Origin of the sequence: Kocuria soli, assembly GCF_003797835.1 — a bacterium.
GTDB classification, from domain to species: Bacteria; Actinomycetota; Actinomycetes; order Actinomycetales; family Micrococcaceae; genus Kocuria; species Kocuria soli.
The window spans coordinates 57672-173014 of record NZ_RKMF01000004.1; the positions used below are offsets into that span (position 1 = coordinate 57672).

Here is a 115343-nt window from a genome sequence, read left to right on the forward strand (position 1 = left end):
GTCGTGCCGCTCCATCTGTGCCTGGATCTCTTCCCACATGTTTTCGAAGCTGCGGGGCACCAGGTCCTCGTCCTTGCCGAGCCAGGCCACCGCTTCGGGCAGGTTCTCCAACGCGTCCGTGACGTAGCGGGAGGAGGAGAGCACCTGGCACAACCGCTCGGCGGCCATGTTGGAGTCCCGCAGCATGCGCAGGTACCAGGGGGTGGTGCCCAGCGCTTCGGACACCCGGCGAAAGCCGAGCAGCCCGGCGTCGGCGTCCACGCCCTGGCCGATCCACTCCAACAGGACGGGCAGGAGCGTGCGCAGGATCTCCGCGCGGCGACTCACGCCCTTGGTCAGGGCTTCCAGGTGACGCTGGGCGGCCCGCGGGTCCCGGTACCCCAGAGCCTCCAGGCGGTCCCGCACCTGCTCGTCGGACAGCGCGACCCCGTCCAGTCCGGTCTTGGACAGGGCGGCCAGAAGAGGACGGTAGAAGATCTTCTCGTGCATGCCCCGCACCTGACGCTTCACCTTGCGCCACTGCTCCACCAGAGCTTCCCCGCTGGGGCGGTGCGGACCTTCCCAATCGGGGGGCTGCACGGCGTGGGCGATGACCGACAGTTCCGTCGCCTTGGTGGGCATCAGGTGTGTGCGCCGCAGCCGGAAGAGCTGAATCCGGTGTTCGAGCAACCGGAGCCACCGATAGTGGGCGTTGAACTGTTCCGCGTCCTTGCGGGCGATGTACCCGCAGTCGGACAACGCCTGCAGTGACTGCGTCGTCGCCTGCGTCCGGACCCGTTCGTCCTTGTGTCCGTGGACCAGCTGCAGCAGCTGCACCGTGAACTCGACGTCACGCAAACCACCGGGCCCCAGCTTGATCTGGCGTTCGCGCTCGTCAGCGGGGATGCTGTCCGTGACCCGGCGACGCATGGCCTGGACGGATTCGACGAACCCCTCGCGTTGCGAGGACTGCCACACGAAGGGAGTGATGGCTTCCGCGTACCGCTCCCCCAGCTCCCTGTCCCCGGCCATGGGGCGGGCCTTGAGCAGCGCCTGGAACTCCCAGGACTTGGCCCACTTCTTGTAGTAGCGCACGTGGGAATCGACCGTGCGGGACAGCGGCCCGTCCTTGCCCTCCGGGCGCAGATTGGCATCCAGCTCCCACAGCGGCGGCTCGGGGCCCGTGGTCATGATCGCCCGTGCGGTCCCGGAGGCCAGGTCCGCGGCGAGAACGGCCACGCGGTCATCGTCGGGCGGAGCCAAGGATCCGGTGCCTGACACCTCCTGTGAGTCGGTCTCCGAGTCGGGCAGCAGTTCGTGCACGTAGATCACGTCGACGTCGGAGATGTAGTTGAGCTCCCGGGCACCGCACTTGCCCATGCCGATCACGGCCAGGCTCAGCCTCGGCAGCCACCGTGCGACGTCGTCGTCGGCCGCCGCGATCGCCTCGGCGCGCGACACGCTCAAACCGGCGTCCACCGCTGCAGCCGCGAGGTCGGCAAGCTGCCGACCAACGGCGGGGAGTTCGTCCACCGGGTTCGCGGAGCCCAGGTCCTTGAGCGCAATGCGGGTGAGTGCTCGCCTGTAGGCCACACGCAGCGCCTGATACGCCCCAGCACCGGTCAGTGAGGCCACCGGAGACCGGTGTGCGCGCTCCGCTCCGACGGCGGTGAGCAGCTCCGCACGAAACGTGTCCCCCGAGATTTCGGAGGGATCGGTCTCCAACGGCTCGTCCACCAGGTCCAGATTCTCCGGGTGCCGGATCATGAACTCGCCCAGAGCTTCGGAGGCGCCCAGGAGACGGATCAGGGGCATGGCCCGGTCCACGTCACCCCGGACGTAGTCGACCGCCCTCGGGTGCACCTCGATCAGGCGCACCAGCGAGCGCACTGCCGTGTCGGGCGAAGCCGCGTACCGTTCGAGGGCACCGAGGATGGTCTCGCGGTTCGCCGAGGCCAGCTCGGGGAATCCCAGCCAACGTCGCGCGTTCCGGAGGTCTTCGAAACCGACGTGGATCAGCCTCCCGTCGGTGAGCTCGTCGACGGTGTCGTTCGGACCGGCGCCCGGAGCTGCGGGGGCCATGTCAGATCAAGCCGAGATTGGTTTCGAGCTCATGGCGGGTCACCACCTTGCGGTAGGCCTCCCAGTCCGCGCGCTTGTTGCGCATGAGGTGGGTGAAAACCTGCTCGCCGAGCAGGTCCGCCATGAACTCGGAGTTCTCCGCGGCGCGAATGGCGTCGTACAGGCTCGCCGGCAGTGGCTCGTGACCGGCCACGTGACGCTCGGCCGCGCTCATGGACGCCAGGTCATCCGATTCCACCGGGGGAAGTTCGTACTCCTCTTCCACGCCTTTCATGCCGGCGGCCATGATTGCCGCGTAGGCCAGATAGGGGTTGGCCGCCGAGTCCAGTCCGCGGTACTCGATCCGCGCTGATTGCACCTTGTCCGGCTTGTACAGCGGCACACGCACCAGTGCGGACCGGTTGTTGTGTCCCCAGGAGATGTACGACGGCGCCTCCGCACCGGACCACAGTCGTTTGTAGGAGTTCACGAACTGGTTGGTCACGATCGCCATGTCCGCGGAATGGCGCAGCACACCGGCGATGAAGTGCCCCGCGATCTTCGAGAGCTGGAACTCGGCACCGGCCTCGAAGAAGGCGTTCGTGTCTCCCTCGAACAGGGAGAAGTGGGTGTGCATGCCAGACCCCGGGTGCGCGGCGAACGGCTTGGGCATGAACGTTGCGTACGAACCGTGCGCCAGAGCGGTCTCCTTGACCACGGTGCGGAACGTCATGATGTTGTCCGCCGTCTGCAGCGGGTCGGCGTAGCGCAGGTCGATCTCGTTCTGCCCCGGTCCGGCCTCGTGGTGGGAGAACTCGACGGAGATCCCCACGTCCTCCAGGGTCAGGACGACGTCGCGGCGGAAGTTCTGGACCACTCCGCCCGGTGTGTGGTCGAAGTACCCCTCGCCGTCCACGGGAACGGGCTCGTCGGTCTGTGGGTCCAGCGCCGCGGACTTCATGAGGTAGAACTCGATCTCCGGGGCGGTGTAACAGGTCAGCCCCTTGGCTGCGGCCTTCTCCAGGACCCGCTTGAGCACGCCGCGCGGGTCGGCCAACGACGGTTGGCCCTCCGGGGTGAGGATGTCGCAGAACATGCGTGCGGTGGGTTGGTCTTCGCCACGCCACGGCAGGAGCTGGAAGGTCGAGGGGTCCGGCTGGAGGAGCATGTCCGACTCGGTGACCCGGGAGAGGCCTTCGATCGAGGAGCCGTCGAATCCGAGCCCTTCCTCGAAGGCGCCTTCGACCTCCGCGGGCGCCAGGGCGACCGACTTCAGTGTCCCCGTCACATCGGTGAACCACATGCGGACGAAGCGGACATCACGTTCCTCGATCGTGCGAAGGACGAACTCTTGCTGACGGTCCATGGCGACTCCTCAAACCTGCCGTACCGACGTCGGGTGTGACCCGATGGTCTCTATGCCACACCCTATCGCTCGGATCACACCCGATCGGTGCGGATACTCTGGTCCAATGAGCTTCACCCCGGCAGTCCAGGATCCGTCAGACCCTTCCGCCAAGCCCCTCCCGGAGGTTCGGCGGGTCCGCACCCACCACTTGGCACAGGCCAAGGCGACGGGTGAGAAATTCAGCATGTTGACCAGTTACGACCACATGACCGCCGAACTCTTCGACGCCGCCGGGGTGGACATGCTGCTGGTCGGCGACTCTGCCGGTGGCACGGTCCTCGGGCACACGACGTCATTGGCGATCACGGTCGAGCAGATGCTGCCGATGTGCGCAGCTGTCGCCGCTGCCGCGCGACGCGCGTTCGTCGTCGTGGACCTGCCTTTCGGGTCCTACGAGGAGTCGCCCGAGCAGGCCGTGCGCACGGCAGTCCGGTTCATGAAGGAGGGCGGCGCCCACGGGGTCAAGATCGAGGCCGACGAGTCGTTGGCCGACCACGTCGCGGCCGTGGTGCGCGCGGGGATCCCCGTGATCGGTCACGTCGGCTTCACTCCCCAGTCCGAGCACGCCATGGGCGGTTACCGCATCCAGGGCCGCGGAGAGGCCGCCCAGAAGGTCGTCGACGACGCCCTTGCGCTGGAGGCCGCAGGGGCCTTCTGCATCCTGCTGGAAATGGTCTCGGCCGAAACCGCTCGGGCGGTCGACCAGGCACTGGGCGTTCCCACGATCGGAATCGGTGCGGGCAGCGCCACCACGGGTCAGGTACTGGTCTGGCAGGACGCCCTGGGGCTCAACGGCAACAAGGTGGCGCGCTTCGTGAAGCAGTACGCGGACCTGCGCTCGGTGGTCTCCGAAGCGGTTGGCCGCTACGTGAGCGAGGTCCGCAACGGGTCGTTCCCGTCCGAGGAACACACCTACTGACGCTTCCTGCGGTCCCGGGCACGGTAGGCGTGCTCAGTCGTCGCCGAGGTAACGCCGTTCGTTCTCGTCCCAGCGCTGAGTGTTCTCCGCGGCGGTCTGCAGCGCCCGCTGTGCGTCCTCACGGGAGGAGTACGGGCCCATCAGCTGGCTGTAGTCGGACCGCGGTCCCTCTTCGACCTGACGGGTGTTGAGGTTGAACCAGTACTCCATCGTGACCTCCCATGTCCTTGTGGCCTCCGCTCTGCCGGATGCCCATGATCAGCCCCCGGTCCGGTCGGGCCCGGTGGTGGTCGTCACCCTACGGCATGACCGGTCAGAGCATTAGGCTGGCTCCAGGCCAAGCACATCCTCCAGGCGATCCAGGAGCCCTCTTCCGTGACCACAACCACCTCCCCGAGCCCGAACTCCGCGGCAGCGGCCTCGCACAATCTCCCGGCCGAGCCGGGACGAGCGCCGGTCGGTCGACTGCGCCCGGGCACTCTGGGACCGCGACGCGCCGTTCCAGCCTCGATCCAGCGTCCGGAGTACGTGGGCAAGCCGGAGGCCGATGAAGGCCACGACTCCAACATGTACACGCCCGAGGAGATCGAGAAGGTTCGGGTGGCCGGCCGAATCGCCGCCAACGCCATGTACGAGGCTGGCAAGGCCTGCGTGCCGGGAACCACCACGGACGAACTGGACCGCATCGCCCACGAATACATGTGCGACCACGGTGCCTACCCGTCCACGTTGGGATACCGCGGGTACCCCAAGTCCCTGTGCTCCTCGATCAACGAGGTCATCTGCCACGGCATCCCCGACTCGACCGTCCTCGAGGACGGCGACATCGTCAATCTGGACGTGACCGCCTACATCGGCGGGGTGCACGGGGACACGAATGCGATGTTCATGGTCGGTGACGTTGACGAAGAATCACGCCTGTTGGTCGAACGGACGCAGGAGTCTTTGAACCGGGCCATCAAGGCCGTGCGCCCTGGCCGGCAATTCAACGTGATCGGCCGCGTGATCGAGAAATACGCCCAGCGCTTCGGCTACGGCGTGGTCCGTGACTTCACCGGGCACGGCGTCGGCCGCGAGTTCCACTCCGGCCTGATCATCCCCCATTACGACGCCGCCCCCGCCTATTCGGAGGAAATCCGCAAGGGCATGATCTTCACCATCGAGCCCATGTTGACGCTGGGGACCATCAACTGGGACCAGTGGGAGGACGACTGGACGATCACCACCCGGGACCGACGCCGAACCGCGCAGTTCGAACACACAATGGTCGTGACGGACGACGGCGTAGAGATCCTCACCCTGCCCGACGGCGCGTGAGCACGACCGTCGCACACCACAACAGCCCTTGATCTACACGTGCGGCTGAACCAGTATCACTGACAGCCTCGCAGTACCTGCATCGGAAGGACACCGGCCATGAGTGACGAGACCATTGACAGCACCGGACGACGCGCGGACGACCCCGTCTCCGCGGCCAGCAAGGGTTCGACGACGAGCCCGCGGCGTGTGATCGGCATCGACGTCGGCGGGACCGGCGTCAAGGGCGGCATCGTCGATCTTGAGGTCGGCGACCTGATCGGTGAGCGCTACCGCATCCCCACACCGAAGCCCGCCACCCCGGAGGCCGTGGCCAAGGTCATCAAGGAGATCGTCGACGAGCTGCAGACCCGAGACGGCGCACCTGATCCGCACTCGCCCATCGGCGTCATCGTCCCGTCAATCGTCAAGGACGGCGTGACGTTGCTGGCTGCGAACATCGACCCCACCTGGGTCGGGGCCGACATCGCCGGGCTGTTGGAGAAGACCCTCGGCCGACCGGTGGCCGCCCTCAACGACGCCGATGGCGCCGGGCTGGCCGAATCCTTGTACGGAGCTGGCAAGGGAGTCAGCGGGACAGTCCTGGTCATGACTTTGGGCACTGGCATCGGCTCCGCACTGATCGTCGACGGGCGGCTGGTACCGAACGCCGAACTCGGCCATCTCGAACTCGACGGGCACGACGCCGAAACGCGAGCCTCGGCCACCGCGCGCGAACGCGATGACCTGTCCTTCAAGAAGTGGGCAACTCAACGCCTGCAGCCATACTTCGAGCACGTGGAGATGCTGTTCACGCCCTCCCTGTTCGTGATCGGCGGCGGAGTTTCCAAGAAGGCCGACAAGTTCCTGCCGCTGCTCGAATTGCGGACGCCGATCGAGGTCGCTCAGCTGCGCAACAACGCCGGGATCGTCGGTGCCGCACTCTGGGCCGAACGAGACCCGGGAACCGCCGATTCCTGAACCCGGGCCTGCCGACCCCTTGACGGAGCGCCCCCAACTCGGACGGGTTGGGGGCGCTTCCCTGTTCGCGGTTCTTCAGCCACCTTGAGGATTCACGTGAGAGTTGACCCAACCTTCAGGGTCAGGTTGAACGGCTCGAAACACTCTGCGACACCAGAGCACACTGATCGAAGGTGAAACTTGAGGTTCGGCTTCATGCCTGGCCACTCTGGAGCCCGGCGGCAGAGGCAGGTTTTCGGGGCATACGTAAAGCCCGGCAGGTGTCGCGGCTTCCCCTCCGCGACCCCTGCCGGGCTTTGTGTCTTCAGTTTAGGGGCATGAATCCGACGAAAGCAACCCGGACTAGCACGGTTTTTGGGGTCCCGACCGAAAAACCCCGGGCGTGTCCGCCACTGTTCAGGTCGACCGGCCCCGCGATCCGCATGATCACGCGGATCTAAAGTAAACGTTCCTGTGCAGGTCGAGACTCTGAATTTTTTTCTGACCGTCCCTTGACTGCTCGACTCTGAGTCTTGGGTTGAGAGTTTGCGCCGTTGCGTCGTGGCCGCCGCGGGGCGTGAGTCTCCTCGTCCACCAGTGCCTGCTGCCCCGTGGTCTGGTGCTGTTCGCCCCGCAGCACCTCGATGGCAGATTCGAAGTCGTCCAGGTCGTTGAAGGCCTGGTACACCGAGGCGAACCGGAGATATGCGACGACGTCCAGTCTCCGGAGCGGTTTCAGAATCGCGAGACCGACCTCGTGGGCCTCGATCTCTGCGATGCCGGCCGAACGCACCGACTCCTCGACCTCTTGCGCCAACTTGGCCAGGTCGTCCTCCGTGACCGGTCGGCCTTGGCAGGCCTTGCGCACTCCGGACACGATCTTGGAGCGCTCGAACGGTTCGGTGACGCCCGATCGTTTGATCACGGAGATCGACGTCGTCTCCAGCGTCGAGAACCGCCGTCCACACGAGCCGCATTGACGGCGGCGGCGAATGGCTGCGCCGTCGTCGGTGGTGCGGGAGTCGACGACCTTGGAATCCGGGTGTCGGCAGAACGGACAGTGCACGATCAGCCCTCCCGACGGACGTTCACGGCCACGCCGTGGTTGGGCAGGTTCTCGGCCTCGGCCAGCGCCACGATGTCCTCCTCGAGCACGGCCAGCGCCTCTTGGGAGTACTCGATGACCTGAACGGCCTTCATGAAACTCGTAGTGCACAAGCCCTGTGCGTGGACCGCGGACCCCCCGGTCGGGAGGACGTGGTTCGACCCGGCCGCGTAGTCCCCCAGCGGCACAGGGCTGTACGGGCCGAGGAAGATGGCGCCGGCATTGCGGACCCGTGCGGCGACCTCACGGGGCTGGGCCACATGCAGTTCCAAGTGTTCAGCGGCGTAGGCATCGGCGGCTGCGACGGAAGCCTCCAGGTCATCCGTGAGCACGACGCCGGACTGGGGGCCGGCCAGCGCTGTGCGGATCCGTTCGTCGTGCCGGGCGGTGGTCACCAGGTCGGCGATTTCCAGGGCCACCCGGTCGGCCAGCTCGGTAACGTGGGTGATCAGCACGGAACCGGCTGCCGGGTCGTGCTCGGCCTGGGAGATCAGGTCCGCCGCGACGTAACGCGGATTGGCTGTCTCGTCGGCGATCACGGCGATCTCGGTGGTACCCGCCTCCGCATCGACGCCGACGACGGACTGAAGGAGCCGCTTGGCCGTCGCGACGAACACATTGCCCGGGCCGGTGATGGTCTGCACGGGTTCGAGCACGTCCTGACGGCCCGCCTGCGTGGCATCGGAGGTCTCGGGTGCCGCGTCGGAGATTCCGTAGGCCATCGCGGCGAGCGCCTGGGCACCGCCGATCGCCCAGACCTCGTCGACCCCGAGCAACCCGGCCGCCGCCAGGATCGTCGGATGCGGGAGTCCACCGAACTCGGCCTGCGGCGGGGTGCACAGCACCACGGAGTCCACACCGGCCGCCTGGGCGGGAACGACGTTCATGACCACGGAGGACGGGTACACCGCCAGACCGCCGGGGACGTAGAGGCCCACCCGGGCCACGGGTGTCCACCGGTGGAACAGGCGTGCCCCGGGTGCCACCTCGACCTCCGCATCCGCGGGCCGCTGGGCCTCCGCGAAGCGTCGGCAACGTTCGATCGCGGACTCCAGTCCGTGACGCACCGCGGGGTCCAGGCCCTCGACGGCGCGGGTGATCTCCTCCGGAGCCACCCTGATCCTGCCCTGTTCGACACCGTCGAAACGCTGCGCGTACTCGCGAAGGGCCACTGCACCGCGGTCACGGACGTCGTCGATGATCCCGCGGACCGTCTGCTCTGCGGCGCCCAGGGACTGCGGGGTCTGGCGTGGTACCACGGCCCGTAGTTGGGCCCAGTCGAGATGCCGCCCCCGCAGGTCGATGGTGCGCATGAGCGGTGTAGCTGCGGTGGATGGTGAGGGGTTCTCGGGGCTCGCGTTCACGCCCTCCATCCTACGGGGCACCCGGAAACTATCCGGGGACGGGCCGCGGCCTCAGCCGGTGACTTCCAGGCAGGCCGGGCCCAGGAGCACCTTGAGGTCCCCGAACAGCGCCGGAGAGGCGTCCACGCGGTACTGCGGGGGCAGTGACCAGATCTGCAAGGAGCGTTGCGTCTCCAGGTGGACCCGGACCTCCGAGTCGCCGCGGTGGTTGCGCAGCACCTCTGCCAAGGCGTTGACGGTCTGTTCGGTGGCCTTGTGCTCGCTCAACGCGATCTTGACCGGACCGGAGTGACCGTCCGGGGTGATCTCCGGGACGGTCAGTTCCATGGCCGACAGGGACGTGGATCCGTCGTCGCGCTTCTGCAGACGTGCTTTGACGGAGCAGATGAGGTCCTCGGCCAGGACCCCGGCGATGGGGGCGTAGGTCTTGCCGAAGAACATGATCTCCACGGACCCCGTCCGGTCCTCGAGTTCGATCCGTGCGTAGGCGTTCCCGGAAGACTTGGCGATGCGGCGTTGCACCGAGGTGATCATGCCGGCCACGGTCACGATGGTGCCGTCCGGTCTGCCACTGTCCTCCGCGATCAGTGCCTGGACCGTGGTGTCCGAGTACTGCCCCAGGGCGTCGTCGAGTCCGCGCAGCGGGTGGTCAGAGACGTACAGGCCAAGCATCTCGCGTTCGAAGGACAGCATGTCCTTCCGCTCCCATTCGGGAACGTCGGGTACCTCGACGGCGAGTCCCTGTGAATCCTCAGCACCGGAGTCATCACCGCCCATTGCGAACAGGTCGAAGGTGAACTCGCCGTTGGCCTCGTTCTTCTTCTGGGCCACGACGTCGTCGATCGCCTGCTCGTGGCACATGACCAGGGACCGGCGGGTGTGGCCCAGTTGGTCGAAGGCACCGGACTTGATGAGCGATTCGATGGTGCGCTTGTTGCACACCACCACCGGCACCTTGGAGAGGAAGTCGTTGAAGGAGGTGAAGGCACCTTGTTCCTCACGTGCGTCCACGATCCCCTGGACCACATTGGCACCCACGTTGCGCACCGCGGCCATGCCGAAACGGATGTCGTTGCCCACGGGGGTGAAGGTGATGACCGATTCGTTGACGTCCGGCGGCAGCACGGTGATGCCCATGTGGCGGCATTCGTTGAGGTAGAGCGCCAGCTTGTCCTTGTCGTCACCCACCGAGGTCAGCAGGGCGGCCATGTACTCGGCCGGGTAGTGCGCCTTGAGGTAGGCCGTCCAGTAGGACACCAGGCCGTAGGCCGCGGTGTGGGCCTTGTTGAACGCGTAGTCGGAGAAGGACTCCAGGACGTGCCACAGGGTCTTGGCGGCGTCCTCCGAGTAGCCGTTCTCCTTCATGCCGCCGAAGAACACGTCCTGCTGTTTGTCCAGCTCGGACTTCTTCTTCTTGCCCATCGCACGGCGCAGCAGGTCCGCTTGGCCGAGCGTGTAGTTGGCCACCTTCTGGGCCACGGCCATGACCTGTTCCTGGTACACGATCAGGCCGTAGGTGGTGTCCAGGATCTCCGCCAGGGGCTCTTCCAGCTCCGGGTGGATCGGAGTGACTTCCTGCTGTCCCGTCTTGCGCAGGGCGTAGTTGGTGTGGGAGTTCACGCCCATGGGGCCCGGTCGGTAGAGCGCGAGCACGGCGGAGATGTCCTCGAACTCGTCCGGCTGCATCAGGCGCAGCAGGGAGCGCATGGGACCGCCGTCCAGCTGGAACACACCCAGGGTGTCGCCGCGGGCCAGCAGGTCGTATGAGGCTTTGTCGTCCAGTTCCAGGGTTTCCAGGTCCAGGACGAACCCGTCCCGGTTCAGGGTGATGTTCTCCAGGGCGTCAGAGATGATCGTGAGGTTGCGCAACCCCAGGAAGTCCATCTTGATCAGCCCCAGCCCCTCACACGTGGGGTAGTCGAACTGGGTGATGACCTGCCCGTCGGCTTCGCGGCGCATGAGCGGGATGATGTCGATCAGGGGGTCCGAGGACATGATCACGCCCGCGGCGTGCACACCCCACTGCCGTTTCAGGCCCTCCAGGCCGGTTGCCGTCTCGAAGACCTTGGCGGCTTCCGGATCCTCCTCGAGGACCTCGCGCAGTTCCCCGGCCTCGTCATAGCGTTTGGCGTCCTTGTTGTAGACATCGGCCAGGGAGATGCCCTTGCCCATGATGTCCGGCGGCATGGCCTTGGTGAGCTTCTCCCCCATGGAGAACGGGTACCCCAGGACGCGGGAGGAGTCCTTGAGCGCCTGCTTGGCCTTGATGGTGCCGTAGGTGACGATCATGGCCACACGTTCGTCGCCGTACTTGTCCGTGACGTACTTGATGACTTCCGACCGACGACGATCGTCGAAGTCGACGTCGAAGTCGGGCATGGACACGCGTTCCGGGTTGAGGAAGCGCTCGAAGATCAGGCCGTGTTCCAGCGGGTTCAACTCGGTGATGCGCATGGCGTAGGCCACCATGGACCCCGCACCGGAACCACGACCCGGACCCACACGAATACCGTTGTCCTTGGCCCAGTTGATGAAGTCGGCCACCACCAGGAAGTATCCCGGGAAGCCCATCTGCTGGATGATGCCCTTTTCGTACTCCGCCTGGTCGCGCGCTTCCTGCGGCACCCCGTTGGGGAAGCGGTACTCCAGACCCGAATCCACCTCCTTGGCGAACCAAGAGGCCTCGTTCTCCCCCTCCGGGACGGGGAAGACCGGCATGAACTTGCCGATCGACTCGTCGAACTCGACGTGGCAGCGTTCGGCGATCTCGAGTGTGTTGTCGCAGGCCGCCGGGTAGTCCCGGAACAGGTCGCGCATCTCTGCCGCGGACTTGAGGTAGAACTCGTCGGCGTCGAACTTGAAGCGTTTGGGGTCCGCCAGGGTCGACCCCGACTGCACGCACAACAGGGCCGCGTGTGCCTTGGCGTCCTCCGCGTGGGTGTAGTGCAGGTCGTTCGTGGCCACCAACGGGAGGTTGAGGTCCTTGGCCAGCTTCATGAGGTCCTGGTGGACGTTCTTCTCGATCCCCAGACCGTGGTCCATGATCTCGCAGTAGAAGTTCTCCGCGCCGAAGATGTCCCGGAACTCTGCCGCGGCGTCGATCGCCTCCTTGTACTGGCCGAGGCGCAGACGGGTCTGGATCTCACCCGACGGGCACCCGGTGGTGGCAATCAGTCCCTTGCCGTACTGGTTGAGCAGCTCGCGGTCCATGCGCGGCTTGTAGAGCTGGCCTTCCAGGGACGCGTAGGAGGAGGCCCGGAAGAGGTTCTGCATGCCCTCGGTGGTCTCTGCGAGCAGCGTCATGTGCGTGTAGGCACCACCGCCGGAGACGTCTTCACGACCACCTTCGTGGAACTTCACGCGGGACCGGTCCGTGCGGTGCGTGCCGGGGGTCAGGTACGCCTCCACGCCGATGATCGGTTTGATCCCAGCCTTGGTGGCCTTGGACCAGAAGTCGTAGGCGCCGAACACGAAGCCGTGGTCCGTGGTGGCCAGGGAATCCATGCCGTTGGCGTGACAGGCCTCGAAGAGGTCGTCGAGTCGGGCTGCACCGTCGAGCATCGAGTACTCGGTGTGCACGTGCAGATGCGTAAATCCCTTGCCCTTGGTCACCAGAAGATTCTAGCGGCGGACTCGGACACGAGCCTCACGGGACACCGTGCGAGATCTCTCAGGGACCGCCGTCGCGCAGGGTCTCCAATGCGTAGTCGAGATCCGGGGGGTAAGGGCTCTCGAAGGTCACGTTCTCACCGGTGGCCGGGTGTACGAAGCCCAGCCGACGAGCGTGCAACCACTGCCGGGTCAGCCCCAGGCCCGCGGACAGGGCCGGATCGGCCCCGTACGTCAGGTCTCCGCAGCACGGGTGGTGCAGTGCGGAGAAGTGCACGCGGATCTGGTGAGTCCGCCCGGTCTCCAGGTGGACTTCCACGAGCGTGGCACGACCGAAGGCTTCAAGGGTCTCGTAGTGGGTCACCGAATCACGTCCACCGTCCACGACGGCGAATCGCCATTCGTAGCCGGGGTGGCGTCCGATCGGGGCGTCGATCGTGCCTTCCAACGGGTCGGGCAGACTCTGGACCACCGTGTGGTAGACCTTCTCGACCGTCCGTTCCTTGAACGCGCGCTTGAGCGCCGTGTAGGCCCGTTCTGTCCGTGCCACGACCATGAGACCGGAGGTCCCGACATCGAGCCGGTGGACGATCCCCTGACGTTCCGCGGCTCCGGAGGTGCTCACGGAGACTCCCACCCCCGCCAGGGCACTCACGACCGTGGGACCCTTCCACCCGGGGGACGGGTGGGCGGCCACACCGGCGGGCTTGTCGACGACGACGATGTCGTCGTCGCAGTGGACGACCTCGAAGCCAGCGACCACCTCGGGGGTGATCTCGGCGAGATCGCGTTCTTCGGGCAGCAGCAGCCGGACCACCGAGCCGGCCGCCACCTTGTCGGACTTGGCCAGGACGCTTCCGTCGGCCGTGGCCTCTCCCGCCCGCAGGAGCTTTCCGACGACCGTTCGAGAGAGTCCGGTCAGACGGGCCAAGGCGGCGTCGGCCCGGGCGTCGTCGAACTCGTCCGGGACCGTGAACTCCTGGTGGACGCGGTCGGTCACCCGCCGCCCTCCTGTCCACGTCCGGTGCCCGCAGAGCGAGTTCCGTCCGCCTCACGCCCGGTCAACAGCAGGAACGCGATCAACCCGATCCCGACCACGACGCCGCAGTCGGCCAGGTTGAACACGGCGAAGTGCTTGACGTGGATGAAGTCGACCACGTGGCCGTTGGGGAATCCCGGCCACCGCAAGAGCCGGTCCGTGAGGTTTCCCAGCGCGCCGCCCAGGACCAGCCCGAGGGCAACCACCCACGGCCGACTCCGGACCTTGGGCAGGAAGGCGAGGATGCCCACGCTGACCACGGCCATGATGGCCGTGAAGATCCAGGTGTGGTCCTCACCCATGGAGAACGCCGCACCGGGGTTGAGGATGTAGTGCCACTGGAGCCAGTCGCCCAGGACCGGGACGGTCTCGCCTAGTTGCATGCTGCGTTCCACGAACATCTTGCTGCACTGGTCGAGGGCGTACACCAGAGCACTCACGGCAAGAGTGCCCAGGACGTAACCGGTGGCCGCACGGCCCCGCGAGGCCGCGGGCTGCTCGGCTGGAATCATGGGGCGGATCTTCGCCGCCTCAGGACGCGGAGTTCTGGCCGGAGGTGCCCTCCGGGTTGCCCTCGTCGGCCGCGGAGTCGGCGTCGGTGACAGCCTGCGGGGCGGCATCCGTGGCCCCCTGGACCTGCGGTTCGTCAGCGGGCAACTCGCCCACGATCGCAGCCACGTCGTCCTCCACGGGCGGAGCTGCATCGATGTCGTTGAGCTGACCGGAGATGAACTCCTTGAGCTTCACCCGGTAGGTCTGTTCGAAGCCGCGCAGATGATCGACCTTCTCCTGCAAGGCACCGCGCTCGGATTCCAGGCTGGTCAGGACTTCATCCTTCGAGCGCTGGGCCTCGGAGAGCAGACGGTCGTACTCGGACTGGCCGTCGGCCGTGAGGCGGTCATGTTCTGCCTGGCCCTTGGCCACGTACTCGTCGTGCAACCGCTGAGCCATGACCAGGACACCCGCCGCGCTCTGCGCGTCGCCGGCACCTGGAGCTGTAGCCCGGTCCACGGGCTCGCCTGCCGCACCGGCTGCGTCCTCGGCCACGATCGGCTGAGCGACCTCCTCCTCGGTCTCGACGGCGGGTGCGGTCTCCTCCGTGGTGGTTTGGGCGGTCGAGTCGTCGGCAACGGCTCCGGTCCCCGTTTCGAGCTGTTGACGCAGGTCGGAGTTCTCCTGGTTCAGCCGACGCAGTTCCACCACGATCTCGTCCAGGAAGTCATCGACCTCATCCTGGTCGTAGCCCTCACGGAACTTCGTGGGCTGGAAACGCTTGTTGATGACGTCTTCTGGAGTCAAGGCCATCGGAAGTAACTCTCCTCGTGCAGGTCATTGCTCAGGCCGCCTCGGTTGCCGTGGTCATGGCCATCCGAGCGGTCGTGGTCTGGAATCACAGTACATCGTTGCTACTCCCTGTCCCCATTCCGAGGGGCAGAGATCAGCGTCACCACGCTTCACGTGGCCGCTGCGGGCCGTGGGCGCCGGGCTCAGGCGTAAAAGGCGACGCGCACCAGGGACTGCAGCAGGCTCAGCCCGAAGATGAGAATGAGCGCTGAGAGATCCAGGGCGATTCCGCCCATCTGCAGCGGCGGGATCAACCGTCGGAGGGGCTTGAAGACCGGGTCGGTGACCCCGTACACCACGGAGGCAAGGACCAGCACGGCGCCGCGCGGACGCCAGTTCCTGGCCCAGGACGTGACCATTTCGAGCACGAAGCGGGCCAGAACGATCAGCACCAGGAGGTGGATCGCCAGGTAGAGGATGCCGAGGACGATGCTCACTCAGGTCAGCCCTGTGCAGCCTCTTGGGTGTCCCCCGCCGCGGAGTTGTCCACGACCTCCACGTAGGAAGGCGTCAGGAGGAACACCGTGGTGGTGACCCGCTCGATGGAACCGTGCAGTGCGTAGACCAGGCCGGCGGCGAAGTCGACCAAGCGCTTGGCCTCGGCCTCCCCCAGATCGGTCAGGTCCATGATGACCGGGGTGCCGTCACGGAAGGATTCGCCGACCGATTTGGCGTCGTTGTACGAACGAGGGTGCACGGTGGTGATGGTGCGCATGTCGTCGGCATCCTCTCGGGATGTTGAGGGGGCACGCTTGATCGGCGTGACGGGGGCACGGTATTCGCCGGTGCGGCGTCGGTCCTGGGGCGCCCGAGACTTCGCGGGGGCCTCGGTGGCGGAACGGGAGGTGGACCCGGAGCTGCGCCCTGCGGCGGCGCGTTCACCCCGGGACGGTTCGCGCTCGGGGGTGGGACGCGCCTCCGCTTCGGGGGCGGGGCGGCGTTCGGCGGCGAGACGCTCGGCGCGTTCGGCGTGGTGACGCGGTTCCTGGCGTTCGTCGCGTTGGGGCCGATCGTTCGGCTCATCGGGCTCGGCCAGTCCCAAGGCGATCATGGCTCGGCGCATTGACTGACCCATGGACAGCACTCCTTGCTCTGCAACGGACGACGACGGTTGAGGTCGGTGGACGATGGTTCCGGGCGGTGGACCTCCGGCTGCGGTGCTCACCCTGCGGGCGGCCGCGCACGCGCTGGATCAGCCCACCGGACGCGCACCGAGAATACCGGAACCGACCCGCACGTGGGTGGAGCCCCACCGTACGGCCGCTTCCAAATCCGCGCTCATTCCGGCGGATATCTGGGTGGCGGACGGGTGCTGTTCCCGCAGCTGCTGTGCGTAGCCGTGGAGGCGCTCGAACGCGGGCTCGGGCGCGCTGCCCAGCGGGGCGACGGCCATGACGCCGCCCAACCGGAGGCCCTCCTCGGCGGCGACGGCATCGGCCAGGGCCGCCAGGTCAACGGGACGCACACCTCCGCGACCCTCGGAGTCGTCGAGCGAGACCTGGACCAGACAGTCGAGGTCACCTTCGGTACAGGGTCCACCCTGTGCCTGGCCTTCGGCGACCGCCGCCCGGTGGTTGCGCACAGCCTTGCCGAGTGCTGTGACCAACGACATGCGATCCACGGAGTGCACGCGCGAGGCGTAACGGACCACCGAGGTGGATTTCTTGGACTGGAGCTGTCCGATGAAATGCCACGTCGCATCGGGGACCGAGCGCGCCTTCTCGGCGGCTTCCTGGTCGCGGTTCTCCCCCACGTCACGCACGCCCACGTCCAGCAGCCGCTGCACGTCCTGGGCGGGGAAGAACTTGGTCACGGCGATCAGGTCGACCGGCCCGGTCCCCACGTGTCGATCGTTCTCGGCCGCTGAAAGGCGCTCCCGAAGTCGTTCGAGGTTGCCTCGGAGTTCATGGGTCCGGGCGTCCTCCACCGCGCTGTTTTCCGACTCAGTGCTGTTCGCCGACTCAGTGCTGTTTTCCGACTCAGTCACTGTGGCCACCTCCCTGGACCGCGTGCGGTGCGCGGGCCACCGCGTCCGTCGGCATCTGCGCGCCGACGACGACGCCGACGATACGTCCGCTGCCCGGGTCACGCCGGTGAGAGGACAGCGCTTGATTCTCCAAGGTGCAGGCGGGACCGTCCTCGCCGACCGGACGCGTGACGACCACGTCGAGACGCTTGAGTTCCCTCACGACCGCCGCCGGAAGGTCCAGGCCGGAGGTTCCCCGGGCCGTGGTCGACCGGATGCCGGGCAGCCGACGCTCGGCGTCCGCGGCCATGTCCTCGGGGACCTCGTAGCAGGAACCACACACACACGGACCGACGACGGCGCGGACGGTCGTGGCCCCTCGGGCGCGCATGGTCTGCACCGTTGCTTCCAGGACCCCCTCGAGAAGTCCGTTGCGGCCGGCATGCGCCACGGCGGTCACGGACAGGTCCGGCGTGAGCGGGTCGGTCCCCTCGAACAGGACCGGGACACAGTCGGCCACCATTACGGCCAGTGGACGACCCGTGGTGGACACGGCGGCGTCGGCCGTGGGGGCAGTGCCGAGATCCGGATCGTCCGCGTCCGCCACGCGCGTTCCGTGAACCTGGTCCAGGAAGAGAAGGGAGCCTGGCTCGACACCCAGATCGTCTTCCAGGCGCAGTCGCCGACGACGTACGGCGTCCGCGTCGTCTGGGACGTGGAGGGCGAGATTGCCGAGTTCCCGGTCCGTGAATGCGACCCGCGCCGCCCCGAGTTCTCCGCGATACCAGTACATGCTTCGATCCTAACCACCAGCTGAGGCCGGTCGTGCGGCCTCGAGACGGAACGACCGTGGCCGGAGACGACAATCGTCTCCGGCCACGGTCGTGGTTACCCGGTTCGGGCGCGTGAGGTCGGTCTTCCACCCGGTCCGTCACCCGGCGGGGCGAAGGACCGACCTCCCCGAGATCACTTCAGGAAATCCGGGAAATCCAGGGAGTCCTTGCGGTTCGAGGAACCCTTGACCGTGTCCTGCTCGGCCGGGAGGTCCACGTCGAAACCGGCGTCGTCCGGGACGTCGTCGTTGCTGGTGCTCTGCCCACCCCAGCCGGAGCCGTTGCCGGACCGGTTCGGAGCGGACTGGCCGCCGCGCTGCGGGCCACGGCCCAGGTCGGCGGGCTGACCGGCACCGGAGCCGAAGGCGGCACGGGTGGAGGCGGCCTGCTGAGCTGCCGCAGAGGTGTTGTTGGCGTTCGTCTCAGGCGACACGGAATCGAAACCGGCGGCGATCACGGTGACGCGAGCCTGGTCGCCCAGCGCGTCGTCGATCACGGCGCCGAAGATGATGTTCGCCTCCGGGTGGGCCACTTCCTGGACCAGGCGGGCGGCCTCGTTGATCTCGAACAGGCCGAGGTCCGAGCCACCCTGGATGGACAGCAGGACGCCGTGGGCGCCGTCGATCGACGCTTCGAGCAGCGGCGAAGCGATCGCGAGCTCGGCGGCCTTGACCGCCCGGTCCTCGCCCTGGGCCGAGCCGATGCCCATGAGCGCCGAACCGGCACCCTGCATGACCGACTTGACGTCGGCGAAGTCGAGGTTGATCAGGCCCGGGGTGGTGATCAGGTCGGTGATGCCCTGCACACCGGAGAGGAGCACCTGGTCCGCGGACTTGAACGCATCGAGCATGGACACGTTGCGGTCCGAGATGGACAGTAGACGATCGTTCGGGATGACGATCAGGGTGTCGACCTCGTCACGAAGGGTCTCGATGCCGTTCTCGGCCTGGTTGGAACGACGGCGACCTTCGAAAGTGAAGGGACGCGTGACCACACCGATGGTCAGAGCACCCAGGGAACGAGCAATCCGGGCGATCACGGGGGCGCCACCGGTACCGGTGCCACCACCCTCACCTGCGGTCACGAACACCATGTCGGCGCCCTTGAGGACCTCCTCGATCTCCTCCTGGTGATCCTCAGCGGCCTGACGTCCGACGTCGGGGTTGGCCCCGGCGCCCAGGCCACGGGTCAACTCGCGTCCGACGTCGAGCTTGACGTCGGCATCCGACATCAGCAGCGCCTGGGCGTCCGTGTTGATCGCGATGAACTCGACACCGCGCAAACCTTCTTCGATCATGCGGTTCACGGCGTTAACGCCGCCACCGCCAATGCCGACAACCTTGATGACGGCCAGGTAGTTCTGGGGAGTCGTGGTGTCCATGATCACCTGTTTCGCTTCGGGGGTCCGCCCGCGTGGGGGCCGAACGGGCTGCTTCCGGTGAGACCGTCAACCGCTGCCAACATTTCTTAACCTTCAAGTGGTGGTTCAGTGTTGGACTGCCGGTCGATGTGGCTCATCTCTTTATTCCACGCCAAAGACTAGCAATGGGATTTCGCTCGAACGGATACGCGGGGGCGTGTTGAAGGTCGCATGCGGTCATTTTCCGTTCCAAGCCTCAAGGTTTGCCTCAAACTTGACGTCATTCGAGGACGGGATGCTCCGGGGAGGACACGTCGTACACGTTGACGGCCCCGGTCTGCTCGCGCGCGTCCACCAGCTGCGCCAAGACCTCCGCCTTGAGGTTCCCGCGCGTGGAATCACCCCACCGAGCGGTGACACCGCCGTCCAGTTCGAGTTCAACGGTCGAGTCCGACTCCGCCTTCGCGGAGTTCACCTGCTCGAGCAACGACGACGGAAGCGTGGACAGCACTCCCGCCACGGAGTCGAAGCTCTCGGTTCCCAGGACGTCCGTACCGCCTTCGATGACGGGGACCTGGACCTCCGCACGGTCCTCGACCGTCCGCAACACCGTGCCGTCCTGGTCCACGAGCGACCAGCCCTTGTCGCCGTCCTCGACGGCCGCCACTGGAACCCGCTCGGTCAACTCGACCACCAGGTGCCCGTCGGGAAGGGTCGAGATGTGCACGGACCTGACCTGGGGCAGAGACCCCAGGCTGTCCATGACGTCTCGTTCTGAGATCCTGGTCATGGGCACGCCCTCGAACTGGCTCAGGTGGTCCCGGACCTCGTCGGCGTCCGTCAGGCGGGCCCCTTCGACGTCGATGGACCGGACCGCGAACAGCGGCGAGAAGAACACGACGAAGACCAGCAGCAACGCCAGCAGGAGCGCCGCAGCGACCGCACCGAGCGTCCGACGGCGCCGTCCTGCCTTACGGGCCTCGGCCGAAAGCCCCGCGGGGGCACGGCGCTGACCGGGTTCCCGCCCCGACTGGGTCTGAACGGTACGGCGCCAGGCACTGAACCGCCCTCCGCCCGTGGGGACCTCCTCGAACCGTTCACTGTCCAGTTCCGAGACCTTGGACCCGTCGTTGACCTTGACCCGGGTCTTCCCCGTGGAGGTCGCCCCGGAAGCCCGGGGACGGCCCGGCCGTTCTCCCCCGGGCATCAGGACGAAGGCTCCGCATCCCCCGACGTCCGGCCCTCGGCCAAGGCCTCCACTAGACGCGGGCCGTGGACTGTGACGTCGCCCGCACCGATGGTCAGGACCAGGTCACCGGGCGCGGCGGCCTGGGCGATCTCTCGCACGGCATCCTCCGGCTGAGCTGCCGCGACGACCGTCGCGCCACCCGCGTCCGTGATCAAGGCCGAACTCACCCCCGGAACGGGGTCCTCGCGCGCGGCGAAGACCGGGAGCACCCACGCGCGATCCGCGATCTGCAAGGCCTGCGCAAACTCCCCTGCAAAGGCCTGCGTGCGCGAGAACAGGTGAGGCTGGAACAGGGCCAGGACCTTGTGCTCCCCGGCCACCTTGCGGGCTGCCGTGAGCGCAGCGGCGACCTCGGTCGGGTGATGGGCGTAGTCGTCGAAGACCCGCACCCCGTTCCCCTCGCCCTTGAGGTCGAAACGGCGGGCCGACCCGTGGAAGCCCGTCAGGCCGCGCAGCGCTTCCTCGGCAGGTATGCCCACGGCCGAGGACACCGCGAAAGCCGCGGCTGCATTCAGCACGTTGTGCTCCCCCGGTACCGCCAGGGCCATCCGGTGCCGTCGGGCATCGGCACCTTCTCCCACCGACAGGGTGGCGGAGGTGCCGAGGCCGTGGGACTCGATCTCCTGGATGGAGATGTCCGAGGTGGGATCGGTGCCGTACGTGAGCACTCGGGCTCCGGCGTCCCGTGTCCGGCGCGCCAGCTCGCGCGAGCCGGCGTCGTCCTGACAGGCCACCAGGGTTCCGCCCGGACGCATGGTGGCGGTGAAGTCGTCGAAGGCCTGGAAGAACTCCTCCGTGGAGCCGTAGTGGTCCAGGTGGTCCGGTTCGATGTTCGTGACCACCGCGACGGTCGGCGCGTACTTGAGGAAGGACCCGTCGGACTCGTCGGCCTCCGCCACGAACCACGCGCCGTGCCCGAGCGCGGCGTTGGCGCCGAGGTCCGCGACGTGGGCACCGATCGCCCACGAGGGCTGGACGCCGGCCGCTTCCAGCATGACGGCGATCATCGAACTGGTCGTGGTCTTTCCGTGCGTTCCGGCCACGGCGACCACCTGGGACCCGTGCATGCTCACGGCAAGGGCGTCGGAACGGTGGACGACAGTGAGCCCCCGTTCCCGTGCGGTGGCCAACTCGGGGTTGGTCTCCCGAATCGCGGTGGACACCACGACCGTGTCCACGTCGTGGACGTTCTCCGCCCGCTGCCCGACGACGACCGCCGCACCCTGTTCCCGCAGGTGCGCGAGGCCCATGGACTCCTGTGCGTCCGAGCCGGACACGGTCACACCGTGGGCCAGCAGGAGGCGGGCCACCGCCGACATGCCGGCACCGCCGATACCGATCAGGTGCGTGCGGCCGAGGTCCCGCGGGTCGGTGTCGACGCCCACGGGTGCCGTAGGTGCGGAATCGACCTGCCCTGCGCCGTCGGGGGTCTCTTGGGATGGCTGGGTGTTCACGCGCGTGCCTCCTGCAGGATCAGCCGCGCCATGGTCCGGTCGGCGTCTCGCACACCGGCGCCCTGGGCGGCTTCGGACATCGCCGCCAGCGCGGGGCCGTCGGAGATGAGGGGAAGAATGTTGTCACGGAACCATTCGGGGGTGAATGCCGCGTCTTCGACCAGTCTGGCGGCGCCGGAGGCCACCAAGGACTTGGCGTTGAGCGCCTGTTCGCCGTTGCCGATCGGCAAGGGAACGAAAACGGCGGGCAGTCCCACGGCGGCGACTTCCGAGACCGTGGCAGCGCCGGAGCGGGCCACCAGCAGGTCGGCGGCCGCGTAGACGTTCTCCATCCCGTCCACGTACTCGACCTGCGTGTAGCCCTCAGCCGTCAACAGCTTCCCGGCGTCGTCGAGCACCTGCTTGTTGCGCCCCGTGATGTGCAGCAGTTGGGCCCCGGAAGCCGCGATCTCGCCCGCAACACGGGCGACGGTGCGGTTCATCGAGAGCGCACCGGAGGACCCGCCCGTGACGATCACCGTGGGTTTCTCCGGATCGAGCCCGAGTTCTCGCCTGGCCTCGGCCCGTCGAGCGGCCCGGTCGAGCTGGGAGATCTCCTTGCGCATGGGCATCCCGACGGTGCGCGCACCCTGCAGCGGGGTGTCGGGGAATGCCGCCGCGACGACGGCCGCCGAGCGCGCACCCACCCGGTTGGCGATGCCGGGACGGGCGTTGGCCTCGTGAATGACGACGGGGACACCGCGGCGTTTGGCGGCAAGGTACATGGGGGTGCACACGTACCCACCCACGCCGACGACGACGTCGGCCCCGGCGCCGTCGATGATGTCTCCGGCCTGGCGGATCGCGCGCCGCAGACGAACGGGCAGCTTGAGCAGGTCCGGGGAGGGTTTCCGGGGCAGCGGCACCCGGTCAATGGTCTCCAACGACAGGCCCGCGGCGGGGACCAAGCGGGTCTCCATCCCGGCAGCCGTGCCCACGGCGGTGACCCGGGCGTTGGGTTCCTGGTCCAGGACGGCCCGGGCGATGGCCAACAGGGGCGAGATGTGTCCCGCCGTTCCACCACCCGCAATCACGACCGAGGGACCACCGGCGGAACGGTCGGGAGTTGCACCCGCGTCCTGGGACCGTGGCTGTTCCTGAGGGTTCATGGGTTCCTCTCTGCCCTGGAGGGAAGGCGGCGAACGTTGCCGGGCATCTCGTGCTCCGGCAGGAGAGCCTCCCCGTCGTGGTGGTCTTCAACCTCGTCACGTGGCGGACCGGAGGTCCGGGAACCGGCGCGGGTGTAGCGGGTGAAGGACATCACCACGCCCACCGCCGCAAGACACATGAGAAGGGAGGAACCACCGTAGCTGATGAACGGGAGCGGGACGCCGATCACGGGGAGGGCACCTGTGACCATGCCGATGTTCACGAAGGCCTGACCGATGAGCCAGGTCAGGACACTGCCGGTGACCACGCGTTCGAAGGTCGAGGTGGTCCGCAACAGCACCCGGGCCATGGCCACTCCCATGACCACGAACAGCACGAGGATCAGGACGGTGCCGATCAGGCCCAGTTCCTCGCCGATGATCGCGAAGATGTAGTCGTTGTGGGCCTCCGGCACGTAGTTGTACTTGGAGCGGGACTGGCCCAGTCCGACGCCCCACCAGCCTCCCGTGGCCAGTGCGGCCAGCCCTTGTTGGGCCTGCCAGCAGGCACCGCTGACGTCGCATTCCCCCGTGAACCAGCCCGTCATCCGCTCCATCCGGTGCGGGGCGATGATGACGGCGAGGGCGCCGAGGACGGCCACCGCCCCGAAGAGCATGCCGAAGAGTTTCCACGGCGTGCCGATCAGGATCAGGGCGGCCAGGTAGATCAAGCCGAAGATCACGACGGTTCCGATGTCACCACCCAGCGCGACGAAGCCGACCGGGATTCCCACGATCCCCAAGGAGGGCCACAGGTAGTCCTTGTACTCGCGGAACCGATGCGCGCTGCGGGCGAAGTGCCATCCCAGCATGAGAGCGACGCCGAGTTTGGCGGCCTCCGAGGGCTGGAGTGTGAACCCGCCGATGTTGAGCCAGTTCTTGTTGCCGTTGACCTCCACGCCCAGCGGGATGACCAGGAAGACCAACGCGCTGGAGATCCCGAACGCCAGGGGCGCGAACCGTTCGTAGGTCCTGGAGGGCACCAGGGACAACGCGAACATCAGCACAACACCCGCCACACCGAACATGATCTGGCGCAGGAAGTAGAAGAACGCCGAACGGTCCGCGGAAATGGACTCGACGGCCGAGGCCGAGAGCACCATCATCCCGCCCACGGAGAAGAGCAGAATCGCACTGATGGCCAGGGCGTAGTACGAGTGCACCAGGGGCCCGTCCTGGATCCAGTCCCGGAGCCGACGCAGCAGACCCTCACCGACCGGTGAGTGCTCCTGCCGGGGGGCCCGCTCGGTGGCGTGGTCAGGGTGCCGGACGGCGCTGACCGCCCGGGTGCGTGCACGGCCCCGAGGACTCACGACAGGCGCTCCACGAGGTCAGCGACACTTGCGGTGAAGGCCTCGCCACGGTGTACGTAGTCCCGGAACTGGTCCATGGAGGCGGCGGCGGGGGCCAGCAGGACCGTGTCGCCGTCCACCGCCACGCGGTGAGCTTCCTGCACGGCCATTGCCATGACGGCGTCGCCGTCGTGGACGTCCGTCTCCGGGGAGGCGGCGGGAATCACGGGAACCCCCGGTGCCGACTGCTCGAGGGCGTCGAGCAGGTTCTGGTTGTCCGTGCCGATCAGCACCACGGCGCGCAGGCGTCCCGCGTGCTTGGCCACCAGCTCGTGGGAGTCCGTGCCCTTGGACAGCCCGCCGGCGATCCAGACCACGGGCTCGAAGGCAGACAGGGACGCGTTGGCGGCGTGCGGGTTGGTGGCCTTGGTGTCGTTGATCCACAGGACCCCGTTGGTCTTGGCCACCGGTTGGATGCGGTGCGCGCCGGGTTCGAAGGCCCGCAGCCCGTCGCCCACCTTGTCCGCGTCGACTCCCGCCGCGCGGGCCAGTGCCGCGGCGGCCAGGGCGTTGGCCACGCCGTGGACGGTCGGAACGGGTTTGATGTCCGTGACGGCGGCGAGTTCCAGCGCCTGGTTCCGCCGGTCGTCCAGGAACGCACGGTCGACCAGCAGGTCCTCCACCACGCCGAGCATGGAGGGTTCGGGGTGCCCCGCCGTGAAGCCGATGGCTCGGCAGCCCTCGATCACGTCCGCTTCCTCGACCATCCGCAGGGTGCGGTCATCGGCCACGTTGAAGATCGCGGCCACCTTGCAGTGCTCGTAGATCCGGGACTTGTCCGCGACGTACTCCTCGAAACCGCCGTGCCAGTCGACGTGGTCCTCGGCCACGTTCAGGCACACGGCGGCAAGGGGGGAAACCGAGTACTGCCAGTGCAGCTGGAAGCTGGACAGTTCGACGGCCAGGAGGTCGTAGTCGACGGGGTCCCGCAGGGCGTCCAGGATCGGGGTCCCCACGTTGCCGACCGCGATCGCCTTGAGATCGCCCGCCTGAAGCATGGCCTCCGTCATCTGGACCGTCGTCGTCTTGCCGTTGGTCCCGGTGATGCAGACCCACTCGGCGGTCTTCCGGCCTTCCCGGGTGCGGATCCGCCAGGCCAGCTCGACGTCGCCCCAGATCTGCACCTTGTTCGCCACGGCATCCGCCAGCAGGGACTGGTCGGGCCGCAGGCCGGGCGAGGTGACCACGAGTTCCGCGGGTTGCCCGTCCACCGTGGGCAGGGAGGTCATGGCCTGCTCGCCGAGCAGGACCTCCGCCGCGCCCACGATCTTGAGCGTCTCCGCCTTGGCCCGGGTCTCCTCCGTGTCCTTGCCGTCCACGACCACGACGCGGGCACCCAGCTCGATCAGGGTGTCGGCGGCCGCGAACCCGGAGATCCCGATACCGACGACGACGACGCGCAGACCACCCCAGTCCGCGTCCCAGCTGGTCAGTGATTCCAGCCGCGGATCGTCCAGGAGGGGGTTTGCGTTGTGGGAAGGGATCACCGGAAGGTGCCTCCGTTCGAGATCAGCCATTCGCCGTAGAACACGGCCAGGGCGACGGCCACGAAGAGCCCGGCGATGATCCAGAAGCGGACTACGACCGTGACTTCCTGCCAGCCCTTGAGTTCGAAGTGGTGTTGCAGGGGTGCCATCTTGAAGATGCGCTTGCCGCCGGAGATCTTGAACCACCCCACCTGCAGGATCACCGAAATCGTGATCACCACGAACAGGCCGGCGATGAGCACCAGGAGCAGCTCGGTGTGGGTCAGCACGGCGCAGGCCGCCAGGGCACCGCCCAGTCCCAGGGACCCCGTGTCCCCCATGAAGATCTTGGCCGGCGAGGTGTTCCACCACAGGAACCCGATCAGCGCACCGATCAGGGCGGCGGCCAACACGGCGATGTCGGAGGGGTCCCGCACGGTGTAGCACAGCCCGTTGCTGGCGGGACCCATCGGATCACCGCACTCGTGCCCGCTCTGCCACAGGCTGATGAGCATGTAGCCGGAGAACACGAAGATCGCAGCTCCGGTGGCCAGCCCGTCCAGCCCGTCGGTCAGGTTCACGGCGTTGGTCGTGGCCGTGGCGATGAGGTTGACCCACACCACGAACAGCAGCACGCCGATGATCACCAGGATCACCGGGCGACCGGAGGTCAGGGCCTCGACGAGCCCGCCGCGCAGCTGCGTGAAGCCCATGTCCAGCTCGGGGATGTCCCGGGTCAGGGACACCACCGTGGAGGCGGGGGTCTTGCCGTCCTCGTCCGGGAACAACAGCGCCAGGATCGCGAACACGGAACCGATCAGGCCCTGCAGCAGGATCTTGCCCTTGGGCGTCAGTCCCAGGTTCTGCTTCTTGGTGATCTTGGTGAAGTCATCGATCGCGCCCACGAAGCCCATGCCGAGCATGAGGAACAGCGCGAGCAGACCCGAGACGGTGGGTCCGGTCCACTGGCCCGTGGAGAGCCCGACGACGAGGTGCGAGATCAGGTAGGCCACCGTGGCGGCACCCAGGATCGTCACCCCGCCCATGGTCGGTGTGCCGCGCTTGGTCTGGTGACTGGAGGGACCGTCCTCCCGGATGAACTGTCCGTAACCCTGGCGTTCGAGGAACTTGATGAACGCCGGGGTGCCGAAGATCGAGAGGACAAGGCCCAGCAGGGAGGCGACGAGGATCTGGATCACGCGCTCTCCCCCTTCCGTTCGGCTTTGGGATCGGCGTTGACGAAGTCGCCGGCGGACAGCCAGTGGTCACCGGCTGCGGAGGTGTCGTTCGTCGCCGCGGGGTCTCGGGTCGCCGTTGGCTCGGCGGCCGCGACCTTGTCGCCCAGGATCTTGAGTCCGGAGGCGTTGGAGGACTTGAAGAGCACGATGTCCCCGGGAGCCAGTTCGCGGGCCAGCAGTTCCTCCGCGGCGTCGGCGTCCTCCACCCAGGTGGCCTCGTTGCCCCAGGAGCCCTCGAGGTGGGCCGCGTTGTAGACCGGCCGCGCCGTGTCTCCGACGGCGACCAGCTTGGAGATGTTCAAGCGCACGGCCTGGCGACCGATCGCGTCGTGCTCCTCGACGGACGAGTCCCCCAATTCGAGCATTCCACCCAGGACGGCCCAGGTCCGCCGGGCAGGTCGCTGGTCCGTGGGGCGTCCGAGGTCGACCAGGGTCTGCAGGGCCGCGCGCATGGACTGCGGGTTGGCGTTGTAGGCGTCGTTGATGATCGTGACGCCGTCGGGCCGCTCGGTGCGTTCCATCCGCCAACGGCTCCCCGCGCCGCGGTTCCGCAGCACGGCGGCGATGTCCTCGGACGGGATACCCGAGACGAACGCGGCCGACGCCGCGGCCAGGATGTTGCTCACGTGGTGGGCGCCGATCAGTCCGGAGACCACCCGGTGCTCCGACCCGTCGGGGAAGTGCAGAGTGAGGCTCGGATGTCCGTCGGCGTCGGTCGTGACCTCCGTGGCGCGCACGCGCGCACCCTTCAGGGGTTCGTCGGCACCCGAGGGTGCTTCCTCGGCCGCGGTGAAGAACACGACCGGCGCCTGGGTCCGGGTGTGCATGGCCCGAACCCTGGGGTCGTCCTCGTTGAGCACCGCCACGCCGTCGCCCCCGAGTGCTTCGACGAGTTCACCCTTGGCCACGGCGATGTTCTCCACGCCGCCGAACTCCCCGGCGTGGGCCGACCCGACGCACAGCACCACGCCGACGTCGGGGCGCACCATCTTGCACAGGTACTCGATGTTGCCGATGTGGGTCGCGCCCATCTCCACGACCAGGTACCGGGTCTGCTCCGTGGCGGTGAACACCGTGAGCGGCACGCCGACCTCACCGTTGTAGGACCCGCGGGGAGCGATCGTGGGGCCCGCGGATTCGAAGATCGCCCGCAGGAGATCCTTGGTGGTGGTCTTGCCCACCGATCCGGTCACGCCGACGACCTTGACGTCGTTGCGGCTTCGCAGGTGGCTGACCACCCACGAGGCCAGGGCTCCCATGGCTTCGACCACGTCCGGAACCTGGACGGCCGGGTACGGACGCCCGTCGTCGTCCTGGACCGGGCGTTCCACCAGAGCCAGCCTGGCACCGGCGGCGACCGCCGTCCCGACGAACCGGTGACCGTCGGTCACCTCCCCCGGCTTGGCCACGAACAGGGTGCCGTCCACGACCTCCCGGGAATCCGTCGTGACGTGGTCGATCACCGGCAGGTCGGCGTCGGTGACGCCGTCGAGACCCAGCAGGGCGCCTCCGGTGATGTCTGCGATTCGGCGTGCGTTGAGTGGGATCACTGGTGTTCCCACCGTCCTTCCTGCATGTCTTCAAGCGCTGCGCGCAACTCGGCGCGGTCGTCAAGGGGGTGGTCCACGCCCGCGATTTCCTGAACGGTCTCGTGTCCGCGGCCGGCCACGATCACCGAGTCCCCGCGGCCCGCCATGCGCACCGCCGAGCGGATCGCGACCGCGCGAGGCGAGATCTCGTGGACCTCCGCGGCCCGGGCCCGCCCGGACTCGATCAAGGCGTGGGCGCCGGCGGCCACCTCGGCGCGGATCGCGGCGGGATCCTCCCCGTGCGGGTCGTCGTCGCTGATGATCACGACGTCTGCCTCCCGGGCTGCGATCTCGCCCATGAGGGGCCGCTTGGTCTTGTCCCGGTCGCCCGTGGCACCGAAGACCAGAATGACCCGGCCGTTGCCCTCGGGCGGGTCGACGGCGGCCAGGGCACGGGCCAACGCGTCCGGGTTGTGGGCGAAGTCCACCACGGCCGTGGGCTCCGTCCCGATCAGCTGCATGCGGCCCGGGACGTCAGTGGTCAGGGGGTCGTGCTCGTCCAGGACGCGCTGCAGCAGGTCGAGTTCGACCCCGGAAGCCAGGACCATGAGGGTGGCCAGGGCCGCGTTCGCCACGTTGAACTCGCCCGGCAACCCCGTGCTCACCCGGAGGCTGCGCCCGTCCCTGTGCACGAGCTCGAAGGCGTGGCCGATACCGCGCCGGGTCATCGAATGCAGGGTCCAGTCGGCCCCGCGGCGCTGCGGGCCGCCCTCGCGGTCGGCCACCACGCCACCGCGCATGGCGAACACATCCACGTTGTCCGCGCCGAGCTGCGCACGGGCGTGGCGGGCCATCGCGATGCCCCACTCGTCGTCGTCATCGGCGACGACGACGACGGCCCGGCCGGTGCGTTCCGGCGTGAACAGGCGCGCCTTGACGTCGAAGTAGGCCTGCATGGTTCCGTGCAGGTCCAGGTGGTCCTGCGTCAGGTTGGTGAACCCCGCGACGTCGTAGCGGACTCCGGCAACCCGGTCGAACTCGATCGCGTGGGAGGAGACCTCCATGGAGGCCGCGGTCATCCCGGATTCGCGCATGACCGCCAGCAGTGCGTGCACGGTCGAGGCCTCGGGGGTGGTCAGCTTGGACGGGATCTTCTGGTCATCGGCCAGGATCTCGATGGTTCCGATCAGTCCCGTCGTCTCGCCCAGGGCCCGCAGGATCGAGTTCACGAAGTACGTGGTGGTGGTCTTGCCGTTGGTGCCCGTCACACCGAACAGGCCCAGGCCGGTGCCGTCCTGGGGTTGCGAGCCGTAGACGGTGCGGGCCACCGCTCCGAGCTGCGCCCGCGGGTCCTCGACCACGATGACGGGCAACGCGGCCTGCTCACCCAGGATGCGGGCGCCGTCGGGGTCGGTCAGAACGGCGACGGCGCCGGCTTTGCGTGCTCCGTCGGCGAAATCGGCACCGTGGAAACGTGCCCCCGGAAGGGCCGCATAGAGGTCGCCCGGTCGGATGGCACGGGAGTCGATGCTGACACCGCTGACACGGAGTTCCGCGGCGTCGCCCGTGCCCTGCAGCCCGGGGAGAAGCTGCCCGCCCGTCAATGAGGCCAACTGCCCCAGCGCGAGCGAAGACACACCTTCCGGCCGCAGCAAAGCTGCGTCCGTGGTGATCTCCGGCGAGTTCTCCATACTCTCCACGTTGTCCTTCCTGACATGCTGCCGGCGTGTGTACCGGCCTCTCCCCCGGCCCGTCTGTGCACGGACTCGGCTCCGGTCAGGACTTCGCCCACCCGTCACCGAGGGGCAAAACGGCGGGGAAGTACCGTTGCGGACTGCAGCCGAGTCTAGCGACCCCGGTCGGGTGCGTGGCGCAGCAGTGAGCGCGCCCCACCATTTCCCTCCGAGCGTTCTTCCCGGAGCCCGACCGCGACCGGTCAGGTCTGACCGGGATCCTCGTTGCGTCCCTCGTCCTTTCCGAAGAACTTGGGCAGCCCTTCCGGCTCGCTGTCGGACGGGCTCACGCCGTAGTGCTTCAGCACCTGGCCCATGATTTCGCTGAACACTCCTGCCGCGCCGATCTCACGGACGTCGCCTTGGGGCCGTTGCAGGGTCACGGCCACCACGTACTGGGGGTCCTCGATCGGGCCGATCCCCGCGAAGGAGGTCGTGAACCCGTCGTAGCCGCCCTGCTCTCCCGGTGCTTCGGCCGTACCGGACTTGCCACCGACCCGGTAACCGTCCACGGCCGCTTCGGGCGCACCGCCGACTGTGACCACGCTCTCCAGGATCTCGCGCACCTTCTGAGCCGTTTCAGCCGAGACCACCCGCACCGGTTCGGCTGCCTCCGACTCCGTGCGGTTCCCCTCGGTGTCGATCACGGCTTGGAGGATGCGCGGTTCGATGCGCACGCCGTCGTTGCCCATGGTCTGGAAGATCGTGGCTGTGCGCAGGGGCGACTGGGACACGCCCTGGCCGAAGAGCACGGTGTACTGCTGGCGGTCGTCCCACGCGGTCCAGTCCGCCAGCAAGCCCGGGGTCTCACCGGGGATCTCGATGCCGGTCACGTCCCCAACCCCGAATTTCTTGAGCCAGCTGTGGCGCTGCTCCGCGCTGAGCTTGCTGCCCACCTCCACGGTCCCGGTGTTCATGGAGTCCGCGATCACGCCCGCAAACGTCCTGTCCTCCGCACCGTGGTTGAAGGCGTCCGTGAACGTCTGACCGTCGATCGTCAGTTCTGCGGGCACCGGCACTTCGCTGAGGGGTTCGATCTTGCCCTCGTCGATCGCGGCGGCTGCGGTCAGGGTCTTCTGGGTCGAACCCGGTTCGACGGCGGCCGCGACCGCGCGGGGGGAGTAGTCGCCTTCGTCATCGGTTCGGCCGGGTTCGTTGGGGTCGACCATCGACGAGTCGGCCAGTGCCAGGACGGTGCCGTCCGAGACCCGGAGCACCACTGCGGTCCCCCATTCCGCGTCGAGTTCCTTGGCCCGGGCCGCCACGGCCTCCTGTGCGTAGTACTGGACGTCGCGATCGAGGGTCAGCTGCACGCTCGATCCGTCAACGGGCAGGGTTTCGTCGTGCGGGGCCACTGGAATGCGCACGCCGTCGGCGCTGATCTCGAACACCCGGCTGCCGTCCTCCCCCCGCAGGACCTCGTCCTGGGAGAGCTCGATGCCGGCCAGGGCTTCGTCGTCGCCCCCGATGAACCCGACCACTGAACCCCCCAGAGGCCCGTTCGGGTAGCTGCGCTGGGACACGGGCTCAGCCGTGACGAAGCCCAGTTGCAGATCTTGGATCGAGTTCCACTGCTCCGGTGTGGCCGCCCGGTACAGGTATTCGAAGTTGGCATCCCCGTCCAGCGCGTTTTTCACGTCGTCGTCCTTGACGTGGAGGATGTCCGCCAGTTTCCGGATCGCGTCCAGGACGGTGGTGGTCTCCGAGGTCCCGTCCGGGTGGCGCACGGTCACGTCCGCCACGAGTGTCTGGTCCACCGCGATGTCGTAGCGCTGGATGCTGCGGGCCAACACCGAGCCGTTGCGGTCCAGGATCTCGCCCCGCAACGCGGGAAGTGCCTCGTGCCGCAACCGATCGTTTTCGGCATTGGCCGCGCGCCCGCTCAGGTCGAGGCCCTGGACCCAGACCAGGCGAAGCGCCAGTAGAACCAGGGAGGCAAGACCGATCAGCAGGACGACGAACTCGCGGCGGCTGGTGAGGCGCGCGAATCCGCTGGAGTCACTGTGCCGGTCAGGGTTGTCCGAAGGCGGCTGGGGTGTGTCGCTCATTGCGCGCCCCCGTCCTGAGCATTGCTGTCCTGAGCATTGGCGCCTTGGTCGGCGTTCTGCTCGTCGTTCTGGTCTGTGTTCTGGTCGGTTCCGGGCTGGCCGGCTTCCTGATTCGTCTCTCCGCTCGGAGAAGGGGATGCCGTCTGGCCCGAGGGCTTGCGTTGTTGCGGTGCCGGGATGGACCCACCGTTGAGGTCGACGTCGCCTTCGGCCTCATTGGCGGCCCCGAGTTGCTCGTCGGCCTCGGACTGGGAATTGGGCAGCGCGTCGCGACGCTCGCGGGCGATGGCCGCAGCACGATCGGCCGCAGCTGAGCCGCGCTGAACGGGTTGGTCCACGAGGATCTCGTCGTTCTCGGATTCGGCTGCCGGGACGGGATCGCCGCTGACCTCACCGGAGTTGAGATCCACAACGCCCTCAGAGGTGGAGGGCACCATGCCCTCGTCCCGGGCCGACACCGCCAGGTTCTGCGGCGCCTGGTAGAACTCCAGATCCTGATTGCGGGCTTCGGCCTCCTGCGCCAGGGAGCGTTCCTGGGCGCGCAGCTCGACCAGTCGATACTGCCCGTCACTGACCTTGATGTTCAGCACCAGAATCCCGGCCAGGGTGGCGATGATCGCGAGCATGGCGATGACCGGAGGCATGAACCGGGACCACCGGCGTCGCCGCACCGCGGCCGCACCACCGGCCACTGCCGCTCGCGGTTCCGGGATCCGGGCGAGCAACCCGCCCAGGCCTGGCCGTGAGGTCGACCGTTTCGACGAACCAAACTTCATACCGACGCCCCACTTCGACGTCGACCCACGCGGCCGTGGTCCCCGCGGATGCGTTCCGCGGCACGCAAGCGGGCGGAGGCCGCACGCGGGTTCGCCTCGATCTCCCGGGGAGTCGGGGTGTGGGTGCCCCGGGTCAGGACCTTGAACGTGGGCTTGTGCTCCTCGAGTTCCACCGGGAGCCCCTTGGGCGCCGTCGAAACGGAGCGGGCGGCCAACTCTCTCTTGACGATCTTGTCCTCGAGCGAGTGGTAACTCATGGCCACCACCCGTCCCCCCACGCTCAGCGCGTCCAGGGCACGCGGGACGGCCCGGTTCAAGACGTCCAGTTCCTGGTTGACCTCGATCCGCAGCGCCTGGAACGTCTGTTTGGCCGGGTGCCCCTTCTTGTGCTGGGCCGCCATCGGAACGGCCGAACGCACGACCTCCACGAGCTGGCCGGTCGTGGTCAGCTCGTGCTCCGAGCGGGCGGCGACGACGGCTCGGGCGATGCGGCCGGCAAAGAGTTCCTCGCCCCAGTCACGCAGAATCCGGCGGAGATCGTTCTCCGAATACGTGGACAGGACCTCTCGCGCGGTCAAGGGCGCGGTGGAATCCATGCGCATGTCCAAGGGCGCGTCATAGGAATAGGCGAAGCCACGCTCCCGCTCGTCGAGCTGCATGGAGGAGACGCCGAGGTCGAACAGGATCCCGTCGGCATGATCGAATCCGGCGCTCTCCAGGGCCTCGGGGATCCGGTCGTAGGTCATGTGGACCGGTCGGAACCTGTCACCGAACGGGTCCAGGCGGGCCGTTGCCAATTCCAGTGCGGCGGGGTCCCGGTCCACACCGATCAGGGTGATGTCCGGAAAGCGCTGCAGAATCGCTTCGGAATGGCCGCCCATGCCCAGGGTCGCGTCCACCGCCACGGGGTGCTCCCGCTCCAGCCCGGGAGCCAACAGCTCGATGCACTGTTCGAGCAGGACGGGCACGTGTCGCTGCGACGTGGGGCGCGGTGCGTCCGACATGTCTGCTCCTTCGTGCAGCTGGCTTGAGAATCTGGGGCACGCGCCATTGCATGCGGGTTTTTCGGCAGGGTCAGCTTACTGGCGACAGGCTGGTCAATGACGAACACCGCACCGTGAGCTACGTGACCAGAACCCCGCCCGCTGGCCGTCCCTCGAATCCGGCCTGGCTCAGGGGAAGGTGAGTCAGGACGGTGACGGCGGTGCGGGTGGAGATCTCGCCGCGGAGATCCCGATGCGGTGTTCAACCGCGTACATCGACAGCTATTCGGTTACCTACCGGGGACGCACAGGTGGCCGTTCAGAACAGCCCCGGAATCACTTCGTCCTCCGTGTCGGAGAACGCTGATTCCTGCTCCGCCAGATACGACTCCCAGGCCTGGGCGTCCCAGATCTCAGCTCGCGAACCTGCACCGACGACGGCCAGTTCACGATCAAGACCTGCGTACTGACGAAGCGGGGTCGGGATGGTCACTCGGCCCTGCTTGTCCGGCACCTCGTCAGAGGCACCCGAGAGAAACACGCGGATGTAGTCACGGGCCTGCTTGGAGGACAGCGGTGCCGCCCTCATCTGCTCGTGGACCTTTTCGAACTCCGTGGCGCTGAACACGTAGATGCAGCGCTCCTGGCCTCGCGTGAGCACCAGTCCCTCTGCCAGTTCGTCACGGAACTTGGCGGGAAGGATCAGGCGCCCCTTCTCATCCAGGCGCGGTGAGTACGTCCCGAGGAACATGCACACCACCTTGGTTCGACGAGGATCCTCCTGTTTCTCTCTTCGGCCCCCACTTTACTCCACTTCCCTCCCCGGTCAACCCAAATCGGCGAATTCAGGCCCCGTATGGGACCGGCGTGCGACGCACTCACACCCCATCACCCCCAGCCCTTCCAACGTTTCCGCATGTCACAGGCGTCGCGTCGAGCACAACGGCGGACGAGGGATGAAAGTGGAGTGGCGTGGGGAGCGAAGTGGAGGGGGTGGGCCCAAACCTCTTCGATCGCCTGTTCACGGAACGCGAGGATCGCCAGACACGACGAAACCCCGGACCGTGAGGTCCGGGGTTTCAGCTGCGATCCAAGCCAACTCGCATCGAGTGGGGCGCAAGCGACTCAGGGGCCGCTGGAGCGGCGCTCGTCCCACCGGTCTTCGAGATTGCGCATGAAGTTCGACGACGGCTTGGCCGCCTTGGGCGCGGGTCCCGCGTCGGGTGCGGGATTCCCGCGGACCTCCCCGCGGGGCTTGCCCGACCCACGGGTACTCGCCCAGTAGACCCCGAGGGACATGATCAGGAATCCCGCGACGCCGATCAGCACCGACTTGAGCATGACGCCGCCGAGCACCACGGCAAGGCCGACCACGCCCAAGACGACTCCGAGGACGACGGCCCTCGTGGAGAACGTGGGGCGAACCGGCCGCGCATCCATGTGGCTCGCGAACTGGGGGTCGTCAGCATTGAGCTGCTGTTCGAGTTGCGCCAGCAGCTGTTGCTCTCGCTCGGATAGAGCCACGACGTCCCTCCTATGGCTGTTGGGGCCCGATGTACGCGGGGGAAGGGAATCTTACGCCGTCGGGTGATGTACTCACCAGCCTACCCGTCGGGAACGGCGGAAGAAATGTCGCGCAGACAGTGTGGAGAAAATTGTCAGGCTCCTTATGGACTGTGGGGTTGCGTGTCACGTCGGTTCGCTGTCCTGTCGGCGGTGACCCGTGCCTTTGTGGCCGAGCATCGATGCCGGGCCCAGCCCGACGTCGCCGAACCGGGCGCGGGCCTGGTCCATGGCGGATTCCACTGCGGCCCAGTGCTCCTCGCGGCCGTCCAGGCTCAGTTGCACCGCAGTGTCGTCGTCCTCGAGGGACTCCGCGCGGACCCCGATCAGACGTACGGGGGCGGCCAGGGGCACTTCCTGTGCCAGGAGTTCGTTGGCGTGGTGGAACAGGTCGTGTCCGGAGGCGAACGGATGCTCCACTGTGCGCGAGCGCGAGATCGTCGAGAAGTCCGACCACCGAAGCTTCAACCCGATCCGACGGGCTCGGAGTCGGTGGGAGCGCAGCCGCGCTGCGGTCCTGTGGGACAGGCCGAGCAGTTCCCTGCGCAGCGTCACCAGATCCGTGACGTCCTCCTCGAAGGTTCCCTCCGCACCGAGGCTCTTTTCCTCCCGCACCGGCGTGACGGGACGGGGGTCATGGCCGTTGGCCAAGGCGTGCAGGTGAGCTCCGGCGGCCGGGCCGAGGAGTCTGGCCAGGGTTGCGGGACTCTGGGCAGCAAGATCGCCGACGTGGTTGTAGCCGGCCGTCTGAAGGATCTGGGCGGTCTTCTGACCCACTCCCCAGAGCGCGCTGACGGGCAGTTGGGCCAGAAAGGCCACCGAGTCGTCATGGTCCACGAGCAACAATCCGTCCGGTTTGGAACGCGTGGAGGCGATCTTGGCCACGGTCTTGGTGGAGCCGATTCCCACGGAGGCCGTCAGGCTGGTGGCCGCCCGGATCCTTCGACGCAGCTCGCGGGCGATGTGTACGGGTGGCCCTAGTCGGCGGACCGCCCCGGACACGTCCAGGAACGCTTCGTCCACGCTGATCTGTTCGACCCGATCAGTGATCTCGTGGAACAGGTCCATGACGGCCCGTGAATAGCGCGGGTACACCCCGTAATGCGGTGTCAGCACCGTCCCCTGCGGGCACAGCGCTCGGGCTCGGGCAAGCGGCATTCCGGACCGGACGCCGAAGGCACGGGCCTCGTAGGAAGCCGACAGGACCACGGACCGGTTGGACTGCGCGGCCACGATGACCGGGCGCCCCACGAGTTCGGGATGCTCGAGCAGCTCCACCGCGACGAAGAACATGTCCATGTCCACGTGCATGATCGCGGTACGGCGCCAGGAGGCCAGCTCTCTCTCATTCATTCAGGGCCTCCTTCCGCTCGTCCCACTCGTCCCGCCCGTCGACACCCACCACTACCCGCGTTCCCGGGCAGCCGCGGTCCGGTGCACCGTTGTCCCGCGCGGCTCGTCTACGCTGAATCCGGTACGCCGATCATCAGGCCGGTTGGTCAAGCACCACCGAGCCACCCGCAGCGCGTACGGTCACGTACCGACAAGGAGCCGCCGTGTCTCACGACAGCATCGCATCCCCGGCAGACACCGCAACGGTGCAGGCCGAGACCCAGGCCTTCCTGGCCGGACTGACGCGAACGCTGGACACCTGGTTCCAGCAGCAATCCGCGGGAGCCGCAGACATCTCCGAGGCCGCGGTTCCCCTGGTCGAGTCCATCTCGGCGCTGTCGACGGGCGGCAAACGGCTGCGGGCACAGTTGTTGTACTGGGGGTGGCGCGCAGCCGGCAAAGCCGCTGATTCCACGGTTCCGCTCGAAGCTGCCGCCGCGCTTGAACTGTTCCAGACCGCGGCGTTGATCCACGACGACGTGATCGACCGGTCGGCCACCCGACGCGGCATGCCGAGCACGCATGAACGCTTCTCCTCACTGCACACTGAGCGGCGGTGGGAACAGGACCCCGCGCACTTCGGTTCCTCGGCCGCGATCCTGACCGGGGACCTGGCACTGACCTGGTCGGAGCAACTGTTCAACCTGGCCGTGGAACATGCAGGGCATCCGTCGGGGGCCGCCGAGGACTTCGCCACGATGCGCACCGAGGTCATGATCGGGCAGTACCTCGACATCCACGCTGAGGTCGCCGGGCCCGATGTACCCCGGGACCAGGCGGTTCAGCGCGCACTGGACGTCCTGCGGTACAAGTCCGCGAAGTACTCGGCCGAACACCCCGTTGCCCTGGGCATGTTGTTGGCCGGGGGTGATCCCGACCTCGTGCGCGCTGGCCGCGCCTTCGCGTTGCCCCTCGGGGAGGCCTTCCAAGTGCGCGACGACGTCCTCGGAGTCTTCGGGGACCCCGCGACCACGGGCAAACCCGCCGGTGACGACCTGCGCGAAGGGAAGCGCACGGTCGTCACCGGGTTGCACTTCGAACGGGCCGACCGGGCGGATGCCGAGGTCGTCGCCAACTCGCTGGGTCAGCAGGACCTCTCGGAGGTCCAGGTCCGAGCTGCGCAGGAGGCGCTACGGCGCAGCGGCGCCCTCACGGCCACGGAGGACCTGGTGGAGCGGTTGACCGCGGACACGTTCGAGGCACTCGACCAACTACCCGTGGGTCCGGTGGTCCGCACGGCCTTCCGAACCATTGCGCAGGCGGCGGTCCGACGGGACCGCTGACGTCACCAGGCCATGGCCTGGGCGCGCCGACGCACCTCCGTCTTGCGTCCGGCATGCAGGAGGTCCACGGGCCGTCCCGGCAGTGACTCATCGGGTGTGAGCAGCCAGAGGGCGGACTCAAGATCCGAGAATCCGGCGTCGCGAAGGACGGAGATCGTTCCACGCAGCGAATCGAGCGGCTTGCCGTCCACTGTGAAGATCGCGGGAATCCGCCGCACCCCGTCCGTCGGGTCACGGAAGGCCAGGACGGCCCCGTCGTCGACCAGGGCGTGGACTCGGGTCACGATCACGTCCAGGGCTTCGGCGATGTCGGGGATGGTGGTCCATTCCTCGACCAGCGCCGACAACTGGGCGAACTGTTCGGGGGTGGGATCGGCTTCTTGATGCGTGGACTTCTTCACGCCATCAGAGTGCCACGAGCGCAGGTCCGATGCACAAGACGCGCCCTCGGGTGCCTGTGTGTCCCGTCCGACTCATGGGCGACTCGCGTGCCCTCCTGCTCGTCGGAGGGGATTCAGCCGGGTAGCCTCGGGGCCGCGGCCAGAACTTCCCCCTGGTCGTTCCCCAAGTCCCCCCGAGGTCATCTCGATGCACCGCACCAACGAGGGCCAGGTTCCGCACGACGGCACCCCGGCCGCGGACACTTCGTCACGCCCCCACAAGCTCGCCGCCGCACGAACGGCGACAACCATGGCGGCCTTGGCCGCACTGGGACTGACCGGAGCACCGGCCGCCCACGGTCAGCCGGCCGCCGAGCACCCCACGCCGACGCACGACGAGTCCCGCCCCGATGGGCCCGTTCGGACCGTCATGCCGGGCGACTCGCTGTGGTCCGTGGCCACGACCAACGGCATCTCCGTCGAAGAGCTCATGGAACTCAACGACCTCTCGGGAGACGCCGCACTCACACCCGGTCAGCACCTGCGCCTGAGCGAACCGGAGGCCAAGTCGCAGCGCGGAGAAGACCGTCCCCCTGAACGGGTGCAGGCCGATGCCGCCGCCTCTCCCGAACCCGCTGGGCACAGCGCCTCCCCTGCGCCCGCGTCGCCCAAGGGCGACGCCGCTGACTCCGTGCGACACGAGGTCACCGCCGGTGACTCCCTCTGGGACCTCGCGCTGCGCCATGACGTCACCGTGGCCCAGATCATCGAGACCAACGACCTCGACTTGAGTGCGGGACTGCGACCGGGCCAGGTCCTGCAGATCCCGGCAGCACCCGCGACTGCAGCGCCGGTCTCCCGGGAACGGTCCGAGCCGAAGGCCGCGCCGACGGACCAGGGCACCGCCGCCCGGACCGCGCACACGGATTCTCAAGCCCGGACGGGCAAGGACGACGGCGGGGACGCGGATGCGGACGAGGTCCGCAACAACTTCCCCGGATACGACTACGACGACGCCACCGTGGCAGCCGCCAACAGGAGCCTGGAACAGCTGCGCGAACGACCGGCGGTCCCGGCCGAGGACATCCAGGCCATGGTCCGTTCGACCGCGCAGGAGATGGGCGTCGACCCCGCATTGGCGCTGGCCCACGCGCAGCAGGAGTCGGGATTCAACCACCAGGTGGTCTCCCCCGCCAACGCGATCGGCACCATGCAGGTGGTCCCTTCGGCGGGCGAATGGGCAGAGTCCCTGGTGGGCCGCGACCTGAACCTCATGGACCCGCAGGACAACATCACGGCGGGCGTCGCCATCATCCGGGCCAACTCGGAACGGGCGGACGGTCAGGACGAGGCGATCGGTGCGTACTACCAGGGCCTGCACGGCGTCCGCGAGTACGGCATGTACTCGGACACCAAGGACTACGTGTCCGACGTCAAGTCCAAGCTCAAGCTCTGGAGCTGACCACCGGCGGCCACTGACCGGCGGAGCCAACCTGCACGTTCGCGCTGAATGTGGTCACAGGTACGCATCCTTCGAGCTCGCCACGAGCACCCTGTCTTAGGGTTGTCATGTGCAAAGTTCTCACGAAGACCACCTGACCGGCATGGTGCTGGACGGCCGGTACACCGTGGGGCCACGGATGGCCCGCGGTGGCACGGGTGGTGTCTACCGTGCCGTGGACGAACGTCTGGACCGCACGGTCGCGGTCAAGATCATGCACCCCCATTTGACGGAGGACCCCGATTTCGTGGGGCGATTCGCCCGGGAAGCACGAGCGGCCGCGCAGTTGTCGCACCCCAACGTGGTGGCGGTGCTGGACCAGGGCCGGACCGACGACGGCCTGGTGTTCCTGGTCATGGAGTTCGTGGAGGGCGGCACCTTGCGCGACGTCCTCAACCGCAAGCGGTTCTTGACCCCCGATCAGATGTTCCAGGTGCTCCGGCCGCTGCTGGCCGGCCTGGCCAGTGCCCACGCCGCGGGCCTGGTCCACCGGGACATGAAGCCCGAGAACGTCCTCATGCGACCCGACGGCACGGTCAAGGTCGCGGACTTCGGTCTGTCTCGGGGTGCGGATCAGCAGACCGCCACCGGGCCCGTTCTTGGCACGGTGGCCTACGCGGCACCGGAGCTGGTCAAGGAAGAACCGGTGGACGCCCGCTCGGACGTGTACTCCGTGGGGATCATGGCGTGGGAAATGCTGGCCGGGAAGCGGCCCTTCCAGGGCAACCCCTGGATGCTGGCCCGTGCCCACGCCGAGGACTCGGTTCCTGATCTCTCCGGTGTGGTCTCCGGGTTGGCTCCCGAGATCGCCTCCGTCGTCCGGCAGTGGACGGCCAAGGCTCCCGGTGACCGGCCGGACGACGCGGCGGGCATGGTGGTCCAGCTGGGGCAGTTGGCCACCACTCTCGATCCCACCGCGCTGCATCACGTTCCCGTCGGGTGGGAGCAGGGCCCGGGGCCGATCGCACCGGTCCTGGAGGACCCTGGCGCCTCCGTGCTGCCCGATTCCGCCCCCGCGACCGGCCCGGTCGAGGAACTCCGGAGCGAGGGACCCCTGGTCACCGACGACGCCGCCACCGCGGCGCTGCCGGCCGCAGCCGCCAACGCTGCTCAGGGACCCGCCACGGAAGCGCTCCCGGCCACCACCGCCTCCGATGCCGCATCCGGCACCGCGCAGGGCCCGGCCACGGAGGCGCTCCCGGCCGACCGGACGAATGCGGGACCAGGACCGGTTTCGGCCGTTGCCTCGGCCGGTGCTACGGCCGGTGCCACGGCGTCCTCCGTGGGCGCAGCCGAGCGGCCCGGCAGCCGCAGGTCCGGTGGGTACGCGCACGGGCAGTTGGGCATGTTCGACGACACGACGGACATCACCGATCTCACGACGGGCTCCGCCCCTGCAGCGGCCCCCGGGCACACGCGTGGCGGGGACGGCAGCAGTGGGGCTGCCGGAAGCGGTGCGACGAGCACGTCCTCCGGCGGCGCTCCTGGCAGGTCTGCCTGGGGAACACTCGCGACCACGCTGCGCGGTTCCGGCTCCCCGACTCTCGACGAATCGGGGCGGCTGGTGGAGACGCCGTCCTCGGATCCGACCCGACCCACCGTGCACCTCATCCGGTTCCCCGCCCTCACGGTGGTGGTCTCGCTGGCCGTCACGGCCCTGCTGGTCGCTCTGGTAGCGTTCCTGGGCTGGCTGCTGGGCTCGGGAAGCTTCCGAACAGCGGTGGTCCCCACGGTCCAGGGCACGTCCTCCGAGCAGGCCCAGACGATGATCGAGGACGAGGGCTTCGGCAACATCCGCGTCTACGAGGAGGCCAATGCGGAGGTCGCCGCCGGAACCGTCATCGGCACGACACCCGATGAGGGCACGGAAATGCGCGTGGGCGAGCAGGTCTCCGTGCTGGTGTCCAGCGGCCCCGCCCAGGTGTCCGTGCCCTCCCTCGAGGGTCTGACCGAGGACGAGGCGAGTTCCCGGCTGGACGAGGCCGGACTGTCCGCGGGCAGTGTTGCCACGGAGTTTTCGGACTCCCCCGAGGGCACGGTGCTCTCGGCGTCTCCGGCCGAGAGCACGCAGGTCGAGGAAGGCTCCTCCGTGGACCTCACCCTGTCGGCGGGGTCGGAACCCACGGAGGTCCCCAACGTGGTGGGTTCGACCGTGGAGGACGCCACCTCAGAGCTGGAAGAACTCGGCTTCACGGTCGAACGGGAGGACGTCGCCGGAGCCCGGATGGGACGCGTGATCAGTCAGTCCCAGGACGGGACCACGATCACGCTTCAGGTCATCTGAGCCCGTCAGCCACTTTGGCCTCGGCAGCGACGGCCACCGAGGCTGCAAAGGAGTTCGCCGCTCAGTGCTCCCGAGCCAGGTAGCCCGCCACCAGGAAGGCGATTTCCAGGGACTGCATGTGGTTCAGCCGCGGGTCGCACAGCGTCTCGTACCGGTCGGCGAAGTGCGCTTCCTCGACAGCGGCGGCACCGCCCAGGCACTCCGCGACGTCGTCGCCGGTCATCTCCACGTGCAACCCACCGGGGTGGGACCCGATGGCCTGATGGACCTCGAAGAACCCGCGGACCTCGTCCACGACGTCGTCGAAGTTGCGGGTCTTGAACCCCGACGGGGTGGACACGGTGTTGCCGTGCATGGGGTCGGACACCCACACGACCTTGGCCCCGGAGCCTTCGACCGCTTCCACGACCCGCGGGAGGTTCTCCCGGATCTTGGTCGCGCCCATGCGGGTGATGAAGGTCAGGCGACCGGGTTCGCGCTCCGGATCGAGTTTGTCGATCAGTGCCAGGGCGTCCTCGGGCGTGGTGCTCGGGCCGAGCTTGACGCCGATGGGGTTCTGCAGGCGGGAGAGCAGGTCGACGTGCGCGTCGTCGAGCCCACGGGTGCGCTCACCGATCCACAGGAAGTGGCCCGAGGTCCCGTAGGGGCGGTGCGTGCGGGAGTCGATGCGTGTCAGAGCCCGTTCGTAGTCGAGCAACAGTGCCTCGTGGCCCGTGAACAGTTCGGTGGTCTTGAGGCCGTCGAAATCGGCGCCGCACGCCTCCATGAACTTCACGGCCCGGTCGATCTCCCGCGCCATGGATTCGTACCGCGAGTGAGCCGGGTTGGAGGCGAAGCCCATGTTCCACGAGTGGACGTGCCGCAGGTCGGCGAATCCACCGCCCGTGAACGCACGGATCAGGTTCAAGGTCGACGCCGACGTGTGGTAGCCGCGAACCATGCGCTTGGGGTCGTGGACACGGGCTTCCTCCGTGAAGTCGAAGCCGTTGACCATCTCGCCGCGGAAAGTCGGGAGGGTCACGCCCTCACGGGTCTCGTCGTTCGAGGACCGCGGCTTGGAGAACTGCCCGGCCATGCGCCCCATCTTGACGACCGGCATGGACGCGCCGTAGGTCAGGACGGCCGCCATCTGCAAGAGGGTCTTGACCCGGGCGGTGATCTTGTCCGCGGTGGCGCCCTCGAAGGTCTCCGCGCAGTCGCCACCCTGGAGGAAGAACGCGCGTCCTTCGGCGACCTCGGCCAGACGGGCCTTGAGAGTGTCGACCTCGCCGGCGAACACCAGCGGGGGGACGGTGGAGAGTTCCTTGATGCTGGCCGCGAAGTCCGGGTGTTCGCTCCATGTGGGCTGCTGGTCGATGTTCAGGTCCCGCCACTGGTCCAGCCCGTACGTCTCAGCGGTGGGCTTGGGGCCCGGCTGGAACGGCAGTTGTGCGGTGTCTACGGAAACCTGAGTCACGGTGATGTGTCCTTGCTTTGTTGCGGCATTCGGGCCGCGGTGTCCTGCGCCTCGGCGCGCTCCTGGCGCGCGGTTCTACGCTACCGCAGTGCGGTGGACCCGTTCGCCACCGTCCCGGCCCGCACTGCCGACGGGCGCATGCGTCCAGGAGATCGGCCGGTCACCGGCCGGTGCCGGGGTCCTTCGCCAACTCCCGCTTGATGTCGGCGGCGTAGGCGTCCACGTACTCCTGGTCGGAGAGCTTCTGGATCGCCTCGACGATCTCGTCGGTGATCCGACGGGCCACCTCTCGTTCGTCGGAGCGCTGCCGCAGGTCCGAGAAGTCAAGGGGCTCACCGAAGATCGTGGTCACGCGGAAACCGTTCTTTTGCCGCCACGGGGCGGGGAACGGGGTGCCCAGGGGCTGTACGACGTCCGTGCCGATCATGGCGATGGGAACCACAGGTGCGCCGGATTCGAGGACCAGCTTGGCCACACCGATCTTGCCCTTGTAGAGCCGCCCGTCGTGCGAGCGGGTGCCTTCGGGGTAGATCCCCAGCAGCTCCCCTTCGGCCAGCTTCTTGCCGCCCGCGGACAGCGACGCCGCGGACTTCTTGCCGCCGGAGCGGTCCATGGGGATTTGGTTGATGGCGCGGAAGAACTCTCCGACCACCCGCCCCTTGAGGCCCTTGCCCGTGAAGTAGTCGGACTTGGCCAGGAAGAAGATCTGACGTTGGACCGCGATCGGCATGAAGATGTGATCCGCCGCGGAGAGATGATTGCTGGCCAGGATGGCCGGGCCACTGGTCGGGACGTTCTCCGCGCCCACGACCTTGGGGCGGAAGATCAAATTGACGAACGGGGCGACCACCCAGTCCTTCAGGAACATGTAGACCATGTGGCCCGCACTCCTCCGGCTGACGAAATGACGACGCCGAGCCCAGTTCTGGCGGAGTCGGCGGTGGAACCGTGGAGCGATTCCGCTGAAGTATCTCATGTGCGAGCCCCCGCCCGGACCGACACACGGGTTGCGCTCCGGGTGGACTCACGCCCCTGCGGAGGCGAGTCATGTGACGCCGTCCGGAGCCCGGCAATGAGAGCATTGCCGCATGACACTCAGCGCTCCTGATCCGGGGAATTCTGCGCTCCCGTCGGAGCAGGACCCACGCATCGGATTCACCGTCCCCGCCACCCCCGTCGAGGGCCAGTCCCGGGCCGGGGTGTTGGTCCTGCATGGATTCACGGGATCCGTGTACTCCGTTCGTGACTGGGCGTTGAGCCTGACCCCCGAGCACTCCGTGTCCGCACCGGCCCTCCCGGGTCACGAGGGCTCCTGGGAGGACCTCGCCGACACCACGTGGCAGGACTGGTACGCCGCCGCCGCACGGGAACTCGATGCCCTGCGCGAGCGCCACGAACGCGTGGTGGTGGCCGGGTTGTCCATGGGCGGGGCGTTGGCCCTGCGCCTGGCCGAGACCCGACCGCAGGACGTGGACGGCGTCGTCGTCGTGAATCCGGCACTGTCCCTGCGCAATCGTGCGGCACGGACGGCAGGCGTGGTGCGCAGGTTCGTCGGCTCCACGCCGGGCATCGGCAATGACGTCGCCAAGCCCGGGGCGAACGAACACGCCTACGAACGCACGCCCGTGGCGGGTGTGGCGCAGCTGAACCGGCTCATGGCGGTGACCACCCGGGGGCTCGGACGGGTGGAGGCCCCGGTCCTGGTCCTGCGCTCCCGACAGGACCACATCGTCTCCGACCCCTCCCACGAACGCATCATGCGCGGGTGCAGCGGACCCGTGGAGACCGTGATTCTGCCCCGCAGCTACCACGTGGCGACGCTGGACCACGACGCCCCGACGGTGAACGCGCGCACCCGGGGATTCGTGTCGGCGGTGGCCTCTGGGATCTGCCCGATCACGGGCGCGCCCCTTCCCCCGAAGGCGGGCGGCAACCGTGACTGAGCCCCGACGCGACCCGGAGGCCGACGACCTGGCCTGGCAGGAGATCGTGCGTCACCTGCGCGATCCGGAGCAGGGCGCACCGGACCAGGAATCTCAACTCCAGTACGCACCGGGACCGGATGCCCCCGGACAGGACGCACCCGGACAAGACGCGCCGTTGCCGGAGGACGACGAGGACTGGCAACCTCCGGATCCCGGACGTGTCACGGCGGGCATGAGCCCGGGTGCCGTGACAGCCTGGAGTGTCCTCGCCGTGGTCCCCGTGGTGCTGCTCGCACTCGGTCTCCTGCTCGACGGGCTCCCGTGGTGGCTGTGGTTCCCGGGCCTGACCGCTGTGATCACCGCGATCGTCGTCCTGCTCGGTGGGCTGCCGGAGGAACGCGACGAGAACGACGACGGCGCCAGGGTCTGACCCCGCCGCCACAAAACCCTTTGACGTGCCCGCCTCAACCATTCCCAGGAGCCTCCCCGTGCGCAGCGCATCGGTCCCCGCACTCGTCGAGCGACTGACCCATGACCGCATCACCGACCTGCTTCAGCGCCAGGCGACCTCACCGGCGGACCCCGTCCTCTACGAACGTCTCCCGCCCCTGGGCCCCGGTGTTCCCGTGCGCGCCTCCGACTTCCGTGCGCAGGTGATCGCCGTTGCCAAGGGCCTGGTGGCCGCCGGGATCGAACCGGGCGACCGGGTGGGCATTCTGGGACGCACGCGCTACGAGTGGACGTTGGTCGATTTCGCCGTGTGGTGGGCGGGTGCGGTCTCCGTGCCGGTCTACGACTCCTCCTCCCACGCCCAGATCGCCTGGAACCTCATGGACTCCGGCGCTCGGGCGATCTTCGTGGAGAACGAGAAGCTGGAGACCGCCGTCCGCGACACCGCGCGTGAACTCCAGGACGGGAGCCTGGACGCGTTGGGCGGTTCCCTGCCGACCGAGCCGCTGAAAGCCGCACAACGTGTGTGGCGCATGGACGGCACGGCCACGTCATTGGGTGAGCTCATTGCCCTGGGCAGCACGGTCTCCGACGAGGACCTGGAACGACGACGAACCTCCCGGGCCCTGGACGACACCGCGACGATCGTCTACACCTCCGGGACCACGGGTCCGCCCAAGGGATGCGCGCTGACCCATCGGAACTTCATCTCCCTGTGCGAGAACGTCCAGCCGTATCTGCCTGAGGTCGTGCACGCAGGGGCCAAGACCGTGCTCTTCCTGCCGCTGGCGCACGTGTTCGCGCGGATGGTCGAGGTCCTGGCCCTGCACTCCGGGGTGATCCTCGCCCACACGGCGGACGTCAAGAACCTGACCACGGATCTCCAACGAGTGCACCCGTCCTTCATCCTCGCGGTCCCGCGCGTTTTCGAGAAGATCGTGATCGGGGCGCGCATGCGGGCCCAGGACGGCGGAAAGCTGCGGTCGTGGCTGTTCAACCGGGCCGTCACCACGGGTGAGAAGTGGTCCCGGGCGCAGGTCGGCCGCCGCGTTCACCCGGTGCTGGAGGCTCGGCACCGCCTCTACGACCGACTGGTCTACGCCAAACTGCGCGAAGCGATGGGTGGGGACGTCCGGTGGGCGATCTCCGGTGGCGCCGCCCTGAGCGAATCGCTGGCACACTTCTTCCACGGGATCGGCGTCTACGTCGTCGAAGGCTACGGGCTGACCGAGACCACGGCGCCGATCGCGGCGAACACCCCCACCCTGGACGCGTTGGGCACCGTGGGGCTGCCCCTTCCGGGCCACGAGATCCGTCTGGCCGACGACGACGAGATCCAGGTCAGGGGTCCGCACGTCATGGCCTGTTACCACGGCCGCCCCGACCTCACGGCCGAGGCCCTCCAGGACGGGTGGTTTGCCACGGGGGACCTGGGCGCCATGGACGACCGTGGGCTGCTGCGGATCACCGGGCGCAAGAAGGAAATCATTGTCACGGCGGGCGGCAAGAACGTGATTCCGGAGCAGCTGGAGGCTCCCATCCGGGCCACGGCCATGGTGGGCCAGTGCATGGTCGTGGGCGAGGGACGTAAGTTCGTGGCCGCCCTGATCACGCTGGACCCGGAGACGCTGCCGCACCGTTTGGAACACCTGGGCCTGGACCGGAACCTGACTCCCGCTCAAGCTGCGCTGGAGCCCAAGGTCATCGCCCACCTTCAGGAAGTCGTCGACCAGGCCAACCGGAAGGTCTCCACCGCCGAGAGCATCCGTGCCTTCGAGATCCTCCCGACCGACCTCACCGTGGAGTCCGGGCACCTCACACCGTCCTTGAAACTCCGCCGGGACGACATCCTGCGGGACTTCGCCGACGTCGTGGAGGATCTGTACTCGCGGCCCGCTCCCCCGGTCAGGCAGGGGTCCGAGACCCTGGCCAAGCTGGAGTCCTCGTTCGAGAACTCCTTGGAGAGACTTCGTGAGCTCAAGGACGTACGAGAGCTGAAGGACCTTCGCGAGCTGCGCGACCGAGGCTCGGAGCGAGACGTTTAGTGCACGCTCCCCGACGTCCCGCCGGTTCCTCGCCGTCGCCCGCCCGCTTGCGCGTCGCGCGCGTCGCCGCCTCCGGCTTCTTCCTGGTCAACGGTGCCGTGTTCGCCAACCTGCTGCCTCGACTACCCGAGGTCAAGGAGGCCTTCGGCCTCTCGAACACGGTCTACGGGCTGCTGGTCATCGCGTTCCCGATCGGTTCGATCGCCGCGGGCATGGCACCGGCTCCCCTGCTACGGCGTTTCGGGTCGGCCCGGGTGGCCGGGGTCGGTTCGGTCCTGTTGGCCGCACTGGTCGCCGCAGCGGGCGCCGTGGGTTCCGTCGGCGGGGGCGCAGCCATGCTGCTGCTCTACGCCGTCCCGATCGTCCTGGCGGGGGTGCTCGACGCCATCGTGGACACGGCCCAGAACGCCCAGGCCATCGACCTCCAGAAGAGCATGGGCCGTTCGGTCCTCAATTCCATGCACGCCCTGTGGAGCCTGGGTGCCATGGTGGGCGGCATCATGGGGTCCGCCGCAGTGGGCGCCGGTCTCGCACTGCCACTGCACCTCGGAATCAGCGGCGCAATCTTCTCCGTCCTGGCGCTGCTGTCCCAGCGCTTTGCCCTGACCCCGGAGGAGGTCCGCGCCGTCCAACGGGTCGGAGGCCGGGAGATACCGGGACCGAACGACGACGCCCCCGCCGCGAAACACGCCCCGACGGAGCCGGCGCCCGCCACCGGACGCCTGTCCGCACGCAACCGTGCGATCGGCATCGTGATCCTGATCGGTGTCATCGCCATCGCCGGGGCCATGATCGAGGACCTGGCGATGAACTGGTCCACCCTGCTGCTGTCCCGGGTGCTGGATGCCCCGGGCCCCATGGCGGGCATGGGACTCGTGGCCATGATGGCCGCTCAATTCCTGGGCCGACTCCTCGGCGATCGGATGACCGACCGCTTCGGCCGCGTTTGCATGGCGAAACTCGGCGGAACGCTGTCCGCCGTCGGTCTGTGCGTGGTCGCCTTGGCCCCGGCGCCCGCCGTGGCCGTCGTGGGTTTCGCGGTGGCCGGGTTCGGGTGCGCCACGCTGGTGCCCTCGGCCTTCCACGCGGCGGACTCGGTACCGGGCCTGCGCCCAGGCACGGGCCTGACCCTGGCCGGATGGCTCCTACGAGTGGCCTTCCTGTCCGTGTCCCCGTTCGTGGGCGTGGTCTCCGACGCGGTCGGGCTACGCCTGGCGATTATGGCCGTGCCCGTGGTCGCACTCGTCGCGGTCCTGGTCGCGGGCGTGCTGCGGGACAGGGACGACGACGATCCTCGGCCTTCCCCGGCAGCTCCCTGATCGCCCGGCCCCGGAGTTCAGTCCAGGTCCAGTCCCAGGAGGGCGTTCTCGACCACTTCCGTCAGGGACGGGTGGATCCAGTACTGGCCGCGGGCGATGTCCTGTACGGTCTGCCCCGTACTCATCGCCTGGATCAACGGTTGGATCAGGATCGAGGCGTGCGGGCCGATCAGGTGTGCGCCCAGGAGTTGTCCGGTCGCCGGGTCCGCGATCACCTTGCAGACACCACGACGGTCCTCCATGGCCCACCCGTAGGCCACGTCGCCAAAGGCCTGGGACTTCACGGCGACCCGTTCGTGTTGCGCCCGGGCCTGGTCCTCGGTCATCCCGACGGAGGCGATCTCCGGGTGGGTGAACACGGCGGCCGGAATGAACCGGTGGTCCGCTGCCACCGGGTCCTCGGGATGAATCACGTTGTGCGCGACGACCCGCGCCTCATGGTTGGCCACGTGCTTCAACTGCGCGGGTGAGCAGATGTCCCCCAGTGCCCACAGTCCGTCCATGACGTTCCCGTCCGCATCGAGCACCCGCTGGTACTCGTCCACCCGGAGCAGCCCGCTCTCCGGATCGATGCCGAGCCCCGCGGCGGCCGGATCCAACAGGTCCGTGTTCGGACGACGTCCGGTGGCCATGAGGACGACGTCGGCCACATCCTCCCGTGTTCCCGGCCCCTCAACGGTGCTCTGCTGGGCCGCGTCCCTTCGGTCCTCCTCCGGTGCGGTCCGGGTGGAGCGCACCGTCACGGTTCCGTCGTCGGCGGGCACGATCGCGTGCGGGGTCCATCCGAGCTGCAGATCCCACTGGTCCTGCGCGGATTCCCGGAAACGTTCGGCGATCTCCCGGTCCTGCCCGCGCAGGAGGCGGTCGGAGCGATTCAGCTGGGTCACGTGCGCACCAAGACCGTGGAAGATGTGCGCGAACTCTGCCGCGATGTACCCGCCTCCCACGATCACCACGCGAGCCGGCCACTCGGGCAGGCGCATCACGGTGTCCGAGGTGTGCACCTGCGGCAGGTCCAGTCCTGGCAGATCCGGAAGCTCCACGCGGGACCCTGAGGCGATCACGATCTTGGGCGCCGTGAGTTCCTGGCCGGAGTCCGTGACCAGGGTCCTGGGGCCCGTGAATCGCACGTGCTCCTGGTACACGGTGACGTTGGGCAGGGACCGCCGGTAGTCCAGACCCCCTTCGGAGATCGCGTCGATGCGACCGAAGATCCGGTCCCTGATCGCGGGCCAGTCGACGTCGGCCGCATCGACGTCGACAGTGACGCCAAGGGGACCCAGTTCCCGCGCGGACTGGGCGACTTCTGCCGGGTAGACGTACATCTTGGTGGGGATGCAGCCCACGTTCAGGCAGGTTCCACCGAACGTGCCGCCGTCGATGATGGCGACGTCCAAGTTCTCGTAGTCGGGGCCGAGCAGGGAGTTCCCCGATCCGGACCCGATGATGATCACATCGTGTGCGCGCATTGGATCATCCTAAATCCGCTGACTCTCCGGGTCGGTCACGCGGGTTGATCTGCAGCTACTGGCTAAACTGGCGACCGCCTCCCCGTCGTCGAACTCCCCGAAGGACACCGTGCAGATCGTCAGCATCTCCAGCCTCAAAGGCGGAGTCGGCAAATCCTCCGTCGCCCTGGGCCTGGCCTCCGCGGCTCTCGAGAACGGTCTCCGAACCCTGGTGGTCGACCTGGACCCGCACGCGGATGCGACCACGGGGCTAGGTGTCCACGCGCCGTCCCGCAACACGGTCGGACGTGTCCTGGCCAAACGGGGCAAGTCGGGTGCGCTCGGTGGCATCGCCGTGGCGTCACCCTGGTCCGAGGCCCACGATCCGGCGGCCGGTTCCCGGGGGTCACTCGACGTCGCCCCGGGATCCTCGCAGTCCTCGCATTTCGACAGGGCCACCTACAAGGGGTCGGAACTCGACCGGCTAAGCCGGGCGTTGACGGGTTTGGAATCGCGGTACGACCTGGTCCTGGTGGACTGCCCGCCCAACCTCAATGCACTGACGCGCATGGCCTGGGCCGCCTCCGACAAGGTCCTCTCCGTCGCGGAGCCGTCCCTGTTCTCCGTGGCCGGAACTCAGCGGACCATGACCGCGATCGCCCAATTCGAACGCGGTTCCCGGTGGGCGGTGGACTCCGCGGGTGTGGTGATCAACAAGGTGGACATGGATTCCGCCGAGCACCAGCACCGGGTCCGTGAACTCAATGAGTTGTTCGGCCACCTGGTGGTGGATCCCGTGATCCCGGAACACCCGGTCTGGCAGCGCGCCCAGGGTGCCGCGTGGCCGATCCACCGGTGGCCGGGTGACGACGCACGCGATCTGGCGCAGCGTTTCTCGACGATCGTGCGCGGGCTGGTCAACAGCGTGAAGTGATCACTGCACACGGTCGTCGCTCGGCGGCCGTGTGAGGGGTGACCGAGCGTTGGTCAGGAAACGTTCTTCTGGCGACGGGCCCGCCGCGCGGAGAGCTCGTCCCCGGGGAACTCCGTCTCCTCGCCGTCGCCGTTGGCTTCGGGAAGGCTCGCCAGGCTGCCTTCGACCTCACGCCACACGCGACCGACGGCGATGCCGAACACGCCCTGTCCCCCCTGCACCAGGTCGATGACCTCTTCCTGAGAGGTGCACTCGTAGACGGAGGCGCCGTCGCTCATGAGGGTCAACTGGGCCAGGTCCTCGATGCCGCGTTCCCGCAAGGCGATGACGGCCGAACGGATCTGCTGCAGGGACACCCCGGTGTCCAGGAGGCGCTTCACGATCTTGAGGACCACGATGTCGCGGAAGCTGTAGAGCCGCTGCGACCCCGATCCCTTGGCGCTGCGAACCGTGGGCTCCACGAGTTCGGTGCGGGCCCAGTAGTCGAGCTGACGGTACGTGATGCCCGTGACCTTGCAGGCGGTGGCACCGCGGTACCCGACGGTGTCGTCGAGCACCTGCCGCTCGTCGTCGAAGAGCACGCCCTGCGTTCCTCCGGCGAGCGAGGTGAAAACAGGCAGTGTCAGTTCTTCGGCAAGCGGAGCATCGACGTGATCGGTGTCCTTCACGCAGGTCCTCCCGGCCTTGGGCGCCGACCCGGAGGACAGCGGCATGTGCAGATCGTGGTGTAAAGCAGAGGGTCCGCCGGTCCAATGCCCCTGAAACACCGTCCCGGTCGCTCCTCGGTCGAGGAGTCGTGGGCGGCGGCGAGGGGCACGGAAGAACCGACTTGAAAGTGACGGTAGACGGGCGCGGGCCCGTAAGCAAAGACCTTGGCGCTCAACGCGATCGTGTCGCACCGGGACGGGTGTGACCGTTGACCCGCCCGTTGCCTGAAAACACGCCCCGGATCGACCCACAACCGGCCCAGAGGCGCGGTCAAGATCACTTCAAGAAGTCCTCGGGGTCGATCGTGTCCAGGAAGTCTCGGAATTGTCGGACCTCTTGTTCCGCACCGTCCGCCCCGGTTCGGCCAGCCGCGTCGGCTTCCTCCGGGCGTTCCTCGCGCAGTTCGCCGTCGCCGGTCATGACCAGACCGGCGGCCTCGAGCACGCCGTCCGAGCACAACACCGGGCAGTCGACGCGCGCCGCCAGGGCAATGGCGTCCGAGGCGCGGGAATCCACCACGGATCCGTCGTCGAAGACCAACGCCGCATGGAACACGGTGCCCTCCACGGTGTGGATCCTGACCTTCTCCAGGTTCCGACCGAAGGCCTTGGCCACCTCGAGCAGCAGATCATGGGTCAGCGGACGGGGCGGTTCAATGCCTTGGACGGCGAAGACGATCGACGTCGCCTCGTTGGTGCCGACCCAGATGGGGACGTGGCGGCGCCCTGCGGCTTCACGCAGCACGACCACCGGCTGCGACGACGGCACGTCCAGCCGTACGCCGGCGATCTCCATGAGGTGTTCGCGTTGCATGGGCTCGGCTCCCTCGGTTCTGTCCTGGTTGGCTGCGGTGGTGTGCGGGCCCTCGACGAGCGGTCCGGGCTAGTCCTCGACGTCGAGCCGGTCCTGGATGTCTTCCAGCCGCCCCACGACCATCGACGCGTGGATGCTCAGACACAGCTGGGTGATCTCCCCGGCGCGCTCACTGGCCCTCTTGGCAGCCACGGAACTACGTTTGGCGACCTCGGGAGCGATGGCCTGCTCCACCAGACCAATTTCCCGGTCGGCGGCCTGTCGCAACGTGCGCAGGTGACGCGGTTCGACGCCGTGGTCACGCAGAGCCCTCGCGGCCCCCGCGATCACCAGATCGTGACGGTCGAAGCCACCGGCTCGTTCGTGCAGCAGACCGAAGCTGATCAGTTCCCGGACCAGCGGGATGCCCGCACCGGACTGTCGGCAGAGTTCGCGCATGGTCAGCGGCTCGCTCTGCTCGACCGGGGCCTGTTGAGGGACCGCGGCCGCGTCCCCCACCGAGGTGGCGTGGGCATCCTCGGGTGCGTCGGGGTCCTGTGCACCGCTTGGGGACGACGTGGTGGGTGTCCCCGTGGCGACATCGTCGACGCCGTCTGCCCCCTTGACCAGGGCTTCGAGCTGACCCGCCTCCGAGAGTTCCCGGATGACCTTGAGCGGAAGGTAGCGCTCCCGTTGCAGAATCAGGACATGCCGCAGACGTTGCAGATCCTCCGGGGAGAACTTGCGGTAGCCCGAGGGAGTACGGGCGGGGTGCAGCAGGCCCTGGTCCTCCAGGAACCGGACCTTGGAAGCGGTGACGTCTGGGAACTCGGGCTGCAGTTGCTTGAGCAGCGCGCCCATTCCGATGCGGCGCACCTGCGCCGGATCGACGGTTTCCGAGGTTCCGGGTGAACTCACCTCAGGAGCGACCGTCGGCAGTGCGCGCCGAACGGTAGAAGACGAAACAGAACTTGCCCAGACGCACCTCGTCCCCACTCTTCAGCAGCACCGAGTCCACGCGGTCGTTGTTGACATAGGTGCCGTTGAGCGAGTTGTCGTCCACGAGTTCGTAGGAGTTGTCCCGGCGAATGAACCCCGCGTGGCGACGTGAGACGGTGACGTCGTCCAGGAAGACATCGGCCTTCGGGTGACGGCCGGCGGACACCTGGTCCGTGTCCAGCAGGAAGCGCGAACCGCGGCCGCGGGGGTCCACCTGGACCAGCAGCGCGGTGTTGGGCGGCAAGGCGTCGACGGCTGCCTTTTCCTCGTCCGACAAACGGTGCCCAGAGACCTGGGACAGGATGTCGGAGACGATCTGGATCGAGGTCGTTTCCGGGCCGGCGGACGGGATGTTGCGCTCGGACGGCGTGGTCATGATTCCCGCGATCCTCCTCTGGTGCTCAAGAGACTGTGGTGTTCGGCGACCCCGTGGGGAAGGGAAGGAACGAGCCGGCCGGACGTTGTGACTTGTGGCTGGACGTTCGGCCACGATCCCACACCCCCACAAGGTGCTCGTGTGACCTGACGGACAACCTCGCCACAGTCTAGCCATGTCGGACGACAACCGAGCACGGTGCGACGTCCGGTGAACGAGGCCGCCGAGCGGGACCGGGTGTACTTTGTGTCCTGTGCCCCTCGAAGAGGACTTGTACCGGCTGACAACGCGCATCCGCTCCCGGCGCCCCCAGCCGTGGATGGTGTCGGCTCGCCGCTGGTTCATCCGCCCCCAACCCGCCCCTGGCTCACGAAGAGCCCGCGCCACCTCAGCCGGACGCACCGCACAGATGCTGGTCACCGGTTTCGCCGTCGTACTCGCGCTGGGTACCGCGGCGCTCATGCTCCCGTTCGCCACGCCCGGGCCCGGTCACGCAAGTTTCATGGAAGCGCTGTTCACGGCCACGTCATCTCTGTGCCTGACGGGGCTGATCGTGGTCGACACCCCCACGTACTGGACCACGTTTGGTCAAGTGGTCATCCTGGCGCTGATCCAGATCGGTGGGTTCGGCGTGATGACCTTCGCGACGATGATCGGCATCTTCATGTCACGGCGCTTCGGGCTCGGCCTGCGGGTGGCCGTGGCCTCCGAGACGCGTTCGACGGGGCCGGGCGAGATGCGCCACGCGGTCAAACGCATCGTGTTCACGATCGTCGCAGTGGAGACCGCCGTGGCCCTGCTGCTGGCCGCGCGATTCGCAACGGGCTACGGCTACTCCCCCGGCAAGGCGCTGTGGCACGGGGTGTTCCACTCGATCTCCGGGTTCAACAACGCCGGATTCGCCCTGTACACGGCCAACCTGATGGATTTCGACGGCGACCCGCTGGTGCTGTTGCCGATCGCCGCCGCCGTGATTGTGGGCGGGCTGGGCTTTCCCGTGATCGTGGAACTGCTGCGCCACATCCGAGTACCCAGGCTCTGGTCGATGACCACGCGCATGATGGTGGTGGGCACCCCGGTGTTGTTGCTGGGCGGGACGGCGTTCCTGCTGCTGGTCGAGTGGGGCAACCCGACCACACTGGGCCCCATGGGCTTCGGAGACAAACTGCTCAACGCCTTCTTCCAGTCCACCATCACCCGCACGGCCGGGTTCAACTCCGTGGACCTGGCAGGCATGCATCCCGTGGCCTGGTTCGGCATGGACTTCTTGATGCTGGTGGGTGGCGGCTCCGCGGGGACGGCCGGTGGTCTGCGAATCACCACGGTGCTGGTGCTGCTGTTCGTCGCCTGGACCGAAGTCCGGGGACAACAGGCCGTCAACGTTCTGGGCCGCAGGCTCTCGCGTTCCGTGCAGCGCGAGGCGTTGACCATCGTGGTGCTGTCGATGGCGATCCTGGTCACCGCCCAGATGGGCTTGATGCTGCTCGAACCGGACCTCGGTCTGGACCGGCTCTTGTTCGAATCCGTCTCTGCCTTCGCCACGGTGGGGCTGTCCACGGGAATCACCGCCCAGATCGGTACGGGTGGGCAGCTGATCCTGATCGCCCTGATGTTCATCGGCCGTCTGGGCCCCACCACGATCGCCGCTGCCATCGCTGCGCAGGACACGACCCGCACGTGGGAACTGCCCAAGGAACGCCCGTTGATCGGATGACCCCGGCACCCTCCGCCGAACCCTCACGAAACTCGCGCGTGAGGGCGTGAAGCGCGAGTTTCGCGAGGGTTCGGCGGAGGATGGGCAGAGACAGCGCGACTCAAGACTTTGAAAGGACGCCAAGTGTTCAACCAACGTGGCCGTGAGCATGCATCACGCCAGGAGTCCCGCCGCGGCCACCTCCGCTCGGCGGTGGTGATCGGGCTGGGCCGATTCGGCTCGGCCCTCGGTCAGGAGCTCATGGACAGCGGCGTGGAGGTCCTGGCCATCGACGACGACCCCAAGGTGGTCCAGGAGTTCAAGGGCCAGTTCACCAGCGTGGTCCGCGCGGATGCCACCTCTCAACAGACACTGGAGGAGCTGGGTGTCTCCGACTTCGCCGCCGTCGTGGTGGCCATCGGTACGGACCTGGAAGCCTCGGTCCTGACCACCTCCAGGCTCCTGGCCATGGAGAACGTTCCGGAGATCTGGGCCAAGGCCATTTCGGAGGCCCACGCCCAGATCCTGGAACAGCTGGGGGTGACGCACGTGATCCGCCCGGAACACGACATGGGCCTGCGGACGGCGCACCTGCTGATCGGCCACGCCCTGGACTTCGTCTCGCTCGACGGCGGTTTCGCGCTCATTCGCTGCCAACCCCCGGCCGCCACGCAGCAACGCCCCTTCGACACGCTCAACCTGCGCCAGAAGTACGGGGTCACCGTGGTCGCCCTGCGTCGCAATGGGCAGCAATGGAGCCCGATGGAACCCGGCACCATGCTCTACGACGACGATGAGATCATGGTCACAGGCACCAAGCACGACGTCGAACACTTCGCGGGCCTAGACTCGAACTAGTCATACCCCATGGGGTACCGGGGGCCTCGCCCCGGACCACCTCGCATTCCGTGACCCGAACTGCCCAGCGATCGCCGACTCCACGCGGCATCCTCCCGGATCATTCGTGACCCACCCACAGCGAGCATCGGGTGGTCCGAGCCACGGCCGACACGATCCGCACCCCGTGTGCGGGCGGGAGAAGCGGCATGGATCCACTCGAAATCGCCCGGTGGCAGTTCGGCATCACCACCGTCTACCACTTCATCATGGTCCCGTTGACCCTGGGGCTGGGGCCCCTGGTCGCGATCATGCAGACCCTCTGGGTGCGCACCGGCAACGAGCGCTACCTGCGGATGACCAAGTTCTGGGGCAAGGTCTACCTGATCAACTTCATCATGGGAGTGGCCACGGGACTGGTGCAGGAATTCCAGTTCGGGATGGCCTGGAGCGAATACTCGCGGTTCGTGGGCGATGTGTTCGGCGCCCCGCTGGCCATGGAGGGGTTGCTGGCCTTCTTCTTCGAGTCCACCTTCATCGGTCTCTGGATTTTCGGCTGGGACCGGCTGCCCAAGAAGATCCACCTGGCCTGCCTCTGGATCGCCGTCCTGGGCTCGGTGGCCTCCGCCTACTTCATCATCGTGGCCAACTCCTGGATGCAGCACCCGGTGGGCGTGGAAATGGTCGACGGGCGACCCGTCATGACCGACATCTGGGCCGTCCTGACCAACAACACCGCCCTGGCCGCTTTCACCCACGCGATCTTCGGTGCCATCGGCGTTGGTTCAGCCCTTTTGATCGGCATCTCCTGGTACCACCTGTGGCAGCGCCGCCGCGACGGGATCGACACGGTGGACCAGAACGGGCGCGTCGTCGTCGGTGAGAATCCTGCGATCCCGGGTCGGGACCGGGAGGACCACTCCGTGTGGCTCAAGTCCCTGCGACTGGGGGCCGTGGCCGCCATGATCGGGTTCGCGGGAGTGGCTGTGACGGGCGACGTCCAGGGCAAGCTGATGTTCGAACAACAACCCATGAAGATGGCCGCCGCCGAGGCCGCCTGCCACGACGGCACGAGCTTCTCCGTGCTGTCCGTGGGAGACCTGGGCAGCCAGAACTGCGACGACGTCAAGGGCCTGATCGAGATCCCCGGGCTGCTGTCCTTCCTGGCCGAAGGAGATTTCGGCACGCCCGTCCGCGGCGTCTACACCCTGATCCCCGAATACGAACAGGACTACGGCACCAACCTGCCCGAAGACGAAATCTACGGCGAGCGCTCGGGCCAGGAGATCGACTACCTCCCGCTCATGGAGGTCACCTACTGGGGCTTCCGGATCATGATCGGCTTCGGCGCAGCGGCCACCGGGTTCGCCGCGCTGGCCCTGTGGATCGCCCGCAAGGGAACGGTCCCGGCATCGAAACCCTTGATGTTGTTGGCCGTGGCCTCGATCGGCGCGCCGTTCGTGGCCAACATCGCCGGCTGGGTCTTCACGGAGATGGGCCGCCAGCCCTTCGTGGTGGCACCGAACCCGGACCCCAGCGGCATCGACGGCGTGTACATGTACACGGCGGCAGCCGTCTCCCCCGGGGTGACCGGACAGGAGGTCATCTTCTCCCTGGTCACCCTGGGGCTGATCTACCTGGCCTTGTTCGTGGTGGAGGTGTTCCTGCTGGTCAAGTACGTCCGCGGCGGCGTGGTCTCGGCGATGCCGGAACTGGCGGCCCACGACCACTACGGCGGTGACGGCCACGGCGGCGCTCGGGGGCCGCACTCCGACGACGACGTCCTGGCCTTCGCGTACTGACCGACACCCGACCTGCTGGAGAGTCATCATGGAAGTTCTTCACGTCATCTGGTTCGCGGCGCTGGCGTTCCTGTGGACCGGTTATCTGGTCCTGGACGGTTTCGACCTGGGCGTCGGGATGCGGATCTGGTTGCGCGGCCGCACGGAGAAGCAGAAGCGGCTCATGCTCAACACGATCGGCCCGGTCTGGGACGGCAACGAGGTCTGGCTCATCACGGCCGGGGCGGGCACATTCGCCGCCTTCCCCATGTGGTACGCGGGGCTGTTCTCCTCCCTCTACATCCCGCTGACGATCGTGCTGGTGGCCTTGATCTTCCGCGCCGTCTCCATCGAGTACCGCGGGAAGGGACACACCGATCGGTGGCGTGCCAACTGGGACCGCGCCCTGGGCCTCGGCTCGGCGGTGATCGCCTTCGGCATCGGCGCCATGCTGGCCAGCACCACTCTGGGCCTGCCCATCGACGCGAACGGCGACCGGGTCGGCGGTCCGTTTGCGTGGTTCTCCTGGTACGCCGTTCTGGGTGGCCTGGCCGTTCTGGGTTTCAGCTGGATCCACGGCGCCGCGTTCCTGGCCCTCAAGGCCAGTGGTCAGGTGCGTGCGGACGCCCTGCTCGCCGTGCGTCGGTGGTTGCCCCTGGCGGTCGCGCCGTTGGTGGTCTGGGTCCTGGTGGTCCAGTGGCGGTACGGCTCGGTCGCAACGTGGGCGGCCGTCGTCGTGGCCGTCGTGGCGCTGGCCGGTTCGTGGCTTGCTGCCCGCGCGGACCGGGACGGTTGGACCTTCGCGTGCCTGGCGGCGTTCCTGGTGACCGGCGCGATCTCGATCTTTGCCGCGGTCTTCCCCGTGGTCCTCCCGTCCACGGTCGACCCCGCCTACGACCTCACGGTGGCCAACGCCTCCAGCGGTGACTACGCGCTGACGATCATGACCTGGGTGGCCGGCGTCGCGTTGCCGCTGATCCTGGTCTACCAGGCGTGGAGCTACTGGACCTTCCGGCGGCGGTTGTCCGAGGTCCACATCCCCGAAGGGCACGAGGTGCGCCCCGCCGTCCTGCCCCGATGACCCCCGGCGACCGGCTGGGGCCGGGTGGTGTCCGTGCACTGATCGTGTTCGGGGTCTTGGCGGCGCTCAAGGCGCTGTCCCTGGTCATGATCGCCGAGGCGATGGCCCGCGGGATCGTGGGAGCCATTGCCCGGGATGCGACGGCCATCGATCACGCCGTGACCCTGGGACTGGCCGGGGCCGTGCTGCGAGCTGGCCTGGTCTGGGTCCAACACTGGTATGCCACGCGGGCCGCCGTCATGGCCAAGCAACGGATCCGTCAGGACATGGCGGCCGGGATGCTCGCCCGGCCTTCCGGTGGTGTGGGGGCCAACGCCGCCGTGGCCACGATCGGGTTGGACGAGCTCGACGAGTACTACCGCTCCGTCCTGCCCACCGCGGTGTCGGCTGCAACGGTGCCCGTGCTGGTGGGCGCCAGGATTCTGGCCGCCGACTGGCTGAGCGCGTTGATCATCGCCCTGACCCTGCCCCTGGTGCCGGTGTTCATGATCCTGGTCGGGCAGCACACCCGGGCGGAGGCCGACCGGTCCTCGGCGACCCTGCAGCGGCTGTCCGACCACCTGGTCGAGCTCGCGCGCGGGCTGCCCGTGTTGGTCGGGCTGGGGCAGCTCTCCGAGCAGTCCGCTGCTCTGGATCGCATCGGTCGGGAGCACAAGGCCGCCACGCTGCGAACCCTGCGAACCGCTTTCCTGTCCGCGCTGGTCCTCGAACTGATCGCGACGCTCTCCGTGGCGGTCGTGGCGGTGTTCATCGGGGTCCGGCTGATCGACGGGTCGCTGCCTCTGGCCACGGGGTTGGCGGTGCTGGTCCTGGCCCCCGAGTGCTTCCAGCCGTTCCGCGAGCTGGGCGCGGCCTTCCACGCGTCGCAGGACGGGCTGGCCGCCCTGCGACGGGCCCGGGAATTCGCCCCGGAATCCGGTGCCGAGCCGGTCGACTCGGCCACCGTCCGTCCCGGTGGGAGCCGTCCCGTGGGTACCCGGGCCATAGGCACCCGGTCCGGAGCCGCCGTCGGCGTGCGCCTCGAGGGCCTGACGGCGGGGTACCCGGGTCGGAGCCCTGTGCTCGAAGGGTTCGACGCGTGGTTCCCCGTCGGCCAGATCACGGCGGTGACCGGTGCCAGCGGAACGGGCAAGTCCACGCTTTTGGGCGTCCTGGCCGGCCTGGTCCCCGTACGCGCGGGAGCCGTCATCGGTGTGGACCCCGCGCGCGTCGCCTGGGTCCCCCAGGTGCCACGAACCGTGGGCGACACGGTCCGAGCCGAACTCGAACTGTACGCAGACACCACCGACACGGCGGCCCCGGACGGCGAAGCCAGCACGGTACCAACCCTGGTTGACGAGGTCCTCGAGCAACTCGACCTGGCGCCCCGGGCCGAGGCGGATCCCGCCCAGTTGAGCCCCGGGGAACTGCGCCGTCTGGCCGTGGCCCGCGGGCTGCTGCGCATCCGCACCGGTGCCACGGTGCTCCTTGTCGACGAACCGACCGCCCACCTCGATGCCGACTCAGCTCGGCTGGTGCTGGACGAACTGGCCTCCGTCGGTCGACTCCCGGGGGTGACCGTCATCGTGGCCTCCCACGACCGTCGGGTCGTGGACCTCGCGACCCACCGGGTGGCCCTTGGGCACGACGGGGGATGGCGCGAAGATCCCGCAACGACCGATGCCACGACCCTCCCTGGGCAACCCGGCCGACTCGACGACGACGGTGCGACTCCCCCGGGCGAGCTGTCCGGCCATGACGTCGAAGCGCCCGTCAGGGATCCTTCCGCTCGCGATACAGCCGCGGCGGAAGCGAGCGCGCCGAGGAACGCCCGGGCAGAAGCCTTCAGGTTCCTGGCCTCGACCCCGTGGCTCTGGGTGGCCGCCGTCGTGGCGGGAGTGGCGGCTGCCGCTTTCGCGACGGCGCTCACCGCGCTGTCCGGTTGGTTGATCGTGCGGGCCTCCGAACAGCCGTCGATCATGTACCTGACCGTGGCGATCGTGGGAGTGCGATTCTTCGGCATCGGGCGCGCCGTGTTGCACTACGTCCAGCAGCTGGCGGCCCACTCTGCCGTGTTCACCTCGCTCGTGGACCTTCGTTCTCGCCTGTGGTCAGGACTGGCCCGGCGCGGCCTCTCCTCCCGTGCCCTGGCGACGGGGGCGTCAGCTCTGGAACACCTGATCGTCGCGGCGGACCGGGTCCGGGACCTCATGCCCCGGGTTCTCGTTCCCGTGGGAGTGGGAGTGGGCACCACGGTGCTGGTCCTGACCGTTTACGCCGTCCTGGTGCCCGCCGCCGTTCCGGTGATCGCCGTCGCGTTGGGCGTTGCCCTGCTCGTTGCACCGACCGTGGCCCTGGCTGCGGATCGTTTGGCGGCAAGGGCGGGGGTGGCAGCCACAGGCGGGATCGTTCGAGCCTTCGTGCAAATGGGCGCCGCGGTGGGAGATCTGTCCCCCAACAACCGTCAAGCACAGGCGCTGCGGCGATTGAGCGACCTCGACGTCCGGGCCGGTGCGCTGGCCCGGCGAGGAGCCTGGGCGCAAGGCCTGGGAGAAGCGCTCGTCGTCCTGAGCACGGTGGCCGCCGCCGTCCTCGTGCTCCATCCGGCCGCTTCTGCTTTGGGCGCCGGGTCGATCAGCAGGCCGGTGGTTGCCGCGCTGGCCCTTGTTCCGTTGGGCCTGACCGAACCGCTGGTCGCCGTGGTCTCGGCGGTCCAGCAAGCGCCCGGTCTGCGCGCCGCACTGCTCCGAACAGCCTCGGTGACGGTCCCGGGCAAGGCTCCAGCCCAGGTCCCCGTCGCGGCGACGGGGACGGCATCGGCTGTGCCGGCGGGACATGCCGAGCCGACCGGCCTTCCGCCCGACTCCCAACGGCGCGAGCCGGCCGGTCCGCAACTGGTGTTGGACAACCTGAGTGCGCGGTGGCCGGGTGCCGACAGAGCAGCTTTCGGGCCCGTGGATACCACCGTTCGCCCCGGGCGCTGGCTGGTAATCGAGGGCCCCTCGGGCAGCGGCAAGTCCACGTTGCTGGCCACCGTGATGGGGCACCTGGCGCCGTCGTCGGGATCGGTGCGGGTCACCGGGGTGCCTGAGGAAAACGCGCCCTCGATCGTGTGGTGTCCGCAAGAGGCGCACCTGTTTGCCTCCACGATCAGGGGCAATCTCGCCCTGGCGCGGCCCAAGGCGGACGCGCCTTCCGCAGACGAAATGACGGACGTGCTGCGGCGCGTGGGACTGGGCCCGTTCCTAGACGCCCTTCCGCAAGGCTTGGACACCTGGGTGGGCAGCGGCGGCTCCGAGCTCTCCGGAGGCCAGGCGCAACGCGTGGCCGTGGCGCGGGCCTTGCTGGCTCGTGGGCAGGTGATCCTGCTGGACGAACCGACGGCGCACCTGGACGCGGAGGCCGCACAAGACCTGCTGGCGGACCTCCGTGAGGCGCTGGTCGACCGCCCGGTGGTCCTGGTCACCCACCATGCGGAAGACCTGGACCCGACCGATCATCGCTTGCGTCTGGGCTGACTCCTACGCTGAACCCTCGCGAAACTCACCCATCGCACCCTGATCGGTGAGTTTCGCGAGGGTTCGACGAGAGCTCGGATCAGCAACACTTGCTGTCGGCCCCGGCCCGGGGTTCTAGGCTGTGCGCATGACTGAACGTCCCGTGATCCTGCTGGTGGCAGAGGCCCACCGCGACGTGATCGAAGCCGAGTTCCGTGCCCGTTACGACCGTGACTACGCCATCGAGGTGGCATCCTCCGGACGGGAGGCGCTCGAACGTGCCGCGGACCTGTGCACGGTCTCCTCCCGTCTCGCGATGGTCGCGGCCGAGTACCAATTGCCCGACGCCACCGCAATCGACCTGTTGCGCGAGATTCAGGCGGTCAGCCCGCCGTCGCGTCGTGTGGCCCTGGTGGACTTCGACGACTACGCGGAACACCTTGAAGAGCTCAAGCGGGCCGCCCTGGAACGGGACATGGACACGTTCGTGGGCATCCCGCGCGGGCCGCGGGACGAGGAGTTCCACACGGCGCTGATCGAGCTGCTCTCCGAATGGGGCTGGTCCGTGGCCCACCCTGTGGTGACCGCCGTGGACGTGGTCTCCGACGGTCCGACCCCGACGACGGCCGCCATCCGTGACGTCCTGGACAGGATGGGTGTCCCGAACAGGCTCCTGGCCCTCGACGACGAAGACGCGCAGGCGATCGTGGAGGAAGTCGGCCCCGACGCCCGGCTGCCCCTTGTCCGGCCCATCCGCGGCGAGGTCATTCAGGACGCGACTCCGCAGTCCGTGACCGAACGCCTCTACGGAAGCTACGACGCGATCCCGGAAGGCACGATCGCCGACGTCGCCGTGATCGGCGCCGGTCCGGCCGGCCTGGCCGCCGCCGTGTACGCCGCCTCGGAGGGGCTGTCCACGATCGTGCTGGAATCGGATGCGATCGGCGGTCAGGCCGGGTCCTCGTCCATGATCCGCAACTATCTGGGCTTTCCGCGCGGGATCTCCGGGATGCGTCTGGCGCAGCGTTCCAGGATCCAGGCCGGGCGGTTCGGTGCGACGTTCTACACGGGGCGTCCCGTGGTGCAGGTGGAGCCCGGACCAGCCGACGAGCCCGAGCACCACCACGTGCTGGTCGAAGGAACTCACCTGTGCGCCCGTACGGTGGTCGTCGCCACGGGTGTGGCCTACCGGCGGCTGGGCGTCGCGTCCGTGGACGAGCGCATCGGGATGGGCGTGCACTACGGCGCCGCCACCTCCATGGCGCGGGAGATGCAGGACAAGGAGGTCTACGTGGTCGGCGGTGGCAACTCCGCGGGGCAGGCAGCCGTCCACATGGCCAAGTTCGCCCGCAACGTGACCATCGTGGTCCGCCGGGACTCCCTCACCGCGACCATGTCCGACTACCTGATCCGGGAGGTCGAGGCGACACCAAACATCGCGGTCCGCACCCACTCCCGGGTGGTGGACGCCGGAGGCTCCGGTCGACTGGAGTGGATCGGCCTGGCGGACAGCCGGTCGGCAACAGCCTCCGCGTCCGCGCAATCGGAGACCCGAGCGCCGTCGTCGTCGGACCCGGAGCCGGAAGTGGCCTCGGACTCGGTTGAACGGCTGCCCGCGGACGGTCTGTTCTGCCTGCTCGGCGCCCAGCCGGCCTGCCACTGGCTCCCGGAATCACTGGCCCTGGACGATCACGGTTTCATCCTGACCGGGCGCGACGTCCCTCAGGAGACGTGGACGGACGGTGTGCCCCCGGCCAGCTTGGAGACCACCATTCCCGGGGTGTTCGCGGTGGGCGACGTGCGCGCCGGCTCGATGAAGCGCGTGGCCTCGGCCGCCGGCGAAGGCGCCTCCGTCCTCCCTCTGGTGCACGCGCACCTGGAAAAGCTCCGCCAGTCCGGCGTCTGACCCCCGCCGAACCCTCGCGAAACTCGCCTATCAGGCCCTGATCGGCGAGTTTCGCGAGGGTTCGGCGGGGAGAGAGGGACGTGGGTCAGGAACGACGCCGGAACGGGTGCTCGTCCTGGGTGGCCATCTGTGCCTCCAGCTCGGCGATGATCGTCCGTGCGTCATGCGGACCGATGTGCCGTGACCCGTTGAGGAAGAACGTGGGCGTCCCCCGCGCACCGCTGTCCAGCGCGCTCTCCTTGTGCTTCCTGACCACCTTGAGCAACACGGGGTCCTCGAGGTCACGCTCGAACTGTTCCAGGTCCAGGTCAAGCTCGCGCGCCAGATGCGTGTAGGTCTCCTCCCCCAGGTCGTTCTGGTGGTCGAACAGCGCCTTGTGCATGCCCCAGAACTTGTCCTGGCGGGCCGCAGCCTCGGCTACGACGGCGGCGCGCTCCGCGTGTTCGTGCAGGTCAGTCACCGGAAGGTGCCGCACCACGAATCGCACCCGGCTCCCGAAATGCTCCTTGAGGTCCTGGGCGATGCCGGTGGTCCGGGAGCAGAACGGGCACTCGTAGTCGAAGTACTCGACCACCTCGGCCTCAGCGTGTGGCGATCCGATGATGTGGTCGTACTCCTCGTGGATCGGCGGCGTCAGAGTCACGGGGAGATCGGCGGAGACCTCCCCGAATCGGGTCCGGGCCACCCGGAAGATCAGCCAGCCGAGGATCCAGGCGAGGACCATGGCCAGCAGGACACCCACGGTGGCGGAACTGATCTGCGACTCCTGCGTGAAGGCCAGACCGATCACCAGCAGGGACACGGTGAACCCGATCCCGGACAGGGCGGCACCGCCCATGATGGACCCGGGCCCGACGCCGTCGGGAAGCTTGCCGAGCCCCATGCGGATCGCCAGCCACGTACCCCCGGAGATGCCGACCAGCTTCCCAATCACCAGCCCCGCGACCACACCCCACGTCACCGTGGAGGTCAGCGCAATCCCCAGGGTGTCCCCGCGCAGGTCCACTCCGGCATTGGCCAGCGCGAACAGCGGCACCACGACCAACGACGACGCCCCGCGCAGGCTCACGTGCAACCGCTCGTTCACGGAAATCGACTGCGCCAGGCCCCGCGAGGCGGACCGGGCCACATCAGCCTCGGGCGACTGCCGGAAGTCCCGGAACAGGTTGCCCACGTGGTCCACGATGCCGCGATGTGTGGCGAAGGCCGGGACCAGCAGGCCGGCGATCATGCCCGCGATGGAGGGGTGGATGCCGGACTCCAGGGTGGCCAGCCACAGCACGACCACCAGTGCCACGTACGGCGCCGATCGCCACTGCCGGGTCCGGCCCAGGAAGTAGAGCGCGACCAGCGCCACAACGGCGACCACCAGGGCGGTGATCTTCAGCCCGTCCGTGTAGTACACCCCGATGATGCTCACGGCCAGGAAGTCGTCCACCACGGTCAGCGTCAGGAGGAAGATCCGCAACTGGTTGGACATCGCGGGCCCCACAAGGGCCAGAGCCCCCAGGAGGAAGGCCGTGTCCGTCCCCACCACAGCACCCCACCCGGCGGCGGCCTCCCGCCCGGCGACCGCCAGGTAGACGGCGGCCGGCACGGCAACTCCCAGGACACCGGCCACCAACGGGACCAGCGCCCGTCGTCGGTCGCGGAGGGACCCCACGGCCAGTTCTTGCCGCACTTCCAGCCCGACCACGAAGAAGAAGATCACCATGAGCCCGTCGTTGACCCAGTGGTGCAGGCTCAGGTCCAGCCCCCAGGGCCCCAGCGTCACACCCAGGTGGGTCTCCCAGATCTCGTGGTAGAGCCCCGACCAGGGGGAATTGGCCCACGCCAGGGCGAACAACGTGACCGCGACCAGCAGGAGGGCACTGCCTGATTCGCTGCGGAGACGATCGAGCACTGTGGTGCGCATGGTGGGCGTCCTGTTCTCACGGGTTGCGGGTGGTTCCGGCTCAGGGGACGAGGAAGCCCCCACCCGCCGGGTGGGGGCTTCCCGACGGCGCCCCGCGGGGTCGTCGTCGAACCGATCAGTCATTGAACCAGAACCGGCCGCCCAGGTTCACAATCCCTGGCCGCTGGGCGAGACCAAAATCTTCACGGCCGTCTCGTTCCGGTTGATCAGAGTGTCGAAACCTTCGTCCACCAGGTTCTCCACGGCGATCTTGCCGGTGATGAACGGCGCCAGGTCGATCTTCCCGGACTCCACCAGTTCGATGGTCGCCGGGTGGGAGTTGACGTAGGCGATGGTGCCGCGCAGGTCGATCTCCTTCATGACCAGTTTGTGGATGTCGAAGTTCGACCGCTGGGCCCAGATGGAGACGACCACCAGCACACCGGTCGGACGCAGCGCATCCATCAGGGTGTCCAGCACGACCTGCACGGAGGTGCACTCGAAGGCGACGTCGGCGCCGCGCCCGTCCGAGGAGAGCTTGCGGACCTCCTCCGCGACGTCCACCTGTGTGGGATCCAAGGCATGGTCGGCCACACCCGATTCCAGTGCCTTCTGACGCCGCAACGGAGACAGCTCGGAGACCACCACGGTGCAGCCGATGGCTTTCAGCACCGCCGCGGTCAGCAGCCCGATGGGCCCGGCACCGCCGATGACCGCGACGTCCCCGGCTTTCGCCCCGGAGCGTTCGACGGCGTGGTAGCCCACGGACAGCGGTTCGATCAGGGCCGCCTGGTCCAGCGGGAGGTCCTGGCTGATGGCGTGCACCCAGCGGCGCTTGACGGAGATCTTCTCGCCCAGACCGCCACCGCGTCCCGCCAGGCCGATGAAGTTCATGTTCTCCGAGAGGTGGTAGTCCTTGGAGTCAGGGCCGGTGTCCACGGAGTCGTCGATGATGTAGGGCTCGACCACCACGTGGTCCCCCACCCGGAGGTCCTCGACGCCGTCACCCAGTGCGTAGACCACACCCGAGAACTCGTGTCCCAGGGTCACCGGTGCCGTCTCGCCGGAAATCGGGTGCGGTGTGGAATGGGTCGGGCAGAAGACGGGCCCGTCCTTGTACTCGTGCAGGTCGGTGCCGCAGATGCCGCACCAGGCGACGTCGATGCCCACCTCCCCGGGCCCGACGGTCGGCTCCGGCACCTCGTCGATCCGGATGTCCTCGCGGTCGTAAAAGCGTGCGGCCTTCATGTGATGCAACTCCTCTGTACGACAGATCTGTGCGCGGGTGCGGCTCGTTGCACCCGCATCAAACCTAACGCCGTGTGGTTCCGCACGAACCGGGGTGGTCCCATGTTGCACGGCCCTGGTCACCGCCGACTGGTCACCTCGGGATTAGTCACCGCCGGGCTGGTCGACGCTCGCGAACGCCTCCCAGGTGGCCGTGATCAACCGTTGACCCACGCCGTCCTTGGGGTCCATCCGTCGCCCGGCACGCAGCAACTCGCCGTCCCACACCGCGATCAAGATGCGGGCCAGGTCCTCGACCGGGATGCGGTACCGCACGCCACGCTCGGACACACGCCCCAGGACATCGGCGACGGCCAGGACGATCCGGGCATATTGCTCGTCGACCGCCACTCGGAGTTCCGGGTCACGGTCCGCGGCGAGGTGCATCTCCAGGCGGAAGCCCTGCCAGGCCCCGTCATGCGTCAGCCCGGTCAAGGCCTCCAGCACGAACTGCAGCATGTCGGCCACGGGCACGTGGCGGCGCAACTGCTTGTTGACCTCCGCGTGCAGCAGCGCGACCATCCGGTCCACTCGGTACTCGTAGACGGCGACCGCCAGCTCGGTCTTCGATGCGAAGTTGCTGTAGAAGGCACCCCTGGTGAAACCCGCCGCCGCGCACAGATCGGCCACGCTGGCCGCTTCGAGCCCCTTCTCCACGAAGACGGGGGCCGCGCGCTCGACCAGCTTGCGCCGCGTCGCAACGCGCGAACGTTTGGCGGCATCTGTGTCAGGCATCTCGTCTATGTCGTCCATTCTTCCCTCGACCATCTCGATACACGAGTGTATCGTCGTGCCTCAGATTTCAATACACCAATGTATCGAGGATGGAATGTCACACCTCTCCACGGAACCTCGCCCGTCACGCCACCCGCGCGGCCGCGCGGAACATCACACCGATCACGCATCGGCCACCCTGCGGGACCTCCCCCGCACGATCCGCTGGATCATGCCGCCCTTACTCGTCGTCTTCGTGGGCTTCCTGGGCATCCTGCTGTACCTGGGCGGCCTCGGCTCCCCGGGTGATCACATGCGGGACATGCCCATGGCGATCGTCAACCAGGACCAGGGCGCGACCGTCGAGAACCCGGACGGATCCAGCAAGGATCAGCAACTCGGCCAGGAGCTCACGGACACCCTGGTCGAGGAGGTCAACGACAGCGGCGAGTTCCACCTCCAAGAAATGTCGATGACCGAAGCGCACGACGCCTTGACCAGTGGTGACGTGTACGGCGCCATCGTGATCCCCTCCGACTTCAGTCAGCGCAGCATGGACCTGATCCCGGCCTCCATCGGCGGCGACGGGGACGGCACCCAGCCGACGATCGAACTCGTGACCTCCCCCCAGGCGGGGTCCATGAGCTCCCGTCTGGTCACGGAAGGCTTCACCCCGGCCTTGGAGTCGGCCTCCACGAACCTCGGCGACCAGCTGACCTCCGCGGCCGACCAGCAGGTCCAGGCCCGGCAGAAGGCCGGCCAGCAGGTCCCCGACGTGACCACGGTGGCCCAGGACATCCTCAAGGACCCGGTCACCATCGACACCCACGCCTGGCAGGACCTGGACGACGGCACCGCCCTGGGCATGGGGCCGTTCTACTGGTCCATCGTGGTCCTGGTCGTGGGCATGACGGGCAGCATCGCCGTCACCACGCTCGTGGACGGCATCCTGGGCATCGTTCCGGTCGAGATGGGCCCGAGCTTCCGGAAGTACCGGACGGTCGCCCTGAGCCGCATCGCGGGCTTCTTCCTCAAGTGGAGCATCATGATCGTCTCCGGGGCGGCCGCCGTCGGTCTCATGATGCTCGCGGCGCACCTGGTCAACATGCCCATGCCCAACGGCGGCATGCTGTTCCTGATCAGCTGGTTGTCGATCTCCACGATCGCGGCCGCGACTCTGGCCTTGTTGACACTCGGCGGCAGCGCGGGGCTGATCCTGTCGATGATCTACTTGATCTTCCTCGGCCTCCCATCGGCCGGCGCCGTGGTACCGGTGGAGGCTCTGCCCGGTTTCTTCGCCTGGCTCTCCAAGATCGAGCCACTGCACTACACCTGGCTGGGTGTGCGGGACGTCCTGTTCTTCAGCGCCGAACCGAACGCTGGGCTGGGCCAGGGCACCTTGGGCTTGTTCTCGATCATGGCCTGCTCGGTCCTCGTCGCCGCGGTGATCGCACCGCTGTGGGACCGGCTGTCCGGGCGCCGCGGGTTGATCCACGGAACCCACAACGCTCACAACGTCCCGTCCGAGTCCTCCGAAACCGCCGACGCCGGTGAGGCTGCCGCGGGACGGTAGGTTGTCCGCATGACTACTGACCTCGTGACCGGCGACGACGGCCTGGCCCGCCCCGCCTGGGCGGCCACCGACGAGCTCATGCGCTCCTACTACGACACGGAGTGGGGCATGCCGATCCGCGATGAATGCGGCTTGTTCGAGCGGCTCAGCCTGGAGGCCTTCCAGTCGGGACTCTCCTGGGCCACCATCCTCAAGAAGCGCCCCAATTTCCGGGCGGCCTTCGCGGAATTCGACCCGGACACCGTCGCTGGTTTCGACGACGACGATTTCCACCGGCTCATGAGCGACGCCGGAATCGTGCGCAACCGCGCGAAAATCCTGGCGACGATCACGAACGCGGGAGCCACGGTACGGCTGCGGGAGAAAGGCGGGCTGGTGGAGTTCATCTGGTCCTTCCAGCCCGCAGAGACTCCCGCACCGCGTTCCATGACCGAGGCACCCACGCAGTCAGCCGAGTCCAAGGCCCTGTCCAAGGCACTCAAGAAAGAAGGCTTCGTGTTCGTAGGGCCGACCACGCTCTACGCCCTGATGTCGGCAATCGGCATGGTCGACCTGCATCCGGTGGGCTCCCACCGGCGAGGATCCTCGGGAGTCTGGAACTAACGATCCATCGGACCAGCCCGGTGCGGCGTTTCACGCGCCGAGCATCAGAGCCCCAGATACTGGGCGAACGTCATGGGTACCCGTCCCGTGACGTCCTCCACGTCACCACTGATCGGTGACAGGTCTCCGCAAGCGATCGCCGTGTAGGTCGAGACCCACGCGTCGTATTCCCATTGTTCCGCCGGCCAGGCACGGCGGGACTCGTAGGCTTCGTCGATCGTCTCATTGTGGAACCGCACGGGTCGGCCCCAGGACCGGGTCAGCGCCTCCGCCATGTCGGTCATGGTCAGGGCTTCGGGCCCCGTGAGGTCGTAAGTTCGCGCAGCGTGTGCGTCCGGGTTCTCGAGGACCGTGGCGGCGACCCGGGCGACGTCGTCCCGGGACACCAACGAACAGCGGCCGTCGCCGGCCGGGCCGCGCAGCACGTCGTCATCCCCCACGAAGTGCGGGATGACGTCCATGTAGAAGTTGTCCCGCAGCAGGGTCCAGGACATTCCGGAGTCCTTGATCAGGTGCTCCGCCTCGTCATGATCCCGTGCGTGGGTGAAAACGGCATCCGGGGCCGCCCCCAGGAACGACGTGTAGACGATGTGTTCCACCCCTGCGGCAGCGGCGGCCTCGATGAAAGCCCGGTGTTCCTCCCGCCGCCCGGCGCTCTCCTTGGCCGAGACCATGAACAGGGTCTTGACCCCGTCCAACGCTGCGCGAGCCGCTTCCTGGTCACCGTAGGCGGCTTGGACGACCTCGGCGCCGTGCAGCCGGGGTGCACGGTCGGGGGTCCGGACCACCAGGCGTTGGCCGACACCTCGCTCGGCCAGGATCCGGGCAACGCGGCCGCCCAGCGCTCCCGTGGCTCCGGTGACGGCAACGGGGTTGTGGTGGGAGGTCATGGCGGGTGACTCCTTGGCTCAGCGGTCCCGGTTCGCACGTGTCCACGACCCTACGCCGCCCTCTCAGCCGCAGGGCCCATAGAGTGGGGGCATGCGCGATCTCCAGGCACTGCACCGGACGCTTCAAGAACTCGACGGGCAGGGCTACGGAGGCTACAAACGACTCCGAGGAACCTACGATCTCGGTGATTTCCGCCTGCGGGTCGATCGGGTCCAGGTGGATCCCTACGCACCGCCGTCCCGTATGCGGGCGGTCTTTTCCCCGGGCACCTTGGGACTGCCGTCGGAAGCCACAGCGGACCGGGAGCGACGTGTCGCCACGGCCGATTATCTTGCCCGCCGCTTCCACTCGGCCGCGAGCAACGGGCATACGTCACCTGGCTCAGCTCCTGCACCTGCCCCTCGCGGACGCTGGGGCAACGGTGGCTCCGGCGAGGAAGCACGCGCCGTCGTCGCCTATCCGTGCGGGCAGGAGATCCTGGAACGTAGCACGGTGCTGATCGACGACGACCGGGTCGAGATCCGTTTCGAGGTGGGCCTGCCTGCCGCCGGGCGACGAATCAAGGGCCGCCTGGCTGACCGGATTCTCACACAGCGCCTGCCCGCGATCCTCGACCAGGCGCTGACACCCGAGCACCGGGACGACCCGGCCCTCCTCGAGCACGTCCGCCTCTACACCGACCAGCTCGCGCTCCAATCAGCGCTGACCGGGCGCGGTCTGGTCGCCTTCATCGACGACGGGGCGATCCTGCCCCGCCGCTCCGGTGATTCACCGCTGCCGCTGACGGATTCCGCGGTCGCCTTCCGGAGCCCGCCGTCGCTGCGAACCACTTTCGAACTCCCCAGCGGTCGGACGGTCACCGGCATGGGAGTTCCGGACGGCATCACAGTGGTGGTCGGCGGTGGCTATCACGGCAAGTCCACCCTCTTGTCGGCCCTGAGCAGCGGCGTCTATCCGCACATCGCCGGTGACGGGCGGGAGTGGGTCCTCACCCGCGACGACGCCGTCGCCGTGCGCTCCGAGGACGGGCGGGCCGTGACGGGTGTCGACATCTCACCGTTCATCTCGGGTCTGCCCACGGGCGCGGACACCCGTCACTTCACGACGACGAACGCGAGCGGGTCCACTTCGCAGGCCGCCAATCTGTTCGAGGCGATCGAAGCCAGCGCGTCCGTGCTCCTGATCGACGAGGACACATCCGCGACGAACTTCATGATTCGGGACGATCGCATGAAGCGCTTGGTGCCCGACCACAAGGAGCCCATCACGCCTTTCGTGGAGCGGGTGCGACCCCTGCGCGAGCACACGGGGGTCTCGACCGTTCTGGTGGCAGGCGGGTCCGGGGCGTTCTTCGACGTGGCCGACCTGGTGATCGCCATGGACTCCTACCGCCCCCAGGACGTCACGAGGAAGGCACACGCAATCGCGGCGGACTCACCGTGGGGAGACGAGGCCGACGCTTCGGATCTCCACCTGCAGGACGTGGCGCCCTTCCGCGCACGGACGCCACGGATCGTCGCGCTGGGCAGCTTGGCACCGTCGTCGAAAACCAAACCGGCGCGGGCGCGGGGCCGCACCGAAATCCAGGTGGGCAAGGAGAGCATCGATCTCAGTGCGGTGAACCAGCTCGTGGACGCCGGCCAGACGGCGGCGATCGCGCGGGCCATCGAACAGCTCGGGAACACCGGCGCGGGAAACGGCAGCACCGCCAGGAACATGGCGCTCGAACGTGCCGCGCAGGAAATCGTGAACGGAGTCCGCGCGCACGGGATCGACTCCTTGGCGGGAGCCTCCGAGGAGCACCCCGGGTACCTGGTGGCCCCGCGGCAGCAGGAGATCCAGGCCGCCGTCAACCGCTACCGACCGCTCAAGTTGGCTAACGGGTCCAGGTAGGGCGGTAGTGGCTGTCGTCGTTGACGTAGGCGTAGTACAGACCAATCAGCAGGCCGCCACCCACAAAATTGCCCAGCAGTGCCACGCCCACGTTGGCCAAGGCTGCCAGGACGTCGATCCCGTGATTGAGCCCGACGACGGTGAACAAGACCGTGTTGGCCACGGAGTGCTCCAACCCCACGAACGCGAAGACGAACACCGCGGCGATCATGGACAGGGTCTTGGTCAGGTCGTCGTGGATGAAGCCGTTGTAGATCAGCAGCATGGCCAGGTTGATCATGAAGTTGCACAGCACTGCGCGTACGAACAGGTCGCCGTAGCCGTCCCAACCTCCGCCGACGTAACCGAGCTTGACGTCCACGGCCGCGAGCATCGCCTCACCGGCGGCACCCTGCGGGATCGTGGACAGCGTGTAGAGCAGGGCGATGAGCAGACCGCCCAGGAAGTTGCCCAGCAGGCACAAGGCCAAGATCTTGAGCCCTCGCCATGCCGTGATCTTGCGGTAGTACCCGCCGATGGAGACGATCATCATGTTCGAGGTCAGCAACTCGGACTTGGTGTAGTAGATGAACACCAGGGCCCACCCGAAGGCCAGGCCGCCCAAGATCTTGCCGACACCGGCCAGGGTCGCCTCCCCCACGGGAATGGCGTCAAAAATGGCCACGAGTGAGAAGTTGGTGACGTAGAAGATCGCCACGATCATGCCCGCCATGGCCGCGCGCATGAGGTAGCGCTGCACCAGCCCACCGGTCATCCGGGTCTTGGTGTCCAGCGCCTCCAGGACCGTGGAGATGAAGGCCTTTCCCGGGAACAGCGCGCTGACGGTACGGATCTCCTCCGTCGACGGTTGGCTCACGGAGGTGCTTCCCCAGCCGTAGCCACCGCCGTGCCCCTGTGAAGCGCCGGAGCCCATGCCATCAGCTGGATCGGGAACAGGGCCGTGCCCCTGGTTACCTCGTGTGCTGTCGTTGACCACCGCATGATCGTGGCACGGACGGCCCGGCTATCGGACCCGGTTTCCCGTTGTTTCGCGTGTGCGGGGCCGCGCCCGGGCGTCCGAAGTGCACGGCCGACGACCACCGCTGCCGACGACCACCGACCCGGGGTTCAGACCTCGAAGTCCTGCATGGTGGGCGGCATGGTGGACATATCCACCCAGCGGACCCACTTCGGTTCCAAACCCACCACGCACACGTAGTCGGGGTCTCCGCCGCCTTCCGGGTGAGCCGCGGCGATGGCCTCACCGGCCCGCGCGGAGTCTTCCCCTCCGAGCACCCGGGCCAGTGCCTCCACCTGGATCTCCTGGCCCCGCCCGGAGACGACGACGAGCGAAACCTCCGGCCTGGCGCCGATGTTGAGGGCCTTGCGGGACCGGCGGTCGGTGCCGAACACGATCTCCCCCGGTTCACCACCGCCCGCCGTTGCGCTGACAGCCAGATCGATCCAGGCAGCCTCGGGGAAGTCCCCCGACTGCGGGTGGGAGGCGAGTACGCCCCCGGGATTCTGCTCTACGAACTCGATCAGTGCTGCACGAGCGTTGTCCTGGAAATCCGTCATGATCACGTCCTGTCACCTGGTTGGCTGTCGTCATCGGCCACGTAAGCCAGCCTTGCGCCCTGTGTCGGGGCCCGACTTCCATCCGAGCACATCCGCCCGAGGAAAGGCAGCGCATGACTCATGATTTCCGGGATTCACGGTGTCCGCGACTCATGAATCCCGGGACGCATGGTCACCCGTTCTGGTCGTAGGCCGCGCGCAGCAACGGCTCCAGTTCCGCCACCCGATCCACGGCCGTCTCCGGCGGGAGGTGCACCCAGTGGGTGGCCTGGGCGAAGCTCTTGGCCGGTTCGACGTCGAACCCCTGAACAGTGGGGACCTCGGCACGCAGCCGCACACCCACACGCAGCCGCCCGTACGGGCCGGGGGCCACGGCGGCGAACTGGGTTCGGCGCACGAACGGAATGTAGGTGCCGCGGCCTTCCGCGGTGACGTCCGCCCCCAAGGACAGAGCCAGGGCGCGGACGGCGTCGTGGAGAGGCCGCAGGGTGGCCTTCTTGCCCGAGTAGAGGGCGTCGACGTACTCCGCGGTGCTCGGGGGTACCCAACCCGCGGCCCGGGCGGCGGCATCGGCGAGCGTCCACTGGGTGTTCTGTGGCAGTCCGTGTTCGGACTTGAGCCACGCCCGGACCGCCTTCTGATCGAGGGGATCCGGGCCGTCGTCGTTGATCACCTCCACCCACTGCTCGACCGTACGGCCGGTGCGGTCGGCCATGGATGCCGCCAGGGCGCTCATCATCCCGTTGGGTTCGGCCGGCACGGTTCAGATCTCCTTGATCACTCGCGCCGGGTTCCCCACGGCGACCACGTTCGCGGGGATGTCCTTGGTCACCACGGCACCGGCCCCGATCACCGAGTTCTCCCCGATGCTGACACCGGGACAGACGATGGCACCGCCACCGAGCCAGACGTTGTCACCGATCGCGATGGGCTTCCCGGATTCGATCTTGTCCCGCCGTGGTTGCGGTTCGATGGGGTGGGTGGGCGGCAGGAGCTGGACATTGGGCCCGATCTGGCAATCGGCGCCGATGCGGATGGGCGAAACGTCCAACGCGGTGAAGTTGAAATTGATGAACGTGCGGGCCCCGATCGAGATGAATTCGCCGTAGTCGACGTTCAGCGGCGGACGAATGACCACGTCCTCCCCCAGGTCACCGATGATCTGCTCGAGGATCTCCTGCGCGTTGCCTTCCCCGAGGGCCACGGCGCGGTGGTATTCGTAGGCGAGCCTGGTGACCAGGAGATTGCGTTCCGCGTTGACGGGGTCGTCGCCGATGTACGGGTCACCGGCGATCATGCGCTCGCGATTGGTGCGCGGGTCGCCGGCGAAGTAGTCAGGTTGGGTCTGGGTCTCGTTGCTCTCGGTCACACCGGGAGCCTACGCGGACAGCGACGACGCACGCACGGGCCGCGTAGCGTCGGGTGCCGGGTTTCCGGGCCTCCCTGCCAACTCGTGCTTCATTCGCCGCCGCCACGCCTGTGCCGTTCCAAACGCCCTTCCAGGCCGTTGCGCACGGAGGGCCATTCATGGTCCATGACGGAGAAGACCACGGTGTCGCGGATCGATCCGTCCGGTCGGATCCGGTCCTGGCGGAGCACACCGTCCTGTTTCGCTCCCAGCCGGGCGATGGCGGCACGCGACTGGTGGTTGTGCCAGTCGGTGCGGAACTCCACGCGTAGGCACCCCAGGTCCTCGAAGGCGCGCTGGAGCAGAAGCAGCTTCATGGCCGGATTGATCCCCGTTCCGTGCCCGTAACGGGCCAGCCAGGTGTAGCCGATCTCCAGGTGCCGGTTCTCCGGGTCCAGGTTCGTGTAGGTGGTCATGCCCATGGCCCGGCCGTTCCTGGGATGGATGATCGCCCAGGGCGCCATCTTGTCTTCGACATGAAGTTTCAACCGACGGTCGATCTCCTCCGTCATGGTCGAACGCGACGGCACGGACGTGTACCAGGTGCGCCACAGGTCATCGACTTCAGCGGCAGCCACCAGATCGTCGTGATGGGAGTGGCTCAGCGGTTCCAGACGAACCGCAGGGTGTTCCAGGACCGGGGTGCAGGCGTACGTCACGGCGTCACCTTACCCCGGCCCCTTCCCATCGAACCGCTTCGGCCATGCCCCGTCAGCGACCGAACATCTTGGACAGGAAGCCCTGTCCGGAGCTCCCGGAATTGGCTGCTGCCGTCTCGGCCCGAGTGTGGTTGCCATCGCACCACTGCCCCACGGGAACACCCTTCTTGACGGATTCGATGTGCTGGCCACATCCCGCCCACGTAGTCTTTCCGCAGACCTTGCACTTCACAGCTCGACACATGTCGGTTCAGCTCCTGCCTCGGTGTCCGAATGGACGGTGGTTGAAGGGTTCGTGGTCGATGGCCCGCGAGTTCTCACTGGTTCATCTCCAGGACCTCCGGGGCTCGGTCGCCCAGGGTGTCCAGCAGGGTCAGCATCCCGCCGGACAGCGACGCCGAATCGAAGCCAGCCTGAGCCAGCACTCGATGCGCAATGGCCGAGCGGACGCCCGAACGGCAGAGCACACGCACGGGCTTGTCACCGGCGGCCTGGCGCACCTCGTCCAGGCGGTCACGGAGTTCCGTGTGAGGGATGTTCAGGGCGCCGGGGATGCGTTCGACCTCGAGCTCACCCGGCTGTCGTACGTCGAGCACCAGGCTGTCCTGGAGTCGCTGTTCGAGGTCATCGGCGAACCAGAGCGGCACGGTCCTGTCCAGGACGTTCGAGCCCAGCATTCCCGCGAAGTTCAACGGGTCCTTGGCGGAGCCGTACGGCGGCGCGTAGGCCAGATCCAGGTCGATCAGATCCCCAACGGTCATCCCTGCGCGGATCGCAGTTGCCAGCACGTCGATCCGCTTGTCCACTCCCTCCTGCCCGGTGACCTGCGCGCCGAGCAGCCGACCGTCGTCGTCGAAGTGCACGAGCAGATGCACCTGCGTGGCCCCGGGAAAGTATCCGGCGTGGTTGTTGGGATGAAGGTGCATCGTGTGGTGTTCGATGCCCGCCGACGCCAACGATGCGCGGTTGGCTCCCGTCATGGCCGCGGTCAATTCCCCCACACGTACGATGGCCGTGCCAACGGCAGCCGGGATGGGCCTAGCGGATTCGGGGCGCAGGATGTCGTCGGCGACCTGACGACCCGCCCGGTTGGCAGGGCCCGCCAAGGCGACGGGTCGTTTCACGCCCGTGGCGGCGTCGGTGGACAGCACGGCGTCGCCGACCGCCCAGATCCCCGGAACCGAGGTCCGGCCGTGGTCGTCAACGACGATCGCGCCGCGTTCGCAGGCGATACCTGCGTCCTCGTAGATCTTGGTGTCGGGCCGGACGCCCACGGACAACACGACGAGATCGGCGGGCAGCCTCGACCCGTCGGCCAGGACGACGGTGTCCTGCGCGTCACCGGGCTCCACGGATTCTGCCGCCACTCCGGAGCGCACGGTGATGCCGAGCCGTCGCAGTTCGCAGGTGACCGGGTAGGCGACCTCGGCCTCCAGCGGAGGCAGGACGTGCTCGGCAAGTTCGACGACGGTGACCTCCAAGCCCTGCATGTTCAGGGCCTCGGCAGCCTCCAAGCCGATGAATCCACCGCCCAGCACAACCGCGTGGCGAGCTCCCGCCTCGACGGTCTCGCGCATGTCCAGTGCGTCCTCCACCGTGCGCAGCGTGCGAACTCGCGGTGAGTCGAGCCCCGGCAGCGGTGGGCGCAGTGCCGAGGCGCCCGGAGACAGCACGAGCGCGTCATAGTCCAGGGACAGGCTACCGCCGGGGGTCTGCACCGTGACGGTCTTGGCCTCCGGATCGACGGCGGTCACCTCGTGCCGAACTCGGACGTCCAGATCAAGTGCGGCCTTGAGTGACTCAGGAGTCTGAACCAGCAGTTTTGCGCGGTCCTGGATCTCCCCGCTGACGTAGTAGGGCAAGCCGCAGTTGGCGAACGAGACGTGCTCGCCGCGTTCGAGCACCACGATCTCGGCCTGCTCGTCCAAGCGCCGAGCGCGAGCCGCGGCACTCATGCCACCGGCCACACCACCCACAACAACGATCTTCACGGGGCTCCTTCCAATTCCTGTTTCATCCATGAACAGATTATACCCCCCTGGGTATAGTCTGCATCAGTATCGCCCCGCCACAGGGGCACGCGCAGGGACTCTCTCACCTCACCCGAGAGTTCTACCCTGGGTCATATGGACAGCACACCGGCGAGTTCAGGCATCCCCGATGCCACCGCCCGCAACAAGACCGAGATCCGCGAGTTCCTGGTGAGTCGGCGGGGACGCATCAGCCCGGCGCAGGCGGGCATCAACCCCGTGGGTGGACGTCGCCGCGTGCCCGGACTCCGACGCGAAGAGGTGGCCAATTTGGCCGGCGTGAGCGTGGACTACTACACCCGGATCGAACGCGGGAATCTCAGTGGCGCCTCGGAGGAGGTCCTGGACGCGATCGCTGGTGCCCTCCGGCTCGATCGCAGTGAACGAGGTCATCTCCACGATCTGGCGTTGACCGCGAACAATGGCCGAGCACGTCGTCGTCAATCACAGAGCGGCACACGGGTGCGCCCGGAACTGCAGTACCTGCTGGACGCGATCACCGCGGCCCCGGCGCACATCACCAACCGCGCCATGGACATGGTGGCCGCCAACGCCCTGGGGCGGGCCATGCACCCGGACCTGGACGAGCGCACGGGGACTCCCCCGAATTTCTCGCGCTACATCTTCCTGGACCCACGCGCCCACAGCTTCTTCAAGGATTGGCACCGCGCGGCAGAAACCAATGTGTCCATCCTGCACCGTGAGGCCGGGCGCAACCCCTACGACAAGCGGCTCAGCGATCTGGTGGGTGAGCTGTCCGTGCGCAGCCAGGAGTTCCGGGAACACTGGGCGGCACACAACGTGCGGAGGCACTACGCGGGCCTCAAGTCCTTTGTCCACCCCGTCGTCGGAGACCTTGAGCTCACCTACCAGACGATCGAACTCGACCAGGACCCCGGCTTCACCCTCACGGTCTACCCCGCCGTGCCCGGCAGCGCCTCCGCGGAAGCACTGCAGTTGCTGGCGTCCTGGGCGGCATCCGAAGACTCAGGCCAGATCAACGCCCGCAGTTAGACCTGCTGTGATGCGACTCTGAGGCTGATCAGGATTCAACCGTCAGAGGAGATTCACGAGCACCACGTAGGTCGCGGTCCCCAGGCCGACGCTCAGCAGAGTCCGCCGACCGCCGGTGAGATGGACGATGGTGGTGACCGCCACGGCGACGCCCGCCTTCCAGAGATGCCCCGGGTCGTCCCCCGCCGTGCTGCGGAAGGTTGATGCCGCCAGGACGGCGAGCACCCCCACGGGCATCCAAATCGCCATGGTGAGCACGAATCGCGATTCCCGTAGCGGCTCGAGGACCGCAAACGGCACCGCACGCAGGGCAAACGTGATCGCAAAGATGATCACGAGAACACCGACGACGTATCCGGGGTCAAGCATCGCCGAACCTCCCCCTGTGGACGGCAACGGCGAACCGGAGGGCCAACATGGCCACGAACAGCGCGAGTGACAGGAACAGCGCCGCATCCGGAGCCACGACGACGGCGATCGCGAAACTCAGCCCGGCCAGCAGGAGTGACGGCACCTGCGCCGACGACCGCGCGGCATCGAGTGTGAGCGTGACGAACAACGCGCAGAGTGCGAACTCGAGTCCCTCCACGGGTCCGGGCAGCAGGGAGGCCAACCCAACTCCCACCAGACCCCCGACCACCCAGTAGGCCTGCAAAGTCACCTGCAGGGCGATCAGGCGCCACGCCGTCCAACCACGGGGGTTGGCGGCCGTCACGGCATAGGCCTCATCGATCAGGGCATACATGGAATAGAACTTGGCCAGTGGGTTGCGGACCACCCTCAGGGGGAAGGAGAAGGCGTAGAACACATGCCGGAAGTTCACCAACAAGGTGGTCAAGGCGATCGTCGCCAGCGGTGTCCCACTTGCCATGAGCCCGATCAGCAACAGTTCCAGGGAACCGGCAAATCCTGCCGTGGACAGTGCCGGAGCCAGCCACCACGGCATTCCCGCCTGGACCACGAGTAGACCGAAGGCGATGCCCAACGGGAACATGCCCAGACCGGGGGCCAATGACAACGCAATGCCGGTTCGCACCTCCTGACGTCGGTCGGCAGGTGGTTCTTCCACGTCCTTTTCCACGCCCATCATGATGACCGACAGCCTGCCGTCGGCCGAATCCTGTCCCCTTGACCCTCACACTGCGTCATGGTCGATGCGTTGGGGCATGAGCACCTACTACAGCGCCTTCGACATCAGCCCTGTCCCTGCACCGGGTCCCGATATCCAACCGCCAGAGGTGTATCGCGGGATCTACGGCATGCCGATGTCCCACTCCGCAGACAGCTGTGCGCTCCACTCTCAGCGTGGCCTGCGTGCGCAGCCAGCTCGAAGGCCTGCGTTCAGACTGTGAGGAGCTGGTGCAAGGATGTACCCGTGGGCCCTTCGAACGCCCGTGGAACTCCACGGAACTTGAGGTCACAACACCGGAGGACACGCGCGTCGTCCTGACCGCAGCCAATCCACTCGAACCCGAAAGCGCAGCGGCCCAACGGCTGGTGGACATCGGAATTGACGTTAGGAGGCCCGAGGAATGACCCACCCGCAGCGCACTCGGCGTGGGCCCGACCCGGCGCCGGGGCTGACCGTAGGTGACGTGGCGGGACGCACCGGCACGACGGTGCGCACATTGCACCACTGGGACAACATCGCCTTGGCCTGCCCAAGTCATCACACCCCGGCGGGTTATCGCCTCTACAACGCGGCCGACATCGCACGCGTCCAACGCATCGTGATCTACCGGGACCTGGAACTCAGCCTGGATGAGATCCGCACGCTTTTGGAGTGGGACGCCGATGCAACCCTCCGCACTCTTCGTGAGCAACGTGCAGCGGTTGCTCAAGCTCTTGAACGCCAGCGAACCACGTTGAAGAGTTTGGAGCGCATGATCGACGCGCACCAGAACGGCCTCCCCTTGAGTGCCGAAGAGCAAGTCACGATCTTCGGCCCGAATTGGAATCCGCAGTGGCCGCGAGAAGCACGTGCGCGCTGGGGTGACAGCGCCCAGTAGACCGAATACGCCGAACGCGCAGCGGCTCGCACCACGCAAGACTGGGAAGCGATCAGCATTTCCGTGCGGGAGCTTGAGGCAGACCTTGGCACCGCCGTTCGCAAGGGGCTTGAACCACGGTCGACGGAGGCCATGCAGCTTGCTGAACGGCACCGGGCATCCATCGACACATACTTCACGTGCACTTACGACCGGCACGTTCTCTTGGGTCGGATGTACGTGGCCGATGACGCGTTCCGCTGTCACTACGACGACATCGCGCCCGGGTTGAGCACATGGCTCACGATCGCCATCAAAGAGAATGCCCGGCACCATGGAATCGACCCGGGGCAAACGCTATAACCAACCGGTCATCGCCTTGGCCAGGCGTCTCGCTGATGTGCTCTACGGGATGATCGGTAACGGGTTCTTCTAGCCAGACCCCACGCTCGCTCCAGTTCCAGCTGTTTGTCGCAATCCCTAGAACCCGCCGGAACCCATCGAACCAGGAGACCCGGAATGCCGACTTTGGACCATGTCGCCATCTACGTCAGGGACCTCGATGCCACGCGCGAGTTCTACGAGCAGTACCTCGGCGCCACCTCCAACGACGGGTATCTCAACCCGAAGACCGGTCTGCGAACCTACTTCCTAAGCTTCGACGGCGGCGGCCGCGTGGAGATCATGAACCGTCCCGGGCACGACGTCGAGCCCGCGGAGGGACGCACCGGCTGGATCCACACGGCCTTCAAGGTCGGCTCGCAAGCCGCCGTCGACGAGCTCGCCGCCCGGCTGACGGAAGACGGCGTGCCCGTGATCAACGGACCGCGCACCACGGGCGACGGTTACTACGAGGCCGTGATCCTGGACCCCGAGGGCAACGAGATCGAAATCGTGGCCTGACCGGGCACATCCCCCACACAGCCAAGGCACGACGACGACCGCCCCAGCTGGAGTGGGGCGGTCGCCGTCGTCGTCGGTCACCTCAACCATGCCGACGCATCACTTCCCGACCGTCTGCAGGACGTCCAGGACGCTGTCCGGGTTGAGCGAGATCGAGTCGATCCCGTGCTCCACCAGGAACCTAGTGAAGTCCGGGTAGTCGCTCGGCGCCTGGCCGCAGATGCCGACCTTGCAGCCGGCGGCGTGAGCCTTCTCGATCACCTGGGCGATCGCCATCTTGACGGCCCCGTTGCGCTCGTCGAACAGGTCGCTCAGGTTCTCGGAATCGCGGTCCACGCCCAGGATCAGCTGGGTGAGGTCGTTGCTTCCGATCGAGAACCCGTCGAAGCGCTGGGCGAACAGGTCGCTCAGGAACACGTTGGAGGGGATCTCGCACATCATGTAGAGCTGCAGAGCCTCCTTGCCGCGTTCCAGACCGTTCTCCCCCAGGACCTCGATCACGCGGTCCGCTTCTTGCGGCGTGCGCACGAACGGGATCATGATCACGATGTTGTCCACCCCGATGACCTCACGGGCCCGCTTGATGGCCTGGCACTCCAACGCGAATCCGTCCTTGTAGTTCTCGCTGTAGTACCGGGAGGCGCCGCGGAAGCCCAACATCGGGTTCTCCTCGGCAGGTTCGAACTGGGTGCCGCCGATCAACTGCGCGTACTCGTTGGTCTTGAAGTCACTCATGCGCACGATGACCGGATCCGGGTACTGGGACGCGGCGATGGTCGCGATGCCCCGGGCCAGGTGATCCACGAAGTACTCGGACTTGTCCGCGTACCCCGCGGTGAGTTCCTCGATCTGCGCCCGGACCTCCGCGTCCTCGACCTGGTCGAACCGGGTCAGGGCAAGCGGGTGGATCTTGATGACGTCGTTGACGATGAACTCCATACGCGCCAGCCCCACACCGTTGACCGGCAACCGCCACCAGTGCAGCGCGGCGTCCGGGGTGGCCAGGTTGATCATCAACCGCACCGGGGACTTGGGCAGTTCCTCCAGGTCCAGCTGCTTCTCCTCGAACGGCAGGATGCCGTCGTAGACGAACCCCTCGCTGCCCTCGGCACAGGAGACCGTGATCTCCTCCCCGTCCTTGATGTCCTTGGTGCCGGTTCCGGTACCGACGACGGCGGGCACCCCCACCTCGCGGCTCACGATCGCGGCGTGGCTGGTCCGCCCGCCGTGATCGGTGATGATCGCGGAAGCACGCTTCATGATCGGGCCCCAGTCGGGGTCCGTGCGCTCGGTGACCAGAACGTCGCCGTCGTTGAGTTTGTCCATCTGATCCGGTGAGTGCAGCACACGCGCTGGGCCCTGGGCGATGGATTCCCCCACCGAGGTTCCGGAGACGACGACCGTGCCACGCTGCCCCAGCGTGTAAGTGGTCATGGCGGCCGACGCCTTACGCGACCGGACGGTCTCCGGCCGGGCCTGGACACAGAACAGCTCCCCGGTCACACCGTCCTTGGCCCACTCCATGTCCATGGGGTTGCCGTAGCACATCTCGGGTTTGTAACGGTGGTTCCGATCCGGTGTGCTATGGCACGGCAGCAGAGTCAGCCAACGGCCTCGCGCACTACTCGACTATGACCAGGTGATTTTGGCCCCGGTTAAGACGCGCTCTCCTGAGCTTGACGGCTTGGCCTGCGACGACGAAAGGATGAGCCGACGAGGCCTGCTGTCTGACTCACAGCGGAAGACGGTTGACCAGTCACTCACTTATAGAGTCGTTGCCGCACGTAAACGAGTCTGCGGCACATCGCTTCAGTTTCGCCTGGGCTCATGCCCAATTTCTCTGGGTCGTTCAGCGCTATGACGAATGGCCAGGCGGTATCGAGAGCTGTTCGTCCGGCGTCGGTTAGTGTCAAGTCCGATCGGCGGCCCCGGCCTTGGGAGTCCCCGGGGATGTACCCGCGCCTGCGGAGCTTGTCGATGGTGCTCGTGAGAGCCTGGGGTCGGATCTCGAGTTGCCGGGCGATGCCGGCCTGGGTGATGCCGGGTTCATCGTTCACGCACGCGAGCACGCCGAACTCTGAAGTGCTAATACCTGCGGAACGCATGGCCTCGTCAAAGCGTCGTGCCACGAGCCGCGCGGTCTGCTGAACCTCCCATAGTAGTAGTGGTTGGCCGGGATCACCCGCAGAGCGGGGTTGGTCGTTCATGACTCTCTCCATCGGCGAGCCCCAACAGTTCCTGCGAGGCGCAGCAGCGGATGGGCCAGCAGTTGGACTGGCCGGTGGTTCAGTGCCTTAATGATCCGCACCGGGCCGAGGGATTCGCGTATCGCTGACCGGGCCCGAGGTCCGATGGAACATTGGTACTGCGTCAGCACTGAGCCAAGGGACTCGCCGTGGAAGTGCCTCTGCAAGGCATCCGCCAGGTCCGCTGCGTCGCATATAGCGGTCGAGGCTCCGCGCCCGCCAGTGGGCGGCATTGCGTGAACGGCATCCCCGAGCGCAGTGACACGGTTCGGCACCCAATCCGCGATCGGTTTCGACGGGTCCGCGGCCCGAAACCGGAAGGCTGATGTCCGTTCGGAATCCGATTCCCGCACGTGTTGCGACAGCCAGGGCGACCAGCCTTTGAGCAATCGCTCGGCCTCTGCAGTTAGGTTCCGGGATGACGAGTCGCGAGCGGTGGCGACTCGGCCACTCGGGGTGATCGTGCCCCAGATCAGTGAGGGATGATCGGGCAGAGCTCTCGACGGCACGGCGTCGGCGAGCGTGGTTGGTGGTCGGTACAGCGACAAGAACACGCCCGTCCCGTCCGCGCTGAATGCTAGGGCGGGTCCTCGGAGCAGATAGTCCGGAGGCTCATTTCCCGCAAGTGGTGCCCACCCAGCAATCCCGGTAAGTCCCAGATCCTTGGTCGGGCTGTGACCCAGCAATGAGGCGACGGCCGCCGAATCGGCACCATCGGCGGCAACCACTAGGTCAGCCTCTAGCACGGTCCCATCGTCAAGCGTAGCTGTCGCGCCTTCGGGGTTCTGCTGGACCGAAACGACAGTGCTGGAGAAACGGATCTGACCGGCAAGGTCCCGCGCGAGCAGCACGCGTAAGGCCTGTCGCTGGGCGAGCGCGCGTTCCTGGCGTGGTGGTTCGGGGGCCACGATCATTGGCCGGAGACGGGCGTTAGCGACGGTGAACTGCTCGAACGCATTGCCGGTATCGGACGTGGCACGCAGTTCGGCATATAGGTCAGTTGGGAGGACTCGTTGCAAAGCCCGGCATGCCGGGTCATTGAGACTGATTCTGTAGCCACCGGTGTCGGCGGCGGAAGCTTCGCGCTCAACGAGGACCACGTCGGCGCAATTTTTGAGGGCGTGGCCGAGGGTTAGCCCGGCCATTCCGGCACCGCAGATCACGACTTTCACGGTTGTCCTCCCCCTTGTCGGACGACGAGTTCAGACCCGACGATCATCGACAGGAAGCCAATGACTCCGGTAAGCCGGGACGCGGCGACGGCGGCGTCGAAAGGTAGCGCCGCGATGAAACCGACCCAGACCGCGGCTAACAGGAGCAGACCCGCGAACCAGATCCATGAGGCCTGACGGTGAGCGGCGCGGAACCGACTGTTCACCGTCCACTGGTGGTCGAAAGCTACAGGCCGGGGTGAGAGTTCCCTGCGGATCCGTGCGACGAAAGGGCGCTGGGTCGAAACCATGGCAACTACCAGCACGGCGACGAGCACGTTGCTGGCAGGGTCCACCAAGTAGACAGCGACCGGGTCGTCGGTGACCAGCGCGATAGCCGCACTGACCAGGAAACCGAGGAGAATAATCACCCCTAACAAACCGATGCTGCGGCGGTGCAACCACTGCGCTGCGCCACTTAACACCGAGGCCCCGCTTGCGGCGACGAGGGACCACACTTCCGAGACGCCGAGAACTCGGAGCGCTCCGTAGACCCCCAGCGGCAGAGCGACCTCGAGCAGCACGGTCCGTGCGACGCTCAGCCATGACTCCCTTGTCCGCTCCATGAAACCATACTATCAACAAGTTGATACTTTCGGTCATCGATGCGCATGGAAGTCAAGCACCCCTGACTGCGACGTCTGTGTTGAGCGCGGACTGCCTGCCGCACCCTCCAGTGCGTTCTTCGCGCTGGCGTGCCTGTGGTCATCTCGAGGCCGCCTGTCCTGACCTCAAGCACGTTGAGACGTGGTCACCTTTTCCTGCGGGGCCACTTCGGCATCCCTCGACCCCGAGAACGAGCGGGCATAGTGCGCTCGGAAGTACGAGAGCCCCGTGTCTTGTTCTGCACGGAGCTCTCGTGCCCCTGTCAGTCTCGTCGACTGCCGGAGCCAACCTCCGAATATACCGCGACGAACTCCTGGAAGACGTCGTTGTCCCAACCAACCGGGCTCCCGGACAGGGCTGGCACAAGGCGGTCGAGGGAGCAATGCAATTCCACGAGGTAACCGCGCTCGATCGCCATGTCAATGTCAGGCACGGAGTACGTCGCGAGTAGCCGCGTGCCGTGATCGGTGGCTTCCAGCTCCCAGCGCATCCAGGAGCCAGGGCTTGTGTGTTTGTGTTCGAGCAGGTTCGGCGGATCGAGCCGCGTGATCTCGAACTTCATCGTGGGGAAGTCCAGGTCCGGCCAGTCTAAGACGATACTCCCGCCTTCGCGAAGGTCGACGGTGATCGCCGCCCAGACCTCCTCGATGGTGAAGGTGAGGTGGCGCGGTGCGTTCTAGATGGCGCTCCAGGCTGTCGAGCCGAATGACCACTCCAGCCGGTAGGGCTCCAACCATTCGTCCAACTCCATCAACGGCTCTGGCTGGAGCCGGTAGAGCCGCCGTTGCGCGTCGCGCCGGACCTCGACCAGTCCGACGTCGCGTAGCACTTTGAGGTGTCGGGAGACGCCGGGCTGGTGCATTCCGACGATATCGACTAGGTCACCGACCGAACGCTCGTCGTCGCGAATGGCGTCGAGGAGGCGTCGTCGAGTTGGCTCGGCGATGGCCTCCAGTACGGCGGTCGATGTCATGAGAACAACACATGTTATTGCTTATACGCAAACGTATTAAATGCCCCATGTCCGTGTATACAGTCGGAAGTTTGTTCCTCAAGTGTCATGCCTGCGACATGCGCTAGTGCTTCTCGATGATGACCGCCCACCTGGCCAGGGTCAGGATCTCGTCGTCCGTGAGGACCAGCCTGTTGCGCTCGGCCCCCTGGGTGTCCACGGTCTGGGTGGACTGGTTACCACCCACCGCGTAGATCATCTTCTTTTCCTTGCGCCCCAGTTTCTTGGTCAGGATGGGGTCCAGGTGGGGTTCGGCCAGGCGGGGCTTGAACACGCGGTACTCGTCCGGGTCCACCGCACCCTGCACCACGGTTTCGCCCAGGCCCCAGGCGGCGTCGATCACGACGACATCCGGGAAGCCCGTGTCCGTGTCCAGGGAGAACATGACCCCGGAGCCGGCACGGTCGGACTGGACCATCTTCTGCACGCCCACGGACAGGGCGACCTCCAGGTGGTCGAAGCCGCGTTCGCGCCGGTAGTTGATCGCCCGGTCCGTGAACAGGGAGGCGTAGCAGCGTTTGCAGGCCGCGAGCAGGTCCTCCGGACCGGTGATGTTGAGGTCGGTCTCCTGTTGGCCTGCGAAGCTGGCCTCCGGGAGGTCCTCCGCCGTCGCACTGCTGCGCACGGCCACGGAGGCCGCCTCAACACCGTCCCTGCGGCACATCTCGGCGTAGGCCTCACGGATCGCGTGGGCAATCTCCTCCGGGAACTCGCCGTGGCGCAGGGCGCGGCGGACGGCCGTGCCCACCTGCTCCAAGGTGCGTTCCCCCGTGTCCAGTGCCTGGGTCTCTTCCGCCAGGATGTCCTTGAGGTTGTTGTGCCTGATGAACTCGCGGTACGCGTGGGCGGTGGTGGCGAAACCACCGGGAACTTTCACGTCTTCTTCGGCGAGGCTGCGGATCATTTCACCCAGGGAGGCGTTCTTGCCTCCGACCTGGGGGATGTCGGTGTACTTGAGGTCTTCGAACCACAGGACAAATGCTTCACTCGTCATTTCTCACACCTCCAGCATGGCTGCGACGAGCAGGTGATCAAGAAACTTCCGGTGGACTCGTGCGTCGTTGCGATCGAGTCTCCGAGTGAGGGGCTGGGCGGCCGATGTGGGACTTGGGTGACGTCTACCGACTGTGGTTCCCGACCCCGCGGCGACTGGTTACATGGTCCTCTCCCATCCACGTGGGATTCCCATGACCTACCGGCGGTGATCCCACGCCGGGCTCTTGGCCCACCTCGAGGCTAGCACCGAAAAGCCCCGGTCAGCCCCGTGATTCCGCGGTTCTATCACCCCATCCGGAACACCCTGTTCTCGGTCGCGTCCACGCAGAAGGCGCGGTAACCGGGCAGTTGGGCGAACCAGTCCAAGCCGCAGCGGTCGGCAACCATCAGCCCGGTGGAGAGAATCTCACACCACCCCGCATCGGGGCCCCACACCGTGGTCTGGCGGGCACCGTGACCTGTCCACCGCGGCTCCCCGATCGACGACGACGCGGATGTCCGCGAAGACGTCGGAGGGATCGAGGGCCCGGATGATGGAACCACGATGTGTTCGCCCCGCTCCGAGAATCCCGAGGTGGCTGCGGCGCCGTCGGTCAGGTCGAAGGAATGCACCAGCGTGAGGCGATCCTCCGGGTGCGGTACCCCGACGCGCCATGCGGTACCGACATCGGCCAGGCCCCGGACGGTCAGGTCACCGGCGGCATTCACGCACACGTGGCGCAGTCCATGCGTGACCAGCCGGTCGGCCACCGTCTGGGCCGCCCAGCCCTTGACGTACCCGGACGGATCGAAGCCGCCGTCAACGGCCCACGGGTCGAAAGCACCCTCCGTGAGCTCACGGCCCCGCTCGCATGCCTCGATCACGGTGAGCAGGAGGGCGACGTCGTCGTCCTCGGCGGAGGATTCCAGCTCGGCGCGGCTCAGTTCTCCCGACCGGTACCGGCTGACGAGGGAGTCCGGGCGGCACGTCGAGAACACGCGATCAATGCGGTGCAGGTGGGCGGTGGCCTCGCCGAGCGCAGCAGCGATCGCGTCCTCGGCAGGCCAGGTGCTGTCCACGTCGCGCAGGTCGATGGTGACAACTGTTCCCCAGACCTCCACGCTGTCGCGGAGGCTCCGGCAGGCTGGTGCGGTCAGGGCGGCGGTAGTCACATCACACTCCTGCCTGGTCCAAGGCGGACTGCAGCGACTGTGTGAAGCCCTGGGAGGTGTAGGAGGCGCCCGCGATCGTGGAGACGTCGGCAGACTGCGCCTGAAGCGCCTCGTCCGTGAGCAGCGGCATGGCGCGCTGGTTGATCTGCACGGACTTCCCCTCGTTGGCCGGGTAGTCCAGCCATGTGATGTCGGTGACGGTGCCGCTGCCGTCCACGGTCACCTCCACTTGAACCGGACCATACCGGGTCTGCACGGCATCGCCCGTGTAGGTCTGGCTGGCGGAGGTGGTCTCGGAGGACACGGCCCCCGTCCCGGCGGAAGTTGCTGAGGTCCCGGAGCCCGAAGATCCCGAGGACCCGGTACCGGCCGTCGTCATGCTGCCGGTGGTGGCCACCGACTGGGCCAAAGGTGTCTGGTCGGCGACCAGAGAAAGGGCGCTCGGGTTGAACACGAGCGTGGAGAGCACGCCCGCGGTGGCCGCCGCTCCGACCGCCGCGATACGGCTTGCCTTCTGCACCTTGGAAGTTGTCATGGAAGCTGTCCTCACATTTCGAAGAGTTCGGTGTGAATGCGGTCTGGTGTGGCGCCCAGTGCGCGCAGACCGGCCTGGATTTCGTCCGTCAGGCCCACGGGTCCGCACATGTAGATCTCGGCGTTGCGAACGTCACCCAGCAGGGTGTGCAGCCGCCAGGAGTCCAGGGGCTGTTCATGGCGGTGGCCGGGCAGGAACATGAGCCGGATCCACCCGGCGTCGTGCAGGTCGGTGAGTTCGTGCAGGAGCGGGGCCCGGTCGTGGACGGAGGTTCGGTACACGACGTCGACTGGAACGCCCCGGCCTGCGAATGTCCTGGCCAGTGGTACCAGCGGTGCGATCCCAACGCCGCCACCGAAAAGCACCACCCGCTCCGAGCCGAACTGCACGGGCGTGAGCACACCGTGCGGGCCTTCGACCAGGACCCTGGTGCCGGGCCTGACGTGCCGGAGCCTTGCAGTTCCCGTTCCCACCTCCGCGACGGTGATGCGGATCAGGTCCCCGCCCGGGAGCGCGGAAAGCGAGTAGGGGTGGGCCTGCCATACGAGCCCCGGGGACAGGAAACGGAAGGACATGAACTGCCCGGGCTCCATTCCCAGCGCGTCCAGCCCGCGGCCGCGCATCCAGACCGAGTAGACCCCCGGGGACTCGTACACCACTGCCTCCACGCGCAAGCCGTGTTCGGCAGAGCGGATCAGCGGCAGGGCCACTCGGTAGGTCAGCACCAGGACCCCGACGACGACGTACACCCCGATCCACAGCGCTTTGGCGACACCGATCATGAACGGACCGCCCGCGGTGACCTGGTGGAAGAACGCCAGCAGGATACCGAGGTAGAGCGTGAGGTGCACGGTCCACCACAGACCGCGTGGCAGCAGCCCCCGGACTTTGGACCAGGAGGTCACCCCGCCAACCAGGAAGATCAGGGAGCCCAGGAGCGCCAGGACCAGGTCGCCGTCGGAGACGACGAAGGAAATGGCCGCCCGGAGCCGGTTGTCCGTAGCGGCCGCCGCCACGGACAACACCGAGGCCGCGATGTGCACGGCGATCAACACCAGCGACCAGGGACCCAGGACTTTGTGCCAGGCAATCAGACCGTCCCGGCCGAAGGCCCTGTCCAATGCCGGAATCTGTGCGGCCAGAAGCACCAAGCACAGGATGCCCAGGGTCCCGACCGCCGCCGTGACGATGGAAACCGTATCCAGGATGCCGGAGAGCGTGAGCATGATGGGAAAGAGCGACTCGACGGTCAGTGCCATGACCGTTCCCCCGATGAGGGCCATGAGGGCAAGGGCCAAGGTGGCCACGGACTGGCGATGACCGCGCAAGGCGAACATGGACCGGCGGAAAGCTGCGGCATCGCGAGCTTGCTGCCCCGCTACCGAGGTGACGGGGACGTTGCGGATGGGCTCGTCCTGCGAACTGATGATGGGTTCCTGTACGGACATGGCAGTAGTACAAGCCCGGTTCCTATGACGAGAGTCTGAAGAACCCTGTGCCGGACCTGTGCAACTCCCCTCCGCCAGCGCGAGATGGGGATCTGGTCGCCCATCACGCGTGATGGGCGACCAGATCCCCATTTCGGCGGGTGGTTGCGACGACGTCGGGCCCGGCCTGTAAGGTGTGTCGGCCGGGCCTCTGCCGCTACTGCAGCAAGGTCTTGTCGTCCAGGGCAGCACCCTTGAGCTGGGTGAACCTGTGCAGCAGGTCCTCCGGGGTCATGCGCTGCTTCTCCTCCGGGGAGGCGTCCAGGATGATCCGGCCCTCGTGCATCATGATCAGCCGGTTCCCCACGTCCAGGGCCTGGTTCATGTTGTGGGTGACCATCAACGTGGTCAGCCCCTGGGCCTGGACCACCTGTTTGGTCAAACGGGTCACCAGCTCGGCGCGCTGCGGGTCCAGCGCGGCCGTGTGCTCGTCCAGCAAGAGCACCTTGGGCTTGGAGAACGTGGCCATGAGCAGGCTCAATGCCTGCCGCTGGCCGCCCGAGAGCAGTCCCACCTTGGTCTTGAGCCGGTTTTCGAGGCCGAGTTCCAGCACCTTGAGTTCCTCGGCGAAGCGTTCCCGCTTGGACCCGGTGACCGCCCGGGCCAGCCCGCGGACGGCACCGCGGCGATCGGCCAGGGACAGGTTCTCCTCGACCGTGAGGTTGGGGGCGGTACCCGCCATGGGGTCCTGGAAGACCCGGCCCACCCGAGCAGCTCGTTTGTGTTCGGGTTGCTTGGAGATCTCCTTGCCGTCGATCAACACCTGGCCGCGGTCCTGCGGGATCCTCCCGGCAATGGTGTTCAGGATGGTCGATTTGCCCGCACCGTTGGAGCCGATGACCGTCACGAAGTCGCCTTCGCGCAGGTCCAGCGAGACGTCCACGAGCGCCTTGCGTTCGTTGACGGTTCCGGGGAAGAAGGTCTTGGAGACGTTTTCGATCTTCAACATGCTCAGTTCTCCTTCCCTGCGGTGCTACCCGTGGCGTCGGTGGCGTGTGGACTGTCCGGAGCCGCTCCGGCCGGAACACCGAGGACCCGCTGGGCCTCGGTCTTGGTGGCCATCTCGCCCTCAGCGGCAGCCTCTGCGCCGTCGGAGGTGAGCGTGGCCGCACCACCGCCGATCCCCAGGCCGTGGCGCCACTTGGCGATCTTGCGGAATCCGGACCACTGCGGCAGCAACAGTGCCGCGATCACCAGCAGGGCGGAGAGCAGCTTCATGTCGTTGGGGTTCAGCCCGGCGTTGAGGGCGAACTGGATGGCCAGGCGGTACAGGACGGCACCGAGAACCACGGCCAAGGTGGCCTGGAAGACCACACCGTTGCCGAAGATCGCCTGCCCCACGATCACCGAGGCCAGACCCACCAGGATCAGGCCGATGCCCATCTGGATGTCCACGAATCCCTGGTACTGGGCCACCAGCGCGCCGGCCACGCCCATCAGTCCGTTGGAGATCATGAGCCCGTAGATCTTCTGCCGGTCCGTGGAAACCGCGAAGGACTTGATCATCTGTTCGTTGTCACCGGTGGCCTGCAGGGCCAGGCCGGTGTCCGTGTGCAGGTACCAGTCGATGACCAGTTTGAACAGGATGGCCACCACGGCCAACAGCACGATCGACAGGACTCCACGGTCCACGTAGTCGTAGAGGAGCGTGAGCAGCGTGTTTTCCCGCAGGAGGGGAACGTTGGCAGCGCCCATGATGCGCAGGTTGATCGAGTAGAGCCCGATCATGGTCAAAATGCCGGCCAGCAGGCCGTTGATGTTGCCCTTGGTGTGCAGCAAGCCGGTGATCAGACCGGCGATCGTGCCCACCACGAATGCGAGAGCCGTGGCCAGGAATGGGTTGATGCCGTTGACGATCAGCACACCGGCCGTGCCCGCCCCCGTGGTGAAGGAGCCGTCGACCGTCAGGTCGGGGAAATTGAGTACTCGGAAGGTCAGGTAAACGCCCAGGGCCACGATCGCGTAGATCAGGCCGAGTTCGATTGCAGTAATCATCTGTCCTCGTCAGGAGATGGTGGGGACCGCGCGCTGGGATTGCCCGCGTCGGGTGGATGGAAGTGAGCGGGGTTCGGTGGGGTGCCGGGCCGCCGTCGTCGTCACTGTGGGTCACGACGACGGCGGGCCCGACCACTCAGGGGGTCAGCCCTCTTCGCCTGCAGACGCCGGGTCCTGGGGCTCGACGTCCTCGCCGACCACCACGTCGGCGCGGTCCAGGACCTCCTGCGGGATTTCGATGCCCTGGGCCTTGGCGGCCTCCGGGTTGACGTGGAGTTGCAGCTCCGTCTGCTCCTCGACCGGCATGCTGGCGGGGTCGGCGTCCTCCTTGAGGATCTTGATCGCCATCTCACCGGCCTGCTTGCCCAGTGACTCGTAATCGATGCCGTAGGTGGCCACGGCACCGCGGGACACCGAATCGCCCTCGGAGGCCAGGATCGGGACCTGCTTCTCCTCGCCGTACTGGATCACGGTCTCCAGTGCGGACACCACCACGTTGTCGGTGGGGACGTACACGGCGTCCACGTCCAGGGACTGGAGGCCCTGCTGGACCTCGGAGGAGTTGCTGACGGTGGCCTCCTTGATCTCAAGGTCCAGTTCCTTGGCGGCCTCCTTGGCGGCGTCCACCTGGACCTGCGAGTTGGCCTCACCCGAGGAGTAGACGATGCCGACGGTCTTGACGTCCGGATCGATCTCCTTCAGCAGCTCGAGCTGTTCCTTGACGGGGTTCATGTCCGAGGTGCCGGTGACGTTCCCGCCCGGCTCCTCCCACGAATCCACCAATCCAGCTTCCTGGGGATCGGTCACGGCGGTGAACACGATCGGCTTGTCCTGGATGGACTGGGCTGCGGCCTGGGCGGTGGGCGTGGCGATCGCCAGGATCAGGTCCTTGTCGTCATTGGCGAAGGTTCCCGCGATGTTGGAGGCCGTGGCCTGCTCCCCCTGCGCGTTCTGCTCGTCCCACTCGACCTCCATACCTTCTTCCTCGAAGGCGGATTTGAAGCCTTCGGGGGCTGCGTCCAGGGACGGGTGGGACACGATCTGGGTGACGCCGATCTTGTAGGTTTCGCCGTCACCTCCCCCGCCGCCGCCCTCACCGCACGCGGTGAGTGCCAGGGCTGCGACGCCGGTGAGTGCGGTGATCTGCATGAGGTGGTGCCGTCGGGACATGGATCCTCCTTGGTGGTGCGAGCGTGATCCACAGGGTGGCCAGTGACTCGACGACGGAAGCTCCCCCACCAGCCCGACGGCGCCCCGGAGTGTGGGTGGGGACCGCGGGCCGTTGCGGCGAGGACGTCCTTGTCTCACCGCAGCGTTTGGTGTCTTCCGCACTGCACGTAGGCCTGTTGACCAGGGGATTTACCTACCTGCGAGTGTGACCTGTATCACGTGATTGTGAGTCTAGCATCGTATACGACCGCGTGGTCGGTAATTTGGTTGCGACCATCGCTTTCAGGAGGCCGCCACGGACGTCCACTTCAGAACCTCGTCGCCAACGGACCTCCACCGGTCACTTCTGGACCTGGTCTCGAAGGTCACCGGCTTCTCCTCGCCCCGGCTCGTCCACTCCTGCCCAACGTGCGGGAGCTCGGACCACGGGCAGCCCTTCGTCCTGACTGACTCGGGGCGCCTCTACGTGTCTCTGTCGCGTCCGCGAATGGGTGCCGTCGGCGTCGTCGCTCTGTGTGCGGAGGGCCAGGTGGGGATCGACATCGAGGCCGCCGGCAGCGCGGCGTTCGTTGGGTTCGACGACGTCGCCCTCCACCCCGCGGAGCACTGCACCACCGACGAGGAACGCACCCGCCTCTGGGTGCGCAAGGAAGCCATCCTGAAGGCCCACGGCACGGGGCTGGTGACCGATCCGCGGGAGCTCCGGCTGGACGATGACGGGACGGTCCTGGAGGGCCCGCCCGCCACGGTGATCGACCTGGACATGGGCCCCGGGTGGACCTGCGCGGTGGCCGTCACTCCCCCGGGACCGATCAAGACTGTCCTCGTCTGAGACCCCACACCACGCGCAACGCGGTCAGCCGCGGGCAGGCACTTCCGGCAGCGCGGGCACCTGGGTGCGGTGCAACCACGCATTGAGCAGCGCGTCCATTTCGGCATCGCGGTTGCCGGCCCATCGCAGGCAGTGCGCCTCGAAGTCGTCGGTGGTCACCGTGCCGCCCGCATGCTCGCGGGTCCAGCTGCGGAGCAGGTCGAAGAACGCGGTGTCCCCCAGCAACGCCCGGACGGCGTGCAGGGTCAACGCCCCGCGTTTGTAGACCCAGTCGTCGAACATGGCCTCCATGCCCGGATCGGCCAGGGTGCATCCGTCGGGTGTGGGGCCCAGCGCGGCATGATGCTCGGCTGCGCGCACCTGCACTCCGGCGCCTCCGCCCGAGGCGTGGCGATGATCCGACCACAGCCATTCCGCGTAGCAGGCGAAGCCTTCGTGCAGCCAGATGTCGCTGAGCCGCTGGGCGGTGACGCTGTTACCGAACCACTGATGGGCCAGTTCGTGGGCCACCAGGCGCTCGTTGTCCCACTCGGGCGCCACGTGATTCCGACCGAAGCTGCTCAGGCCTTGGGCTTCCAGCGGGATTTCCAGGTCGTCGTCAACGATCACGGCGCGGTACTCCGCGAAGGGATACGGGCCGAACAGATCGGCGAAGAAATCCACCATCTTGCCCTGGTCCTCGAACGCGGTCCCGTCACCGACGTCGAGACCCTTGGGATGCACGACTTCCACCGGAACCGAGGCCTTCCGCTCATGGACCGTGTACGGACCGATCTGCACTGTCGCCAGGTACGGCGCCATGGGTCGGTCCATGACGTACGTCCAGGTGGTGGTCGCACCGCTGCGTGTGGAGTCGGTCAGAGTTCCGTTGGCCACCACGTGGTACTCCGGTTCGGTGGTGACCTCGATGCGATACGTGGCCTTGTCCGCGGCGTCGTCGTTGCACGGGAACCAGCTCGGGGCACCGTGCGGCTGGGAGCCGACCATGGATCCGTCGGTGAGTTCCTCCCACCCGGACGTGCCGTGAACTCCGGGCACGGGGCGGGGCTTGCCGGAGACCCGGAACTCGAGCAGGAAGCGGTTGCCGGGCACCCGGTCCCCGACCTCGACGACGACCCGCTGCCCCCGGTGCCGGTACTTGGCGGGCCGCCCGTCCAGGAAGACCTTGTGGACGCGCAACCCGTGGAGGTCGACGTCGATCCGGTTGGTGGGTTCCGCGATCTCGACGTAAAGCTGCGCCTTTTCCTCGAGACGGTTCCCCGCAACCTTGTACGTGAGCTTGAGGTCGTAGTGCGTGACCCGGTAGCGGGTGTCGCCGTGCCCGCGCAGGTACGGGTCGGGGATCGTCATGGGGCTCCGATCGAGGATCGTCGATGAGTGGGTGTGCGTGGGGTGGGTGTTGAGGGTTCGGCGGGAAGTCTAATCCTGCTGTGCTTCGTCCAGTTCATCCAGCCACGGCCCGATGGGGTTGCCGACCCACCGGGTCTTGTCCGGGGCCGACTCGCCACGCATGACCAGGGAGCCGGGACCGACCGTGGCGTAGCGGCCCAGGGTGGCCGCGGGCAGGATGACCGAGTTGGGGCCCAGCGTGGCCCCCGGGCCCAGCCGGACGGTGTCCATGGCCAGCACGCGGTCGTGGAACAGGTGCGTCTGGACCACGCAGCCACGGTTGACGGTGGCCGCGGTGCCCAGCTCGATCAGGTCGTGTTCGGGCAGCCAGTAGGTTTCGCTCCACACCCCGCTGCCGATCCTGGCACCCATCGCCTTGAAGTAGAGGTTGAGCAATGCGGTACCGGGTACGTGGCGCAGCAGCCACGGGACGGCCACGGCCTCCACGAACGCATCGGCCAGTTCCCCGCGCCACACGAACCCGGACCACAGGGGGTGCTCGGACGGCTTCCACCGCCCCACGAGCACCCACTTGGCCAGCACCGCGCAGAGCACCGCCAGCAGACCACAGACCAGGAGCACGACGCCGGACAGCCCGGCCGCCGCACCGAGGTTCCACACGACAGCGACGAGCGTCAGTGCCACGAAGGCGAACAGATACAGGTACAGGTGGGCCAGCAGCGCCAGGACACGGCAGGTCTCGATCACCCCGCGCAGCACCCGCAGCCCGGTGGAGGGCTCGTAGGTCCGGGAGGAGTCGACGTCGCTGTGCGTACGGCGCAGCTTCTCCGGCGGTGATCCCACCCACGAGGAGCCTGCCTTGGCCTTCTTCCGCCGCGGCGCGGCGGAGAGCACGGCCACCAAGGACTCCTTGGGCACCTTCCGCCCCGGCGCGGTCATGCCGGAGTTCCCGACGAACGCCCCGCGCCCGATCTTGACCCGTTCGATCCGCAGCCAGCCGCCGCCGAGTTCGTAGCCGCCGATCAGGGTGTCGTCGGCCAGGAAGGCACGTGCACCCACGCGGGTCAGGCTGGGGATCATGAGCACGGTGGAGGCCTCGGCGTCGCGGCCCACCTGGGCGCCCAGCGCCCGGAGCCACCACGTGGTGGCCATCCCGGCGTACAGCGGGAACAACCACGTACGTGCCTCGTCCATGAGTCGGAGCGTCGTCCACGCCTGGAGCGCCTGTCTCCCCTGGACGGGGTGCGGGCCACCCTCCAGGCCGATCGCGCACAAGCGCACGAGCACCAGAATCATGACAGCGAGCGCGGCGTAGCCGGCCAGTCCGGCGAGCGGCAGCCACAGAGCCGCCGTCGTTATCGCCTCACCCAGGGTGTCGGTGCCGTTCAGCGGCAGCCACAGCACCACCAGACCCACCATCACGGCCAGCAACGGGAGCACGGCGATGACCAGTCCGGAGACCATGTAGAGGGCCGTGAACACCGGCCGGGACTTGGGGCGCGGGCCCCACGGTCCACGTGCATCACCCACGGGGGCCGCGGGGCAGCCCGACCAGCGCTGCTGCGCACCCACCGGCCCGAACACGGTGGAGCCGGGCGCAATTTCGGCGTCGTTGCCGATGCGGGCTCCGGGGACCAGCGTGGAGCGGGCACCCACGCGGGCGCGCTTGCCCACCTCGATCTCGCCCACGTGGACGGTGGCGCCGTCGATCCAGTAGCCCTGCATGTCGACCTCGGGCTCCACGGAGGCCCCGTTACCGAGTGTGAGGAAGCCGGTGATGGGTGGCATGGCGTGCAGGTCGACGTCGCGACCCAGCCTGCATCCCAGCCAGCGGGCGTACCAGCGGACCATGCCTGCCACGCCGATCTGCCCGACTCCCATTTCCTCGGCGAAGCGTTCGGCGAACCACAGCCGCAGGTGCGTTCGTCCGCCGCGGCGGTAGGCCCCCGGCTTCAGGCCCTTCAGCACCAGGCGGGCGACGCCGGCGGCCGTGGCCAGGCGACCGAGCGGGAAGACCAAGATCACCCACAGGAGTCCGAGGACCCACCACGGTGCGAGCCCCACGGCCTCGGCCGGGACGGACCACCCGAGCAGATCGGCGACACGCACGCCCAGTGCCAGCCACAGGAGCAGCCGCAGCCCGCCGATGGTTCGTAGGCCCACCAGCGCCGCCAGCTGGACGGCCTGCGTGGACCGACGCACCGGCCGGACCCGCTCGTTGAGCCGCCCCACGGGGGTGTCCAGCGTGTCCAGCCAGGCCGCGAACTCCCCGATCCGGGGGTGTTCGTACACGTCGGCCACGGTCGCGTTGACGTGGCGTTCGCGCACGCGCGCCACGATCTGGGCGGCGGTCAGCGACCCGCCACCCAGGGCGAAGAAGTCCTCGTCGGGTCCGGCGGGCCGGGATCCCAGTACGTCGTTCCAGATCTCGGCCAGCCACGTCGCCGTCTCCCCCAGGTCCGCGGAGGCGGCGGCGCCGTCGTCGGGAAGGGGCCACGGGAGTGCGTCACGGTCGATCTTGCCGCTGGTGCGCGTGGGGAGGTCGTCGATGACGGCCAGGCGCGGAACCAGGGCGGCGGGCATGTCCGCGCGCAGTCGTTCCAGGCACGCGGCACGGTCGAAGGCGTCGTCCACCGTGAGGTACCCGACGATCAGCGAGTTGCCGCTGCCCGTCTTGCGGACCGCGGCCGCCGCGCCCACCACGCCGGGGAGGGCCAGGAGGGAGGCGTCGATCTCCCCCAGCTCGATGCGCCGTCCACCGACCTTGACCTGGTCGTCCGCGCGGCCCTTGAACAGGAGCCCGGCGGGGTCGTTGACCACCACGTCGCCCGAGCGGTAGGCGCGCTGCCAGCCGAGCGTGGGCATGGGCGCGTACTTCTCGGCGTCCTTCTCCGGGTCCAGGTAGCGCGCGAGGCCCACCCCGCCGATGATCAGCTCGCCGCTCTCGCCCTCAGGTACGGGCTGCCCGTCGCCGTCCACGACGGCCAGGTCCCAGCCGTCGAGCGGGAGGCCGATGCGAACCGGGGGCTCTCCGGTCAGTTGCGCGGCGCAGGCGACGACGGTCGCCTCCGTGGGTCCGTAGGTGTTCCAGACCTCGCGCTCGGCGTTGGCCAGGCGGGCGCCGATCTCGGGCGGGCAGGCCTCGCCACCCAGGATCAGCAAGCGCACGGCCTTCAGGGCCTCGGCGGGCCACAGGGAGACCAGGGTAGGGACCGTTGAGACCACCGTGACCGCGTTGGCCACCAGCCACGGCCCCAGGTCCATGCCGGAGCGCACCAGCGAGCGCGGCGCGGGGATCAGGCAGCCGCCGTGGGCCCAGGCCAGCCACATCTCCTCGCAGCTGGCGTCGAAGGCCACCGAGAGGCCGGCCATGACCCGGTCGCCGGGCCCGATGGGCCGTCGTTGCAGGAAGAGCCGGGACTCGGCATCCACGAACGCGGCGGCGCTGCGGTGGCTGACCGCCACACCTTTGGGCTTGCCCGTGGAGCCGGAGGTGAAGATGACCCAGCAGTCGTCGTCCAACGACGGCGGCGTGGGTTCAGCGGGTGGGCGCGGCTCCGGGAGTCGGCTGGTGACGATCAGATCGGCGGTGATGACCGCGGCCACCGCGGCTTCCGAGAACACGGTCCGGGCACGCTCGTCGGGGTCGTCGGCGTCTACGGGGACGTACCCGGCGCCGGCCAGGAGGATGCCCATGATGGCGAGGTACAGGTCCGCCGTGCCGGAGGGCACGCGGACGCCGACCTTGTCCCCGGCGCCGATCCCGAGGGCCGAGAGTTCGGCGGCGACCTCTCCGGCGGCCTCGTGGAACTCGTCGTAGGTCAGGTGCGCTTCCCCCGCTTCGAGCGCGGGGGCGGAACCGTGGCGTTCGACCGTTTCCAGGAAGACGTCCACCAGGGTGCGTGGTGTGGGGGCGCGGTCTCCGGCGAGCAGGGGGCTCCGGACACCGATGTGTGGCGAGTCAGTCGGCGAATCTGTCACATAGGGATTCTGTCAAAACCCGGGCTGCGGAAAGGCGGACGCGCCATGTCCTGCGGGTTACGAGGGGGAAGCACGGAACGTTTGCATGTTTTCTTGATTCATTCCAGAAACCGGGGCACGATGGTGACCATGAGCACAGTCCAGGCGGAGGAGCACCGCGAGCGCGAGATGTTGCGGGGCGTGGGGCTCCGCGTCACGCAACCACGTGTGGCCGTGCTCGGTGCACTGCGGAGGCATCCGCACGCGGACGCTTCCGCCATCCTGGGCGCGGTCCGGCAGGCCGTTCCGTCCGTGTCCCACCAGGCGGTCTACGACTGTCTGCACGCGCTGACAGAATCCGGCCTGGTCCGTTCCATTCAGCCCGCCGGCTCCCCCGCCCGGTACGAGATCCGCCGGAACGACAACCACCACCACCTGGTCTGCCGCGGTTGCGGTGAAGTGGTGGACATTCCCTGCCAGACCGGCTCAGCACCGTGCCTGCACACCGACGACGACCACGGTTACGCGATCGACGAGGCCGAGGTCTATTTCTGGGGCCTGTGCCCGGCCTGCCAAGCGGGCCACGCCACACGCCCCACCGAGTTTCCCACCCAGTCACACAGAGATCGAGAGGATCAGAAGTGAGCGACGACCAGAAGCAGTTCCCCCACGGTGACGACACCACGACGATCGGTGAGATGACCGAGACGGCGGCCACCGGCCTCCCGCAGGAGCCGGTCCAGGAGTCCTCCGAGGGCAAGTGCCCGGTGGCCCACGGCGCCTCGCTGCCCCACCCGACGTCGGGCGATGCCAACCAGCAGTGGTGGCCGAACCGCCTGAACCTGAAGATCCTGGCCAAGGAGCAGCCGGTCATCAACCCGCATGACCCGGACTTCGACTACGGCGCGGCTTTCGAGGCGCTGGATCTCAACGAGGTCAAGCAGTACATCGGCGAGGTGCTGACCACCTCCAAGGACTGGTGGCCCGCCGACTTCGGCAACTACGGCCCCTTCATCATCCGCATGGCCTGGCACGGTGCGGGTACTTACCGTTCCATGGACGGCCGCGGCGGCGCCGGCACCGGTCAGCAGCGATTCGCCCCGCTGAACTCCTGGCCGGACAACGCCTCCCTGGACAAGGCCCGGCGTCTGCTGTGGCCGGTCAAGAAGAAGTACGGCCAGTCCCTGTCCTGGGCCGACCTGTTCGTGCTCGCGGGCAACGTGGCACACGAGATCATGGGCATGCCCACCTTCGGTTTCTCCGGCGGTCGTGTGGATGCCTACGAGCCCGAGGACGACGTCTACTGGGGCCCGGAGACCGAGTGGACCAACGGCGGCGCCGAGCGCTACAAGGGTGAGCGCGACCTGGACAACCCGCTGGCCGCCGTCGAAATGGGTCTGATCTACGTCAACCCGGAGGGCCCGGAGGGTGAGCCGGATCCGAAGAAGTCCGCGATCGACATCCGCGAGACCTTCGGCCGTATGGGCATGAACGACGAGGAGACCGTGGCGCTGATCGGTGGCGGTCACACCTTCGGCAAGACCCACGGTGCGTCCACGGTTCCGGAACACGTGGGTCCGGAGCCCGAGGCTGCCCCGTTGGAGCAGATGGGTCTGGGCTGGAAGAACTCCTACGGCTCGGGTGCCGGTCGCGATGCGATCACCTCCGGCCTGGAGGTCACCTGGACCTACCACCCGACCCGCTGGGACAACGAGTTCTTCCACATCCTCTACGCCTACGAGTGGGAGCTGTTCCACTCCCCCGCCGGCGCGCAGCAGTGGCGTCCGGTCAACGGCGGCGGTTCGGACATGGTGCCGGAGGCCGACGGCAACGGCCGCCGCGAGCCGCGCATGCTGACCTCCGACCTGGCACTGCGTGAGGACCCGGAGTACGACAAGATTTCGCGCCGATTCAAGGACGACTTCGCCGCGTTCCAGGACGCCTACGCCCGCGCGTGGTTCAAGCTGACCCACCGCGACATGGGCCCGATCTCCCGCCACCTGGGCGCGGAGGTTCCCACCGAGGAACTGGTGTGGATGGACCCGATCCCCGCACCCGCTTCCGTGCCCGGTGATTCCGAGGTTGCCGCGATCAAGGATGCCGTGGCCGCTGCCGGGCTGTCCGTGACCGACGTGGTCAAGACCGCCTGGGCCGCTGCCTCCACCTTCCGTCACTCGGACTTCCGCGGTGGCGCCAACGGTGGCCGCATCCGCCTGGAGCCGCAGCGTTCGTGGGAGGTCAACGAGCCGTCCGTGACCGGGCCGGTGATTTCCGCTCTGGAGACCATTGCGTCCGATCACGGTGTGTCCTTTGCGGACACGGTGGTGATCGCGGGCAACTGGGCCGTGGAGAAGGCTGCTGCCGATGGTGGTGTTTCGGTGTCCGTGCCGTTCACGGCCGGGCGCGGGGATGCTACGCAGGAGCAGACGGACGTGGACGGTCAGAACTTCCTGGAGCCCAAGGTCGACGGCTTCCGCAACTACGATCCGCGCGGGAACAAGGAGTTCCCGGCCGAGTTCGCGCTCATCGACCGGGCCAACCTGCTGGGCCTCTCCGCCCCGGAGATGACCGTTCTGGTGGCCGGCCTGCGTGTGCTGGGGGCCGTTCACGGCGGGTCTTCCGACGGTGTGTTCACCGATCGCGTGGGTGTGCTGTCCAACGACTTCCTGGTGGCGCTGACGGACATCGACACCCAGTGGGAGAAGGTGGCCGAGGGCCACTACCGCGGTGTGACCGCCGATGGTCGCGAGTGGACCGGCACCCGCAACGACCTGGTGTTCGGTTCGAACTCGGAGCTGCGGACCGTGGCTGAGGTGTACGCGGCGGACGACGCGAACGAGAAGTTCGTTCGCGACTTTGTTGCCGCGTGGGCGAAGGTCATGGATGCGGATCGGTTCGACGTGAAGTGATCTGATTGGTCAAGTGAATGTGAGTGGCGCCCGCTTCGGCGGGCGCCACTGGTGTTTCGGAGCGGAGGACCGCGTCATCCCATTGACCTCTGGACGGTTGAGGGTCGCACTGGGGCTGCCCTAGCACCACCGGCGGCCGGGTTCAGATGTCGACTGACAGCCCGCCCGAACCCCAAGCAACGCACAGCCCGATGGACCAATCATCAAGGACGACTGGCGTTGACGGAGTGCCAACATGGAAGCTGCCCCGCGGCAACGCTTCGGCCAATCGCTCGCTTTAGACTCATAATATGGTCAACTCGACCGGCTCCTGGCCCGGTTGTCCGCCCTGCTTCTTCTCGCGGGTCATGGTGGTCGTTCCAGCAAGTACGCTTCTTACGCCTTACACTATCGATTAGACATGCTGTGAAACTTGGCTACTCAGACGCCTCTCAAAACTTACTTGACGGCCCGTAAACATCCGATATGTCTTTTTCATTGAAGAAGCGGCAATTCTTAAGCCAAACAAACGTTTCATGACCGCAGGTCAGCAGGTCGTTCAGGCTGCGATCATGGAGTGGGCGCTGCGGCTTCGACAAGGAACGACTGGAATATATGCTGACAAATTCTCAAGCCAGGTGAAAAAGCTTCGCGCGTCTGAAACAATATTTGGCGTAGGCTGACGTCAACCTCAGTTTGCACCGATAAGCGGCAGGAGGCACCATGGGCACCGACGGAGGTGTCGTGGCACTATACGGTTTCCGTTACCAGATGTTGCGCACGATGGAACGTCTGCTCGACATGTATTCCCATGATCGTGACGGCGACTGGGCAATCGAGATCGAACATGCAACCCACGAAAGCGTCGACTACGCGGAGTACCGTGGTGGCCGACTCGCACGCGTTGTCCAGGTTAAAGCTTCCCGCCCAGGCAGCACTACCCGCTTGTGGGCATCCGAGATGCAAGGCATTCTCACGAAGCTTGCGGTAGCTTTCCCCGCGGCCGAACAAGTCGTACTCGAGTCAAACCGTCACGGCGGCTGGAAGAATATCGCCACAGTCTTGAATCAGCAGCCGAGCACGGCGGCGCCACAACTGGTGGCTTGGCATGATCCCCGTGATCTGGCGGCGGTCGAGGCTGACGTAGTCACCCGAATCGTCCACGCTCGCATGAGAGAAAGAGTCTCATCTGCCCCCGAGGTGGCTGGTGCCCTGGCATGCCTCCTTGAAGCTCGTCTGTGGCAGACCGCCACTCTTGACACAGCAAACCTAGCAGCCGGTCAACGCCAACTCACGAGCGGAGACGTTGAAGCGCTGCTCGGTACGCCAGACCGCGACCTTGAGCAAGCCCTGGGAGAAGTATCTTGGAGTACACGGTGGCACCTGCCCCATGGTCTGTGGATCGACCGCAATGCAGCCCTGTCCTTTCTTGACCGCCACCTGACATCTCAATACCTGGATACACGCAATGTAGCATGTGCTGTACTCACCGGATTTGGCGGCCTCGGGAAATCGACATGCGCAGCTAGGTTCGCCACTCTCCACGCCGACCAATACGCCATGGTTATCTGGTTGACGGCGTCCAGTCCCCAGCGCCTCATCGATGAAGTCAAAGAACTTCTGAGCCATCAATACGACGCCCTCACTGTCGCCAGCTGGGACGACTACGCCACTCGCACTGCGCTGCTGTCCTGGCTTGAGAGCACGCCCCGCAGCTGGCTGCTCATCTTTGATGACGTTGACCACGTCGACACAATTCGGGACTGGATCCCCCAAGTGGGCTACGGTCACACCCTCGTTACCTCCCGTGACGCTGCTTGGCCTGCTAGCCATGCCCCCTCTCTGGAACTTGGCATACTCACCGAACCCGAAATGAAGGATCTGGTCACCCGGCGTTTGGGAGACATCGAGATAACCAAGGACGGCTTGCTTCGCCTCGCCCAGCTTACTGACCAATGGGCCCTGGCCGTCGACATGGTCTTGGCCTGGCTGTCACGCACCGGGCGCAACCTCGCCGACCTTGGCGACTATGAACCCCACGAAGCCCGTCAGCGCATCTTGGAGAAAGACGACTTGCTCCCCGCGGGCTATCCCGCCCCCGTCCTGCACGTCATCCTTGACACCCTCGCGCACGTTCAAGACGACAACCCCGCCGCCTACCGACTGCTCAGTGACGTCATCGCCTACGGTGCTACAGCAGTCCCCAGCTCCCTGGTCGCAAGCGATGCTTTCCAAGGCGTCGCTACCACCTTCAACGACGTCATTGCGTGCGACGATCTCATCACCGAACTGCGTCACTTGTCCCTGATCCAACCAGCCACCCTCGAAGACCCTCGTCTAGGCCAATACCGACATCGTCTCGACGTCCACGGCCTTATTGCCGACATGATCACTCTGCTCGAACCGCATGACCCGGAGCGCTGGCTCCACCTGACTGAACGGCTCAGCCTGCTCATCGAGACCTGCAACCAGCAACAGGACATCCCCCTCGCGCTTTCTCTAGCCCCCGTCATCACAGCCATCGACGACGCGGTCAAGTCCGGCGCCACAGCAGACCAGCACTACCTCACGCTACTCGGCAACACCGCAAACATCTGGGCCGTTGCCGGCAACTACCCTGTCGCGGTCTATCGACTAGTGCGCGAACGTACCCTGGCCCAAAGTATCGCTACCTATCAGCCTGACCAGGTGAACATCTTCACCTGGCTTGCGACCCTCGCCACCGGCCAACTCGTGTCCATCCTGATGACCATCGACCGGCCCGAAGAGGCCGTGTCCCTAGCGGAAGAGATCTCTCCCGACCTAGAACGTTTTATGGGCTACGCAAAACCCTCGTCGCTCAACAAACTTGTCGAAGGCATCCTCGACGCCATGGAAGCCGTGCGTCATGACCATCTGAAACCAAGAGCTGCCGCAGTAAGGTCCCTCCTTGAGAATGAGCAGCTTTCGGTCCGTCCCAGCCCAGTGCGCGCCATCGAACTCGCGCTACGAAACGACGACTTCGTGACCGCACTCGGCATCGCTAACGTAACTCTACAGTTCACCACCCTGCCGGTGGACCGCATTGAGCTGCTATGCCGTCGCGCTGAAGCCCTTGCCACCAGCGATGTTAATGAGAGTGACGCAACTCTGCGCGAAGCTATTGCCTGCGCACACGAAAATGAAGTCGACCCCCACCGCGCCACCGACCTTGCTCTCAACACCCTGCACCAACGTGTCGTGCATATCCTGAACCGCCCGATTACCGCCGATTCCAGCCAACTCCAGTATTACCGCGGCTGGTTCGACATCCTGGACGACCTCGTTCCATTGCCCGAAAGGCCGTTGGAACAAGCCAAGATCTGCACCGCCCACCTGTGGCGGGGGTTGATCAACGACCCAAGCGTCCCAGCCACGGACGCGCAGCAGCTGCCCCAACTGCTGCAGGCTGCGCGCGCGAGCGAGTCATCAACAGAAGAACTCATCGGTCTACACAGTGCCGCAAACCAGAGCCTTTTCATCCACGACTATCTCCTCCTACCGCATGTCGTTCAAGCCACTGCCATAGCGAGAATAGGCAACACTGTCCTGCTCGGACTCGCCACAGAAGACGAAGCCACTGTAGCCACGGCCTGCATGAAGGCGCACTTAAACCGCTGCTATAGCTTCTCAGCCACTCGCTACAGCACCAGGGCATTGGTCAAGACCCCTGGCGCGGCGATCTTCCTAGACCTCACAGGATGCGATCCCTTCTCGCGCATCTCAGGCCCCGCCACTATTGGCATCGTTCCCGACTACGTCGTCGGCCAAAGCAAGTCGATCCACTCTGACCACATCTTCCGTCTCGGGCAGACCGCAGATTTGCGCCCCGACCCCATCACCGTCGAGATCTACGCCCGAAGACCTACTGCCCCAGATAATGGCACTGAGTGACCGGGCCAGTCGTACAACACACAAAGGTAGCGATTTGAATCGCGGACATGAAGAATGAACTGGTTTCAAAGGGCGTGAGGAACGAATCGGTGACAACTGATCGTTAGCGCTCAGGGGCGCTGGCGGGGAGGATGTCATCATGCCTGGTCCCTATCCCAGAGAGTTCCGCGAGGATGTCGTCGCGGTCGCCCGGCGTCGTGAGAGCGGCGTCACCATCAAACAGATCGCCACGGATTTCGGTATCAGCGAAGCGACGTTGCAGAACTGGCTCCGCCAGGCCGACGTCGAGGACGGCAACCGTCCCGGTCAGACCGCGGCGGATGCGGCGGAAGCTCGTGAGTTGAAGAAGCGGATCCGCCTGCTCGAGCAGGAGAACGAGGTGCTCAGGAGGGCTGCGGCGTATCTGTCGCAGGCGAATCTGCGCCTTGGTGGTTCCCCAAAATGACATACCCGCTCGTTGCTGAGCTCGCCGGATCGGGGATCCCGTGACGGTGTCGTGCCGGGTCCTCAAGCTCGCCAGACAGCCCTACTACCGCTGGCGGAACGATCCTGTGCAGAACGCTGACGTTCTCCGGGCGTATCGGATCAACGCGTTGCATGACGCGCACCATGACGACCCGACGTTCGGATACCGATACCTGGCAGACGAGGCTCGGCGGGCCGGGTGGCGGATGAGCAGGCGGACGGCGTGGAAGCTGTGCTCGCAGGCCGGGATCCTCTCGTCCGCGCAACGCCGACGGCGCGGGAAGGGCAAGAAGGCCGGCCCGCCGGTGTTCGACGATCACGTGCAGCGGGTTTTCCGTGCTGATGCCCCGAACCGGCTCTGGCTCACGGACATCACGGAGCATTGGACCAGCGAGGGCAAGCTTTACTGCTGCGCGGTCAAGGACGTGTGCTCCCGGAGGATCGTGGGCTACTCCATGGGCTCGAGGATGAGCGCCAGACTCGCCGTGGACGCCCTGGTCAGCGCTGTCTCCAGACGAGGCTCGGTGACCGGATGCATCGTGCACTCGGATCGCGGCAGCCAGTTCTTGGCCGCCTCCTTCGTGAAGGCAATCGAGGCGCATCACCTGATCGGTTCGATGGGTCGGGTCGGTGCCGCCGGGGACAACGCAGCGATGGAATCGTTCTTCTCGCTGCTGCAGAAAAACGTCCTGGACCGACGCTGCTGGGACACTCGTGAGGAACTGCGTATCGCGATCATCACGTGGATCGAACGGACCTACCACCGCCGTCGGCGACAGGTCGGTCTCGGCCGATTGACCCCTATCGAATACGAAGCCATCATGGCCCCGACCGTCAGCCTGGCGGCCTGAACCCGACCGTCACCTATCCGTGCAGCAGACCCCTTCAGCCGGCACCGGTCGTGCGCGGCCCCGCGGCGAGCGCCGGGGTCCGCGCGCCAACGCACTCGCTCGCTAGCGCACCATCCTGAGCTCGCGCAGGTCTGACAGTCGTGGGTCCACCGTCTCGGTCCCGTCCGCGCGGAAGCCATTGCGCTCGTAGAACCGGATGGCGCGCGCATTGGCCGCGGCGAAGCCCACGATCCGTCCGGCCACCTCAGCGACGCGCACCGCGCTCCGGCCGGCTTCATCGCGCAGCAGATCGTCCCACATGGTGCGACGACGCCACTGCGCCGTCTCGTTGTAGAAACGCTCCGGGAGCATGCCCGCGTACGTCTCACGCCAGGAACGCACGTGGACGGCCGCGAGGGCGGGAGCGTCGTCGGGCTCGGGGAGACGGATGGTGAAGGCGGGCCGTGTCATGGGTCGGACCTCTCGAGGGGCGCTGCCTCACGACCGAGGATCAGGCACAGTCCGGCCTCGAACCGCGGAGCGCTGTCAGTGGTGGGCAGCCCCATGGCCTCGCGGGTCTGCTGAGCGGTGACGGAGCCCAGTATGAACCGGACCAGGGTCAGGGCCGTATTCTCGGCGGTCCGCTGCGTGAGACCCGTGGCGGACAGGGCCGCGACGAGTAGCGGAACCGGCGGCAGGTCGAGCGGATCGAGGGCGTGGGCCACGCCGACGACCTCCGCGCCGTCGCGCACCGCGAGGATCAGCCGACGGAACTCCGCGGCAACCCGAGCGGGGTCGAGGTGGCCGGGCTCGGTGCGGCCGTCATCGGAGTGCCCCGGACCCGCCCCGTCGTGACCGGCCGAGCGGGCGGCGCGGGGAATGGCGTCGTCGTGCACCGCGCGGTCGGCGGCGAGCGGTGCGACCATGCGCTGGGCGAGCACCGCCAGCAACTCCTGCTTGTTGGCCACGTGCCAGTAGAGGGCGCCGGGCTGGACCTCGAGCTCCTTGGCGAGGCGGCGCATGGAGAGATCACCCAGGCCGTAGCTCTGCAGGATGTGCCACGCGGCATCCACCACGTCATCGCGGTTCAGGGCCACGGTGCTCCTCTCGGGGTGCTCGGTCGGGTGCTGCGTGTGACTCTACCGATCGGCCGGTGCGGCGCGGGGCGGGCGTTGGAGATTTGACTTTCTTGAACGACGTTCAATAATTGAACAATGTTCAAGAACCCTGCCGAGCTGGCCGAGCGCGTCCTCGCCGGCGACCCAGTGACCCCGGACGAAGCCCTCGAGCTGCTGCACACCGACGACCCCGGCATGCTGGACCTCGTGGCCGCCGCCGCACGGCTGCGCCGCGAACACTTCGGGATGACCGTGAAGGTGAACTACCTGGTCAACCTGAAGTCCGGGCTGTGCGCCGAGGACTGCGGCTACTGCTCCCAGCGCCTGAACGCCGGGACAGACATCCTCAAGTACTCGTGGCTGAGCCCCGAAAAGGCGGTGGAGCAGGCCGAGTACGGCATCCGCGGTGGTGCGAGCCGCGTGTGCCTCGTGGCGAGCGGTCGCGGCCCGTCCAACCGTGAGGTGAGCAACGTGAGCCGCACGGTCGAGGCGCTGAAGGAGCAGCACCCGGATGTGGAGGTCTGCGCATGCCTGGGCCTGCTCAAGGACGGCCAGGCGGAGACACTGAGCGGCGCGGGGGTGGACGCCTACAACCACAACCTCAACACCGCCGAGTCCCACTACGAGTCCATCTGCTCCACCCACACCTACCAGGACCGTGTGGACACCGTGGAGCGCGCGAAGGACGCCGGGCTCTCCCCGTGCTCCGGGCTGATCGTGGGCATGCGGGAGACGGACGAGCAGCTCGTTGAGGCGCTCTTCGCCCTGCGGGACCTGGGCTCGGATTCCGTGCCGGTGAACTTCCTCATGCCCTTCGACGGCACGCCCCTGGCAGGCACGTGGCAGCTGAGCCCGCAGAAGTGCCTGAAGATCCTCTCCGTGGTGCGCTTCGTGTGCCCGGACAAGGAGATCCGCATGGCCGGTGGCCGCGAGATGCACCTGCGCTCGCTGCAGCCGCTCGCCCTTCACGTGGTCAATTCCCTGTTCCTGGGCGACTACCTCACCTCCGAAGGGCAGGCGGCCAAGGCGGACCTGGACATGATCGCGGACGCCGGCTTCACCGTCCTTGGCGCGGGGCCAGACCTTTCCCGTGAGCACGACGCCGCGGCGCCCGCCCACGCCTCGAGCGGTGCGGCTCCCGAGCAGGCTGCGGCGGGCCAGGCCGGTCAGACGGGCTCGGCAGGCCCGGCGAGCACGCCCTGCGGGTCCACGTGCGGAACCGGTGGAGCTGCCGGTCCCGATGCCACCTCGGGCGGCGGTCCGGCCCCCTTCGACCCGGTCTATTCCGACCAGGGTGTCGACGCCGCGCTGCCCTCGACCGCCCAGGGCCCGGTCCCTACTCGGTCAGCTGCCCCGGTCTCCGCGGCGCTCGCCGCCCTGTTGAGCTCGGGCGACGGGCCCGAACGCGACGAGAACGACACCCGGGTGAGGATCGAGCTGAGCCCGACCGTGCGGCGTCGTGGTGCGGGAACCTCGGTGGCGCCGAATGCCTGAACCGGCACCGCAGATCACGCACGACACCGCGCCCCCCGAGAGCAGCGGGGAGGCTTCTTGCCCCGCCGCGGGTGCCGTGGCAGAGACGGCAGAACAGGGTGACGACGCCGTGGAGCCCACCCGCCTCGCCGCTCGTGACCGCGGGCTGCTCTGGCACCCCTACGCACCGCTGGACGGACCCGCACCCCACGCGGTGCTGGCCGCGGAGGGCGTGACCCTGACCCTGGAGACTCCTGAGGGGGACCGGATCCGGGCAATCGATGGCATGGCCTCGTGGTGGTGCGCCGTGCACGGCTACCGCAACCCGGAACTGGACCGCGCCGCCGTGGACCAGATCACCGAGTTCTCCCACGTGATGTTCGGGGGGGGCTCACGCACCGCCCGGCCGTAGAACTCGCGGAGCTGCTGGTGGAGGTCACCCCGCCCGAGCTGCAGCACGTGTTCTTCGCAGACTCGGGCTCCGTGAGCGTGGAGGTCGCGCTGAAGCTCGCAGTGCAGTACCAGGCGGCCCTCGGACGACCCGAGCGCCGTCGCATCCTGACCGTGCGCGGCGGCTACCACGGGGACACCACTGGCGCCATGAGCGTGTGCGACCCCGAGGGCGGGATGCACGCCGAATTCTCCGGGCTGGTGGCGGAGCAGCTGTTCGTGGCACCGCCTCCCGCGGCGCACCCCCGGCGTAGGTCCGGGTACGAGGATCCCGAGGGGTTGCGGTCCCCGGAGAACCTCGGTGCGGCGGCCTCGGGCACCGCTGGTTTCGTACCTTCCGGGGACACCGAGGGGCCAGGTGGGAGCGGCGCGCAGGGTGCGGGAGCGCCGTCGTCGTCCGGGGCCGTGGACTGGGACGCCGACGACGCCGCCGTTGAGGCGTGGATCGCGGACGTGCGCAAAGTCGCCCGCGCCCACTGGGATGAGCTCGCCGGGATCATCGTGGAACCCGTGCTGCAGGGCGCGGGCGGGATGCGCACGTACGACCCGCGGTGCCTGCGGGTGCTGCGAGAGCTGGCGGACGAGCTGGACCTGGTGTTCATCGTGGATGAGATCGCCACGGGCTTCGGACGCACCGGGAAGAGGTTCGCCAGTGAGTGGGCGGACGTGGTCCCGGACGTAATGTGCGTGGGCAAGGCCCTGACCGGCGGGTATATGTCCCTAGCCGCGGTGCTCGTCTCCGCGGCCGTGGGGGGAGGTGATCACCGGGTCTGAGCAGCGCGCGCTCATGCACGGGCCCACGTTCATGGCCAACCCGCTGGCGTGCGCCGTGGCCCTCCAGTCGGTGCGTATGCTCCGCAAGACATGGTCAGAGAACGTGGCACGGCTTTCTGCGGCCCTGAGCGAGATTCTTCCTGTCGCGTTGACCTTTCGGTGGTCAAGGACGTGCGGGTGATCGGTGGGGTGGGCGTCGTCGAGTTCCACGAGGCACCGGACCCGGTACCGGTCACGTGCGCGGCGCTGGATCAGGGGGTGTGGTTCCGCCCCATCGGGAGGCTGCTCTACACCATGCCGCCGTACGTGTGCTCCGACGAGGAGGTCCGCACCATTGCCTACGCCCTGCTCCGAGCAGCGCAGGAGGTGGAGCTCACGAGCACGGGCCGGGGTGCCACGCCGCACGGGGCGGGCGCATGACGGCCCACCGCCCGGACGCATTCACGACGGCGCCCGCACCCGCGCACTCGATCGTGGGTTTCCGCATGGCCCCGCCAGGGGTAACGCGCCAGTTCCGGAGCATCCGGACGTTTCCGCTCCGACCGCTGCGGGCCCCCTCGACGACTGGCTCCGCGACCGG

Annotated in this window: 98 protein-coding genes and 3 pseudogenes (2 of these 101 cut by a window edge); 35 read left to right on the plus strand and 66 right to left on the minus strand. The window is 67.3% G+C overall.

All coding sequences use genetic code 11. From position 1 onward, the window contains the following. A protein-coding gene (locus tag EDL96_RS04110) for a bifunctional [glutamine synthetase] adenylyltransferase/[glutamine synthetase]-adenylyl-L-tyrosine phosphorylase (RefSeq protein ID WP_123824557.1) crosses the window boundary here: on the minus strand, positions 1-2061 show its 5' portion. The gene continues 1116 nt to the left of window position 1, outside the view; the window shows 2061 of its 3177 coding nt (coding positions 1-2061); the start codon lies at positions 2059-2061; its stop codon lies beyond the left edge, outside the window. 1 nt (position 2062) lies between these two features. After that, positions 2063-3406, minus strand: a complete 1344-nt coding sequence (locus EDL96_RS04115; protein ID WP_123824558.1) for a glutamine synthetase family protein — start codon at positions 3404-3406, stop codon at positions 2063-2065. 106 nt (positions 3407-3512) lie between these two features. On the opposite strand from EDL96_RS04115, the gene panB reads away from it, so the two are divergent. Further along, positions 3513-4367 carry a 3-methyl-2-oxobutanoate hydroxymethyltransferase gene (gene panB / locus EDL96_RS04120; protein WP_123824559.1) on the plus strand — a complete coding sequence of 285 codons (855 nt, stop codon included), beginning with the start codon at positions 3513-3515 and terminating at the stop codon, positions 4365-4367. Between the two features lie 33 nt (positions 4368-4400). Here the strand turns inward: panB and EDL96_RS04125 are convergent, their stop codons facing one another. Then, positions 4401-4577, minus strand: coding sequence for an SPOR domain-containing protein (locus tag EDL96_RS04125; RefSeq protein ID WP_123824560.1), 177 nt, complete (start codon positions 4575-4577; stop codon positions 4401-4403). Between the two features lie 165 nt (positions 4578-4742). Between EDL96_RS04125 and map the strand changes: the two genes are divergently transcribed. Then, positions 4743-5684 carry a type I methionyl aminopeptidase gene (map, locus tag EDL96_RS04130; RefSeq protein ID WP_123824561.1) on the plus strand — a complete coding sequence of 314 codons (942 nt, stop codon included), beginning with the start codon at positions 4743-4745 and terminating at the stop codon, positions 5682-5684. A 99-nt stretch (positions 5685-5783) separates the two neighbouring features. After that, a complete protein-coding gene (ppgK, locus tag EDL96_RS04135; RefSeq protein ID WP_123824562.1) occupies positions 5784-6644 on the plus strand; it encodes a polyphosphate--glucose phosphotransferase in 861 nt (286 codons plus the stop codon). Between the two features lie 436 nt (positions 6645-7080). Here the strand turns inward: ppgK and nrdR are convergent, their stop codons facing one another. The 25 genes from nrdR to dinB all read right to left on the minus strand — a co-directional run bounded on the left by nrdR (position 7081) and on the right by dinB (position 37174). After that, the gene (gene nrdR / locus EDL96_RS04140; protein WP_123824563.1) at positions 7081-7689 is read right to left on the minus strand and encodes a transcriptional regulator NrdR; all 609 of its coding nucleotides are present in this window, start codon (positions 7687-7689) and stop codon (positions 7081-7083) included. Between the two features lie 2 nt (positions 7690-7691). Beyond that, on the minus strand, positions 7692-9101 hold the full coding sequence (hisD, locus tag EDL96_RS04145; RefSeq protein ID WP_123824664.1) for a histidinol dehydrogenase: 1410 nt from the start codon (positions 9099-9101) through the stop codon (positions 7692-7694). Positions 9102-9143: 42 nt separating this feature from the next. Beyond that, the gene (gene dnaE, locus EDL96_RS04150; protein WP_233568690.1) at positions 9144-12653 is read right to left on the minus strand and encodes a DNA polymerase III subunit alpha; all 3510 of its coding nucleotides are present in this window, start codon (positions 12651-12653) and stop codon (positions 9144-9146) included. Between the two features lie 109 nt (positions 12654-12762). Then, positions 12763-13701: an RluA family pseudouridine synthase gene (locus EDL96_RS04155; protein WP_123824565.1), complete on the minus strand. Its 939-nt coding sequence runs from the start codon at positions 13699-13701 to the stop codon at positions 12763-12765. Continuing rightward, positions 13698-14252 (minus strand): signal peptidase II, encoded by a 555-nt coding sequence (gene lspA / locus EDL96_RS04160; RefSeq protein WP_123824566.1) that lies wholly within the window; start codon positions 14250-14252, stop codon positions 13698-13700. The genes EDL96_RS04155 and lspA overlap by 4 nt, the downstream gene beginning before the upstream one ends. A gap of 19 nt (positions 14253-14271) precedes the next feature. Next, positions 14272-15045, minus strand: coding sequence for a DivIVA domain-containing protein (locus tag EDL96_RS04165; RefSeq protein WP_123824567.1), 774 nt, complete (start codon positions 15043-15045; stop codon positions 14272-14274). 182 nt (positions 15046-15227) lie between these two features. After that, positions 15228-15521: a YggT family protein gene (locus tag EDL96_RS04170; RefSeq protein ID WP_123824568.1), complete on the minus strand. Its 294-nt coding sequence runs from the start codon at positions 15519-15521 to the stop codon at positions 15228-15230. Positions 15522-15526: 5 nt separating this feature from the next. Further along, a complete protein-coding gene (locus EDL96_RS04175; protein WP_123824569.1) occupies positions 15527-16159 on the minus strand; it encodes a cell division protein SepF in 633 nt (210 codons plus the stop codon). Between the two features lie 117 nt (positions 16160-16276). Then, a complete protein-coding gene (locus EDL96_RS04180) occupies positions 16277-17071 on the minus strand; it encodes a YggS family pyridoxal phosphate-dependent enzyme (RefSeq protein ID WP_123824570.1) in 795 nt (264 codons plus the stop codon). Beyond that, entirely contained in the window at positions 17064-17843 is a 780-nt protein-coding gene (locus tag EDL96_RS04185) for a polyphenol oxidase family protein (RefSeq protein ID WP_123824571.1), read from the minus strand. The genes EDL96_RS04180 and EDL96_RS04185 overlap by 8 nt, the downstream gene beginning before the upstream one ends. A gap of 173 nt (positions 17844-18016) precedes the next feature. Then, a complete protein-coding gene (ftsZ, locus tag EDL96_RS04190; RefSeq protein WP_123824572.1) occupies positions 18017-19264 on the minus strand; it encodes a cell division protein FtsZ in 1248 nt (415 codons plus the stop codon). Between the two features lie 259 nt (positions 19265-19523). After that, entirely contained in the window at positions 19524-20450 is a 927-nt protein-coding gene (locus tag EDL96_RS04195; protein WP_123824573.1) for a cell division protein FtsQ/DivIB, read from the minus strand. Further along, entirely contained in the window at positions 20450-21877 is a 1428-nt protein-coding gene (murC, locus tag EDL96_RS04200; RefSeq protein ID WP_123824665.1) for a UDP-N-acetylmuramate--L-alanine ligase, read from the minus strand. The genes EDL96_RS04195 and murC overlap by 1 nt, the downstream gene beginning before the upstream one ends. 65 nt (positions 21878-21942) lie before the next feature. After that, the gene (gene murG, locus EDL96_RS04205; protein ID WP_123824574.1) at positions 21943-23094 is read right to left on the minus strand and encodes an undecaprenyldiphospho-muramoylpentapeptide beta-N-acetylglucosaminyltransferase; all 1152 of its coding nucleotides are present in this window, start codon (positions 23092-23094) and stop codon (positions 21943-21945) included. Continuing rightward, positions 23091-24446 (minus strand): putative lipid II flippase FtsW, encoded by a 1356-nt coding sequence (gene ftsW / locus EDL96_RS04210; protein ID WP_233568673.1) that lies wholly within the window; start codon positions 24444-24446, stop codon positions 23091-23093. The genes murG and ftsW overlap by 4 nt, the downstream gene beginning before the upstream one ends. Continuing rightward, complete coding sequence (gene murD / locus EDL96_RS04215; protein WP_233568674.1) at positions 24443-25972, minus strand: UDP-N-acetylmuramoyl-L-alanine--D-glutamate ligase; 1530 nt, start codon at positions 25970-25972, stop codon at positions 24443-24445. Before murD ends, ftsW begins: the two co-directional genes overlap by 4 nt. Beyond that, on the minus strand, positions 25969-27150 hold the full coding sequence (gene mraY, locus EDL96_RS04220; RefSeq protein WP_123824576.1) for a phospho-N-acetylmuramoyl-pentapeptide-transferase: 1182 nt from the start codon (positions 27148-27150) through the stop codon (positions 25969-25971). Before mraY ends, murD begins: the two co-directional genes overlap by 4 nt. Then, positions 27147-28739 (minus strand): UDP-N-acetylmuramoyl-tripeptide--D-alanyl-D-alanine ligase, encoded by a 1593-nt coding sequence (locus tag EDL96_RS04225; RefSeq protein ID WP_123824577.1) that lies wholly within the window; start codon positions 28737-28739, stop codon positions 27147-27149. Before EDL96_RS04225 ends, mraY begins: the two co-directional genes overlap by 4 nt. Next, the gene (locus tag EDL96_RS04230) at positions 28736-30409 is read right to left on the minus strand and encodes a UDP-N-acetylmuramoyl-L-alanyl-D-glutamate--2,6-diaminopimelate ligase (protein ID WP_123824667.1); all 1674 of its coding nucleotides are present in this window, start codon (positions 30407-30409) and stop codon (positions 28736-28738) included. Before EDL96_RS04230 ends, EDL96_RS04225 begins: the two co-directional genes overlap by 4 nt. 245 nt (positions 30410-30654) lie before the next feature. Next, a complete protein-coding gene (locus EDL96_RS04235; protein WP_123824578.1) occupies positions 30655-32499 on the minus strand; it encodes a peptidoglycan D,D-transpeptidase FtsI family protein in 1845 nt (614 codons plus the stop codon). Further along, positions 32496-33143 (minus strand): hypothetical protein, encoded by a 648-nt coding sequence (locus tag EDL96_RS04240; RefSeq protein WP_123824579.1) that lies wholly within the window; start codon positions 33141-33143, stop codon positions 32496-32498. Before EDL96_RS04240 ends, EDL96_RS04235 begins: the two co-directional genes overlap by 4 nt. A 128-nt stretch (positions 33144-33271) precedes the next feature. Beyond that, complete coding sequence (gene rsmH, locus EDL96_RS04245; protein ID WP_123824580.1) at positions 33272-34279, minus strand: 16S rRNA (cytosine(1402)-N(4))-methyltransferase RsmH; 1008 nt, start codon at positions 34277-34279, stop codon at positions 33272-33274. A gap of 298 nt (positions 34280-34577) precedes the next feature. Beyond that, complete coding sequence (mraZ, locus tag EDL96_RS04250; RefSeq protein ID WP_123824581.1) at positions 34578-35009, minus strand: division/cell wall cluster transcriptional repressor MraZ; 432 nt, start codon at positions 35007-35009, stop codon at positions 34578-34580. A gap of 374 nt (positions 35010-35383) precedes the next feature. After that, entirely contained in the window at positions 35384-35782 is a 399-nt protein-coding gene (locus EDL96_RS04255) for a DUF3040 domain-containing protein (RefSeq protein ID WP_123824582.1), read from the minus strand. A 165-nt stretch (positions 35783-35947) separates the two neighbouring features. Further along, entirely contained in the window at positions 35948-37174 is a 1227-nt protein-coding gene (gene dinB, locus EDL96_RS04260; protein WP_123824583.1) for a DNA polymerase IV, read from the minus strand. Between the two features lie 203 nt (positions 37175-37377). On the opposite strand from dinB, the gene EDL96_RS04265 reads away from it, so the two are divergent. Next, entirely contained in the window at positions 37378-38496 is a 1119-nt protein-coding gene (locus EDL96_RS04265; protein ID WP_233568675.1) for a polyprenyl synthetase family protein, read from the plus strand. A gap of 2 nt (positions 38497-38498) precedes the next feature. Here the strand turns inward: EDL96_RS04265 and EDL96_RS04270 are convergent, their stop codons facing one another. Further along, entirely contained in the window at positions 38499-38897 is a 399-nt protein-coding gene (locus tag EDL96_RS04270; RefSeq protein ID WP_123824584.1) for an Rv2175c family DNA-binding protein, read from the minus strand. A gap of 187 nt (positions 38898-39084) precedes the next feature. Between EDL96_RS04270 and EDL96_RS04275 the strand changes: the two genes are divergently transcribed. Together EDL96_RS04275 and EDL96_RS04280 are read left to right on the plus strand one after the other, a co-directional pair. Further along, a complete protein-coding gene (locus EDL96_RS04275; RefSeq protein WP_123824585.1) occupies positions 39085-40338 on the plus strand; it encodes a lytic transglycosylase domain-containing protein in 1254 nt (417 codons plus the stop codon). A gap of 109 nt (positions 40339-40447) precedes the next feature. Next, positions 40448-42661, plus strand: coding sequence for a protein kinase domain-containing protein (locus EDL96_RS04280; protein ID WP_123824586.1), 2214 nt, complete (start codon positions 40448-40450; stop codon positions 42659-42661). Positions 42662-42722: 61 nt separating this feature from the next. Here the strand turns inward: EDL96_RS04280 and EDL96_RS04285 are convergent, their stop codons facing one another. Further along, positions 42723-44087, minus strand: a complete 1365-nt coding sequence (locus tag EDL96_RS04285) for a class II 3-deoxy-7-phosphoheptulonate synthase (RefSeq protein WP_123824669.1) — start codon at positions 44085-44087, stop codon at positions 42723-42725. 190 nt (positions 44088-44277) lie between these two features. Further along, positions 44278-44994 carry a lysophospholipid acyltransferase family protein gene (locus EDL96_RS04290; RefSeq protein WP_123824587.1) on the minus strand — a complete coding sequence of 239 codons (717 nt, stop codon included), beginning with the start codon at positions 44992-44994 and terminating at the stop codon, positions 44278-44280. Between the two features lie 211 nt (positions 44995-45205). Between EDL96_RS04290 and EDL96_RS04295 the strand changes: the two genes are divergently transcribed. From EDL96_RS04295 to EDL96_RS04310, 4 genes are read left to right on the plus strand one after another with little or no spacing between them, the layout of a single operon-like run. Next, positions 45206-46060 (plus strand): alpha/beta hydrolase, encoded by an 855-nt coding sequence (locus tag EDL96_RS04295; protein WP_123824588.1) that lies wholly within the window; start codon positions 45206-45208, stop codon positions 46058-46060. Beyond that, a complete protein-coding gene (locus EDL96_RS04300) occupies positions 46053-46472 on the plus strand; it encodes a hypothetical protein (protein WP_123824589.1) in 420 nt (139 codons plus the stop codon). Before EDL96_RS04295 ends, EDL96_RS04300 begins: the two co-directional genes overlap by 8 nt. 58 nt (positions 46473-46530) lie before the next feature. Continuing rightward, positions 46531-48537, plus strand: coding sequence for an AMP-dependent synthetase/ligase (locus EDL96_RS04305; protein ID WP_123824590.1), 2007 nt, complete (start codon positions 46531-46533; stop codon positions 48535-48537). Positions 48538-48584: 47 nt separating this feature from the next. Continuing rightward, a complete protein-coding gene (locus tag EDL96_RS04310; protein WP_233568676.1) occupies positions 48585-49856 on the plus strand; it encodes an MFS transporter in 1272 nt (423 codons plus the stop codon). 17 nt (positions 49857-49873) lie between these two features. Here the strand turns inward: EDL96_RS04310 and EDL96_RS04315 are convergent, their stop codons facing one another. Then, positions 49874-51325 carry a mycothione reductase gene (locus EDL96_RS04315; RefSeq protein ID WP_123824592.1) on the minus strand — a complete coding sequence of 484 codons (1452 nt, stop codon included), beginning with the start codon at positions 51323-51325 and terminating at the stop codon, positions 49874-49876. A 109-nt stretch (positions 51326-51434) separates the two neighbouring features. Here EDL96_RS04315 and EDL96_RS04320 point away from each other — a divergent pair, with 109 nt between their 5' ends. Continuing rightward, on the plus strand, positions 51435-52238 hold the full coding sequence (locus tag EDL96_RS04320) for a ParA family protein (RefSeq protein WP_123824593.1): 804 nt from the start codon (positions 51435-51437) through the stop codon (positions 52236-52238). Positions 52239-52291: 53 nt separating this feature from the next. Here EDL96_RS04320 and EDL96_RS04325 read toward each other — a convergent pair whose 3' ends face one another. The 4 genes from EDL96_RS04325 to EDL96_RS04340 all read right to left on the minus strand — a co-directional run bounded on the left by EDL96_RS04325 (position 52292) and on the right by EDL96_RS04340 (position 55113). Continuing rightward, positions 52292-52951 (minus strand): MerR family transcriptional regulator, encoded by a 660-nt coding sequence (locus EDL96_RS04325; RefSeq protein ID WP_123824594.1) that lies wholly within the window; start codon positions 52949-52951, stop codon positions 52292-52294. 271 nt (positions 52952-53222) lie between these two features. Continuing rightward, the gene (locus tag EDL96_RS04330) at positions 53223-53759 is read right to left on the minus strand and encodes a bifunctional nuclease family protein (protein ID WP_123824595.1); all 537 of its coding nucleotides are present in this window, start codon (positions 53757-53759) and stop codon (positions 53223-53225) included. A gap of 69 nt (positions 53760-53828) precedes the next feature. Next, entirely contained in the window at positions 53829-54656 is an 828-nt protein-coding gene (gene ftsR / locus EDL96_RS04335) for a transcriptional regulator FtsR (RefSeq protein WP_233568677.1), read from the minus strand. Between the two features lies 1 nt (position 54657). Continuing rightward, a complete protein-coding gene (locus EDL96_RS04340; RefSeq protein ID WP_123824596.1) occupies positions 54658-55113 on the minus strand; it encodes an FHA domain-containing protein in 456 nt (151 codons plus the stop codon). 253 nt (positions 55114-55366) lie between these two features. On the opposite strand from EDL96_RS04340, the gene EDL96_RS04345 reads away from it, so the two are divergent. The 6 genes from EDL96_RS04345 to EDL96_RS04370 all read left to right on the plus strand — a co-directional run bounded on the left by EDL96_RS04345 (position 55367) and on the right by EDL96_RS04370 (position 65887). Further along, positions 55367-56827: a TrkH family potassium uptake protein gene (locus tag EDL96_RS04345; protein WP_233568678.1), complete on the plus strand. Its 1461-nt coding sequence runs from the start codon at positions 55367-55369 to the stop codon at positions 56825-56827. Between the two features lie 123 nt (positions 56828-56950). Next, positions 56951-57664 (plus strand): potassium channel family protein, encoded by a 714-nt coding sequence (locus EDL96_RS04350; RefSeq protein WP_233568679.1) that lies wholly within the window; start codon positions 56951-56953, stop codon positions 57662-57664. A gap of 188 nt (positions 57665-57852) precedes the next feature. Next, on the plus strand, positions 57853-59445 hold the full coding sequence (locus EDL96_RS04355) for a cytochrome ubiquinol oxidase subunit I (RefSeq protein WP_123824598.1): 1593 nt from the start codon (positions 57853-57855) through the stop codon (positions 59443-59445). Positions 59446-59473: 28 nt separating this feature from the next. Next, on the plus strand, positions 59474-60505 hold the full coding sequence (gene cydB / locus EDL96_RS04360; RefSeq protein ID WP_123824599.1) for a cytochrome d ubiquinol oxidase subunit II: 1032 nt from the start codon (positions 59474-59476) through the stop codon (positions 60503-60505). Next, on the plus strand, positions 60502-64002 hold the full coding sequence (cydC, locus tag EDL96_RS04365) for a thiol reductant ABC exporter subunit CydC (RefSeq protein ID WP_123824600.1): 3501 nt from the start codon (positions 60502-60504) through the stop codon (positions 64000-64002). Before cydB ends, cydC begins: the two co-directional genes overlap by 4 nt. A 127-nt stretch (positions 64003-64129) precedes the next feature. Then, positions 64130-65887, plus strand: a complete 1758-nt coding sequence (locus EDL96_RS04370) for an FAD-dependent oxidoreductase (protein WP_123824601.1) — start codon at positions 64130-64132, stop codon at positions 65885-65887. Between the two features lie 85 nt (positions 65888-65972). Here EDL96_RS04370 and nhaA read toward each other — a convergent pair whose 3' ends face one another. From nhaA to EDL96_RS04385, 3 genes are all read right to left on the minus strand, one after another. After that, entirely contained in the window at positions 65973-67802 is a 1830-nt protein-coding gene (gene nhaA, locus EDL96_RS04375; RefSeq protein ID WP_123824602.1) for a Na+/H+ antiporter NhaA, read from the minus strand. A gap of 147 nt (positions 67803-67949) precedes the next feature. Next, the gene (locus EDL96_RS04380) at positions 67950-69029 is read right to left on the minus strand and encodes a 2,3-butanediol dehydrogenase (protein WP_123824603.1); all 1080 of its coding nucleotides are present in this window, start codon (positions 69027-69029) and stop codon (positions 67950-67952) included. A gap of 144 nt (positions 69030-69173) precedes the next feature. After that, positions 69174-69803, minus strand: coding sequence for a TetR/AcrR family transcriptional regulator (locus tag EDL96_RS04385; protein WP_158609500.1), 630 nt, complete (start codon positions 69801-69803; stop codon positions 69174-69176). Positions 69804-69897: 94 nt separating this feature from the next. Between EDL96_RS04385 and EDL96_RS04390 the strand changes: the two genes are divergently transcribed. Both EDL96_RS04390 and EDL96_RS04395 read left to right on the plus strand, forming a co-directional pair. Next, positions 69898-71355 carry a YhgE/Pip domain-containing protein gene (locus EDL96_RS04390; protein ID WP_158609501.1) on the plus strand — a complete coding sequence of 486 codons (1458 nt, stop codon included), beginning with the start codon at positions 69898-69900 and terminating at the stop codon, positions 71353-71355. A 9-nt stretch (positions 71356-71364) separates the two neighbouring features. After that, the gene (locus EDL96_RS04395; protein WP_123824606.1) at positions 71365-71958 is read left to right on the plus strand and encodes a DNA-3-methyladenine glycosylase I; all 594 of its coding nucleotides are present in this window, start codon (positions 71365-71367) and stop codon (positions 71956-71958) included. Between the two features lie 44 nt (positions 71959-72002). Here the strand turns inward: EDL96_RS04395 and EDL96_RS04400 are convergent, their stop codons facing one another. Then, the gene (locus EDL96_RS04400; protein ID WP_123824607.1) at positions 72003-72848 is read right to left on the minus strand and encodes an SDR family oxidoreductase; all 846 of its coding nucleotides are present in this window, start codon (positions 72846-72848) and stop codon (positions 72003-72005) included. Between the two features lie 91 nt (positions 72849-72939). Between EDL96_RS04400 and EDL96_RS04405 the strand changes: the two genes are divergently transcribed. Continuing rightward, entirely contained in the window at positions 72940-74742 is a 1803-nt protein-coding gene (locus EDL96_RS04405; protein ID WP_123824608.1) for an ABC-ATPase domain-containing protein, read from the plus strand. On the opposite strand, the gene EDL96_RS04410 is transcribed toward EDL96_RS04405, so the two are convergent. From EDL96_RS04410 to EDL96_RS04440, 7 genes are all read right to left on the minus strand, one after another. Beyond that, positions 74726-75598, minus strand: a complete 873-nt coding sequence (locus EDL96_RS04410) for a formate/nitrite transporter family protein (protein ID WP_233568680.1) — start codon at positions 75596-75598, stop codon at positions 74726-74728. The two genes, EDL96_RS04405 and EDL96_RS04410, sit on opposite strands and share 17 nt — an antisense overlap. Positions 75599-75849: 251 nt before the next feature. Next, a complete protein-coding gene (locus EDL96_RS04415; RefSeq protein WP_123824609.1) occupies positions 75850-76299 on the minus strand; it encodes a pyridoxamine 5'-phosphate oxidase family protein in 450 nt (149 codons plus the stop codon). Between the two features lie 172 nt (positions 76300-76471). After that, positions 76472-77059 (minus strand): DUF5655 domain-containing protein, encoded by a 588-nt coding sequence (locus tag EDL96_RS04420; protein ID WP_233568681.1) that lies wholly within the window; start codon positions 77057-77059, stop codon positions 76472-76474. Between the two features lie 3 nt (positions 77060-77062). Further along, positions 77063-77596 carry a sugar O-acetyltransferase gene (locus EDL96_RS04425; RefSeq protein ID WP_123824673.1) on the minus strand — a complete coding sequence of 178 codons (534 nt, stop codon included), beginning with the start codon at positions 77594-77596 and terminating at the stop codon, positions 77063-77065. A 161-nt stretch (positions 77597-77757) separates the two neighbouring features. Then, complete coding sequence (locus EDL96_RS04430; protein ID WP_123824610.1) at positions 77758-78366, minus strand: GNAT family N-acetyltransferase; 609 nt, start codon at positions 78364-78366, stop codon at positions 77758-77760. 52 nt (positions 78367-78418) lie between these two features. After that, entirely contained in the window at positions 78419-78610 is a 192-nt protein-coding gene (locus tag EDL96_RS04435) for a hypothetical protein (protein ID WP_123824611.1), read from the minus strand. 73 nt (positions 78611-78683) lie between these two features. Beyond that, complete coding sequence (locus EDL96_RS04440) at positions 78684-80357, minus strand: FAD-dependent oxidoreductase (RefSeq protein WP_123824612.1); 1674 nt, start codon at positions 80355-80357, stop codon at positions 78684-78686. A 135-nt stretch (positions 80358-80492) separates the two neighbouring features. Between EDL96_RS04440 and EDL96_RS04445 the strand changes: the two genes are divergently transcribed. Then, complete coding sequence (locus EDL96_RS04445) at positions 80493-81410, plus strand: helix-turn-helix transcriptional regulator (RefSeq protein ID WP_123824613.1); 918 nt, start codon at positions 80493-80495, stop codon at positions 81408-81410. 42 nt (positions 81411-81452) lie between these two features. Here EDL96_RS04445 and EDL96_RS04450 read toward each other — a convergent pair whose 3' ends face one another. Further along, positions 81453-81779 (minus strand): branched-chain amino acid transporter permease, encoded by a 327-nt coding sequence (locus EDL96_RS04450; RefSeq protein ID WP_123824614.1) that lies wholly within the window; start codon positions 81777-81779, stop codon positions 81453-81455. After that, positions 81772-82479, minus strand: coding sequence for an AzlC family ABC transporter permease (locus tag EDL96_RS04455; protein WP_325049529.1), 708 nt, complete (start codon positions 82477-82479; stop codon positions 81772-81774). Before EDL96_RS04455 ends, EDL96_RS04450 begins: the two co-directional genes overlap by 8 nt. Positions 82480-82942: 463 nt before the next feature. On the opposite strand from EDL96_RS04455, the gene EDL96_RS13420 reads away from it, so the two are divergent. The 3 genes and pseudogenes from EDL96_RS13420 (at position 82943) to EDL96_RS04470 (ending at position 84301) form a co-directional block, all read left to right on the plus strand. Then, positions 82943-83419, plus strand: coding sequence for a MerR family transcriptional regulator (locus EDL96_RS13420; RefSeq protein ID WP_199732533.1), 477 nt, complete (start codon positions 82943-82945; stop codon positions 83417-83419). 15 nt (positions 83420-83434) lie between these two features. Next, positions 83435-83761: pseudogene (locus tag EDL96_RS14010) on the plus strand (TipAS antibiotic-recognition domain-containing protein); the annotation flags it as partial. 156 nt (positions 83762-83917) lie between these two features. After that, a complete protein-coding gene (locus EDL96_RS04470) occupies positions 83918-84301 on the plus strand; it encodes a VOC family protein (RefSeq protein WP_123824616.1) in 384 nt (127 codons plus the stop codon). A gap of 99 nt (positions 84302-84400) precedes the next feature. Here EDL96_RS04470 and ppsA read toward each other — a convergent pair whose 3' ends face one another. From ppsA to EDL96_RS04535, 13 genes are all read right to left on the minus strand, one after another. Beyond that, a complete protein-coding gene (gene ppsA, locus EDL96_RS04475) occupies positions 84401-85849 on the minus strand; it encodes a phosphoenolpyruvate synthase (RefSeq protein ID WP_123824617.1) in 1449 nt (482 codons plus the stop codon). A gap of 212 nt (positions 85850-86061) precedes the next feature. Further along, positions 86062-86508, minus strand: a complete 447-nt coding sequence (locus tag EDL96_RS04480; protein ID WP_158609503.1) for a MarR family winged helix-turn-helix transcriptional regulator — start codon at positions 86506-86508, stop codon at positions 86062-86064. Next, positions 86505-87719, minus strand: a complete 1215-nt coding sequence (locus tag EDL96_RS04485; protein WP_123824619.1) for an FAD-dependent oxidoreductase — start codon at positions 87717-87719, stop codon at positions 86505-86507. Before EDL96_RS04485 ends, EDL96_RS04480 begins: the two co-directional genes overlap by 4 nt. Next, positions 87716-88282, minus strand: a complete 567-nt coding sequence (locus tag EDL96_RS04490; RefSeq protein WP_123824620.1) for a VC0807 family protein — start codon at positions 88280-88282, stop codon at positions 87716-87718. The genes EDL96_RS04485 and EDL96_RS04490 overlap by 4 nt, the downstream gene beginning before the upstream one ends. 344 nt (positions 88283-88626) lie before the next feature. Continuing rightward, a complete protein-coding gene (locus EDL96_RS04495; protein WP_407656903.1) occupies positions 88627-88926 on the minus strand; it encodes an SRPBCC family protein in 300 nt (99 codons plus the stop codon). Between the two features lie 114 nt (positions 88927-89040). Continuing rightward, positions 89041-89337 carry an ArsR/SmtB family transcription factor gene (locus EDL96_RS04500; protein ID WP_123824622.1) on the minus strand — a complete coding sequence of 99 codons (297 nt, stop codon included), beginning with the start codon at positions 89335-89337 and terminating at the stop codon, positions 89041-89043. 103 nt (positions 89338-89440) lie between these two features. Further along, complete coding sequence (locus tag EDL96_RS04505; RefSeq protein WP_123824623.1) at positions 89441-90370, minus strand: PEP/pyruvate-binding domain-containing protein; 930 nt, start codon at positions 90368-90370, stop codon at positions 89441-89443. 287 nt (positions 90371-90657) lie between these two features. Beyond that, a complete protein-coding gene (locus EDL96_RS04510) occupies positions 90658-91524 on the minus strand; it encodes an FAD:protein FMN transferase (protein ID WP_123824624.1) in 867 nt (288 codons plus the stop codon). A 1-nt stretch (position 91525) separates the two neighbouring features. Continuing rightward, positions 91526-92059, minus strand: coding sequence for an FMN-binding protein (locus tag EDL96_RS04515; RefSeq protein WP_123824625.1), 534 nt, complete (start codon positions 92057-92059; stop codon positions 91526-91528). An 11-nt stretch (positions 92060-92070) separates the two neighbouring features. Then, on the minus strand, positions 92071-93507 hold the full coding sequence (locus EDL96_RS04520) for a ferredoxin reductase family protein (RefSeq protein ID WP_158609505.1): 1437 nt from the start codon (positions 93505-93507) through the stop codon (positions 92071-92073). Between the two features lie 196 nt (positions 93508-93703). Beyond that, positions 93704-94495 (minus strand): ABC transporter ATP-binding protein, encoded by a 792-nt coding sequence (locus EDL96_RS04525; protein ID WP_123824627.1) that lies wholly within the window; start codon positions 94493-94495, stop codon positions 93704-93706. Between the two features lie 2 nt (positions 94496-94497). Then, positions 94498-95541, minus strand: coding sequence for an ABC transporter permease (locus EDL96_RS04530; protein WP_123824628.1), 1044 nt, complete (start codon positions 95539-95541; stop codon positions 94498-94500). Between the two features lie 144 nt (positions 95542-95685). Further along, a complete protein-coding gene (locus EDL96_RS04535) occupies positions 95686-96711 on the minus strand; it encodes an ABC transporter substrate-binding protein (protein ID WP_123824629.1) in 1026 nt (341 codons plus the stop codon). Between the two features lie 487 nt (positions 96712-97198). On the opposite strand from EDL96_RS04535, the gene EDL96_RS04540 reads away from it, so the two are divergent. Further along, a complete protein-coding gene (locus EDL96_RS04540) occupies positions 97199-97543 on the plus strand; it encodes a 4'-phosphopantetheinyl transferase family protein (RefSeq protein ID WP_123824630.1) in 345 nt (114 codons plus the stop codon). Between the two features lie 24 nt (positions 97544-97567). On the opposite strand, the gene EDL96_RS04545 is transcribed toward EDL96_RS04540, so the two are convergent. Further along, complete coding sequence (locus EDL96_RS04545; protein ID WP_123824631.1) at positions 97568-98893, minus strand: M1 family metallopeptidase; 1326 nt, start codon at positions 98891-98893, stop codon at positions 97568-97570. A 69-nt stretch (positions 98894-98962) separates the two neighbouring features. Then, positions 98963-102874, minus strand: coding sequence for a Pls/PosA family non-ribosomal peptide synthetase (locus EDL96_RS04550; protein WP_233568682.1), 3912 nt, complete (start codon positions 102872-102874; stop codon positions 98963-98965). A 129-nt stretch (positions 102875-103003) separates the two neighbouring features. Here EDL96_RS04550 and EDL96_RS04555 point away from each other — a divergent pair, with 129 nt between their 5' ends. The 4 genes and pseudogenes from EDL96_RS04555 to EDL96_RS04570 all read left to right on the plus strand — a co-directional run bounded on the left by EDL96_RS04555 (position 103004) and on the right by EDL96_RS04570 (position 110969). Then, positions 103004-103498 carry a Fur family transcriptional regulator gene (locus EDL96_RS04555; RefSeq protein WP_123824632.1) on the plus strand — a complete coding sequence of 165 codons (495 nt, stop codon included), beginning with the start codon at positions 103004-103006 and terminating at the stop codon, positions 103496-103498. Positions 103499-103551: 53 nt separating this feature from the next. Next, a complete protein-coding gene (katG, locus tag EDL96_RS04560) occupies positions 103552-105762 on the plus strand; it encodes a catalase/peroxidase HPI (RefSeq protein WP_123824675.1) in 2211 nt (736 codons plus the stop codon). Between the two features lie 702 nt (positions 105763-106464). After that, the gene (locus EDL96_RS04565) at positions 106465-109653 is read left to right on the plus strand and encodes a hypothetical protein (RefSeq protein WP_123824633.1); all 3189 of its coding nucleotides are present in this window, start codon (positions 106465-106467) and stop codon (positions 109651-109653) included. A gap of 139 nt (positions 109654-109792) precedes the next feature. Further along, a pseudogene (locus EDL96_RS04570) lies at positions 109793-110969 on the plus strand (IS3 family transposase). A 102-nt stretch (positions 110970-111071) separates the two neighbouring features. Here the strand turns inward: EDL96_RS04570 and EDL96_RS04575 are convergent. Together EDL96_RS04575 and EDL96_RS04580 are read right to left on the minus strand one after the other, a co-directional pair. Continuing rightward, positions 111072-111419, minus strand: a complete 348-nt coding sequence (locus tag EDL96_RS04575; RefSeq protein ID WP_040560692.1) for a GNAT family N-acetyltransferase — start codon at positions 111417-111419, stop codon at positions 111072-111074. Then, positions 111416-112045 (minus strand): TetR family transcriptional regulator, encoded by a 630-nt coding sequence (locus EDL96_RS04580; protein WP_123824634.1) that lies wholly within the window; start codon positions 112043-112045, stop codon positions 111416-111418. The genes EDL96_RS04575 and EDL96_RS04580 overlap by 4 nt, the downstream gene beginning before the upstream one ends. 117 nt (positions 112046-112162) lie before the next feature. Between EDL96_RS04580 and bioB the strand changes: the two genes are divergently transcribed. The 6 genes and pseudogenes from bioB to EDL96_RS04595 form a co-directional block, all read left to right on the plus strand. Then, a complete protein-coding gene (gene bioB / locus EDL96_RS04585; RefSeq protein ID WP_006214414.1) occupies positions 112163-113560 on the plus strand; it encodes a biotin synthase BioB in 1398 nt (465 codons plus the stop codon). After that, positions 113553-113951 (plus strand): hypothetical protein, encoded by a 399-nt coding sequence (locus tag EDL96_RS14015; protein ID WP_407656904.1) that lies wholly within the window; start codon positions 113553-113555, stop codon positions 113949-113951. The genes bioB and EDL96_RS14015 overlap by 8 nt, the downstream gene beginning before the upstream one ends. A gap of 23 nt (positions 113952-113974) precedes the next feature. Further along, a pseudogene (locus EDL96_RS14020) lies at positions 113975-114763 on the plus strand (aminotransferase class III-fold pyridoxal phosphate-dependent enzyme); the annotation flags it as partial. 31 nt (positions 114764-114794) lie between these two features. Continuing rightward, positions 114795-114944 carry a hypothetical protein gene (locus EDL96_RS13880; RefSeq protein WP_267900140.1) on the plus strand — a complete coding sequence of 50 codons (150 nt, stop codon included), beginning with the start codon at positions 114795-114797 and terminating at the stop codon, positions 114942-114944. After that, entirely contained in the window at positions 114923-115183 is a 261-nt protein-coding gene (locus EDL96_RS13885) for an aminotransferase class III-fold pyridoxal phosphate-dependent enzyme (protein ID WP_267900137.1), read from the plus strand. The genes EDL96_RS13880 and EDL96_RS13885 overlap by 22 nt, the downstream gene beginning before the upstream one ends. Next, positions 115180-115343, plus strand: the beginning of a protein-coding gene (locus tag EDL96_RS04595; RefSeq protein WP_233568683.1) for an aminotransferase class I/II-fold pyridoxal phosphate-dependent enzyme. 658 nt of this gene lie beyond the right edge of the window; only the first 164 of its 822 coding nucleotides appear in the window; its start codon is at positions 115180-115182; the stop codon falls past the right edge of the window. The genes EDL96_RS13885 and EDL96_RS04595 overlap by 4 nt, the downstream gene beginning before the upstream one ends.

Excerpts from the sequence above, each read along its gene's own strand:
- EDL96_RS04115 (WP_123824558.1), bottom strand. The coding sequence starts at position 3,406 with ATGGACCGTCAGCAAGAGTTCGTCCTTCGCACGATCGAGGAACGTGAT.
- panB (WP_123824559.1), top strand. The coding sequence starts at position 3,513 with ATGAGCTTCACCCCGGCAGTCCAGGATCCGTCAGACCCTTCCGCCAAG.
- EDL96_RS04125 (WP_123824560.1), bottom strand. The coding sequence starts at position 4,577 with ATGGAGTACTGGTTCAACCTCAACACCCGTCAGGTCGAAGAGGGACCG.
- ppgK (WP_123824562.1), top strand. The coding sequence starts at position 5,784 with ATGAGTGACGAGACCATTGACAGCACCGGACGACGCGCGGACGACCCC.
- hisD (WP_123824664.1), bottom strand. The coding sequence starts at position 9,101 with ATGGAGGGCGTGAACGCGAGCCCCGAGAACCCCTCACCATCCACCGCA.
- dnaE (WP_233568690.1), bottom strand. The coding sequence starts at position 12,653 with ATGCTCGACGGTGCAGCCCGACTCGACGACCTCTTCGAGGCCTGTCAC.
- lspA (WP_123824566.1), bottom strand. The coding sequence starts at position 14,252 with ATGATTCCAGCCGAGCAGCCCGCGGCCTCGCGGGGCCGTGCGGCCACC.
- EDL96_RS04165 (WP_123824567.1), bottom strand. The coding sequence starts at position 15,045 with ATGGCCTTGACTCCAGAAGACGTCATCAACAAGCGTTTCCAGCCCACG.
- EDL96_RS04175 (WP_123824569.1), bottom strand. The coding sequence starts at position 16,159 with ATGGGTCAGTCAATGCGCCGAGCCATGATCGCCTTGGGACTGGCCGAG.
- EDL96_RS04185 (WP_123824571.1), bottom strand. The coding sequence starts at position 17,843 with ATGTACTGGTATCGCGGAGAACTCGGGGCGGCGCGGGTCGCATTCACG.
- ftsZ (WP_123824572.1), bottom strand. The coding sequence starts at position 19,264 with ATGGACACCACGACTCCCCAGAACTACCTGGCCGTCATCAAGGTTGTC.
- EDL96_RS04195 (WP_123824573.1), bottom strand. The coding sequence starts at position 20,450 with ATGCCCGGGGGAGAACGGCCGGGCCGTCCCCGGGCTTCCGGGGCGACC.
- murG (WP_123824574.1), bottom strand. The coding sequence starts at position 23,094 with ATGAACCCTCAGGAACAGCCACGGTCCCAGGACGCGGGTGCAACTCCC.
- EDL96_RS04230 (WP_123824667.1), bottom strand. The coding sequence starts at position 30,409 with ATGGAGAACTCGCCGGAGATCACCACGGACGCAGCTTTGCTGCGGCCG.
- EDL96_RS04235 (WP_123824578.1), bottom strand. The coding sequence starts at position 32,499 with ATGAGCGACACACCCCAGCCGCCTTCGGACAACCCTGACCGGCACAGT.
- EDL96_RS04240 (WP_123824579.1), bottom strand. The coding sequence starts at position 33,143 with ATGCCTCCGGTCATCGCCATGCTCGCGATCATCGCCACCCTGGCCGGG.
- rsmH (WP_123824580.1), bottom strand. The coding sequence starts at position 34,279 with ATGTCGGACGCACCGCGCCCCACGTCGCAGCGACACGTGCCCGTCCTG.
- mraZ (WP_123824581.1), bottom strand. The coding sequence starts at position 35,009 with ATGTTCCTCGGGACGTACTCACCGCGCCTGGATGAGAAGGGGCGCCTG.
- dinB (WP_123824583.1), bottom strand. The coding sequence starts at position 37,174 with ATGAATGAGAGAGAGCTGGCCTCCTGGCGCCGTACCGCGATCATGCAC.
- EDL96_RS04275 (WP_123824585.1), top strand. The coding sequence starts at position 39,085 with ATGCACCGCACCAACGAGGGCCAGGTTCCGCACGACGGCACCCCGGCC.
- EDL96_RS04290 (WP_123824587.1), bottom strand. The coding sequence starts at position 44,994 with ATGGTCTACATGTTCCTGAAGGACTGGGTGGTCGCCCCGTTCGTCAAT.
- EDL96_RS04295 (WP_123824588.1), top strand. The coding sequence starts at position 45,206 with ATGACACTCAGCGCTCCTGATCCGGGGAATTCTGCGCTCCCGTCGGAG.
- EDL96_RS04315 (WP_123824592.1), bottom strand. The coding sequence starts at position 51,325 with ATGCGCGCACACGATGTGATCATCATCGGGTCCGGATCGGGGAACTCC.
- EDL96_RS04325 (WP_123824594.1), bottom strand. The coding sequence starts at position 52,951 with ATGCCGCTGTCCTCCGGGTCGGCGCCCAAGGCCGGGAGGACCTGCGTG.
- EDL96_RS04330 (WP_123824595.1), bottom strand. The coding sequence starts at position 53,759 with ATGCAACGCGAACACCTCATGGAGATCGCCGGCGTACGGCTGGACGTG.
- EDL96_RS04340 (WP_123824596.1), bottom strand. The coding sequence starts at position 55,113 with ATGACCACGCCGTCCGAGCGCAACATCCCGTCCGCCGGCCCGGAAACG.
- EDL96_RS04355 (WP_123824598.1), top strand. The coding sequence starts at position 57,853 with ATGGATCCACTCGAAATCGCCCGGTGGCAGTTCGGCATCACCACCGTC.
- cydB (WP_123824599.1), top strand. The coding sequence starts at position 59,474 with ATGGAAGTTCTTCACGTCATCTGGTTCGCGGCGCTGGCGTTCCTGTGG.
- cydC (WP_123824600.1), top strand. The coding sequence starts at position 60,502 with ATGACCCCCGGCGACCGGCTGGGGCCGGGTGGTGTCCGTGCACTGATC.
- EDL96_RS04370 (WP_123824601.1), top strand. The coding sequence starts at position 64,130 with ATGACTGAACGTCCCGTGATCCTGCTGGTGGCAGAGGCCCACCGCGAC.
- nhaA (WP_123824602.1), bottom strand. The coding sequence starts at position 67,802 with ATGCGCACCACAGTGCTCGATCGTCTCCGCAGCGAATCAGGCAGTGCC.
- EDL96_RS04380 (WP_123824603.1), bottom strand. The coding sequence starts at position 69,029 with ATGAAGGCCGCACGCTTTTACGACCGCGAGGACATCCGGATCGACGAG.
- EDL96_RS04385 (WP_158609500.1), bottom strand. The coding sequence starts at position 69,803 with ATGCCTGACACAGATGCCGCCAAACGTTCGCGCGTTGCGACGCGGCGC.
- EDL96_RS04390 (WP_158609501.1), top strand. The coding sequence starts at position 69,898 with ATGTCACACCTCTCCACGGAACCTCGCCCGTCACGCCACCCGCGCGGC.
- EDL96_RS04395 (WP_123824606.1), top strand. The coding sequence starts at position 71,365 with ATGACTACTGACCTCGTGACCGGCGACGACGGCCTGGCCCGCCCCGCC.
- EDL96_RS04400 (WP_123824607.1), bottom strand. The coding sequence starts at position 72,848 with ATGACCTCCCACCACAACCCCGTTGCCGTCACCGGAGCCACGGGAGCG.
- EDL96_RS04405 (WP_123824608.1), top strand. The coding sequence starts at position 72,940 with ATGCGCGATCTCCAGGCACTGCACCGGACGCTTCAAGAACTCGACGGG.
- EDL96_RS04415 (WP_123824609.1), bottom strand. The coding sequence starts at position 76,299 with ATGACGGATTTCCAGGACAACGCTCGTGCAGCACTGATCGAGTTCGTA.
- EDL96_RS04425 (WP_123824673.1), bottom strand. The coding sequence starts at position 77,596 with ATGATCGCCGGTGACCCGTACATCGGCGACGACCCCGTCAACGCGGAA.
- EDL96_RS04435 (WP_123824611.1), bottom strand. The coding sequence starts at position 78,610 with ATGTGTCGAGCTGTGAAGTGCAAGGTCTGCGGAAAGACTACGTGGGCG.
- EDL96_RS04445 (WP_123824613.1), top strand. The coding sequence starts at position 80,493 with ATGGACAGCACACCGGCGAGTTCAGGCATCCCCGATGCCACCGCCCGC.
- EDL96_RS04450 (WP_123824614.1), bottom strand. The coding sequence starts at position 81,779 with ATGCTTGACCCCGGATACGTCGTCGGTGTTCTCGTGATCATCTTTGCG.
- EDL96_RS13420 (WP_199732533.1), top strand. The coding sequence starts at position 82,943 with ATGACCCACCCGCAGCGCACTCGGCGTGGGCCCGACCCGGCGCCGGGG.
- EDL96_RS04470 (WP_123824616.1), top strand. The coding sequence starts at position 83,918 with ATGCCGACTTTGGACCATGTCGCCATCTACGTCAGGGACCTCGATGCC.
- ppsA (WP_123824617.1), bottom strand. The coding sequence starts at position 85,849 with ATGTGCTACGGCAACCCCATGGACATGGAGTGGGCCAAGGACGGTGTG.
- EDL96_RS04480 (WP_158609503.1), bottom strand. The coding sequence starts at position 86,508 with ATGAACGACCAACCCCGCTCTGCGGGTGATCCCGGCCAACCACTACTA.
- EDL96_RS04495 (WP_407656903.1), bottom strand. The coding sequence starts at position 88,926 with ATGAAGTTCGAGATCACGCGGCTCGATCCGCCGAACCTGCTCGAACAC.
- EDL96_RS04500 (WP_123824622.1), bottom strand. The coding sequence starts at position 89,337 with ATGACATCGACCGCCGTACTGGAGGCCATCGCCGAGCCAACTCGACGA.
- EDL96_RS04505 (WP_123824623.1), bottom strand. The coding sequence starts at position 90,370 with ATGACGAGTGAAGCATTTGTCCTGTGGTTCGAAGACCTCAAGTACACC.
- EDL96_RS04515 (WP_123824625.1), bottom strand. The coding sequence starts at position 92,059 with ATGACAACTTCCAAGGTGCAGAAGGCAAGCCGTATCGCGGCGGTCGGA.
- EDL96_RS04520 (WP_158609505.1), bottom strand. The coding sequence starts at position 93,507 with ATGTCCGTACAGGAACCCATCATCAGTTCGCAGGACGAGCCCATCCGC.
- EDL96_RS04525 (WP_123824627.1), bottom strand. The coding sequence starts at position 94,495 with ATGTTGAAGATCGAAAACGTCTCCAAGACCTTCTTCCCCGGAACCGTC.
- EDL96_RS04530 (WP_123824628.1), bottom strand. The coding sequence starts at position 95,541 with ATGATTACTGCAATCGAACTCGGCCTGATCTACGCGATCGTGGCCCTG.
- EDL96_RS04535 (WP_123824629.1), bottom strand. The coding sequence starts at position 96,711 with ATGTCCCGACGGCACCACCTCATGCAGATCACCGCACTCACCGGCGTC.
- EDL96_RS04540 (WP_123824630.1), top strand. The coding sequence starts at position 97,199 with ATGGGTGCCGTCGGCGTCGTCGCTCTGTGTGCGGAGGGCCAGGTGGGG.
- EDL96_RS04545 (WP_123824631.1), bottom strand. The coding sequence starts at position 98,893 with ATGACGATCCCCGACCCGTACCTGCGCGGGCACGGCGACACCCGCTAC.
- EDL96_RS04555 (WP_123824632.1), top strand. The coding sequence starts at position 103,004 with ATGAGCACAGTCCAGGCGGAGGAGCACCGCGAGCGCGAGATGTTGCGG.
- katG (WP_123824675.1), top strand. The coding sequence starts at position 103,552 with ATGACCGAGACGGCGGCCACCGGCCTCCCGCAGGAGCCGGTCCAGGAG.
- EDL96_RS04565 (WP_123824633.1), top strand. The coding sequence starts at position 106,465 with ATGGGCACCGACGGAGGTGTCGTGGCACTATACGGTTTCCGTTACCAG.
- EDL96_RS04575 (WP_040560692.1), bottom strand. The coding sequence starts at position 111,419 with ATGACACGGCCCGCCTTCACCATCCGTCTCCCCGAGCCCGACGACGCT.
- bioB (WP_006214414.1), top strand. The coding sequence starts at position 112,163 with ATGTTCAAGAACCCTGCCGAGCTGGCCGAGCGCGTCCTCGCCGGCGAC.
- EDL96_RS14015 (WP_407656904.1), top strand. The coding sequence starts at position 113,553 with ATGCCTGAACCGGCACCGCAGATCACGCACGACACCGCGCCCCCCGAG.
- EDL96_RS13880 (WP_267900140.1), top strand. The coding sequence starts at position 114,795 with ATGGCCAACCCGCTGGCGTGCGCCGTGGCCCTCCAGTCGGTGCGTATG.